This is a genomic window from Curvibacter delicatus NBRC 14919 (genome assembly GCF_001592265.1).
Taxonomy (GTDB): domain Bacteria; phylum Pseudomonadota; class Gammaproteobacteria; order Burkholderiales; family Burkholderiaceae_C; genus Hylemonella; species Hylemonella delicata.
Window position 1 is genome coordinate 1 of record NZ_BCWP01000009.1, and the last position, 100,034, is coordinate 100,034.

A 100,034-nucleotide genomic window follows, 5' to 3' on the forward strand; every position below is an offset into this window, starting at 1 on the left:
TTTTTCAAATCTCCAGAAGGATGCGAAAAGCAACTACTAATCACCAAGACACGACGGCGCAAGCCGCGCACCAGAAACTGGTGCCCTTTGCGGGAATCGGACCCGCGACCTCTCCCTTACCAAGGGAGTGCTCTACCACTGAGCCAAAAGGGCAAATTCTTTCACCAACACAACAAACCGACTGTGGAGCGGGGTAGGAGAATCGAACTCCTCGCTTTAGCTTGGAAGGCTAAGGTATTACCACTATACGAACCCCGCGCAAACCTGCCTAACAAGCATTCACGGCAGCCAGCTCGCCCCCAAAGGTCACTCCTCAAATCGACTTATCACTGGTGGAGAGGGCTGGATTCGAACCAGCGTACTCGTAAGAGGGCAGATTTACAGTCTGCTGCCATTAACCACTCGGCCACCTCTCCAATAGGTGAGCCTTTGATTATGCCACGAAAAATCTGCTTTGCGAAACACCTGAGCAAACCAGCTTACCAAGCGATGGGCTGGCAGCCATGGTGTTGTAAAAATGCATTCGCCAGCCCGAAATGACCGCAGCCCAAAAAAGGCTGGGGGGGCCGCAGCGCCGACAACGGTGAAGGATGATTGGCAGACAGGATCAGATGGCAGCCCTGCGCGCCACCCTGCTCCGCCACACAACCCAGCTGCCGCACCAACTCCCCCTTGCGTTGCGCATGCGCACCCCATAGCATGAACACCGTTGGCTTCTTTTCGCCAGCAACAGATTTGATTATTTCATCAGTAAGCACTTCCCAACCATGACTTGCATGACTGGCCGGCAGACCCTCTTCCACGGTCAGACAGGTGTTGAGCAGCAGCACACCCTGCTGCGCCCATCCCACCAATGAGCCTTGGGCAGGCAACGGTTGCGGCGGCATGGCCGGCTCATGCACCGCCCGCTCGCGCGCCAACTCCTTGAAGATGTTGCGCAACGAAGGCGGCAGCTTCACGCCAGGTGCGACCGAAAAGGCCAGACCTTCGGCTTGGCCCGGACCGTGGTAGGGGTCCTGCCCCAGGATCACGACGCGAACCTTGGCCAAGGGTGTCAAATCCAGCGCACGCAACGGTTGCGGCGGATAAATCGTGGCACCCGCCGCCAAACGGCCGGTGATGAACTGCGCAAGATGCTGCGCCGGTGCGCTCTCGAAGAAACGCGCCACGACCGGCTGCCAGTCGGGCGCCACCGGCCATTGCGCCGGCTCCCAGGCGGCCAGACGATCACCGCCCGCCCCTGGCACCTCGGAACACGGGAAAAAATCTGCCTGTTGCACTGAAGACGTGGCCATGAACAGCTGGTCAGCCCATCACCCGCGACATCAATCAAACAACTCGGCCAGCGCCACACCCGGATCGGGCGCGCGCATGAAGGCCTCCCCCACCAGGAAGGCATTGACGCCGGCCTCTCGCATGCGCAGCACATCGGCGCGGCCGAGGATACCGCTCTCCGTCACCAGCAGGCGGTCGGCCGGCACCCGGTCGCGCAGCGACAGAGTCGTCTCAAGCGTGACCTCGAAGGTGCGCAGATTGCGGTTGTTGATGCCCACCAGCGGCGTCTTCAACTTCAGTGCACGCTCCAGTTCGGCTGCGTCATGCACCTCGACCAGCACCGCCATGTCCAGACTGCGGGCGATCGCCTCCAACTCGGCCATCTGCGCATCCTCCAGGCAGGCGGCAATCAGCAAAATGCAATCCGCCCCCATGGCGCGCGATTCATAGATCTGGTACGGATCGACCATGAAATCCTTACGCAGCACAGGCAGTTCGCAAGAAGCGCGCGCTTGCTTCAGATAGTCCGGTTGACCCTGAAAGAACTGGCGATCGGTCAGCACTGACAGGCAGGCCGCACCGTGTTCGGCATAACTCTGCGCAATGTCGGCCGGCTCGAAATCCGCGCGCAGCACCCCCTTGCTCGGACTGGCTTTCTTGATCTCGGCGATCACCGCCGCCTTGCCAGCGGCCACCTTGGCACGCATGGCGCCGACGAAGTCGCGCGTCAGCACACGCGACTCGGCATCGGCACGCATGGCCGCCAACGATTTGCGCTTGGTAGCCGCCGCGATCTCCTGGCGCTTGACGTCAACAATCTGGTTCAGGATGTCACTCATGGTCTTGGGGCGGCTCGGAGCCGTTCTTCAATATCTTGACAAACACACGGTGGATCACCAAAGCGGCCACCAGAAACAGGGCCGAAACCCCGAGCGCAATCCAGGTGCCGGGATCCTGCCACATACCTCAGGCCGGCTGCCCAAGACGATGGGCGGCCACCACCAGCTGCTCCAGCTTGGCCTTGGCGGCACCGGAGGCAATGACCTCACGCGCGCGCGCGATACCGTCGGCCATGGAATCGGCCACATTGGCCGCATACAGCGCCACACCGGCGTTGAGCGTGACGATGTCACGCGCCGCACCCGGTTGGTTGTCGAGCACCCCCAGCAGCATGGCGCGCGAAGCCTCCGGCGTTTCCACCTTGATGGCGCGCGTGCTGGCCATGGTCAGGCCGAAGTCTTCCGGATGGATTTCAAATTCGGTGATCTCACCGTTTTTCAACTCGCCCACCAGCGTGGCCGCACCCAAACTCACCTCATCCATGCCGTCCTTGCCGTAGACCACCAGGGCATGGTCAGCGCCCAAGCGCTGCAAGGCGCGCACCTGAATCCCCACCAGATCCTCGTGAAACACGCCCATCAGGATGTTGGGCGCGCCCGCCGGATTGGTCAGCGGCCCCAGGATGTTGAAGATGGTCTTGATCCCCAACTCACGCCGCACCGGTGCGACGTTCTTCATGGCCGGATGGTGATTCGGGGCGAACATGAACCCAACGCCCACCTCGGCAATGCACTGCGCAATGGCGGCTGGCGTGAGATTGATATTGACGCCGAGCAACTCCATCACATCGGCGCTGCCACTCTTGCTGCTGACACTGCGGCCACCGTGTTTGCTGACCTTGGCCCCCGCTGCCGCTGCCACAAACATGGCGCAGGTGGAGATGTTGAACGTGTGGGCGCCGTCGCCGCCGGTGCCCACGATGTCCACCAGGTGCCTCTTGTCGGCCACCTCCACCTTGGTGGAGAACTCGCGCATCACCTGAGCGGCCGCCGTGATCTCGCCGATGGTTTCCTTCTTGACGCGCAGCCCCGTGACCAGAGCCGCCATCAGCACCGGCGACATCTCGCCGCCCATGATGAGGCGCATGATATGCAGCATCTCGTCGTGAAAGATCTCGCGATGCTCGATCACGCGCTGCAACGCCTGCTGGGGAGTGATTTGATGGGTGTTGTGCATGCTCGACTCCTTCTTCATCAGGATTGCTGCAGGAAATTTTTCAGCATGGCATGGCCGTGCTCAGTGAGGATCGACTCCGGGTGGAATTGCACCCCTTCGATCGCCAGTGTCTTGTGTTTCACGCCCATGATCTCGCCGTCTTCCGTCCAGGCCGTCACCTTGAGCTCCGGCGGGCAGCTGGCGCGCTCGATCGCCAGCGAGTGATAGCGGTTGACCGTGAACTGCTTGGGCAGACCGGCAAACACACCCTCCTGCGTGGTGGTGATGACACTGGTCTTGCCATGCATCAGCTGCTGTGCCCGGATGATCTTGCCGCCGAAGGCGGCGCCGATGCTCTGGTGACCCAGGCATACCCCCAGGATCGGGAGCTTGCCGGCGAAGTGCCGGATCGCCGCCACCGAAATACCCGCCTCGGCCGGCGAACAGGGACCGGGCGAAATCACCAGGCGCTCAAGCTGACCCGCCTTCAGCTTCACCTCGATGTCATCGACGGTGATCTCGTCGTTGCGATGCACTTCAACCTCGGCTCCGAGCTCGCCGAAGTACTGCACCAGGTTGTAGGTGAACGAGTCGTAGTTGTCCACCATGAGAAGTTTGATCTTGTTGCTCATGGCGTTCACTCCAGACCTTCCTCGACCAGCTCGCTGGCGCGCAACAGGGCGCGCGCCTTGGCTTCCGTCTCTTTCCACTCCAGCTCGGGCACCGAATCCGCCACCACGCCGGCGGCCGCCTGCACATACAAGGTGTCGTCCTTGATGACGCCGGTACGGATGGCAATCGCCACATCCATGTCGCCGGCATAACTCAGATAACCGCAGGCGCCGCCATAAAGGCCGCGTTTGCTCGGCTCCAACTGGTCAATCAATTCCATCGCGTGGACCTTCGGCGCCCCGGTCAGCGTGCCCGCCGGGAACGTCGCCTTGAGCACGTCCATGGCCGTCATGCCCTCGTTGAGCAGGCCCTCGACGTTGCTCACAATGTGCATCACGTGGCTGTAGCGTTCGACCACGAAGGCCTCGGTCACCTTGACGCTGCCGGTCTGGGCGATGCGGCCGATGTCGTTGCGGGCCAGATCAATCAGCATCACATGCTCGGCACGCTCTTTCGGGTCATTGATCAGCTCCACTTCGGCAGCCTTGTCGAGCTCGGGGGTGGCGCCGCGCGGACGCGTGCCGGCCAAGGGGCGAATCGTGACCTTTTGCCCCTCAGGTGTTTTTTCCTGCCGCACCAGGATCTCCGGTGAGGCGCCCACCACATGGAAGTCGCCGAAGTGGTAGTAGTACATGTAGGGCGAAGGATTGAGCGAACGCAACGCACGGTACAGCGACAGCGGTGACTCGGTGTAGCGCTTCTTCAAACGCTGCCCCACCTGCACCTGCATGAAGTCGCCGGCGGCGATCAGCTCCTTGGCACGCAACACGGCGGCGATGTAATCGTCCTTGGCGAATTCGCGCACCACCTCGTGCGTTTTGCTGGGCTTGATCTGCGGCGCCTGCACCGGCGCATTGAGCCGGGCACGCAACTCGCTCAGCCGTGCTGCCGCCTTGGCATAGGCCTGCGGCTGGCTTGGATCGGCATAAACGATCAAGTAGAGCTTGCCCGACAGGTTGTCGATGACGGCCAGCTCCTCGCATTGCAGCAGCAGAATGTCCGGGCAGCCCAGCGTATCGGGCGGGCAGCTGCGCACCAGCTTCTTCTCGATGTGGCGCACCGTGTCGTAGCCGAAATAACCCGTCAGACCGCCGCAAAAGCGCGGCAGGCCCGGCTGCAGGGCCACCTTGAAGCGCTGCTGGTACTGGGCAATGAAGTCGAGTGGATTGAGCTGTGAGGTCTCAACCACCACGTCATCGGTCACCACCTCGGTCACAGCCTGGTCGCCGAAACCGCGCGAGCGCACCAGCGTGCGCGCCGGCAGGCCGATGAAGCTGTAGCGGCCAAACCGCTCGCCGCCAACCACCGACTCCAGCAGAAAGGTGTTCTTGCCCCCGGACTGGGCGTGCGCCAGTTTGAGGTAGAGCGAGAGTGGTGTTTCCAGGTCGGCAAAGGCCTGGGCCATCAGGGGAATGCGGTTGTACCCCTGCCGGGCCAACGCATCGAAATCGGATTCAGTCATCACAGGAAAACCTCCAGAACTTGGCCACAGTCGTCCAGGACTACGGCCAAGGGCACGGTGTGCCCGGTTCATTCAAGCAAACCCCGGCAAAGGGGGGCAAACAGCTCAACAGCACAAGGGCTGTGAAGCCCCGTCAGGCGCGAGCCAGCGTATGGGCAGTCTGCGGCGTGCGCCAGGGCCAGGCTCCCCGGTCGCTACAACCTGTGATGAAAAGACGATGAATGAACATGGGCAAAGTGTAGCAAACCCTGTCGCCTCCCATTTGAGACCTTGAAATGCGGAAGTGCAATCGCCGCCATGCAACGCCCTCGACCGCGATGCGCAGCTGAAATATCGGTGCATTCCCTAGTCCCAGAAACGACTCATGTCTGTAGAGTGGGTCAAGAAGACACAGCACCGCACCTTTGCGCGGCTTTCCTGTGGTCCGGCAACTTACGGCAGAAAGAGTCTCTCCTATGAAAACAAGCAATCTGCAGATCGGTACCCGTCTCTCGCTGGCTTTTGCCGCCGTGCTGCTGATCACGGCAGCCATCGCCACTATCGGCGTCTGGCGCATCGGCAGCCTCAAGGACACCAGCCACGAGATCGGCACGGTGGAATTGCAACGCAGCCTGCTGGCACAACGTTGGGCCTCGCAGATCGCCATCAACTGGGTGCGCGCCTCGGCCGCGCTCAAAACCAGCGACGTTGCTTATATCGACGCCCTGCAAAAGGACATGGCCGCCACCTCCAAGGCCATCAGCGACGACCAGAAGCAGCTCGAATCCATGGTGCAGGGTGATGCCGCCAAAGCACTGATGGCGTCTGTTGCGAAGAGCCGCAAGATCTACGTTGACGCACGCGCGGCACTGATCAAGCGGCAAAAGGAGGGCGAAAACATTTCAGACGCTGTGGACCGCGAACTCCGCCCCTTGGCCGAGGCGTATCTGAAAGCGGTGGATCAGGTTGCCCAGCATGCACGCGACACGCTGGGCGAAGTTCAGGCGCAAGCCGAATCCACCGCTGCCTCCAGCCAAATCGCCCTTGGCACCGGCGCCGCCATTGCAGTGGTGCTGGGCATTCTGCTGGCAGGCCTGGCCACGCGTTCGATCACTCGCCCGATCCAGCAAGCGGCAGGATCGGCAGAAGCCATCGCCGGCGGCGACCTCGGACAGGCAATTCAGGTTGAAGGCAAGGACGAAGCGGCTCGTTTGTTGCAAGCCCTGTCCACGATGCGTGAGAACCTGGCCCGCATTGTCAGCAATGTGCGCCAGAGCGCCGACAACGTGGCCACCGGCAGCGCCGAGATTTCTACCGGCAACAGCGACCTGAGCATGCGCACCGAGCAGCAGGCCAGCGCCCTGCAGGAAACCGCCGCGTCGATGGAACAACTCAGTTCCACCGTCAAGCAGAACGCCGACAACGCCCGCCAGGCCAACCAGCTGGCGCAAAGCGCCTCCACCGTCGCCATCCAGGGCGGGGACGTCGTGGCTGAGGTGGTGGAAACCATGCGCGGCATCAACGACTCCAGCAAGAAGATCAGCGACATCATCAGCGTCATTGACGGCATTGCCTTCCAGACCAACATCCTGGCGCTCAACGCCGCGGTGGAAGCCGCGCGCGCCGGTGAGCAGGGCCGTGGTTTTGCCGTGGTCGCGTCGGAAGTGCGTTCGCTGGCCAGCCGTAGCGCGGAAGCGGCCAAGGAAATCAAGAACCTGATCAACGACAGCGTGAGTCGCGTCGAGCAGGGCAACACGCTGGTCGACCAGGCCGGCACCACCATGACCGAAGTGGTGAACAGCATCCGCCGCGTGACCGACATCATGGGCGAAATCAGCGCCGCCAGCTCCGAACAGAGCCAGGGCGTCTCCCAGGTGGGCGAGGCCATCATCCTGATGGACCAGGCCACCCAGCAGAATGCCGCGCTGGTCGAGGAAATGGCCGCCGCCGCGGCCAGCCTGAAGACACAGGCCCAGCAGATGGTCGGGGCGGTCAGTGTCTTCAAGCTCGGCGCCCATGACACGCCGGCCACGGTGACGGCACAGCCTGCGCCCACGCGCGCCAGTCAGCCCAGCAAATTGCCGTTCAAGGGCATTGAGCGCCGCAGTACCGCCAAGACCACTACCGCGGCCCCCGTGCAGCCGGCCGCGGCCAAACCGGCCGCCGCATCCGCATCGCCCAATCCAGCCCCGGCGGGTGCAGGCCACGATGATGAATGGACCTCGTTCTGAACAAGGGCGCGTAGCACAACCTCGCACGCGAGCCCGCTCAGGACGGCTTACCCTGGTTCGTAATCCACTGCGCCAGGGCTATGGCCTGCAGCGGCGTGCTGTAGAGATAGCCCTGCCCCTTGCTGCAACCCAGTGCCGCCATCAACACGGCCTGCTCCCGCGTTTCAATCCCTTCGGCCACGGTGGTCAGGCCCAGCGTCTGCGCCATTCGGATGGTGGCCTCGATCATGACGCGGTGATAGTCGCTGCCCATGGCCAGGCTGACGAAGGAGCGGTCGATCTTGACGATATTGACCGGCAATTCATGCAAACACGACAGCGAGGAATAACCGGTGCCAAAGTCATCGAGTGAGAGCGCCACTCCGAGCGCCCGCAGGGCGCGCAACTCCGCCTGCACCACGTCATCCTGCGCCGCCAGGCTTTCTGTCACCTCCAGGATCAGCTGACCTGGATTCATGCCGCTGTCGCGCAAGACCTCCTGCACCTCGGCAACCAGGCCGGGCTGGCGCAACTGGGCCCGCGACAGGTTGACGGCCAGGGTAGCGGGCGCCCGCGAACCCAGTTCGGCCTGCAGGCGCATGAACTCCGTGCAGGCCGTGCGCAGCACAAAATGGCCAATCGGCCCGATCAAGCCACTGGCTTCCGCCACTGGAATGAACGTCAGCGGCGACACCATGCCGCGCTGCGGGTGCTGCCAGCGCACCAGCGCCTCCACGCCGGACAGACAGCCATCCGCCAGGCGAAGCACGGGCTGGTACACCACGAACAACTCGTCCTTGTCCAGCGCCTGACGCAGATCGTTCTCCAGCGAGGCATCATCGCGCACACGTTTGCGCATGGAGGGCTCGAACATGATGTAACGGCCACGGCCTTCACGTTTGGCCTCGTACATCGCAATGTCCGCGTCGCGCAGCACGCTGTCGGCATCCTCCCCCATGTGCTCGGTCGTCACGATGCCGATGCTGACCGAAGAGCTCAGGCGATGCGGACCGAGCTGGTAGGGCTGGGCCAGCACGTCGAGCAGGCGGGAGGCCACCACCTGGGCATCCAGATTGCCCCGGATGTCGTCGAGCAACACCACGAATTCATCGCCACCGATGCGTGCCGCCATCTGGCTGAAATCGCTGGTCTGCACAAAGGCATCACCCGGACGCAGACTGTCCTCCAGGCGCATGGCAATCTGGCGCAACAGTTCATCCCCGACGCCATGGCCCAGCGTGTCATTGACCTGCTTGAACCGGTCGAAATCCATGAACAGCACGGCAAAGTGGTACCCCGGCTGCTCATGGGCACGCAGGATGCAGGCCTGAATGCGCCCCAGCACCTCGCTGCGATTGGGCAGATGCGTCAGGTGATCGGTCCGGGCCGCGTGACGCAACTGCTCTTCCAGTTCCTTCTGCGCATTGATGTCATAGGCAATGCCGGCCATGCGTACTGCGCGCCCCTCGGCATTGCGCGCCACCACGGTGCCGCTGTACATCAACCAGACCCAGCGGCCGTCGCCATGGCGGATGCGGATCTCCCAGTGCAGCGGCCGCAGGGAGTCACGCAGGTTGGTACGAATGGCCCACAGCCAGCCCGGCAGATCGTCGGGGTGGATCAGGTTGTTCCAGGCATCGGCGTTCATCGCCAGCTCGCCCGGCTGATAACCGAGCAGGGCGAACATGCGGTCATTGCAACTCATGGCACCGCTGCCGATGTCCCATTGCCAGACCCCGAGCGAGGCACTTTCAAGCGCCAGTGTCAGCAACTGCTGCTGGGCACGCTGCTCCGTCACATCCACGGTGCACGAGATGACCCCGGCCAGATGGCCCGCAGCATCCTTCATCGGCTCGGTATTGACCATCAGCCAGCGCACGTCGCCCTGGGGCGAGAGCAGACCGATGGATTCACCGCGCAGGCCCTGGCCGGTGCGCAAGGTCCGGCTGGTCGGACGCTCGCTGACCGGGTAGGGCGACAGATCCTCCCGCACCGCCACCCCCTGGCGCGCCAGACTCTGGCGGCCGATCAGGTCATCGCGGGTCAGCCCCAGCATGTCGCTGGCGGCCTGGTTGGACTCGATCACTTCACCGCTGGGCGATTGCAGCACCACGCCCGCCGGCAGCGCATCCAGCAGGGCACGCATGCGCAGGCGCTGGTTGACCTGCTCGGTGATGTCACTGGCGACGATGGTGAAGCCGGTCAACACACCGCTGGCATCGTGAATCGGCTGGTAATCGACATCCAGCCAGATCTCATCCCCCAGGCGTGCCACCACCCGGACTTCGAACCGGACGCCCTGGCCTTGCCCCAGCGTCGCGTCCAGTCGATTCAACTCGGCCAGATCATTGTGCTCATTGGAAACGAGAACACCCGGATGCCGCCCTTGCAACTCCGTCATCGCGTAGCCGATGCCCTCCAGCAATGCCGGGTTGCACCACAGGATGTGGCGCTGGGCATCCAGCACCGCCACCCAGTTGGAGGTGCGTTCGGCCACCAAGGCCAGCTGCCTGAGCTCATTCGACTGCCGCGCCATGGCCCGGTGCTGGCGCCGCACAAATCGCGCCAGAGGCTCCGCCACGCCCAGGGTGAGGGCCAGCAAGAGCAGCACCATGAGCACGGCGGAGAGCTCGATCTGGTCAATGGCGCTGCGTGCACGCCGCTGCGCCGCACGCTGCATTTCCTCCACCAGCGTTTGCGTGGTCAGGCGAAACGGCTCGACCTCGGCTTGCAGAAAGCGGTTGGACAGGCGGCGCTTGTCCGCTTCGCTGCGTTCACTCAACTGCAGCAGGTTCTGGGCGCGGTACCAGATGCGTTCACGCCGCTCCTGCCACTCGGAGATGGCGCGACGCAACGCCACGGGCGAACCCGCATCCCAGGCACCCTGGCGCACCAGCAGTTCGTCCAGTTGCACGGCCTGATCCTGCGCCTGATTAAGGGTTTCGGCCAGTGCATTGCTGATTTCTTCCTCCTGCTGCGCGTCGGTGGCCAGCAGCAAGGCGGCCTGCAGGCCCATGCGTTGCGTCAGCGTCCCCTGGGCCGCGGCAATGCCGATGATCTCGGCATCGGCCAGCCGAACCGCCTCGGATTGCTCCACCCGCCAGTCCTGCCAGGCCGAGACGGCACCAACGACCAGCAGCACCGCATACATGGCCACGCGAACCCGCCGGTGCACCGGCGCATCGGCATCCACCGGCATCTTGGTCAGCCCGAACCAGGCCATGGCCCGGCGCAGCCACGACTCACCGCCTGCCTGCGGCGGTGAAGCGTGTTGCGGCTTAAGCGGTGCGGACATGAATGCGGGCGATGCTAACCGAGACACCACCTTCCGGCCGCTGTCGCAGATCAAAGGGGTGGCGTGAAAAGGATCTTTGTTGCAAGGGATGCATCAGGCCAGCGCCTGGCGCATGGCGTCGATGACGGCCTTGTAGTCGGGCTTGCCGAAGATGGCGCTGCCGGCGACAAAGGTGTCGGCACCGGCATCGGCCACGCGGCGGATGTTGTCGGCCTTGATGCCGCCGTCCACCTCGAGCCGGATGTCCTTGCCCGAGGCCTCGATGCGCCGGCGCACCGCTTCGGTCTTGCGCAGGGCCGAATCGATGAAGCTCTGGCCACCGAAACCGGGGTTGACACTCATGATCAGGATCAGGTCGATGTCCTCGATCACCCAGTCCAGCACATCCAGCGGCTGCGCCGGGTTGAACACCAGCCCGGCCTGGCAGCCCTTGCTCTTGATGGCCTGGATGCTGCGGTGCACGTGGCCCGAGGCGTCCGGATGGAAGCTGATCAGGTCGGCCCCAGCCTCGGCAAAGGCCGCGGCCAGCGCATCCACCGGCTCGATCATCAGGTGCACGTCGATCGGCACCGGCGTGCCGTCGGGCCGCTTGGCGTGCGGCTTCAGGGCCTGGCACACCATCGGACCAAAGGTCAGGTTGGGCACGTAGTGGTTGTCCATCACGTCGAAGTGGATCCAGTCGGCGCCGGCGGCAATCACGTTGCGCACCTCCTCGCCCAGACGGGCAAAGTCGGCCGAGAGGATGGAGGGGGCAATGCGGTAGGTTTTAGACATGGGGGTATTTTCGCAGGTAGCATCGGGTCATGGCCAAGTACCAGATTCTTGTCGAAGTCCAGCCCCGCTACCTGCCCGAGCAATCCGCTCCGGAGCAGGGGCTTTACGCCTTTGCCTACACCGTCACCATCAGCAACACGGGCGATGTGCCGGCCCAGCTGATCTCGCGCAGCTGGAACATCAACGATGCCAGCGGCCACACCGAGAAGGTGAGCGGCCTGGGCGTGATCGGCCAGCAGCCGCTGCTGCAGCCGGGCGAAACCTTCGAATACACCAGCGGCACACGCCTGCGCACACCCACCGGCACCATGCACGGCAGCTACTTCTTCGTTGCCGACGACGGTGAGCGCTTCGACATCGACATCCCGATGTTCGTGCTCGACGCCTTGAGCGCCAGCGGCGGCTCACGCACACTCCATTAAGCATGTCGGTCCCACGCGATCTTCCCAGCCTGCTGGACGCCCTCGACCCCGAAGCCACGCAAGTCGGACGCCACCTTTGGCTGATGGCACTGCTCGACTGGGTGCGCGGTGACCGCCAGTCCGTCGAGACCTCCATCAGCCGGGTCCAGCTTTTTCTCGACATCGTGGAAGAGCGTCCGGTGCTGCGCGAACGGGTGCAAGCCTGGTGGCAGGCCCTGCTCGGCACGATTGACGGCACCACACTGCTGGCCGACCACGGTTTTGCCCAGCGCCCGGCGTTCCTGAGCGAATTTTTCAGCCGGTTGCTGCGCAAGATCCTGCCCGCCACACCGCAGACGCGGGATGCGTCGGAGCTGTTCTCCCTGCTGTTCCCGCACGCCTTTGATGCCGAATGGCTGGCCCTGCTGGACGAAGCCACCGCCCAGCGGCTGGCCCGGCTGCTGGCGCTGCCGACCGGTGCGACGCCCACGCCCTGGCAGCAGACCTTGGAAGAAGCCATCACCTACTGCGTGAGCCAGATCCGCGCCATCGGCTTCGCCCCCGAGCTGCGCCTGCGCATGAGCGCAGCAGCGCATGAGGAGCGCCCTTTCCACGCGCTGGTCGCCGATTTCGAGGCCGTGTGCCGGGCCTTGCATCAGTCACCGCGCGACGAGGCTGCGCTGGCCACCACCGTGCAACACTTCAAGGAACGACTCGACGCCTGCCGCCACGCCGCCGCCAGCGTCTACGCCCACCTGGACGAGCATGGCATCTCGGTCGACATGGTGTTTCGCCTGCGCCAGCTGCGCGCGCGCGCGCTGCGCGTGCGCGAGTTGCTGGACTGCCTGCTCACCACCACGCCCGCCTTCAGCGCCGCCCAGCTGCTGGGGCGCCTGGTGCTGGTCGGCCAGCAAAGCCGCAGCCTGCGCGCCCTGATTGCCAGCAACTCCTCGCTGCTGGCGGCCAAGGTCACCGACCGCAGCGCCGAGACCGGCGAGCACTACATCACCCGCAACCGGGCCGAATACCGCGACATGCTGCACAAGGCGGCCGGCGGCGGCGCCGTGATGTCGCTCACCACGCTGCTGAAGTTCGCCCTGGGCGCGCTCGGCCTGTCGGCCTTCTGGGGCGGTCTGGCTGCAGGCATGAACTACGCCCTGAGTTTCTTGCTCATCCAGCTGCTGCACTGGACGGTGGCCACCAAACAGCCAGCCATGACGGCCCCGGCCATGGCCGCCAAACTCAAGGACCTGGAGGAACCAGGCGCCGTGGCCCAGTTCGTTGACGAGGTCACCCACCTGATGCGCTCGCAGGTCGCGGCCGTGGTGGGCAATCTGGCGCTGGTCGCACCCTGTGTGCTGCTGCTGAGCGCCACATGGTGGAAGCTGACCGGCCACACACCGATCAATGCCGCGCAAGCACAGTACGTGCTGCACTCGCTCACGCTGCTCGGCCCGACGCTGCTGTTTGCCGCCTTCACCGGTGTGCTGCTGTTCGTCTCCAGCCTGATTGCCGGCGCCGCGGAAAACTGGTTCGTGTTGCACCGGCTGGAGTCCGCGCTGCGCTACAACCCACGCATCACCGCGGCGCTGGGGCCGGCGCGCGCCCAGCGCTGGGCCACCTTCCTGCGCACCAACATCTCGGGTCTGGCCGCCAACATCTCGCTCGGCCTGATGCTGGGGCTGATCCCGGCCTTCGCCGCCTTTTTCGGCCTCGGGCTGGAAGTGCGCCACGTCACGCTGTCCACCGGCCAGGTAGCGGCCGCCGGCATGGCACTGGGCACCGGCGTGCTGGCCCTGCCGGCCTTCTGGCTGTGCGTGTTGGCGCTGCCGCTGACCGGTCTGCTCAACGTGGCGGTGAGCTTCTACTTCGCCTTCCAGCTCGCGCTGCGGGCGCACAACGTCAGCGGCGTCAACCGCCGGCGCATCTATGCCGCCATCCGTGGCCGGCTGCGCCGCGCGCCGCGGAGCTTCTTCTGGCCGCCCACGGACACCACGGCCGAGACCCCAGCGGCACCCCCTGACGAACCTCCCGGCAAAGCGCCCACTGAGGAGCCCGACCACCGTGGGTGAGTTCGACCTGATCGCGCGCTTTTTCCAGCGCCCGGCACACCGGGCTGCCGGCCATGTCGCACTGGGCGTGGGCGACGACTGCGCCCTGCTGCAGCCGGCTCCCGGCACACAGCTGGCGATTTCCTGCGACATGCTGGTCGAGGGCCGGCATTTCCTGCCCGACGTTGACCCCACCACCCTCGGCCACAAGGCACTGGCCGTCAACCTCAGTGACCTGGCCGCCTGCGGTGCCAAGCCGCTGGCCTTCACGCTGGCGCTGGCCCTGCCGCGCGCCGACGAGGCCTGGCTGGCCGGCTTTGCGCGCGGCCTGTTCGCGCTGGCCGACGCGCATGGCTGCGAACTCATCGGCGGCGACACCACCCAGGGGCCGCGCAACATCTGCATCACGGTGTTTGGCGAAGTGCCGGTGGTGAACGGCCGCAGCCAGGCGCTGCTGCGCTCCGGCGCCCGGCCGGGTGACGACCTCTATGTCAGCGGCATGCCGGGCCAGGCGCGGCTGGCGCTCGAAGCGCTGCAAGGCCAGCGCAGCCTGCCGGCCGATGTCCTGCCCGCGCTGCGCCAGCGGCTGGAACAGCCCACGCCGCGCGTGGCACTCGGCCTGGCCTTGCGCGGTGTGGCCAGTGCGGCGATCGACGTCAGCGACGGCCTGCTCGGCGACCTCGGCCACATCCTCAAAGCTTCCGCTTGCGGCGCCACCATCAACACCTCGGATGCTATCAATTCAATAGCTGCCGGCGTAGACAGTACAAGGCCAGAGGTGCAATTTCTCATGCAATTGCCGATTGAACAGCAACAGGCCCTGGTGCTGGCCGGCGGTGATGACTACGAGCTGCTGTTCAGCGCCCCGCCCACTGCACGCGCGGCCGTGCAGGCGGCGGCACGGGCAAGTGCCACACCGGTCACGCGCATCGGCAGCATCGAGACCACGCCAGGCCTGCGCCTGGTGGACGCACAGGGCCAGCCCGTCAGCGGCCGCTTTGCCTCCTTCGATCATTTCGCCTGAACAGGCCCGACGGCGCCAGCTGCCACCCGCCCGCCGGGCACACCCGGCGTCCACCATAATCCGGCCATGTCTGCGTCTGACTCCTCTCCGCTGCCGCCTGGGTTCATGCGCCCCACCGGCCGCTTCATGCTGGCGCACCCGGCCCACCTGATTGCGCTCGGCTTCGGCTCCGGTCTCAGCCCGAAAGCGCCCGGGACCGTCGGCACGCTGTGGGCCTGGCTGGTCTTCTGGGTGCTGCAGCCGTGGATGAGCGAAGCGCGCTGGGGCCTGCTGATTGCCCTCTCGCTGCCGCTGGGCTGGTGGGCCTGCAGCGTGACCGCACGCCACCTGCGCAACCCTGACCCCGGCAACATCGTGTGGGACGAGGTCATCGCCTTCTGGCTGGTGCTGTGGCTCGTCATGCCCGCCAGCTTTTATGACCAGCTGCTGGCCTTCATCCTGTTCCGCTACTTCGACGCCGTCAAACCTGGCCCGGTGCGCTGGGCTGACCGCCTGTACCACGGCATGGACCCGGGCCACACACGCCATGGCTGGGCCAAGGCCGGCTGGGGCATCCTGTTCGATGACCTGGTGGCCGCCTTCTGCACCCTGCTGTGCCTTGCCTTGTGGAAAACCATCTGAACATGAGCACCGCCACCCTGCCCCTGGCTGAACAACTGGCTACGCGGCTGCTGCAGCGGCAATGGCTGCTGGCCACGGCCGAGAGCTGCACCGGCGGGCTGATTGCCGGCGCCTGCACGGATCTTTCCGGCTCCAGCAACTGGTTCGAACGCGGTTTCGTCACCTACTCCAACGCGGCCAAGACGGAACTGCTGGGTGTACCGGCCGCATTGATCGACACACACGGTGCCGTCAGTGAAGAAGTGGCACACGCCATGGCCACCGGCGCGGTGCAGCAGTCGCACGCGCAGGTGGCGGTGGCCGTCACCGGCGTGGCCGGCCCCACCGGCGGCACGGCCGACAAGCCCGTGGGCCTGGTGTGGTTCGGTTTTGTGCTGCCGGGCCGCGTGCTGACGGAGCGGATGAATTTCACCGGCGACCGCGCGGCCGTGCGCGCCGCCACGGTGCGCCACGCCCTGCAACGCCTAACGGAGATGCTGACATGAGCTGGTTCGACGGATTTGAGACCCGCCGCTTCGACGTCAATGGCGTCGAGATCTTCGCCCGCGTGCCCACCACGGCACGCGGCAGCCGCCCGGCGCTGTTGCTGCTGCATGGCTTTCCGCAGAGCCATGTGATGTGGCACCGCGTGGCACAGCAGCTGCAGCACGACTACTGGCTCGTCATGCCCGACCTGCGCGGCTATGGCGACTCGTCCAAGCTGGAAGGCCTGCCCGACCACAGCACCTACAGCAAGCGCGCCATGGCGCAGGACATGGTGGACGTGATGGACCTGCTGGGTCTGCAGCGCTTTTACCTCTGCGGCCACGACCGTGGCGCTCGCGTGGCGCACCGGCTGGCACTGGACCACGCGGAGAAGGTCGAGAAGCTGTGCGTGATTGACATCGCGCCCACGCTGGACATGTACAACGCCACCGACATGGCGTTTGCACGTGCCTACTACCACTGGTTCCACCTCATCCAGCCCTGGCCGCTGCCCGAGCGCATGATCGGCGGCAACCCGAAGGACTACCTGCACAGCAAGCTGGGCGGCTGGGGCAGTGCCGGCCTGGGCTACATCGAGCCGCAGGCACTGGCCGAGTACGAACGCTGCTTCTGCACGCCCGAAGCCATCCACAGCGCCTGCGAGGACTACCGCGCCAGTGCCGGCATCGACCTGGAACACGACCGCGAGAGCCGCGCCCACCACCAGCGCATCGCCTGCGACCTGCTGGTGCTGTGGGGCGAGCGTGGTGTGGTGAACAAGCTGTTCAAACCCCTGGAACTCTGGCAGGCGCAGTGCAACGCCACCTTGACCGGCCAGGCACTGCCGGCGGGGCACTTCATCCCGGAAGAATTGCCGAAGGAGACGGCGGCGGCGTTGCGCAGGTTTTTCGGCCAGCCCTGAACCGCTTGGTCCGTGACTAGGCGCTTTCCGGTATAGGGTTGCGCAAACTGACGTTGAGCAGGTTCCACGCGTTGATGGTCACGATGGCGAAACCGATTTCCGCGATTTCCGCGTCCGAGAAATGCGCGCGCAGGTGTTCGAACTCTTCGTCACTCGCATCGCTGTGCGGGATCGCGGTAACGATCTCGGTCCAGCGCAACGCGGCGCGCTCGCGCTCGCTGAAGAACGGCGCTTCGCGCCAGCCGGCCACGGCATTGAGATGGCGCGGGTCGGCGCCTTGCGCCACCAGATCGCGCCAGTGCATGTCGATGCAGAAGCCGCAGCCGTTGATCTGCGACGCGCGCAGGAACACGAGATCCAGCAGGCGGCTGCCGAGTCCGCTCTTGTGAACAGTGGCAGACAGGTTGAGCAGGCCCTGGAAAGGCTTGGGAGCGAGTTGTGGGTAAGGAAGACGGGCAGTGTGCGTCATGGCGCGACCTTTCGGTACAGAGTCAAGGTTCCGGACGGCCGCCCCATGCAGCCCTCCATGCACTCAAGACGCACCACAACACGCGTTTGTGACAGCGTGGCTCACTGCATCAGGGGAATGCCGGTCAGCTTGTCCGGATTGCGCACGGCGTAGATCGCCACAATGCGCTCACCATCGGTCACGAAGGCCTGCGCCGATTCGAGCCGGCCATCGACATAGCGCAGCAGACCGGGTTCGCCGTTGAGTTGCGCCATGCGATAGACCACCCGACCCGGGTTCTTCTTCCACAGCGCCCAGTACAGGTTGGCGATGCGGTGTGCGCCGCGCAGAATCTTCATGAACGACGGCACCTTGCCGCCGCCGTCGCCGACGAGCTGCACGTTGTCGGCCAGCAGATCCTTGATCGCTTCGCGCTCCCCGCTGCGCGCAGCGAGCATGAAACGCGCGACCAACCGTTGATGGGCATCCTTGGGCACCTCAAAGCGCGGCCGCTCCTGCTGCAGCCGCTCGGCGGCGCGATGCACCATCTGGCGGCAGGCCGCTTCGCTCTTGCCCAGCAAGACCGCGATCTCGTCATAGTCGTGATCGAACACCTGCCGCAGCAGAAAAGCGGCGCGCTCTTCAGGCGACAGGCGCTCCAGCACCCAGAGCAGCGCCACAGACAACTCCCCCGCCAGTTCGGCCGCCGCTTCCGGCGTGCGCTCGTCCAGCTCCACCAGGGGCTCCGGCAGCCACCAGCCGACATAGGCCTCGCGCTCGGTCTTGGCAGCACGCAGCCGGTCGATGGCCAGCCGCGTCACCACGGTCACGAGCCAGGCCTCGGCCGATTGCAGCGCGGCCTGGTCGGCCTGATGCCAGCGCAGCCAGGCGTCCTGCAACACATCCTCGGCATCGGCACGCGTGCCGAGCATGCGGTAGGCAATGGCAAACAGCCGCGGCCGCAGCGTGGCGAAGGCATCGGGATCAACGGGGGAGACGTTGGAACTCATGACGGCGTGCAAGGATGGTACGTTGTCAGCCTTAGACGCGGCAAGGGTCCGGTTTGTGACAGGGTCGGTGGCAGAAAAACCATCAGGAATGCGGCGCAGCCCCCTTCGGCGTGCACCGGTCAGTGATCTGCCTTAAAGCCCTCGTGAAACGTCACCGTGCCCTGCGGCATGCGGCCGTCGAAGACCAGCGCAAAAAAGGCCTCGGGCGGCACCCCCTCATGGCCCAGCCCGACCGGGTTCTGGAAACCGAAACGGCCGTAATACGCGGGATGACCGACGAGGCAGCAGCCTCTGGCGCCCAGCGCCTGCAGGCGGCGCAGACCCTCTTTGATCAACGCTGAGCCGATGCCCTGACGATGCAGCGCGGGCAGCACCGAGACCGGGCCAAGACCGTACCAGCCGGCGGTACCGTCGGACAGCGTGACCGGCGAGAAGGCGATGTGGCCGACCACGCGGCCGTCCAGTTCCGCCACCAGCGACAGGGTGAGCGCGTGCGCGGCGCGCAGGGCCTGGACGATGAAGTGCTCGGTGTGGTGGCTGATGTCCAGCGTCTGGAAGGCGGCCACCGTCACGGCGGTGATGGCCTCGATGTCGGCGGGGGTTTCGTCGCGAATGGTCAGGGTGGGATGCATCACACGCGGCCGCCCCAAAGGTTCAGAGCCACATGCCGCTGTGCGGCATCTGGATGGTGTACTCCGCGCTGCCGCCGGCCACAAAGGCGCCGATGATGAAACTGAACACGGTGATGAAGATGCTGGCAAAGAAGGCGGTCCAGAAGCCGGTGACGGTGAAACCGCGCACCAGGGCCGAGACCAGCAGCAGCACCAGCGCGTTGATGACCAGCAGGAACAGGCCGAAGGTGAGGAAGGTCAGCGGCAGCGTGAGCAGGATCAGCAGCGGTTTGACCAGCGCGTTGGCCAGGCCCAGCAGCAGGGCCGAGACGACGAGTGCACCGGCGCTGGCGAAGCGGATGCCGCTGAAGAGGTGGCTGGCCACCCAGAGCGAAACGGCGGTGATGCCCCAGTGCAGCAGAAAGGGCCAGAGGTTGTGCGTCATCATCGTGCTCCTTCAGTGTCTGGGTCTTCAGGTCAGGTGGCGCCGTGGCACTTCTTGTACTTCTTGCCGCTGCCGCAGTAGCAAAGGTCGTTGCGGCCGGGTGTGGCTTCCTTGCGAATGGTTTCCACGCGCGGACCGATGTTGCGCCAGATTTCGTACAAGTCGTACACCGCCCAGACGGCTTCGCCGAAGGCGTTGAGGCGCGCCACGCTCACCGACGGCGGGCTGTCGTCGCCGAAGGGGGAAATCGCCGGCTCTCCTGTATCGTCTTCCGTCATGGCGACGATGGCCTGCAGCGAGGCGTCGAGCCACTTGGCGGCGTCCTTGTCGCGCGGTGCGGCCCACTCCTCGGGCCAGTTCTCCACCACGAACATGAAACCCAGCGCCCACACCTGGGCGAAAGACGGCAGCGGCTCGTCACCGTGCTCGGCCTCGAAGGCGGCGCGCTCCGCCGGCGGCAAGACCGCTACCGCACCGCGCACGTCCATGATCTCGGGCTGGTAGGCCGCGTCGTCTTCCAGGCTCTCGACCTCAGCTTCCAGCGAGACAGCCACCTCGCGCCAACGCTGCGCCCACAGCGCCATGAAACGCTCGCGCTGCGTCGCATCGGCAAACACCTCGGTGCCTTCGTCACCACCCAGCAGCATGGGGAAATACTCCTGCGGCGGGATGGCGCGGCGGCAGCAGATCAATGCGGCCATGGCGCCTTCGCAGAATTCCCACTGCGGGATTTCGTCGTCGCGCGTGCGCAGCTCGTCGAGGATGGCTTCGAGTTCGTCGAAGGCTTCCGAGCCCAAGGGTTCGGGGTTGGCAGCGGCGGGGGTCTGGCTCATGGTCGGTCTCAGGCAATGGGTTCGGGGATCAGATTTGCTACAAAACTAGTAGCTGTTTGCGCATATACATCAAGGGCCAGCAGCCGTTTTGCCATGCAAAGCACGGCGTGGTCCTTGCTCAGCAGCGGGGTCTTGTGGGCCACGGCCAGGTCGATGAACTTCTGGTCGTCGGCGTCCTTGCAGGTCACGGGCGCCTTGGGTGCCACGTCCACCACCTTGACCAGACGGTCGAAGGTCGCCAGCACGTCAACCGCGCTGCGCTGGTAGTAGGCCAGGCGCGGCACGATCTGCTTGTAGGCCAGCACGCGCGCGAGTTCTTCACGCATGGCGGGTGTGGCAATCCACTGCAACTGCTGCGTCTGCAGCGCGTCCTTCAGCGGCAACACGGCCGGGTCGTCGAAGACGAACAGGTCGAGCACGATGTTGGTGTCGAGGACGATCATGTCGCGCTCGGCTTCGCAGCCACTTTTTCGCCGGCTTTCTCGCGTGCCGAGCCCTTGATCATTTCAAACTTGAACAGGCGACACTCCAGCGGGCCGTTCCACATCGGCACCCGGCGCGATTCCTTCAGGCGCATCTTGCCCGGCAGTTTCAGGTCGGGCGTCAGCACCCAGGCGGTCCAGCCGGTGTAGTTTTTCTTCCAGTGGGTGGCGAGCTTGCTGAAGAATTCAGCGCCGTCACCGCCCCCCTCGCCACCGGCTTCGGTGGCGGGCAGTTCACGCGCGCCGAAGCGGGCCGTGCCGGCAAAACCGCCAGCCTCGATCCGTTCACCATAGGGCGGGTTGACCAGCATCACACCCGGCACATCGATGGGCGGCATGCGTTGCAGCGCGTCGCCGCCGCGGAACTCGATCACGTCGGCCACGCCGGCGCGTTCGGCATTGCGCTGCGCGAAGTCCACCATGCGGTGCGACACATCGCTGCCGAAGATCAGCGTGGCCTGGCCCGGCTCGGGCTTGACCACCGCCTGCGCGGCCTCGGCCTTCATGGCGGCCCACTCCTGGGCACGGAAAGGCCGGTATTTCTCGAAGGCAAAACGACGCAGCGAACCGGCCGCGATGTTGCAGGCAATCTGCGCGGCTTCGATCACCACGGTGCCGCTGCCGCAGCAGGGGTCGTACAGCGGTTGCAGGTCACCGTCGCCGTCGGCCCAGCCGCTGGCGGCAATCATGGCGGCGGCCAGGGTTTCCTTCAGCGGTGCATCGCCCTTGTCCTCGCGCCAGCCGCGCTTGAACAGCGGCTCGCCCGAGGTGTCGATGTAAAGCGAACAGCTGTCGGTGGTCAGGTGGGCGTAGATGCGCACATCGGGCCACTGGGTGTTCACATCGGGGCGCACGCCGCCGGAGGTTTCGCGGAAGCGGTCACAGACCGCGTCCTTCACCTTCAGCGCCGCAAAGTTGAGCGAGGTCAGCGGGCTGTGCTGGGCCGTGATCTCGACCTTGATGCTTTCCCTGGGCGTGAACCACTGCTCCCAAGGCACCGCCATGGCGGCGCGGTACAGGTCCTGCTCGTTGCGGTACTCGGTGTAGGACACCAGCACCAGCACGCGCTGCGCCAGCCGGCTGTAGAGGTTGAGCAGCATGGCGTGCGCAAACGAGGTGCGCACCGCCACCCCGCCACGCTGCTTGGTGATGCAGCCCGGCGGCAAGCCCGTGATGCGCAGGATCTCGGGCGCCAGATAGTCCTCGACGCCAGCGGCGCAGGGGAGAAAGAGAGTCAGTTGATTCACACGATATTCCTCACAGGGGCACCTGCGGAACCGGCTCCGCCGGGCCGCTGGGTGCGCCCCCTCCGCGCAGCAGGAGGGGGGTGGCGAAGCGACCGCAGGGCGCGCAGCCTGGGGGTGGAGGCGCTCATAGCGCCTTTCTCAGGTTTGCCGGGGCGATTTTCAAAGCCTCGCGGTATTTGGCCACCGTCCGGCGCGCGCATTCAATGCCCTGTTCCTTGAGCATGTCGGAAATCTGGTTGTCGGACAAGGGTTTTTTCGGGCTCTCGGCGGCCACGAACTGTTTGATGAGCGCGCGCACTGCCGTACTCGATGCATTGCCGCCCGACTCGGTGCCCAGGCCGGAGCCGAAGAAGTACTTCAGCTCGAAGGTGCCGAAAGGCGTGGCCATGTACTTGGCGGTGGTGACGCGGCTGATGGTGGACTCGTGCAGGCCGAGCTCGTCGGCGATCTCGCGCAACACCAGCGGGCGCATGGCCAGCTCGCCGTGCATGAAGAAGTTCTTCTGCCGCTCGACGATGGCGCTGGAAACACGCAGGATGGTGTCGAAGCGCTGCTGGATGTTCTTGATGAACCAGCGCGCCTCCTGCAGGCGCTGCTGCAGGGCGGCGTAGTTGTCGGCGTCGCGGCCGGTGGCCTTGTGGCCCTTGAGCGCATTGGCGTAGATGTCGTGCACGCGCAGGCGCGGCATGACGTCGGGGTTGAGCTGGACGCGGAAGCGGGTCTGCGTGCCGCTGCCGACCTTGGTCACCAGCACATCGGGCACGATGACGTTGCGCTCCACATTGACGAAACGCCGGCCCGGCTTGGGCTCCAGCCGCGCAATCAGCGCCAGTGCCTCGCGCACCTGCACCTCGGTGCCGCCACACAGCTGTGCCAACCGGCGCGTGTCACGCCGCGCCAGCAGCTCCATCGGCTGGGCACAGACCCGCAAGGCCAGCGCCAGCACTTCAGGCCGCGGTGCAGTTTCGCCATGAACCTGCTGCAAAGCCTGCAACTGCAGGGTCAGGCATTCCGCCAGGTTGCGCGCGCCCACACCGGTGGGCTCCAGGCTTTGCAGCAGGTGCCGCGCCACGGTGAAGTGGTGCACCAGCTCCTCGACCTGCTCGGCGTCCTCGCCGGCCAGCCCCTGCGCCAGCGATTCGAGCGTGTCCTCCAGATAACCGTCGTCGTTGAGCGACTCGATCAGGAAACGCAGCGCGGCGCGGTCTTCCTCGCTCAGGCGCAGGGTCAGCGCCTGGCGGTGCAGGAAGTCCTGCAGCGACACCTGGCTGCGCGCCAGTTCGGTGGCATCGGCCTCGTCATCCTCATGCGCGCCGTTGCGGGCCGGCGCATCGCCGCCCCACTCGCTGTCGTCGGGCGACATGTCCACACTGCCGTCGCCTTCCCAATCGGGCGCCTCGTCACCCGACAGCGGTGCTGTCTCAACGTCATTTGAGGCCGTGGAGACCGAATCATATGCGTCGGCAGCTACCGAATTGATAGCAAATTCCGCCTCCTGCTCGCCCTGCGAGACCGGTGTGTCGGCCCGATCGAGGCCGAACTCCTCGCGCGGCGCCTCTTCCTGCGCGCGTTCCAGAAAGGGGTTGTCGTCGAGCATCTGCTCGACTTCCTGGCTCAGCTCCAGCGTGGACAGCTGCAGCAATCGGATCGATTGCTGCAGCTGCGGCGTGAGCGCCAGATGTTGTGAAACCCGGAGGGACAGCCCCTGTTTCATCTACATCCTGAAGTGTTCGCCGAGGTAGACCCGGCGCACATCGACGTTGTCCACGATCTCGGTCGGCGTGCCTTGCGCCAGCACATGGCCGTCGCTGATGATGTAGGCGTGGTCACAAATGCCCAGCGTCTCGCGCACGTTGTGGTCGGTGATCAGCACGCCAATGCCGCGCGACTTCAGAAAACTGATGATGCGCTGGATCTCGATCACCGCAATCGGGTCGATGCCGGCAAACGGCTCGTCCAGCAGGATGAAACGCGGCTGGGTGGCCAGCGCACGGGCGATCTCGACGCGGCGCCGCTCGCCACCCGACAGGGCCAGCGCCGGCGAAGCACGCAGATGGTCCACCCGCAGGTCCTGCAGCAGACTGGTCAGACGGCGTTCGATCTCTTCGGTGCCCAGCGACTTGCCGCTCTCGTCCTGCTGCAGCTCGAGCACGGCACGCACGTTGTCTTCCACGTTGAGCTTGCGGAAGATCGAGGCCTCCTGCGGCAGATAACTCAGCCCCAGGCGCGCGCGGCGGTGGATCGGCATGTGCTCGACCGACTGGCCGTCGATGGTGATGTCGCCGGCGCTGACACGCACCAGCCCGACGATCATGTAGAACGAAGTCGTCTTGCCGGCACCATTGGGGCCCAGCAATCCCACCACTTCGCCCTTGCGCACCGTGAGCGAGACGTCCTTGACGACCTCGCGGCTGCCGTAGAACTTCTTCAGGTGCCGCGCCTCGAGCTTGCTCTGCGTCGTGTCCTGCACTTGCGTCATGCCGCTGTCTTGCGCCGTCGCTGCCGTGTCGCTCACTTCTTCTCCTCGCCCAGCGTGGTCGTGGCGCGCAGCGTCGGGCCGCGCTCCGGCACGGCCGGTGGCGTTGCCTTGTCCTGCTTGGGCGTCAACATGGTGCGCACGCGGCCGCGGCCACCGGTCGTGCCCTTGGGGGCGCCGCCATCGACCGTGAAGACATCGGTGTTGTTGTCGTAGACGATGATGTCGCCGGTGGTCTCGTCGGCCAGTGTGGCGCCACGCAGGCGGCGCATCTCGGCCTTCTTGATGAACTTGACGATGTCGGTCTTGCCGTCGTATTCGATGGTCTCGCCTTCGCCTTCGATGTACTCGTCCACCCCTTCACGCTTCTGCCGGAAAAAGGCCCGCTTGCCCGGCTCGGCCGTGGCCACGCCGAACTGGTAACCCTCGGGGTCCTGCCGAACATCGACCCGCGCGCCGCGGATGACGATGGTGCCCTTGGTCAGGACTACGTTGCCGGTGAACACGCTGGTCTGCTTGAGGTCGTCGTAGCGCAAGGCATCGGACTCGATGTTCATCGGCTTGTTCTTGTCAGCTTTCTCGGCGCTGGCCATGCCAGCCCCGAGTGCGCAGGCGACACAGAGCAGGAGCTGAGGAAAGGGATGGTTCATAAAGAAAGGCACGAATCTTGCTGCAAGGGCTTGCCTTGGATTGTAGCGGGCAGGGATGACTGTTCCCGCGTGTTGGCGCGAATTGCAAGCCGCGCCCATGAGGCCGGGGCCGCCCTGCGCCCAGGCGGCGGCGATGTCCGGGGCGTGTCAGCTGGCCTGATTCACTATGAATTTGATAGCGGTTTGCGCAGCAAACACGGGGCGGGATGCAAAAAAAGCCCGCAGATGCGGGCTTTTCCTCAGCCGGAAAGCAGAGGCTCAGCGGCCCTTGCGCACTTCGCCCGCCAGATATTCCACCACCTGCAGCACATGTTCCATGCCCTTGGCCATGGTGCCATCGGTGTAGAACCGGCCGGCCACGCCCATGGCCGGAACGCCTTCGACCTTGTAGGCGTTCATCAGCTGCGTGGCGCGCGTGGCCTTGGAAGCGGTGCTGAAGGCGTTGAACTGGTCGGTGAACTTGGCCTTGTCGACCCCCTGCTGGCTCACCCAGTTGATGATGGCTTCGGGCTGGTCCAGGCGCTTGCGCTCCACATGAATGGCGTAGAACACCTTGGCATGCAGCTGCTCCACCAGGCCCATGGCTTCCAGCGCGTAATACAGGCGCTGCTGCGGACCGAAGTCGCTACGGAAGGCCACCGGCACACGCCGGATCACCACATCCTTCGGTGCCCGCTTGCTCCAGGCCTCAAAGGTCGGCTCGAAGGCATTGCAGTGCGGGCAGTTGTACCAGAAGAACTCGACCACCTCGATCTTGCCGGCCGGTGCCTCCACCCCTGCCGGCTTGTCCAGCGGCAGGTATTCCTTGCCTGCCTCGGGGCGCTTGCCCTGCACCTGGGCCGGGGTGGTGGTCTGGGCCTGGGCCGCAGACATCAGCCAGGTACCGGCCGCCAGGGTGGAACCGCAGGCCAGGGAAAAATCACGACGCTTCATCTTCAGCAACTCCTTGTGAATGCGAATGAGACAGAGCCCGGCAGCAAAAGTTCAAACCGGGGTGCTGCGAACCGGGCTCAGCGCTGCACGCGCACCAGGGCCGTCTCGTAGCCGGCACCATCGAGCTTGTCCTTGGTGCGCTCGGCCTCGTCGCGCTTGTCGAACGGGCCGACACGCACGCGGTACACCATGCGGCCGGACTGCTCGCGCTCCGACACCTTGGCTTCCACGCCCGCCAGCGACAGCTTGGCGCGTTGGCTCTCGGCATCTTCCGCTGTACGGAAAGCACCCGCCTGAACGAAATAGGCAAACGGATCGGCCGCGGTCTTGGCCTTGGCCAGATCGCCCAGCGGGTCGGCCGTCACGGCCGGCTTGGCTTCGGTTTTGCCTTCCACCTTGGTCTCGGCCTTGGCTGCTGCAGGCGCCGACGCAGCAGCGGCCGGTGCGGCAGCCGGCTTGGCCGGGTTCTTGCCGTACAGCGGCGCGTTGGGGTCCCAGTCCTTGTTTTTCTTGGCTTCGGCAGCATCCTGCTCCGGGCCGCGACTCTGCCCCTTGTTGAGGAAGGGCACCGGCACCTTGGTCACGTACACCGCCACCCCCAGGGCGACACCGAGACCGACGACCATGCCGATGATGAAACCCAGAATGGTTCCGCCGCGTTGCTGTTTCATGCCTAGCCCTTGTCTCCGGTGTTCCATGGAACGTGTTGTCTTGTCAGCCATCTGGCTCACATCTTCTGCGGGGCGCTCACGCCCAGCACGGCCAGGCCATTGTGCAGCACCTGTGCCGTGGCCGCGACCAGCGCCAGCCGCGCGCGCTTGACCGCTTCGTCATCCACCAGGATGCGCTCGGCATCGTAATAGCTGTGGTAGCTGGCAGCCAGGTCGCGCAGGTAGAAGGTCACGTCGTGCGGCGCGAAGTCGGCCGCGGCGGCGGTGAGCATCTCGGGGTACTTGGCCAGCTGCAGCATCAGGGCCTGCGCCTGCGGGCTGTCAAGTGCCGACAGGTCGGCGGCCTTCAGCGACGCCACATCGCCGCCTTCCTTCTCGCGCCACGCTGCCAGCACCGAGCAGATGCGCGCATGCGCGTACTGCACGTAGTACACCGGGTTCTCGTTGTTCTGTGTGATGGCCAGATCGACATCGAAGGTGTATTCGGTGTCCGGCTTGCGGCTGAGCAGGAAGAAACGCACCGCGTCCTTGGAGGTCCAGTCGATCAGGTCGCGCAGCGTCACGTAGCTGCCGGCGCGCTTGGAAATCTTCACCTCTTCGCCGCCGCGCACCACACGCACCATGGTGTGCAGCACGTAGTCGGGAAAACCCTCCGGGATGCCGACACCGGCGGCCTGCAGGCCGGCACGCACACGCGCGATGGTGCCGTGGTGGTCGGTGCCCTGGATGTTCACCACCTTCTGGAAGCCGCGCTCCCACTTGGTGATGTGGTAGGCCACGTCCGGCACGAAGTAGGTGTAGCTGCCATCGCCCTTGCGCATGACGCGGTCCTTGTCGTCGCCGTAGTCGGTCGACTTGAGCCACAGCGCGCCGTCGTGCTCGTAGGTCTTGCCGGCTTCGCGCAGGCGGCGCACCGCATCGTCCACCTTGCCGCTGGTGTACAGGCTCGACTCCAGGTAGTAGTTGTCGAACTTGACGGCGAAGGCCTTGAGGTCCAGGTCCTGCTCGTGGCGCAGGTAGGCGACGGCAAACAGGCGCATGCCGTCCAGGTCGTTCACGTCGCCGCTGGCGGTGAACTCGCGGTCATCAGAGTGCACGGTCTTCTTCGCCAGGAAGTCGGCCGCGATGTCGGCGATGTAGTCGCCGTTGTAGGCGGCTTCCGGCCACTCGGCATCACCCGGCTTGAAGCCCTTGGCGCGCAGCTGCACACTGTTGGCCAGCGTCTGGATCTGCACGCCGGCATCGTTGTAATAGAACTCGCGGTACACGTCCCAGCCCTGGGTCTGGAACAGGTTGCAGATGGCATCACCCAGCGCCGCCTGGCGACCATGGCCCACGTGCAGCGGGCCGGTCGGGTTGGCCGAGACGAACTCGACCATCATGCGCTGATCCCTGGCAGGCCGGTTGCCGAAGCGCTCGCCGTCGGCCAGCACCTCGCGCACCACCTGCTGCTTGGCGGCGGGCTTGAGTTTGATATTGATGAAGCCGGGGCCGGCGATGTCGATGGCATCGACCCAGGTCTGGAATGCCGGGGTGGCCAGCATGGCACTGCGCAGGCTCTCTGCCACCTGGCGCGGCGCCTGCTTCAGGGGTTTGGCCAGCTGCATGGCGGCCGTGGTCGCCAGATCGCCGTGCGCCGCCACTTTCGGGGATTCGAAAGCGGCCTTGGCACCCGCGCCGGGCAGGGTTTGCTCCAACACGGCGGCGAGCGCCTGGAGCAGTTCATTTTTGACAGACAACATAGGGGGGTGATTTTACGAGGCGACGGCCATCCCGGCAGGAACCGCCCTGAATGCGGGCTGTTACCGTTTGTCAGCGGGTTTGCTACCCGCCCCGTTCTGTGCTGGAATGCGTCGCGTGATTGATCCGAAACCCATCCACTCCAGAGGAAACACAGCATGAAAAAACTGATGACAACACTGGCCCTTGGCCTGACCCTGGCCCTTGGTGCCGCCCATGCCGCTGACGACAAGAAGGCGCCAACGGCCCAACAAAGCAAGATGACGGTCTGCAACAAGGAAGCCGGGGACCGCAAGGGTGATGAACGCAAGAAGTTCATGAGCGAGTGCCTGAGCGCCGAACACGCCGAGGCGGCCGACAAGCGGACGGCCCAGCAGGAGCGCATGAAGCAATGCAACCAGGACGCCAAGGACAAGAAAGGCGAAGAGCGCAAGAAGTTCATGAGCAGTTGCCTGAGCGGCAAACCTGCCGAGCCGGCTGCCGACGACAAGAAAACCGCCCAGCAGGAACGCATGAAGCAGTGCAATCTGGACGCCAAGGACAAGAAGGGCGACGAGCGCAAGAAATTCATGAGCGAGTGCCTCAAGAGCAAATAAGCTCTTCGTTGCACCGCCCGGTGCAAAACAAAACCCCGTCAGTCATGGACTGGACGGGGTTTTTCATTGGCCGGGGAACTGGCGCCTCAGCTCTGCCAGAAGCCGCTCTGGCTGTAGTGGTGCTTGAGAAAGTCAACCCACAGCCGCACCCGCAAGGGCAGATGCTTGCGCTGCGGGAAAACGGCGTAGATGCCGTTGGGCGGCGCCGCATATTCCTGCAACACCTCCACCAGCCGGCCCGCCGCGATTTCGGCATCCACCTCCCAGGTGCTGCGCCAGGCCAGGCCATAGCCGGCCAGGCACCAGTCGTGCAACACCTGCCCGTCGGAGCAGTCCATCGGACCGTTGGGCTTGAAATGGATCACCTCGCTGGTATCGCCTTCCTTGGGCACCTTGAAAGCCCAGCCGCGCGTTTGTGACGCATCACTGGACAGCACCAGACAGTCCAGACGGGCCAGGTCCTGCGGGTGCTGTGGTGTGCCGTGCTGTTTGAGGAACTTGGGCGTGGCCACGCACAGGCGGCGGTTGTCGGCCAGGCGCACACTCACCAGCGAGGAGTCCGGCATGTCGCCCACACGCACGGCGCAGTCGTAGCCTTCGCCGGCAATGTCCACCACCCGGTCGCTCAGGTTGAGGGAGATCGTCACGTCCGCATGCAGCTCACGGAATTTCGGGATCAGCGGTGCCACATGGCGGCGACCGAAGCCGGCCGGCGCCGTGATGCGCAGGTGGCCGCTGGCCTTGACGCCGCCGGCGGAAACACTGGCTTCAGCATTGGCCACATCGGCCAGCAGACGCTGACAATCTTCCAGAAAGGCGCTACCCTCATGCGTCAGTGTGATGCGGCGGGTGGTGCGTACCAGCAGCTTGACCCCCAGGCGCCCTTCCAGCGCATCGAGCCGACGCCCCATGATGGCCGGAGCCACGCCTTCGGCGTTGGCGGCAGCTGTCAGGCTGCCGCGGGTGGCCACCGAAACGAAGGATTCCATTTGCTTGAGCTTGTCCATGGCCCTGGATTATCACCTTAATAATAGGTAATGGAAAGATTTATTGCAAAATTAGATTGGTTTTGGGAGAATAACGAGTTAAGTCGGTACTTATGAATGAATTCTGCTCAAAATCTCTCTGGTCCTGATGCCCCGGCATCGGCCACCGAAAGCCAGATCCGCACGGACATGCTGCATGAGCTGTATGTCCGTGGCCGTGAATCCACACTGCTCGGCTTTCTGCCCATCTTCCTGCTGGCCTGGCTGCATATCGACGCTCATGCGCTTCCGCTCCTGCTGTTCTGGATCGGCAGCCTGGTGGCCGTTCAGATCTACCGCCTGTGGATCGCACAACACTACTTGCAACAGCCGGAGACGCACACCCGCCAGCGCTGGTACCTTCACCAATGGCTGGGCACGGTCACGCTGGCCTTGGGTTGGGTCATCAGTTTTGCCCTGCTGGATGCCAACGAGCTGGGGATGCCGTTCTACCTGCACCTGATCTTCCTCATCGGCCTGAGCACGTTCATGCTGAGCTCCATCGGCATCGATATCCGTCTGTTTGGCGGCTTCCTACTCGTTCTGGTGGGCGGCACCCTGGCGGTGCTGTCGGTGCAGTATCCGGCGTTTCTGCAGCGCTACCCGATCGTACCGATCGGCTTTGTGATCTATGCCTTCATGCTGCTGGTGCGCAGCCGCGGCGAATACCGGCGCACTCGCGAATGGATCACGGCACGGCTCAACCGCAAGCAGCTGCTGGCGCAGTTGAACGCCTCGCTCGCCGAGGAACGCAACATCAAGGAACAGTTGCGCCAGCAATCGGAGGAACTGGAAAACCGTAACCGGGAGCTCAGCGAACTGGCGGTGCGCGACGGCCTGACCCGCGCCTTCCGGCGCGGCCACATCGAGGCGGAACTGCGCCGCCTCATCAAGGGCCTGCACCGTCGCCACGACAACTTCTGCGTGCTGATGATGGACATCGACTTCTTCAAGCGCGTCAACGACCAGTACGGCCATGCGGTCGGCGACGAAGTGCTGCGCCGGCTGGCCGCCGTTTCGCAGACCCAGTTGCGCGAAACCGACCTGTTCGGCCGCTGGGGTGGCGAGGAGTTCATCGTGCTCATGCCGCAGACCACGCTGGACGAAGCCATCATGGCGGCGCAGCGACTGCGCCTGGCCATTGCCGCCATGGTGTTTGATGTGGAGGGAACGACCTTCCAGATCACCATCTCCATCGGCACCGCCCAGCTGCAGCCGATGGAAAACGCCGACGCCGTGGTGGCGCGCTCCGACGAGGCCTTGTATGCCGCCAAGCATGCCGGGCGCAACTGCGTCATGGCGGCCCCGGCCTTAATAGCCGGCGAATAGCCCCTTCCCCAAATACGAATGGCGGCATCCGCACGGATGCCGCATCATGGCGCCATGGAACCACATGCTGCGCCCCCACCCGACCTGACCCACCTGCGCGACTGGATCGGCCGCCAGGAATCCCGCACCGACAACCTGACCGCCACACCGGTGGCCGCCCTCGCGGCCACGCTGGACCGCGACGACCCGCTGCCGCAGGCCGGCACCGCGCTGCCGCCGCTGTGGCACTGGCTCTACTTCACACCGCTGACGCGCCACAGCGAACTCGGCGTTGACGGCCACGCCAAACGCGGCGGTTTCCTGCCACCGGTGCCGCTGCCGCGGCGCATGTGGGCCGGTGGCCGGCTCGACTTCCTGCAGCCGCTGCGCGTGGGCGAAACCGTCACGCGCACCTCCACCATCCAGGACGTGACGGTGAAACACGGCCGCAGCGGTGCACTGGTGTTCGTCTGCGTGCGCCATGCGTTCAGCAACGCGCAGGGTCTGGCCCTCAGCGAAGAGCACGACATCGTCTACCGCGATGCGCCCGCGCCGGATGCGCCACAACCCGAGCCCACGCCGGCGCCGCGCGACGAGCAGTTCAGCCGCGAGATCGTGCCCGACCCGGTACTGCTGTTTCGCTACTCGGCGTTGACCTTCAACGGCCACCGCATCCACTACGACCGCAGTTACGTCACCGGCGTCGAAGGCTATCCCGGCCTGATCGTGCACGGGCCGCTGATCGCCACCCTGCTTTTGGACCTGCTGCGCCGCCACCTGCCCGACGCCGTCGTGAAGCGCTTCAGCTTCAAGGCCGTGCGCCCGACCTTCGACATCCATCCCTTCACCGTCTGCGGCAAGGTCGAAGGTCAGACCGTCACGCTCTGGGGCCGCGACCACGAGGGCTGGCTCACCATGCAGGCCACGGCTGAAATATGAAGCACCCCCTGAGACGCTGCGCGTCTCCCCCCTCTCTCGCCTACGGCGGGAGGGGGGCGCAGCCAGTGGCCCGGCTAAGCCGGTTCCACGGCTGCCCCGGATTTCTCGCCCCCTCAAGATGAACCCACACCGATGAACACGACCGACAAGTACCAGGACATCCGTGACGCCGTGCGCGACCTCTGCGCGCAGTTCCCTGACGAATACCACCGCAAGATCGACGAACGTCGCGCCTACCCCGAGGAATTCGTCGACGCCCTCACCAAAGCCGGCTGGATGGCCGCGTTGATCCCGCAGGAATATGGCGGCTCCGGCCTGTCCATGGCCGAGGCCTCCGTCATCATGGAAGAGATCAACCGCTCGGGCGGCAACTCCGGCGCCTGCCACGGCCAGATGTACGTGATGAACGCCATCGTGCGCAGCGGTTCCAAGGCGCAGAAGGAGAAGTTCCTGCCGAAGATCGCCACCGGCGAGCTGCGCATCCAGTCCATGGGCGTGACCGAACCCACCACCGGTAGCGACACCACCCAGCTCAAGACCAGCGCGGTGCGCAAGGACGGCCGCTGGGTCATCAACGGCCAGAAAGTCTGGATCTCGCGCATCCAGCACAGCGACCTGATGATCCTGTTGGCGCGCACCACGCCGGCGGACCAGGTGAAGAAGCGCTCCGAAGGCCTGTCGTGTTTCCTGATCGACCTGCACCAGGCCATCGGCAATGGGCTTACGGTGCGCCCCATCCTGAACATGGTCAACCACGAGACCAACGAACTGTTCTTCGACAACCTGGAAATTCCCGAGGACGCCCTGCTGGGCGAGGAGGGCAAGGGCTTCAAGACCTTGCTCGATGGTTTGAACGCCGAGCGCACGCTCATCGCCGCCGAGTGCATCGGCGACGGCTACTGGTTCATCGACCGGGCCCGCCAGTACGCGGGCGAGCGTGTGGTGTTCGGTCGCCCCATCGGCCAGAACCAGGGTGTGCAGTTCCCCATCGCAGAAACCTTCATCGAACTGGAGGCCGCCAACCTGATGCGCTGGAAGGCCTGCGAGAAGATTGACGCACATCAGAACGCCGGCGCCGAGGCCAACATGGCCAAGTACCTGGCGGCCAAGGCCAGCTGGGAAGCGGCCAATGTGTGCCTGCAGACCCACGGCGGTTTCGGCTTCGCCTGCGAATACGACATCGAGCGCAAGTTCCGCGAGACGCGCCTGTACCAGGTGGCGCCGATCTCGACCAATATGATCTTCTCTTACGTGGCCGAGCACCTCCTCGGCCTGCCGAGGAGTTTTTGATGAAACCGCTCGAAGGCATCACCGTCGTTGCGCTGGAACATGCCATTGCCGCGCCCTTCTGTTCGCGCCAGCTGGCCGACCAGGGCGCGCGCGTCATCAAGGTGGAACGGCCCGAGGTGGGCGACTTTGCTCGCGGCTATGACAGCCGCGTCAACGGCCTGTCCTCGCACTTCACCTGGACCAACCGCTCCAAGGAAAGCCTGGCGCTCGACCTCAAACACGGAAAAGCCGGCGAGATCATGGACAAGCTGCTGGCCCAAGCCGACGTGCTGGTGCAGAACCTCGCGCCCGGAGCTGCCGCGCGCATGGGCCTGTCGTTCGAGGCGCTGCACGAGAAGTACCCGCGTCTCATCGTCTGCGACATCTCGGGTTATGGCGACAGCGGCCCCTACCGTGACAAGAAGGCCTACGACCTGCTGATCCAGAGCGAGGCCGGCTTCCTCTCCGTCACCGGCACGCCCGACGAGCCGGCCAAGGCCGGCTGCTCGATTGCCGACATCGCCGCCGGCATGTATGCCTACAGCAACATCCTCACGGCGCTGATCCAGCGCGGCAAGACCGGCTTGGGCCGGCGCATTGATGTGTCGATGCTGGAGAGCATGGCGGAGTGGATGAGCTTTCCGATGTACTACGCATTTGATGGCGCCAGCCCGCCGCCGCGCGCCGGCGCCTCGCACGCCACCATCTACCCCTATGGGCCGTTTGCCGCCGGCGACGGCAAGAGCGTGATGCTGGGGCTGCAGAACGAGCGTGAATGGGCTGTGTTCTGCGACAAGGTGTTGCTGCAGCCCGCGCTGACGAAGGACGAACGCTTTGACACCAACGCCAAGCGCTCGGCGGCGCGCGCGCCGCTGCGCCAGATCATCGAAACCGAATTCGGCAAGTTGACGGCAGCGCAGGTGATCGAACGGCTGGAAGAAGCCGGCATCGCCAACGCCCAGGTCAACACCATGGCCGACCTCTGGGTGCACCCGCAATTGCAGGCGCGACAGCGCTGGACCGAGGTCAGCACACCCGTGGGCCCGGTGCCCGCGTTACTACCGCCCGGCGCAGCTGACGAAGCGCATGTGCGTATGGACCCCATCCCTGCCGTCGGCCAGCACAGCGAGGCCATCCTGCGCGAGCTGGGTTACGGCGCGGCTGCCATCGAACAACTCAAGAACGACAAGGCCATCTGACCATGACCGCACCCTCTTCAGCCGCCCTGGCCGAATTTGCCGCCACGCTGACCTTCGAGACCATTCCCGCGTCCGTCATCCGCCGCACCGAAGACCTGCTGCTCGACTGGTTCGGCTCCTGTCTCGCCGGCAAGAACGCCCGCGCGGTCGAGATCCTGGCGACCTTCGTCGAGAGCATGGGACCGCAGGACGGCCCGAGCGAAATCCTGATCCATCGCAAGACCAGCAGCCCGCTGCTGGCCGCCATGGCCAATGCCGCCGCCTCGCACGTGGCGGAGCAGGACGATGTGCACAACGGCTCGGTGTTCCACCCGGCCACGGTGGTGTTCCCGGCCGCACTGGCTGTGGCGCAGGCGCTGGGCCGCAGCGGCAAGGAACTGCTGACCGCCTGCGTGGCCGGTTATGAGGTCGGCATCCGCGTCGGTGAATTCCTCGGCCGCTCGCACTACAAGGTGTTCCACACCACCGGCACCGCCGGCACGCTGGCCGCCGCGGCTGCGGTGGGCCATCTGCTCAAGCTGAACCCGGAGCAGATGCTGCATGCCTTCGGCTCGGCCGGCACACAGTCGGCCGGCCTGTGGGAATTCCTGCGCGACGCGGCGGACTCCAAGCAGCTGCACACCGCGCACGCAGCGGGCGCCGGCCTCACCGCGGCGTATCTCGCGCACAAAGGCTTCACCGGCGCGCGCCGCATCCTCGAAGGACCGCAGGGCATGGCCGCCGGCATGTCGAGCGATGCCGACATCAGCAAACTCACCGACGGGCTCGGCACGCGCTGGACCGTGGCCGAGACCTCGTTCAAGTTCCACGCCTCCTGCCGCCACACACACCCGGCGGCCGATGCACTGCAGCAGGTGCTGCAGCAGCACGCACTGACAGCGAGCGACGTGAAGCACGTCACCGCGCTGGTGCATCAAGGCGCCATTGACGTGCTGGGGCCGGTGACCGACCCGCAGACCGTGCACCAGAGCAAGTTCAGCATGGGCACAGTGCTCGGTCTCGTCGCCGTGCTGGGCCGCGCGGGCCTGAGTGAATTCGACGCCAGCTTCAAGGCCGGTGAGGTGGTGAGCTTCCACGACAAGGTGGTGATGGAACTCGACCCCGAAGTCGACAGCGCCTACCCGGCGCGCTGGATCGGTAAGGTGCGCGTGGAGACGATCGATGGCCGTGTGCTGCACGGACGCGTGGACGAACCCAAGGGCGACCCGGGCAACACGCTCAGCCGCGCCGAACTGGAAGACAAGGCACTACGCCTGGCGCTGTACCACGGTGGCGCCAGTGAGGCGGAGATGCGTACCGCCATGACGCGGCTGTGGGCCATGGCTGACGCGCCGCAGGTCGGCCGGCTGCGGCCCTGAACCGGTGCGCTTGCGTGCCGACGGGCGTGGCCTTCATGACCTAGGGATGACCCGGCTTGCCCCCTGGCACGACCTGAACGAGGATTGAAACCACATAAAACACAAAAGACGACTGAGCACGAGGGAGTTTTCAACTGACCCATACCAAAGAGGACGACAAACCATGCCTTTCCAACGTAGAACTTTCACTCTCGCCACCATCGCCGCCAGCCTGACCCTGGCTGCCGGCATCGCCAACGCCCAGAGTTACCCGGCCAAACCCGTTTCCCTGGTGGTGCCCTTCTCCGCCGGCGGACCAACCGACATCGTGGCCCGCACCCTGGCCGCCGGCATGACCAAGACCCTGGGGCAGAGCGTGGTGGTGGAGAACAAGACCGGTGCCGGCGGCACCATCGCCCCCAGCTATGTGAGCAAGGCCGCCCCCGACGGCTATACCTTCCTGATCCACCATAACGGCATGGCCACCGCGCCAGCCCTGTACCGCAAGCTGGCCTACAACCCGGTGACCGATTTCGAGCACGTGGGCAATGTGGTGGACGTGCCCATGACGCTGCTGGGCCGCAAGGACCTGCCACCGAAGAACACGGCTGAGCTGGTGCCCTTCGTCAAGGCCAACGCGGCCAAACTCAACCTGGCCAATGCCGGCCTGGGCGCGGTGTCGCACCTGTGCGGCACGCTGTTCCAGCAGGCGCTGGGCGTGACCCTGACCACCGTGCCCTTCCAGGGCACCGGCCCGGCGCTCAATGCGCTGCTGGGCGGCCAGGTCGACCTGCTGTGCGACCAGACCACCAACACCGTGCCGCACATCAAGGCCGGTACCGTGAAGATGTACGGCGTTACCACCAAGCAGCGCATCAAGGCCCTGCCAGACGCACCCACGCTGAACGAAGGCGGCATCAAGGACTTCGAGGTGATCGTCTGGCACGGTGTCTATGCCCCCAAGGGCACACCCGCCGCCGTGATCGAGAAGTTCGGCGATGCCATGCGCACCGCCATGAAAGACCCCGCTTTTGTCAGCCGCATGGCCGACCTCGGCGGCGAGATTGCGCCCGAGTCACGCCAGACCCCGGAAGGCCAGCGCGCCTGGCTGACATCGGAAGTGCAGAAGTGGGGCACAGCCATCCGCGCCGCAGGGCAGTTCGCCGACTGATCGGCGCGTCACGCACCATAAAAAAACGCCGGGCTTGCCCGGCGTTTTTCTTCGCGCATAGCCCGGTCCTGGTCACCGGCACATCGCTCAAGCCGATGCCAGCACCGCCTCGATTTCGGCAAAGGTCTGCGCCACCTCGTAGGTATGGATGGGCTGGCCGAGCTGGCGTGCGATCTGGGTCACCGAGAAGATGCCGAGCAACACCTGCCGGCCGCCATGCGTGCGATCCAGCACCAGCGCATGGGCCCGGCCATCGGCGGTGAGTGTGGCCACGATGTTGCCGACGGTGGCCTTGCGCACCACGTCGAAACTGAGTGCCTCCACCTTCTCCACCGGCACCATCACCTCGGCCACGCGCAGTTCGGAGTACGCCGTCTGGCGCGCCTGGGCCACCCGCATGGCCTTCTCGCCGTGGATGTCCACCGTTGTCACCAGACCGGTGATCCGGCCATCATCGTCGGCCACGACCAGCAGCCGGACACCGCGCGCCAGCATCGAGCGGTTGGCCTCCTCCAGAGTGGCCTCGGCGCCGATGGTGGCGGCCGGGATCTTGGCCAGATCGGTCATGACATCGACCGCCGGCGACCCCATCGTCACCGGCGGCGGATTGAACGCCTCCAGCAGATGACATCCTTCGGGTGACACAAGCGCCTGCGACAAGCGCCCGTACTGCTGTTCTACCTGCATGGTCTGGCCCTCCTCGTTGTTTGAGTGGGCGGTTGGATGGCCTGTGCCGGCCTTAGTTCCGGCCCGGCCGTGCGAATCAGATGCGTGAAATTACGTAGCAGTGCCGACGCAAGGCCTCAGGCCGGCGCCTGCCGCGCATCGTCCACCAGCAGTTCCACCAGCTCGCGTGCATAAGCCGGCAACGCGTCCAGGCTACGCACCACGATCTGCATCGCGCGTTCGGCCCAGGCATCGGCCAGCGGCACGATGGCAATGGCCATGGTCTGCGCATGGCGGCGCGCGGCGGACTCCGGCAGGATGGCCACGCCGACTGCCGCCTCCACCATGCGGCAGGCGGCCTCGAAGTTGCTGACCTGGATGCGTTGTTTCATGGGCCGCTCCAGCCCGTCGCAGATCTGCTGCAGGAAAGCGCGGATGGCGCTGCTCTCGGCCAGGCCGATGTGGTCGAAGTCCAGCGTGTCGGCAAAGGCCACGGCCGCCGCACCGGCCAGCGCATGCTCGCGCGGCAGCACCAGCACCAGACGGTCGCGCCGGTAGGGCAGCACCTGCAAATTTTCCGTGCGCACCAGGCCAGCGACGATGCCGATGTCGGTCTGCCCTTCGGACACGGCACGCACGATGTCGTGGCTCAAGCGCTCCTGCAGGTCCACATTCACATCGGGGTGCGCCAGCAGGTAACGGCGCAAGACGGGCGGCAGGAACTCGCCCAGTGCCGTGGTGTTGGCAAACACGCGCAAGTGGCCCTTGATGCCGCTGGCATATTCCTGCAGGTCGCCGCGCAGGTGTTCCAGCTGGCCCAGCACCAGCCGCGCATGGTGCACAAAGGCCTGGCCGGGGGGAGTGAGCGTGACGCCCTGCGAGGTGCGGAAAAGCAGCTTGACGCCCAGGCCTTCCTCGATATTCTTGATACGGGTACTGGCCGCCGGCGCCGACATGTGGGCCGCCTCGGCGCCCCGGGTCAGGCTGTTCGATTCGGCAATGCGCACCATCAGCCGGAGGTCAACCAGATCAAAAGGCAGGGACATGGCGGCGTGGGGGCAGAAGGCGAAAGTGGGAGTTTGGGCGATTATGCCCAGCCCTCCCGAGTCAGGACGATGACGGATTCCATCCTTTTTGTGCCGAATTAACGGATGTTTTGGGTATTAATGGCTGCGCAAGTATCAAATACAGTTACGGCATGGAAAAAATCCGCCCCAGCCACGCCCAGCCGCAGGCCGTCCTGTTTGACGCCTACGGCACGCTGTTCGACGTCTACAGCGTCGGACTGGCGGCGGAGCAGCTGTTTCCGGGCCGGGGCGAGGCCCTGAGCCGGCTCTGGCGCGACAAGCAGATCGAATACACCCACCTGGTCACGGCCAGCAACGACGGCGCGCACTACCAGCCGTTCTGGGCGCTGACATTGGCCAGCCTGCGCTACACCTGCAAGCGCCTGAAGCTGGCGCCCACGCCGGCGCAGGAGCAGCAGTTGATGAACCAGTACCGGCACCTGAGCGCCTTCCCGGAAAACCGCGATGTGCTGCAGGCGCTGAAGGCGCGCGGCATCCAGACCGGCATCCTGTCCAACGGCGACCCGGAAATGCTGGGCATTGCCGTGCGCAGCGCCGGGCTGGAAGGCCTGCTCGATCACGTGATCAGCGTCGATGCCGTGCGCAAGTACAAGACCCACCCCGAGGCGTATGCCCTGGGCGAGCAGGCCACCAGCCTGCGCGCCGGGCAGATCGCCTTTGTCAGCAGCAACAGCTGGGACGCACTGGCCGCCACCTGGTACGGCTATCAGACCCTGTGGGTCAACCGTTATGACCTGCCGTTCGAAGAGCTGGGCACCCAGCCCGTGCGCACCGGCAGCACCCTGAACGATGTGCTGGGATTTTTCCCGGCTGAATGAAGCGTTGCCCAACGCGCCCAACGAGTTCGTATTTTTTGATTGAGGAGTTGAACACCATGACCCAACGCACCAAGGCCCAGCGCCTGCAAGTTGCCACCAACCTGTACCGCTTCATCGAAGACAAGGTGCTGCCCGGCACCGGCATCAGCAGCGCCGACTTCTGGAAGGGCTTCGACGCCCTGGCCCACGACCTGGGCCCGAAAAACGCCGCCCTGCTGGCCGAGCGCGACCGCCTGCAGCTGGAGATGGATGCCTGGCACAAGGCCAACCCCGGCCCGATCAAGAACATGAAGGCCTACCGCGCCTTCCTGGAAAAGACCGGCTACCTGGTGCCGGCGCCCGCTGAAGTGCGCTGCGACACCGCCAACGTGGACGCCGAACTCGCCGTGCAGGCCGGCCCGCAGCTGGTGGTGCCGATCCTGAACGCGCGCTACGCCCTGAACGCCGCCAATGCGCGCTGGGGTTCGCTGTACGACGCGCTCTATGGCACCGATGCCCTGCCTGAAGACAAGGGCGCCACCAAGATCGGCCCGGACGGCAAGAGCTACAACCCGAAACGCGGCGCCAAGGTGATCGAGTACGCCCGATACGTGCTGGACCGCGTGGTCCCCTTGGCCAAGGGCTCGCACATCAACTCCACGGCGTACACCGTGGAAGGCGGCAAGCTGGTCGTGGCGCTCAAGGACGGCACGAAGTCCCTCCTGGCCGACACCAACAAGTTCATCGGCTACCAGGGCAGCGCCGCCGCACCCTCGGCCGTCCTGCTGCGCAACAACGGCATCCACATCGAAATCCAGATCGACCCCAGCACCCCCATCGGCAAGAGCGACGCTGCCGGCGTGAGCGACCTGCTGGTGGAAGCCGCCCTGTCCACCATCCTGGACTTGGAAGACTCGGTGGCCGTGGTGGATGCCGACGACAAGGTGCTGGCCTATGACAACTGGCTCGGCATCCTCAAGGGCACGCTGACCGAAGAAGTGAGCAAGGGCGGCAAGACCTTTGTGCGTCGCCTGAATGCCGACCGCGTCTACAAGGGCGCCAACGGTGAAGAGATCAAGCTGCACGGCCGCTCGCTGCTGTTCGTGCGCAACGTCGGCCACCTGATGACCAACCCGGCCATCCTGTACGGCAACGGCAGCGAGATCCATGAGGGCATCATGGACGCCGTCATCACCACCACCATCGCGCTGCATGACCTGAAGGGCCTGACGCAGAACGGCGTGCGCAACTCGCGCACCGGCTCGATCTACATCGTCAAGCCCAAGATGCACGGCCCGGCCGAAGTGGCCTTTGCGGTGGAACTGTTCGACCGCGTGGAAAAGCTGCTGGGCCTGCCGGAGAACACCGTCAAGCTCGGCATCATGGACGAAGAGCGCCGCACCAGCGTCAACCTCAAGGCCTGCATTGCCGCCGCCAAGAGCCGCGTGGCCTTCATCAACACCGGTTTCCTGGACCGCACCGGCGACGAGATGCACACCGCCATGCACGCCGGCCCCATGATCCGCAAGGCCGCCATGAAGGGCAGCGAGTGGATCAACGCCTACGAGCAGGACAACGTGCTGGTCGGCCTGGCCTGCGGCCTGAAAGGCCGTGCCCAGATCGGCAAGGGCATGTGGGCCATGCCCGACCTGATGGCCGCCATGCTGCAGCAGAAGATCGTGCACCCCAAGGCCGGCGCCAACACCGCCTGGGTACCCTCGCCCACCGCCGCCACGCTGCACGCACTGCACTACCACCAGGTCAACGTGGCCGAGGTGCAGGAGCAGCTGGAGAAGCAGGCCACCGCCAAGAACTTCAAGCAGGTGGAAGAGAAGCTGCTGACCGGCCTGCTGACCATCCCCGTGGCCACCAAGCCCAACTGGACGCCGGAAGAGATCCAGCAGGAGCTGGACAACAACGCGCAGGGCATTCTGGGCTACGTGGTGCGCTGGATCGACCAGGGCGTGGGCTGCTCCAAAGTGCCCGACATCCACAACATCGGCCTGATGGAAGACCGCGCCACGCTGCGCATCTCCAGCCAGCACATCGCCAACTGGCTGCTGCACGGCATCACCAACGAAGCCCAGGTGCGCGCCACCTTCGAACGCATGGCCGCCGTGGTGGACCAGCAGAACGCCGGTGACCCGCTGTACAAGCCGATGGCCGGCCACTTCGACACCTCCTTCGCCTACAAGGCGGCGACCGACCTGGTGTTCAAGGGCCTGGAGCAACCCAGCGGTTACACCGAGCCGCTGCTGCACGCCTGGCGCCTGAAGGTGAAAGCGGCGGCCTGAAGCTGATGCGCTATTGGTTTGATAGCTGCCTGCGCATGACGGGCAAGGGCTAAAGGCCAATTTGGCTTATAAAAAACGGCACCTTCGGGTGCCGTTTTCATTGGGGTCTGGAGCACGTGCCAAACGTCGGAACACGAGCGCATGCGCGTGACGGCACGTACAGCCTTCGTCTTGGCTAAGCCGCTGAATGCGCAGCAGCTTCCGGGAGCCGCGCGATCACCTTGATCTCGAATTGAAAGCCGGAAAGCCAGGTCACACCCACGCCCGTGAGCGTGGGATGCGGGGCATCGCCCCAGTATTCGGACACGACGCCCCAAGCCTTCTCGAGGTGGGCTTCGGGGTCCACCATGAAGACGGTAACGTCAACCACGTCGTTGAAGGTACACCCTGCGGAAGACAGGATGGCGTTGAGATTCTCGAACGCGAGGCGGACCTGCTTCTCCAGGTCGGGCTCCGGTGAACCATCCGGCCGGCTGCCCACTTGGCCTGAGACAAACAGAAAACCATTGGATCGGATCGCTGGTGAGTAGCGGTTCTTTTCGTACAACGCCTGGCGCCCGGCCGGGAAACAACATCGCGCACTGTCATGGAATACCTTTTCAAGGATGGGTTGGGATGGATGAACTCAGTAGCTCGACCCGACTTTAGGAGGCTAAGGCGCAGGGATAAACAGGCAAGTCGCACAATCACTATTTGAGATTTCCAAACAATCTTTGGAAAACAGGGAGTCGATATGGATCGTTTTGATGCGATGCAGGCTTTTGTGCGCGTGGTGGACTCTGGCAGTTTCACCAAGGCAGCGCAGACCTTGCACATGAGCAAGACCACGGTGACGCAGCTTGTGCAGCAGCTCGAAGCACGCCTGCGCGTCAAGTTGCTCAACCGCACCACACGCCAAGTTCACGTCACAGCCGATGGCGCGGCCTACTACGAGCGGGCGGTGCGCCTGCTGATCGACCTGGACGACGCCGAGACGAGCCTGTCCAGTGCTGCCGCCGCGCCCAGAGGACGGTTACGCGTGGATGTGCCAAGCCCGCTGGCGCGGATGCTGTTGGTGCCTGCATTCCCGGAATTCCACGCGCGTTACCCAGACATCCAGGTAGAAATGGGCGTCAGTGACCGCCTGGTTGACCTGATTGGCGACAACGTCGATTGCGTGATTCGGGGCGGGGTGCCCACCGAGCAATCCCTCATCGCACGCCATGTGGGCGACCTTCGCCTCGGGGTCTATGCGGCGCCAGGCTATCTTGAACAGGCTGGGACCCCCTCGCACCCTTCGGAACTAGAGGCGCCTCAGCACCGTCTCGTCGGCTTCCTGTCGTCTCGCACCGGCAAACCCTTGTCTTATCCCCTTCGTCGTGGCGATGAAAGCATCCATGTCCAAGGGCACCATGCTCTCTCGGTGGACGATGGCAATGCCTACCTTGCGGCAGGTGTCGCTGGCATCGGCGTGCTCTGTCTCCCTCATTACATGGCCCGGCCCCATCTGGCGCGGGCTGAATTGGTGCCGCTGTTTGACGATTGGCAGCTGGACGCCATGCCGGTGTACCTGGCATTCCCGCCGAACCGGCATGTGAGTGTGAAGCTGCGGGTCTTTATCGATTGGGTCGTTGATTTGCTGGCACGACACGCGCCTGTCGCCAGCCGAGCAGGCTGAACGCGCGATCTCCCTGGTTCATACTCCCCACTGGCGCCCCGCGGTGGGGTACAGCGACAACAAGGAACGAGTGTGCAATCTGCCAGTGACCAGTGGTTCGACGAGGCCTACTACCAGCGCTACTACTTCGACAAGAAAACCAGCGTGGTCGACCCCGCGCACATGGAGCGGCTGGGCGCCTTTGTGTGCAGCTACCTGCAGTACCTGCGCGTGCCCGTGCGGCGCGTGCTCGACGTGGGCTGCGGCATCGGGCTGTGGCGCGACATCATTGCCCGTCACTTCCCCGACGCGGCCTACCACGGCGTGGAGTACAGCGAGTTCCTGTGCACGCGCTACGGCTGGGAGCGCGGCTCGGTGGTGGACTACCGGAGCACCGAGCCGTTCGACCTGGTGATCTGCCAGGGTGTGCTGCCCTACCTGAGTGCGGCGGACCTCAAGCTGGCGCTGCACAACCTGGGCACACTGAGCCGGGGCGCGCTGTACTTGGAAGCCGTGACACGCGAAGACTACGAGCGCGACACCATCGACGAAACGCTGACCGACCCGCGCCTGTTCCGTCACCGCGCCCAGCTGTACCGGCGCGGTCTGGCCGAGGGGTTCAAGGCGCTGGGTGGTGGTCTGTGGCTGAGCCACCAGGCCGAAGTGCCGCTGTTTGAACTGGAGTGCCTAGACGCGCGCTGAGCCGCGCCACTGCACGCGCACCCGGAAGTCCGCACAATCCTCGCATGGACGGCCTGCAACCCTTGATCGACTTCGTGCACCAGCACCCGCGCCTGCTGGTCATCACTGGTGCCGGGTGCAGCACCGCTGCCGGCATCCCCGACTACCGCGACGAACACGGCGCCTGGAAACGTCGTGAGCCGATGCGCTACCCAGTGTTTGTGGGCGACATGCTGGCACGCCAACGCTACTGGGCACGCAGCATGCTGGGCTGGCCCACCATGGCCGGTGCGCAACCCACCGCCGCGCACCACGCGCTGGCGCAGCTGGAGCGTGCCGGCCGCATCGTGCAGCTGGTGACGCAGAACGTCGACGGCCTGCACCAAGCCGCTGGCAGCAGCAAGGTGGTGGACCTGCACGGCCGCATCGACACCGTCTGTTGCCTCGGCTGCGGCACCCGCAGCCCGCGCCGCGCACTGCAGGAGGAACTGATGGCGCGTAACCCAGCCTGGCTGGCGCTGGACGCACACAGCCTGCCCGATGGCGACGCCGACCTAGAGGACCTCGACTTCGCCACCTTCGACGTGCCCGCCTGCCCGCACTGCGGTGGCGTGCTCAAGCCGGACGTGGTGTTCTTTGGTGAGAGCGTGCCGCGCGAGCGCGTGGCGGCGGTGCGTGAGGCACTGGCGCAGGCCGATGCCGTGCTCGTGGCTGGCTCGTCCTTGATGGTGTATTCGGGTTACCGCTTTGTAGAGGAAGCGGTGAAGGCGGGCAAGCCGGTAGTCGCGGTGAACCGGGGACGGACGCGAGCAGATTCTGTCTTGGGTCTCAAATTGGAAGCGGACGTAGGCCGCGCACTAGCCGCGCTTGCTTCGTTGCATGCCATCGAGCCTGCGGCGTAAGACGGCCTCTTGTTGTTGATCGACCGTCAGCTAGCGCTGGCGGTCTGTCAGCGTCAAGAAGAACAGACGTTCAACGTTTGAGCTAAGGTGCGAGTCGGCTCCAGCGAAGGATTAGCGATGTGCCTACTTGCGCGCTGCATCGACTTCTTTTTGATAAGCATCGTGGGACATCCCGGCGTCCTTGAGGCAACGGTCACGTGCGTCGCCATCAGCTTGTTTCATGCACTCGGTGCGCTGTGCATTGCGGCCTGTGGCGTAGAGCTGCTGTGACGAGCAGGCTGCCAAAAGTAGAGAGACAAAAATGAGGGCGATTGGTGTGCGCATGTTGCGAGGGCGTAACGTGATACAGGCAGCAAAAACGCAGAATAGCATGGACGGATGTTCGCTAGCGCCTCCCTTGCTGCAAGCCAAGCGGTTGTTTTATTTGAAGAATTTCGTTGAATGAACATATCGGAGACCCAAGCTCATAACAACCGACGGAACCCCGCGATGTAACGGCCGGCTGGCGTTGCCAGCGCATAGCAGGTTCATTCGCCATGAGGCTCATTGAGCAACCGTTTTGGGAAGAATTGGCAATGTCGGCTAGTGGCGGCGGATTCAACCGGTCAGCGACAAACCTTTGTCACCACCAAGCAAATCCCGAAACCTCTGCGCCGCAGCCTCCGCCCCCGAGTCCAGCGTAGGCTCAGGTCGCCTTCGGCGGCACCCGATCCGCGGGATGGTTGACGCCGTCGTTGGTGGGGACGTGCGGCAGCAGGTAGGGGTCGATGCCCTCCAGGCAGCCGACGTTGTAGCCGTACTGTTGAGGGTTGGAGCGCCGCTGGTGATGGGTGTAGATGCCGCAGACGCCACAGAAGTAGTGCCTGGCGACCTTGGTGTTGAACTGGTAGAGCCGCAATGCCTGCTCACCCTGTACCACGCGGATGCCGTCAAGCGGCACGGAACCGACGATGGCGCCCTTGCGGCGGCAGATGGAGCAGTTGCAGCGACGCGGATCAACGATACCGTCCGGCAGGCTGAGTTCCAGTACGACGGCGCCGCAGTGGCAGGACAGCCGGTGCTTGGGTTGGACGGCTACGCCGCCGACGGATTTGATGGACATTGCAACTCCATGAGGGCGGATGGCCGCCCGACGTGATGCGGACCGCGAAGTACGGAACGCCTGGAACCGGCGACCTCATGCCGGCCGCCCGCTTTGTTGTCGAGTGCCTGATTTATAGCTGAAATGCCGCCAGCCTCCGGCCTTCGTGATGACATCACCGACCCTGCCAACCGCAGGAACGCGCGTGCCGGCTGAATCGCGAGGCCTCATTCCCCGCCGCCAAACAGATCCCGGAACTTCTGAGCCGCATCTTCCGCACCCGTGTTCTTGCTCATCGGCGTGCCCTTCGGATACTCCTCCGCAATGCGGTCTTCCCAATAGGTGGTGGGATACGGCGCGCTGCACAGACGGCGAAACACTTCCTGCGGCACGTGCTTGTAGGCGCGCACCGTCTTGTCGTCCCAGTGCAGCTCGAGCTGCTGGGTGCTGGCGTCGTAGTCGGCGCGGCGGATGCGCCCGTTGGTGAAGGTCTTGCTCTGCATGTTGGGCTCCGAAGGGAGCTCGCGACGGGGCGGGCCCTGCCGGATCGTCGCACATCCCAGAGCCGCTCCTGTTTTGATAGCTGGTGGCGCTTATTTAAAAAGCCCAAACGACCGATTTGACTTGGAAAAAGACAGCACCCACAGGTGCCGTCTTGGCCGCCCCAACCAGCACGGAGCCGCAGCGCCGATGCCCCGCCTTACTCGCCGAGCCAGAAGCGTTCGCTGCGGTCGAGGAAGTCGTGCACGTGGACGGTGACCGTGTCTTCACCCAGCAGCACCACGCCGTACTGTGGCGGCTCGTGGCTGCCACCGATCTTGGGCGTGTCGTCCAGCCGCAGCGCCACCTGGTGGTTGGTGCCGCGCAACGTGGAGTACGGGATGCCGAGCCAGGAGCCGAAGATGGGCCGGTGCACGTGGCCGAAGAACAGGTGGCGGATGCGGTGCTCCTGCCCCTGCAGGGCGCGCCGCAGCGGTGCGGGGTCGAGCAGGGCGATGCGGTCCATGGACGGGATGCCGAGCGCGAAGGCCGGGTGGTGCATGAAAAGCAGCACCGGCTCGTCGCTCTGCGCCAGCCGCTCGGCCAGCCACTGCGCGCGCTGTTCGCACAGCACGCCGTGGCTCACGCCGGGTTCGTTGGTGTCGAGGAAGAGGCCGCGGTAGCCACCGATGGCCACCTCGTACTGCACGAAGCCGTTGGCGTCCACCGGCACCTGCGGGAAGTGCTCGCGAAAGCGCTCGCGGCTGTCGTGGTTGCCCAGGATGGGAAACACCGGCATGGGCAGGCGGCCGAGCTGCTGCGCGAGCTGGCGGTAGGCGTCCGGGTGGCCGGTGTCGGCCAGGTCGCCGGTGACAACGCACAGCGCGGCGTCGCCATGCTCTGCGATCACGCTGTCGATGCAGCGGGCCAGGCGGCGGTACGGGTCGAGCCCGTAGAGCGCCTGCCCCTGCGCCACCAGGTGCGTGTCGGTGATGTGGATGAACTTGAACACGATGCGGTCTCTCCTCTTCAGCGCGGTAGCAGGGCCTGCACGTCGCGCGTCATGGTGGCCAGCGCCTTGTCCGGGGCCACGTCCTTGGCCACCACGGTCTGGATGTGGTCCTTGATGACGTCGGTGATCTTCAGGCCGCTCTCACCCGGGAAGGCATACCAGCCGGTCAGCACCGGCAGCTGCTTGATGGCGGTGAGGTAATTGGGGTTCTGCTCGTAGAAGGGCTTGAGCAGGGCCGGGTCGTTGGCCGGCAGGGCGTTGGCCGGGAAGTAGCCGGTGCCCTTGACCATGACGGTGGCGCCCTGCGGGCCGGTGGCGAACTTGATGTATTCCCAGGCGGCTTTCTGCTTGGCCGGGTCCTTGGCGAACAGCATTGCCACATTGCCGCCGGCGGGCAGGCGGCCGTTCTTCTCGATCGGCATGCGCGCGGTGCGCAGGTCAAAGCGCTTGCCGACCTGCTTGGTGGTCAGCCCCAGGCGCGAGGTGGAGGTGACCAGCACGGCCAGATTGCCGGTGATGAAGTCCTGGTTGGCGTTGCTGAAGGAGATGTTGCGCATCTCGCCTTCGTTCACGGCCTTGGCGAAGGTCTGCATGGCGGTCTTGCCGGCAGCACTGTCGAAAGCCACCTTCTTCTCGTCCGGCGTCAGCATGGTGCCGCCGTTGGAGAAGACCAGTGCCTGCCACATCCAGTTGCCGGTGATCTCCCAGTCCATGTGCAGGCTGTGGGTGCCGGGGTTGGCGGCCTTGGCTTTCTTCGCTACCTCGACGATGCCGTCCCAGGTGGCGGGGAACTGCTCGGGAGTGACGCCGGCCTTGCGCACCAGGTCGGCATTGAAGTAGACGATGGGGGTGGAGAGCGAGAAGCCGATACCGACCTGCTTGCTGCCGATCTGGCCCAGCGAGAGCAGCGCCTTGTCGTAACCCATCTTGCCCCAGTCCTTCTCGGCCTGGATGAGCGGAGTCATGTCGACGGCAATGCCGCGGTCGACGAACACGCGCTGGCGGTTCAGGCCCTGGTAAGACACGTCGGGCAACTGGTTGGTAACCGCCTGGCGCAGCGCCTGCTGCGTAGCTTCCTCGTAGCCCGGCGTGGACGCACGGAAGACCACCTTGTACTGCGGGTACTTCGCCATGAAGTCCTTGGCGATCTTCTCGTGCACGTCCTTGAAGATTTCCGGGTAGGGGTAGTCCACGACGATTTCCAGCGGCTGCTGCGCATGCGCCCAGCCGCAAGCCAGCAGCACGCCGGCTGCGATGGATTTCAGGACAACTCGTTTCATGGGATGCACTCCTTGATGGATGAAGGGAGAAAGAAAGGGAAACGGAAAGAGGAAAGATCAGCCTTTGACGCCGGTCAGCGTCACGCCTTCGATGAAGCGCTTCTGGGCCGCGATGAACAGCAGCAGCAGCGGTGCCGTGATGAGCACGGTGCCGGCCATGAGCGGGCCGTAGTTGATGCCGGCCTCCTCGTTGCGGAAGAACATGGTGCCCAGCGGCGGCGTGGCCAGCTCGGGGGAGGAGATCACCAGCAGCGGCCAGAAGTAATCGTTCCAGTGCCAGACGACCGAGAAGATGGCGAAGGCAAACAGCGCCGGCACGGCAGTGGGCAACATCACACGCCAGACCAGCTCGAACTCGCTCATGCCGTCCAGGCGCGCGGCGTGCACCAGGTCGTCCGGCACGGTGCGGAAGAACTGGCGCATCAGGAAGATGCCGAAGGCCGAGATGGAAAACGGCACGATCAACGCCGACATGGTGTTCAGCATGCCCAGGTGGTGCAGCATCACATAGGTCGGAATGGCCGTGGCCTGGTGCGGGATCATCAGCGCCAGCAGCACCAGGCGCCAGGCCCAGGTCTTGCCGCGGAACTGCAGCTTGGCAAAGGCGTAGGCCGCCGGCAGCAGCACCACGATCTGCAGCACCAGGATGGCGGTACAGACCAGCAGGCCGTTCCACAGGTAACGCAGCAGGGGCACACGCGTCAGCGCCTCGGTGTAGTTCTCCACCAGCGCCAGCCGCGTGGGCAACAACGTCAGTTCGCGCGTGAACACCTCGTCCATCGGCTTGAGGGAGGTCAGCACCATCCAGATGAAGGGCGCCAAGAAGACCAGCGCACCCGCCATCAGCAGCAGGTGGCGCAGCGCGCGGAAGAGGAAGGTGCGTGCGGAGAAGGTGAGCATCATCGGGCGTTCTTCAGGCGTAGTGGGTCTTGCGTTCCATGGCGCTGTGCTGCACCTGGGTCAGGAAGAAGATGCCGGCGATGAACACCACCGTCATGGCGCTGGCGTAGCCCATGCGGAAGAAGCCGAAGCCTTCGGCGTAGATGGTGTGCAGCAGCACCTCGGTCGACTTGTTGGGACCGCCGCGCGTGAGCACGTGCACGGTGTCGAACACCTGCAGTGCGCGGATGGCGCAGACGGTGACGACGAACAGCGTGGTTGGCCCGAGCAGCGGCCAGGTGATGCGGCGGAAACGCTCGCACGGGTGCGTCACGCCGTCGAGCGCCGCCGCGTCGCGCACGTCCTGCGGAATGCTCTTGAGGCCGGCAAGAAAAAGCACCATCGCCAGCCCGGCCATCTGCCACACGCCAATGGCCGCCAGCGAGTACAGCGCCAGCCGGCGGTTGTTGAGCCAGTCCTGCGGCTGCAGGCCGACCCACTGCAGCATGTGGTTCACCAGCCCGGCGCTCGGGTGCAGCAGGAATTGCCAGACCACGGCCATGGCAATCAGCGTCGATGCCACCGGCATGAAGAAGGCGGTGCGGTAGAAGCCGCGCAGCTGGGTGTCGGATTCGATCAGCAGCGCCGTCCCCAGGCCGATGGCCACGGCACCGGCAGTCACCAGCACGAGGTAGAGCAGCGTGTTGGCGAGCGACTGGCGGAACACCGGGTCGCTCCAGAGTTCGGCATAGTTGGCCAGGCCGACCCAGTTCAGCGTGGCGGCGCCGAACTGCCAGTCGGTCAGCGACAGCATGGCGACGACGGCCACCGGCCCGAGCAGGAACACAAGCAGCAGCACCGTGGCCGGTGACAGCAGCAGCAGGGTATTGAGCGGATGCACGCGCATGGTCAGCCCCGTGCCTTCAGGCCGCTGCGTCCAGCTGCGTTGACAGCGGCTCGAACGCCAGACGCTGGCCGTCGGCGCCGAACACGTGCAGCTGGGCCAACGGCACCCAGGCCTGCAGTGGCTCCCCCACGCGCAGCCCGGCTTGCTGCGCCGGCAGGCAGAAGACCACCTGCTCCTGCGCTTGGGCCTGGGTTTGCGTCAGCTGCACGGTGACGATCAGTTCGGCACCGGTGTATTCCACGCCGCTGATGCGACCCTGCAGCGCCAGCCCCTTGTCATCATCCTGCAGGCCCAGCTGCGGCCGGAAGCCGACCTGGCAGGCTGCGCCCTCCTGGCCCGGCGGCACATGACCGATCTGTTGGCCCTGCACCCAGATGCCGGCGCCGCGAATTTCGGCCGGCAGCAGGTTGATGCGTGGTGCGCCAACGAAACGCGCCACCTCCACGTGCGCCGGCTGGCGGTAGATCTCGTCCGGCGTGCCGAGCTGCAGCACACGGCCTTCGCGCATGACGGCCACACGGTCGGACATGGACATGGCCTCGTGCTGGTCGTGCGTGACGTAGATGAAGGTGACGCCGAGCTGGTCGTGCAGTTGCCGGATCTCGGCGCGCAGGGCCTGGCGCAGGTTGGCGTCGAGGTTGGACAGTGGCTCGTCGAACAGGAACACCGCCGGGTGCCGCACCATGGCGCGCGCCAAGGCCACGCGCTGACGCTGGCCACCCGAGAGCTGCGCCGGCTTGCGCCCCCACAACGCGTCGATGCCCAGGCTCTGCGCCACCTTGCGTGCGCTGGCCTCGGCCGCGGCATGCTGGCGCCGTACCGCCGGCAGCAGCCAGCGCATGCCCGGCAGGCGCTGCCAGAAGTTCAGGCCGCGCATCAGCAGCGGCGTGCAGATGTTTTCGCCCACCGTCATGTGCGGGTAGAGGGCGTAACTTTGGAACACCATGGCGCAGTCGCGTTCGCCGGGCGACAGCGGCAACAGGTCCCGCTCGCCGAGGTGCAGGGTACCGGCGTCGGGCTGGTCCAGGCCGGCGATCAGGCGCAGCAGGGTGGACTTGCCGCAGCCCGAGGAGCCGAGCAGGGTGAGGAACTCGCCGTCGCGCACGGTGAGGTCCAGGCCCTTGAGCACGTGGGTGGCGCCGAACTGTTTGCTCAGGCCGTGGATGTGGATGTCAGGCATGGCAGTTCTCCGGAGAAGAGGTCAGGACGTTGGACAGCTGGCCGAGCAGCCAGGGAGTGAACGTGTCGTAGTGGTCGAAGCCCGTCACCTGGGGCAGCAGGTCGGCCGGCTGGCCGGCGTAGCCCGCGCGGTGGGCCGCGAAACGCACGCCGGCGGCTTCGGCGCAGCGTGCATCCATGGCCGAGTCACCGACGAACAGCACCTGCGCGGCCGGCACATCGAGCTGCTGCAGCACGCGCAGCAGCGGGTCGGCCGCCGGCTTGGGCCGCGCAGCATCACCCAGCCCGACCACGGCATCGAAACCGATGTCGAGCCCGGTGCAGGCCAGCAGGGCTTCAATGGAAGGCCGGTCGCGGTTGCTGCACAGGCCAAGCAGCAGGCCCTGCGACTTGAGTTCCGCCAGCAGGGCCGGCACACCGGCGTAAGGCGTGGCCTGGGCCAGCCAGTGCTGCGCATAACGGGTGAAGTAGCTGGCCTCCAGGGCGCTGGCCTGCTCGGCCGCGGCCGCCTCGGCCTGCAATGCCAGCGCGTGTTGGAACATCGGCCCCAATCCCTCGCTGAGCGCCGGCCGCAACCGGTCCGCCGGCACCGTGCGCAGCCCGGCTTCGGCCAGCACCTCATTGGCCGCCGCGGCCAGGGAAGGCAGGGTGTCGAGCAGCGTGCCATCGACATCGAAGACGACTGCTCGGATATGATCGTTTCTGTTCATATTAGCCATGTTATGAACAGAAGGTGTCATTTTGATGACTCAGCCTGAATCTATAGTGGCCGTACGCCCGGGCCTTGCACGGCCCGATCTGACCGTCTGAACTGCCCCGCCGCCCATGCTCAAAGCCGCACGCCACAAGGAAATCGTCGCCCTCGTCCAGGGCGGCGGCATCGTCGAAGTCAATGCCCTGGCACAGCGTTTCCAGACCTCGCCCATCACCATCCGGCGCGACCTGATCGAGCTGCAGGAACGCGGCCTGCTGGAGCGCACGCGCGGCGGCGCTGTCTCCGGTGAGGTGATTGCCGAGGGCTGGGCGCGTTACGAGAGCATCAGCTACGCCGAGCGCGAGCGCGAGCAGTTCCGTGAAAAACGCGCCATTGCGGAACTGGCGGCGCAACTGGTGTCGGACGGCGACTGCATCCTGGTCAACGGCGGCACCACCTCGCGCCACCTGGCCGAGGCGCTGCGCGGCCACCAGAACCTGCACGTTGTCACCAACGGCCTGACAGTGGCCATGGAGTTCGCACGCAGCCAGAACGCCGCGGTCTACCTGCTGCCGGGCATGGTGGACTTCAGGAAGATGACCTCGGTCAGCCGGCCGGCGCCGGGCAGCTTCGACGACATCACGGTGCGGGCCGCGTTCCTCGGCGTGCACGGCATCTCGCCGGCCGGCATCGGCATGCTGTCGCCGGAAGAAGCCGCGATGAACCGCGCCTTCATCGAGGCTGCCCAGACCGTCAACGTGCTCGTCGATTCATCCAAGTTCAACTCGCAGGCGATCTTCCGCATCTGTGAAATGAACCGTGTCACCCGGGTCGTGACCGATACCGGCATTGCGCCCGCAACACGCCAGGCACTGGAAGCCCTTGGTATCGAGGTCTTGCTGGCCTCCCCAGAAGAAGCCGCCTAGTTTCGCGCCGACGCGCGCGCCACTGTGGCGGCGCTTTTGCATGCCATGACCTACGATGCGGCCATGACACGGCCCATCATCCTGTTCGGTGCCTTCGACCGCCACAACTTCGGCGACCTGCTGTTGGCGCACATCGCGGCGGCGCTGCTGCCGGGGCAGGAACTGGTGTTCGCCGGCCTGGCCAACCGAGACCTGCGCGCCGACGGCGGCCATCAGGTCCAGGCCCTGACGCAGTTGGCTGCCGATTGGGATGCTCACCCGGCCACGCTGATCCACGTCGGGGGCGAAATCCTCAGCTGCAGCGCCTGGCAGGCGGCCGTGATGCTGCTGCCACCGGACGAACTGCAAGCCACCCTCGCTTACCTGGAAGCCCGGCCGCTGGAGCAGGCGGCCTGGGTGCAGCGCATGGTGGGCAGCGCGGCGCTGGCGCCCTACACGCTGTCGCGCTCGCTTTTTCCCGCGCTGACACGGGTGGCCTATCTCGCGGCGGGTGGCGTGCAGCTGGACACATGTGAACCGGCGCTGCGTGCCGAGGTACTGGCCAACCTGCAGGCGGCGGATGCAGTGAGCGTGCGCGATGGCCAGACCCTGGCGCATCTGGCGGCAGCGGGCATCACCGCGCATCTGCTGCCCGACCCGGCGGTGATGGTGGCCGAGCTGTTTGACGCACGGATACGTCAGCACGCAGCCGGTGGCGAGATGGCACAGGTGTTGCGCACGTTCCCGCAGGGCTATCTTGCCGTGCAGTTCAGCGCCGACTTCGGCGACGACGCCACGCTCACCACCATGGCCCAGCAACTCGACCAGGTAGCTGCGGCCACCGGTCTTGGCGTGGTGCTGTTTCGTGCCGGCGCTGCGCCCTGGCATGACGACTTGGCTTGCCTGCAGCGCGTCGCCGCGCGCATGCGCACAGCGGCGGTGCAGGTGGCCGAGTCGCTCAACATCTGGGACCTCTGCGCCCTGATTGCCTACAGTCGCGGCTATTGCGGCAGCAGCCTGCACGGCCGCATCGTGGCCATGGCCTATGCCCTGCCGCGCATCAACCTGCGGCCACCGACATCAATGCAGCAGGCTGCCAAGCAGGCGGCCTTCGCGGCCACCTGGGAGGATGCGAACGTGCCCACCACCGTGGACGTGCAGCACTTGGCGGCTGCAATGCAGCAGGCCCTGGCGCTGCCTTCCAGCGCGTTGCAGGACACGGCCGAGCGGCTGGCCGCGCAGTACCGGCGCGGCTTTGAGGCACTGCGCGCCCAGTTGGCATGAACCGGTGTCGCGGCCGGCGGAGCAAGATGGGAAAATAGCGGGTTGACCTCACAATGAACCTCATGACAACCAGCACCCCTTCAGCCGAACCGACGCCAGCCAACGCCCCCACGCCAGCCCCGGCGCCGGCCACCCGTGCGGAGCGCACCCGCGCCGTGCAACCTGTTCTGGAAAAGCTGTTCGAGCTGTACCCGCATCTGTTTGGTGCCGAGTTCCTGCCGCTCAAGCTCGGCATCTTTCAGGAGCTGCTGGCCAAACACCCCGAACACTTCCAGCGCGACAGCCTCAAGGCCGCGCTCGGAGTGCACACGCGCTCCACGCGCTACCTGCAAAGCGTGGCCGCCGGCAAACAGCGGCATGGCCTGGACGGCGTGGCGGTGGAACCCGTGGCGCCGGAGCATGTCTACCTGTCTTTGGTGGAATTGTTCCGCCGCCGGCAGGCGCGCAGCAAGGACGACTTGAAACCCAAACTGCGCACGCAGCTGATCGCTGCCTTTGAAACGTCGGGGCTGACACGCCAGGAGTACCTGGCCAAGGTGCCGGCCAACGACCCCGAGGCGCTGGCCCTGTTGGAAGACGCACTGGCCGAATGCGACGAGAAGCTGGCACGGCAGGAGGCCTTGTGCCGCGCTTTTGACGCCAGCGGCAAGACGGTGGAAAAGTTTGTCGACATGTATGGCCTGCACCCGCGCGATGTGAACGCGGCCTTGGCCCGACGCCGCCAGCACTGAGGCGCCCCGCGGCGGCAGGGTGCGGTGCGAGAATCTGTCCATGCAAGATTCATCGCCACCGCCCAGTCCGCCTCCGGCCCAGCCACGCAACCCCTTGCATGGCATGACGCTGGAGGCCATCGTGACCGCGCTGGTGGCGCATTACGGCTGGCCCGGTCTGGCCGAACGCATCCCGGTACGCTGCTTCAGCCACGACCCCAGCGTCACTTCAAGTCTCAAATTCCTGCGCAAGACGCCCTGGGCACGTGACAAGGTGGAGGGGCTTTACCTCTTCATGCAACGCGACCGCCAGCGCACGGCGGCGCGGACGAAACCGGGGCGCTGAAGACAACGGCCACCCGAGGGTGGCCGTCAGCAAGTCAGGGTCGCCGTGGGCTCAGCGGCCGTGCAGCAGCTGCTCGATCTGCTGGTCTTTCTCTTCCCAGATGCCGGCCAGCCAACGGTGGAACTGGCTGCGGAATTCGGAGTCGCCTTCGTAGTCGCCGGTGCAGAACTCGGCCGGAATGGCCAGTTGCTGCGCCTGCAGGATCACGCGCGGCGTCTTGCCGCACAGGAACTCCCAGAACGTGGGTGCCCCGTCGGGGTAGACGATGGTCACGTCGATCATCGAGTGGAACTGCGTCCCCATGGCGTTGAGTGCCAGTGCCAGCGCGCCCGCCTTGGGCTTGAGCAGATGACGGTAGGGTGATGACTGGCTCCGGTGCTTGGCGGCAGTGAAGCGCGTGCCTTCGGCAAAGTTCATCACGCTGGTGGGCACAAGGGCGAACTTCTCGCAGGCGCGGCGGGTGGTCTCGCGGTCCTGTGCGCGCAGGCGCGGGTTTTTGCGCAAGGCAGCCTTGCCGTGCCGCTTCATGAACGGAAAGTCCAGCGCCCACCAGGCCAGGCCGATCACCGGCACGTAGATGAGCTGCTGCTTGAGGAAGAACTTCAGCAGCGGAATGCGCCGGTTCAGCACGTGCTGCAGCACAAAGATGTCGACCCAGGACTGGTGGTTGCAATTCACAAGGTACCAGCCCCGGTACGGCAGCGCATCCACACCGTGCACTTCCCAGGCCGTGTTTTGCGTGAGCCACATCCAGCCGCTGTTGCAGGCAATCCAGGCGGTGGCAATGGTGTTGAGGGCCGGGTCGATGCGCTGGCGGATCACCTTGAAAGGCAGCAGCAGTTTGACCAGCGACAACGCGAACAGCAGCACACACCAGAACAGCGTGTTGAGCACCAGCAGCAGGAAGGCAATGACGCCTTTGGCAAGAGGAGGTAGAAAACGAAGCATCGTCGGTACAGGGCGCCCAGGCAAGAACAATGTTCTATTGTGCGCCTCCCGCTGGCGGATGTCCTGCGCCAGATCAGGATTTGACGAATTACCCGGCGCCGCTCATATGCTATGTTTTTAATAGCTGCTGGCGCATAGACAACAAGCGCTAGAGGCCAATTTGACTTAGAACCCCGGGGCTTGCTGCAAGAGGGTCAGCGTCCGGCCGTCAGGCGTGCCGGCGTAGTACTGGTCAAGCACCTGCTGGAATACCGGCTCCTCCGGCGCCACCGCCGCAAACAGCGTGGCGCAGGACCGGAGCTTCATGGCGTCAGTCGAACCGAAGATGGCCTGCGCGCTCAGGCCCCGGTGCGCCAGCAGCAAGGCCATGCAGTGCTTCAGGCGTGGCCCGAGCACCGGGTGCAACCAGTAGTCCAGCGCTTCCTGCCGCGAGGCAAGGCCGTAGTGCTGCGCGGTGGCACTCAGCCCCAGGCCGCGCAGCTGCGGAAAGATGAACCACATCCAGTGGCTTTGTTTGCAGCCGGCCTGCAGCTCGGCGCAGGCTTGTCCAAAAACCGGGGCCTGCGCATCGAGAAAACGTTGCAGGCGGTCCATGCTGCGGTGTGCTCTCAGGCGGCGGGCGCTTCGCGGCGGCCGGCGCCGTCGAACAGGTCGAGGCAACGCTCGAACCAGGCGTGCACCACATCGTCCTCGGCCAGCAGTTGAAACGGGCTGCTGATACGCGCCCACTGGAAGCCACCGAAGGCCAGGTAGTCGGCGTAGCCGGGCTGCTCGCCGCAAACGAACGGGCCGTGGCCGAGCGACAGGCGCATGGGCTGCAGCGATTTGCGGAAGGCGTCCACACGCTCCTCGCGCCCGGCCTGCAAGGCCTCCAGCGTCTGCTTGTACATCTTCTCGCGCGAGGCGCGGAAGTAAGGCTGGTCGGCCGGGTCCAGGCGGTCGTACAGGTCGCGCAGAATCATCCGTGCGATGCCGCCGTGGATGGTGGTCTGCACCCAGTACTGGAAGAACTTGAGCACCTGGCCGTCGGCGCCGGGCGCGATCAGGCGCGGCGTCTGCGGGAAGGTTTCGTCCAGGTAGCGCACGATGTCCCAGCTGTCGGTCACCAGCCGGCCGTTGTGCGCAATGGTGGGAATGGTCAGCTTGTCGCCACCGGCGTTGATGCTGGGAATGTCGCCGAACAGCACATCGCGCACCTCGTAGGCCAGGCCCTTGTGGGCCAGCGCCATGCGCACGCGCCAGGAGTTGGGGCTGAAGTGGGTCTTGCGGGCGTTCACCAGGTCGTAGAGGATCATGCGCGGGGTCTCCGGTCGTTGTTCTTAGCGGGCCTGCAGGCTGCGGCGGGCGAACAGCGCCAGGCAGACCGCCAGGAAAGCGCCCAGCACGTACTGGTAAGGCAGGTTGATGGCGAAGCCCATCTCGTCGGTCAGCAGCACATACAGGCAATACAGACCGAACAGCGCCACGCCACGCATCAGCCAGCTCTGCGGCCGCAGCTGCCGCTCGGGAATGCGGGCCGCCAGCCAGGCACCGGTGAGGCCGCTGAACAGACCGGCCACCGCCCCGATGGAAGCGTCGGCCGGCCAGTGCGCGCCCACCGCCACACGCGAACAGGCCACACCGAAGGCGAGCGCAAACAGCCAGAGCAGGCGCCGGCGCCCTTGCGGCGCGAGCGAGAAGTAGATGGCGCTGGCAGCGGCAAAGGCCGTCATGCTGTGGCCGGACGGCATGGCCGCAATGTAGAGTGGCTCGCCGATCACGTTGATGCCCTGCGGCCCCAGCACTTCGAGCGGGCGCGGGTTGTCGGCCATCATCTTGCCCACGCGCGTCAGCGCCCCGGCCAGCGGCGCGGCGCACAGCCACGACAGGATGATGCGTGGCGCGCGCCACAACGAGGGCGCGGTCACGGCATACACGGCCCAGCCGGTGCCGAAGAGCGACAGCAGCGACCAGACGATGTCCGGCAACACGGCGAACTGGCGGTTCAAAAAGTAGAACACCGTGGGCTCATAAAGGCCGAGCCACAGCGGCGCCGTCACCACGGCCACCAGCAGGGGCAGCCCCCAGTGCCAGGGTGCAATACGGGGTGCGACAGTGATGGAATCTGTTGTCATGGCATCAGGCCTGGTGGGCGCTCAGGGTTCGTCGATCCGGCGCGGTGCCGGGCGGCCACCCCAGCCACGGCAATGGTAGAAGCTGAAGCGCGCCACCGGCCGGCCGGTGCGCGCCACGGCCAAGCTGTCGAGCGGCTCGCAGCGCTGGAACTGGCCCTCGCCCACTGGCAGGCGGTAGGCCATCTGCGACCAGTCCAGCAGCACGGCGTCCGCCCCCACGGGCAGCTCGCCCGACCACAGGCTGAACTGGTCAAAGCCGGGCGCGATCACATGCACCGGCAACGGCCGCGCATACCAGGCCAGGCGGCTGGCCAGGGTCCAGTTCTGCACGACCAGACGGGTGGTTTGCTGCTCGCGCGCCAGCTGTTGTGCTTTCGCGCCGGCAGCATCCCAGCCATAGAAGTCAGTGAAGGGGTTGATGGTTTCGGCCTCGGTGCTGCCGGGCGCTTCGGCCTGCAGCCAGGTCGGCCCTGCCATCAGCATGAGCACATACAACGCCAGCGTGAAAAAGGCCTGCAAGCCGGCCAGCACCCAGATCAGGCGTTGGCGGCCTGCTGCCCACAGCGCGGCCAGGCCGACGCCGGCAAACGGCGCCAGCGCCACCCAGGCGGGTGCCGTCCAGTGCGGCAGGCTGGAGCCGCCCCCCGACAGGTAGGCCAGCACCGCAAACGGCAGGGCAAAAAAGCTCAGCAGCCAGGCCTGCGACCGCGGCAGACCGACCCCGCCCAGCACCGTGCGGCGCAGGCCGAAGGCGCCCCACAGCAACAGCGGGTAGAGCAGCACCTGCGCCAGCAGAAAGCCGGCCAGCTGCTGCCACTGCCAGTGGCTGCCAGCGCCGTGATGCAGTTGGTAGGCGAACGAGATCCAACCGTTCTGCGCGTTCCAGATGAAAACCGGCAGCACCAGCAACACGGCCAAACCCAGCGCCAGCCAGGGTGCCGGCCGGCGCAACAGGCGCAGACCGTGGGCGGCAAGCAGGCAGGCCGCCACCGGCAGGGCCGCGAAGATGGCGGTGTACTTGGCCAGCCCGGCCAGCCCCAGCAGGCCACCGAGCAGCAGCCAGGCCGGCAGGCGCTGCACCTCGGCCGCATCCAGCATGCGCAGGGTCTGCCACAGGATGGCGGCGGTGAAGAACATCAAGAGTGTGTCAGGCAAGAGGCCGATGCCCAACACGTGCAGCACCGGTGCCAGGCTGTAGGCCAGCACGGCCCACCAGCCGGCATCGGCGCTGGCCGCCGTGCTGCCGGCCGGCAGCGGCCCCTGCAGACGGCGGGCAATGCCGTAGATGAAAAGCGCAGTGGCCAGCCACAAGGCCTCGGGCAGCAGGCGCAGCAGACCATCGGGTGCCCCCAGCGCCACCAGCGGCCATTGCACCCAGCCCACCAGCGGCGGGTGGTCGTAGTAACTCAGTGCCGGATGCGCCGCGTACAAGGCGTAGTGGGCTTCGTCACCCGACAGCCCCAGCACCCAGCCCAGGCCGAAATGCACCAGGGCATGGCCTGACAACAGGGCCAGCAGAACAGGCGGCAGACGGGAAAAAGCGTGGGTGGGCACAGGGCAAGGCCTGCACGGCGCAGACCGGAAAAAGCAAAGAGCGCCAAGTCTAAACGAGGCGCCAATCCGGCTCCGGCCGTGAGGGCTAAACTGCTCGTCATGCCAGAACAGAGTCCCACCGCCATCGACCCCAGCCGCTGCCCGCTGTGCGGCCAGCCCAACCGCTGCGCCATGGAAGTGCAGCGCGAGACCGGCATGGCGCAGCCGCCCTGCTGGTGCACCGGTGTGACTTTCGATGCCGAACTGCTGGCACGCGTGCCAGCCGACGCACAGCAGCGCGCCTGCATCTGCCAGGCCTGCGCCGCAGCTTCCGACCCAGCTTGACGCCTATCGGGCGCCGTCGATGATCCAGCGCATCAACAGCTCGCATTCATACGGGCTGATGCGTTCATGCGCCGCGATGTGGCCGAACAGGCTGCCTTCACGCAGCTTGTCGGCCAGCTTGTGCGGCGCATCGGGCTGCCCACGGTACTTGGCATAACCGGTCGCCAGCTGGGGAAATGTGGGCGCACCGCGACGCGGTGGCTCGCCGTGACAGCCGAAACAACCTTTTTCCAGCGCCAGCTGCGCGTTGGCCTGCGACAGCGCGGGCAGCCACATCAGGCAGGACAACAGAACCGTTCGGCACTTCATGGCGAGCCATCTTGCCTGTGCACAAAGGCAGACACAAGCGGACACCACGGCGGCAACAGTGGCACATGCCTGCTAGCATCCGTGTTCAGGCCGCCGACATGACACTTCTATGATCCGCTCGAACGAAGAACAACGACAGGCCCTGCGCTCGACCTGGGTCAGCGTCTGGGTCAATATTTTTCTGGCCTCGGCCCAGGTGACCATCGGCTTTTTTGCCCGTTCGCAGGCGCTGATTGCCGACGGCATCCATTCCCTGTCCGACCTGGTGGCCGATGGCGTGGTGCTGTTCGCCGCGCGCCACTCGCATGCCGAGGCCGACGAGACCCACCAGTACGGCCACGCCCGCTTCGAGACTGCGGCCTCGCTGGCCATCGGCCTGATCCTGCTGGCCACCGGCATCGGCATGGTGTGGAGCGCCGGCGTCAAGCTGCATGCCGGCGTCGGCATGGACGCGGTGCACCCGATCGCGCTGGCCACCGCCGCGTTGACCCTGGTCGCCAAGGAAGGGCTGTTCCGCTACATGCGCCGCATCGGCGAGCGGCTCAAGTCCTCGCTGCTGATCGCCAACGCCTGGCATGCGCGTGCCGACGCTGCCTCCTCGCTGGTGGTGGCGGTAGGCATCGGCGCCAACCTGATGGGCTACCACAGCATGGACGCCGTGGCGGCCATCATCGTCGGCTTCATGATTTCCAAGGCGGGCTGGGAGTTCTCGGTCGAAGCCTTCCACGGCCTGACCGATCACGCGCTCGACCCGGAGGAGATCGAGCGCATCCGCCAGACGATTCTGTCGGTCGACGGCGTGCGCGACCAGCATGGCCTGCGCACCCGGCGCATGGGCGACTGGGCGGTGATCGACGTGCACATCGAGGTCGACACGCACCTCTCGGTCTCCGAGGGCCACTACATTGCGGAGACCATCAGCGCACGGGTCAAGACCGAGCACCGCGTGGCCGAGTGCACGGTGCACATCGACCCCGGCACCGTGCGCCATCTGGACCGGCTGCTGGCGCTGCCGCCGCGCACGCAAGTACAGGCGCTGGTGCAACAGGTTGTGCAGACGCCGGCCACGCTGCAGCTGCACTACCTGGACAGCGGGCTGGAGGTGGAGGCCGAACTGCAGGACACCGTGCTGCCAGACCAACTGGCCCGACTGCAGCAGACCTTGTTCGACACCCTGAAGCACACGACACGCGTACGCCGCGTCACCCTGCGCTGTGCCACACCGGAAGATCACGCGTGAATCACCCCGCCACCCTGGCTGACATGCGGGCGCGTTACGGCGAGCGCTATCGTTGGCTGTTGCTGCTGGCGGTGATGATCGGCACCATGGCCTCCATCATGTCGTCCACCATCGTCAACGTGGCGATTCCTGACATGAGCCACCACTTCGCGCTGGGGCAGGAGCGGGCGCACTGGGTCAGTTCCGGCTTCATGGTGGCCTCCACCGTGGCGATGCTGACCACCCCCTGGCTGCTGAACAGCTTCGGCTACCGCCAGACCTATGTGCTCTCGACGCTGATGCTGCTGGCCGGCGGCGTGGGCGGCGGCCTGGCCAACCACTTCGGCCTGGTGCTGGTCGCGCGCGTGGTGGAAGGCCTGGCCGCCGGCATCGTGCAACCGATCCCGGCCATCATCATCATCCGCGCCTTCCAGCCGCACGAACGCGGCCGCGCCGGCGGCATCTTCGGCATGGGAGTGGTGCTGGCCCCGGCATTGGGCCCCAGCATCGGCGGCCTGCTGGTGGAATGGTTCGGCTGGCGCTCAATCTTCTTCATGGTCGCGCCCTTTTGCCTGGCCTCGCTCTGGCTGGCCTACCGCTATGTGCCGACCAATGCGCCCGGCGGCGTGGTGCCGGACCGCCGCAATTCGCGGCTGGACTGGCAAGGCCTGCTGCTGTGCACCGTGGGCACGCTGTGCCTGCTCAACGGTCTGGTCGAATTGCACGGCAACGCCCATGCCTCCGCCTTCATGCTGCTGGGGGCGGCTCTGCTGTGCGTGCTGTGGTTTGTCTGGTGGCAAAAACGCCAGGCGCACCACGGCGGCACGCCGCTGATGCACATGGATCTGTTCAAGCACCGGCCGTTTGCCATGGGCAGCCTGGTTGCCTTCATCTACGGCACCGCGCTGTTCGGCTCCACCTACCTGTTGCCGCTCTACATCCAGATGGGGCAAGGCCTGTCGCCAGCACTGGTCGGCACCATCATGCTGCCGGCCGGCATCGTGCTGGCCGTCACCATTCCGCTGGCCGGCCGCCTGTCCGACCGCATCCCCGTCCATCTGATGATCAGCCTCGGCGTGCTGCTGCTGGCGGCCTCCTTTGCGCTGATGGCCACCATCGGCCTGCATGCCGCACTCTGGGTGCTGGTGGCCTGGACCATCCTGGGGCGCATCGGACTCGGTTTCATCCTGCCCTCGCTCAACAACGGTGCCATGCAGGGGCTGGAGCACCGGCTGATCTCCCAGGCTTCCAGCACCATCAATTTCCTGCGCATGCTGGGTGGCGCCGCGGGCGTGAGCCTGTGCGGCATCATCCTGCAGTGGCGCATGGCTGCACACGGCGCACAGGACACCGCCGCCGCACCCAGCGCGGCACGGCTGGCCGCCTTTGACGAGACCTTTGTCCTGCTGGCGCTGGTGTGCGCCCTGGCCGTGCTGGCGGCCTGGCGCCTGCGCCAGCCTGAAAAACGCAAAGAGGAGTAGCCGCCATGTGTCAGCTGCTGGGCATGAACTGCAATGTGCCGACCGACGTGATGTTCAGCTTTGCCGGCTTTGCCGAGCGCGGCGGCCGAACCGACCCCCATGGCGACGGCTGGGGCATCGCCTTTTTCGAGGACAAGGGCCTGCGCCACTTTGTCGACCACCAATCCGCCTGCGCCTCGCCGGTGGCCGAGCTGATCCGGCACTACCCGATCAAGAGCCGCAACGTCATCTCCCACATCCGCAAGGCGACGCAAGGCGCGGTGACGCTGGAAAACTGCCACCCCTTCGTGCGTGAGCTGTGGGGACGCTACTGGGTGTTCGCGCACAACGGCGACCTGAAGAACTTTGCCCCGCGGCTGCATGGCAGCTTCCACCCGGTCGGCAACACCGACAGCGAACAGGCCTTCTGCTGGCTGCTGCAGGAGCTCGCCAAGTCGCATGCCGACGTGCCCAGCGTGGCGGAGCTGACGCTGACGTTGCGCGAGCTGGCGCCACAGATCGCCAAACACGGCACCTTCAACTTCCTGCTCAGCAACGGTGAGGCACTGTGGGCCCATGCCTCCACCCAGCTCTGGCACGTGGTGCGCCAGCACCCCTTCGGCAGTGCCACGCTGCGCGACGAGGACCTGAGCGTCAACTTTGCCGAGCACGCCGCTCCGGGCGACCGGGTGGCCGTGGTGGTGACGGCGCCACTGACCACGGATGAGGTGTGGACGCCCTTCGCCCCCGGCGAGCTGCGGGTGTTTGTCGACGGCGCGCCTGCAGCCTGAAGAGGCTCTGACACCGGCCCGCGGCGGGCCTCCAGGCCAATCGCTCGAATTGCGGGTGATTCACCCCGCTTTTCCTCGCGTCGCCAGGTGCCATCGGCGCAACCTGGCATCAAGTCTCACGCCCATGCGCCCGATATGGTCATAGGAGTGCTGCAGAAAGCACTTTGAACCGCGACCTCGGGAGCAGAAGAACATGAGCACATCCATCAACACCAATATTGCATCGCTGAACGCGCAACGCAACCTGTCGGCCTCGGCCAGTTCCCTTGGCGCGTCGATGCAGCGCCTGTCGTCTGGCCTGCGCGTCAACAGCGCCAAGGATGACGCCGCCGGCCTGGCGATTGCCGAACGCATGAGCGTGCAGTCCAAGGGCTTGAGCGTTGCCGCACGCAATGCCAACGACGGCATCTCGTTGGCCCAGACCGCGGAAGGCGCCCTGGGCAAGGTGGGTGACATGCTGCAACGCATGCGTGAACTGGCCGTACAGTCCGCCAACGCCTCCAACAGCGCCTCCGACCGCACGGCACTCAACGCGGAAATGAAGCAGCTGCGCAGCGAGATCGACCGCGTGGCCAAAACCACCACCTTCAACGGCCAGAAGGTTCTGGACGGCTCCTTCGCCGGTGCCGTGTTCCAGGTAGGCGCCAACTCGGGCGACAACATCACGGTCGGCGCGTTAACCAACAGCACGTCTGCCCAACTGGGCAGTGTCAATTACACCGCCCAGGGTGTCAGCACCTACGCCAGCAGCGTTAACTCGTTGGCGGCGATTGCGTCCGGCACACTGCAAATCTCTGTCACCGGCGGCCAGACCTACAGCCTGGACGCCATCGATGCAGCATCGAGCGGTGAAGAACGTCTGGGACAGGTGGTCGAGGCCGTCAACCGCAAGACGGCCGACACCGGCGTCACGGCTTATCTAGAGAAGACTGCTAACGGAGCCTACAGCCTGAACCTGATGTCGGCCGCCAAGAACAACAGTGGCGTCGTGGGCGACTTCACCTTGACTGGAAGTTGGACCGCTGCCAGTACCGGACTGGCGACGGGCACCACCGCAACGGCTGGAACGCAGGTTGGCCTGGACAGCATTGACGACGTCAACGACGTGTGGGGCCAGCAGGCCGGCGCCTGGTATGCCCTCAAGATGTTCGACTCGGCCATCGACCAGGTCAACAGCGCGCGCGCCAAGCTGGGTGCCGTGCAGAGCCGTTTCGAGAGCGCAATCGGCAACATCGGCATCATGGTGGAGAACACCAACGCGTCGCGCGGCCGCATCATGGATGCTGATTTCGCCACGGAAACCTCCAACCTGTCGCGCACGCAGATCCTGCAGCAGGCCGGCACCGCCATGGTGGCCCAGGCCAACCAGTTGCCGCAGGGCGTGCTGGCCCTGTTGCGCTAGACGGCAGAAGTCGTCGACGCGTCGGCGCTCAGACCAGCGCCTGCTCCAGCGCATCGACGAACATCGCCGCCACGTCGAAGCCGGCCTGGTCGGTGATTTCCTGGAAGCAAGTCGGACTGGTGACGTTGATCTCGGTCAGGCAGTCGCCGATCACGTCCAGCCCCACCAGCAACAGGCCGCGTGCCGCCAGCACCGGGCCGATGGCCTCGGCAATCTCACGATCGCGCGCGGAGAGCGGCTGGGCCACGCCCTTGCCGCCGGCGGCCAGGTTGCCGCGTACCTCGCCCCCTTGCGGGATGCGTGCCAGGCAGTAGGGTACCGGTTTGCCGCCGATCACCAGCACACGCTTGTCGCCCTGGGCAATGGCCGGCAGGAACTTCTGCACCATCACGGTCTGCGCGCCGTCGCGGTTCAGCGTCTCGATGATGGCACCCAGGTTCAGGCCGTCGTCCTTGACGCGGAAGATGCCCATGCCGCCCATGCCGTCGAGCGGCTTCAGAATGATGTCGCGGTGTTCGGCGTGGAAGGCGCGGACGGCCAATGCGTCGCGCGTGACCAGGGTCGGGCCGGTGAACTGCGGGAACTCCAGGATGGCGAGCTTCTCCGGGTGGTCGCGCAGGGCGCGCGGCTTGTTGAAAACCTGCGCACCTTCCCGCTCGGCCTGCTCCAGCAGATGGGTGGCGTAGAAATATTCGCTGTCGAAGGGCGGGTCCTTGCGCATGACGATGGCATCGAAATCACGCAAGGCTGCCAGGCGCTGCAACGGCGGTTCGGGTGTTTCATGGAACCAGCGTTCCTCATGGCCGGTGAGTGTGATGTGGCGCACATGGGCCTGCACCCCCGTGGTCGCCTGCCAGACCAGATGACGCGGCTCGCAAGCGGCAATGCGGTGGCCGCGGCGCTGCAGCTCGCGCATCATGGCAAAGGTGCTGTCCTTGTAGGTCTTGAAGGTCTCCAACGGATCGGCAATGAAAAGGATGTTCATGGGGCGTCGCCCTCGCAATGATTGTGGTAAATCCGTATGGGGTTGCCTGTCAAATAGGGGTACCGTAGCGGACATATTTTTGGAGTCTCTCATGAAACGCCGCGATCTTCTTCAAGCCGCCGCCATACTGGGGTTGCCCAGCCTGTCTTTCGCCCAGGACAAGTACCCGAGCAAACCCATCACCATCATCTGCCCCTACCCGGCCGGCGGCAACACCGACCAGCGCTCGCGCCAGTTCGGCCGTTTCCTGAACACGGCGCTCGGCGTCCCCGTCGTGGTGGACAACAAACCCGGCGCTGGCGGCAACATCGGCACCGAAGCCATCGTGCGGGCCAAGCCCGACGGTTACACCATCGGCATGGGCAATTTCGCACCGCTGTCGGTCAACCCGACCATGTTCAAGAAAATCAATTTCGATCCGCTGAAGGACCTGGCGCCGATCTGTCTGATCGAACGCGGCCCGCTGGTGCTGATGGTGCGCCCGGACTCGCCCTTCAAGAGCGTGAAGGACATCATTGCCGCGGCCAAGGCCAAACCGGGCTACCTGACCTATGCCAATGGCGGCACCGGTGGCTCGCACCACCTGGCCGCCGAGATGTTCAAGAACATGGCGGGTGTCTTCATCACCAACATCCCCTACAAGGGCGGTGCCCCCGCAGCCATGGACCTGATGGGTGGTCAGGTCGACATGATGTTCGAGCAGATGTACGCCGCCTCGGCCAACATCCGCGCCGGCAAACTGCGCCCGCTGGCCATCACCAGCCTGAAGCGCTCGCCGCAGTTCCCTGACATTCCGACCATGGCCGAACAAGGCTTCCCAGGGTTCGAGATCAGCAACTGGCAGGGTTTCGTCGCCCCGGCTGCCACGCCCAAGCCCATCATCCAGCTGCTGAACGAGGTCACCAACAAGGCGCTGGCCGATCCCACCATCAAGGCCCAGATGCTGAGCCAGGGCAACGAACTCGGCGGCGGCACGCCCGAGCAGTTCGCCGCCCACATCAAGGCCGAGTCGGCACGCTGGAGCAAGCTGGTGAAGACAGCAGGCATCACGAACGACTGACCGCCCCGCACCAACCACAAAAAAAGCCATCTTTGCAGATGGCTTTTTCTTTTCCTTAAGGTGATCTGCCAGGCCCCGTCAGGGCAGCCCGCTCAGATCTCGATCTTCGAGCCCAACTCGACCACCGAATTGTTGGGCAGGTTCAGGAACGCAGCCGCACCGCTGGCGTTATGGTGCATCTGGGCAAACAGCTTTTCACGCCAGGAAGCCATGCCCTGTCCCAGGGTCGGGATGACGATGTCACGCGACAGGAAGTAGCTGGTGGTCATCGGCTCCAGCTCACAGCCGCGGGTGCGGATCTGCTCCAGCGCGGAAGGCAGGTCCGGATCGTTCTTGAAGCCGTAGTGCACGATGACCTGCCAGCAGTCATGCCCCAGCGGCTCGATCTGCAGCCGCTTGTCGAGGCCAATCCATGGCACCTCGTGGTTGCGCACCGTCACGAACAGGTTGTTCCGGTGCAGCACCTTGTTGTGCTTGAGGTTGTGCAGCATGGCATTGGGCACATTGCCGGGCTCGGCGGTCAGGAACACGGCCGTGCCTTCGACACGTGCGGGCGGACTGACAAACACCGCCTCCAGAAAACCGGGCAGGTCCAGCGCATCCTGGCGCAAGGCGGCATTGAGTTGGCTGCGCCCCTGTTTCCAGGTCATCATGAGCATGAAGACGGAGCCGCCGATGAGCAGCGGGAACCAGCCGCCATCGAACAACTTCATCAGGTTGGACGTGAAGAAGGCCAGATCCACCACAAAGAAGAAACCCGTGGCCCCGAGGCACAAGGCCAGCGGGTATTTCCAGCCATACCGGATGACGAAGAAGGTCAGCACGGTGGTGATCAGCATGTCCAGCGTGACGGCGATGCCGTAGGCAGCAGCCAGGTTGCTGGAGGACTTGAAGAGCACCACGGCCAGCACGATGGCCACGAACAGCCCCCAGTTGACGAAGGGCATGTAGATCTGCCCCGTGTCCTTGACGCTGGTGTGCAGCACCTGCAGGCGCGGCAGGTAGCCGAGCTGGATAACCTGCTTGGTCACACTGAAGGCACCGGAGATCAAAGCCTGCGAGGCGATGACCGTTGCCATGGTCGCCAGCCCCACCAGGGGCAACAGTGCCCAGTCCGGCGCCATCATGAAAAACGGATTCTTCACGGCCTCCGGGTTCTTGAGCAACAGCGCGCCCTGGCCGAAGTAGTTGAGCGTCAGCGCCGGCATGACAACGGAAAACCAGGCCAGCCGGATCGGCTTCTTGCCGAAGTGCCCCATGTCGGCATACAGCGCCTCGCCACCGGTGACGCACAGCACCACGGCACCCAGGATGATGAAGGTGGTGCCCGGGTTGTGCACGATGAAGCCGATGGCATGGTGCGGGCTCAGTGCCCACAGGATGGCCGGGTTGCTGGCAATGTGCGCCACGCCCAGCACGGCAATGGCCACAAACCAGACCACGGTGATCGGCCCGAAGAACTTGCCGATGCCGGCCGTCCCGCGCTTTTGCACGGCAAACAGACCGAATAGGATGATCAGCGTCAGCGGAATCACCGCCTTCTTGAAGGCCGGCGAGACGACTTCCAGACCTTCGACCGCCGACAGCACCGAAATCGCCGGCGTGATGACACCGTCACCATAGAACAGGCAGGTGCCGAAGATGCCGACCACAAGCAGCCAGCGCCGCAGTTCCGGCTTGTCCTTGACTGACTGCGAGGCCAGCGCCAGCATGGCCACCAGACCGCCCTCGCCCGCATTGTCGGCGCGCAACACCAAGGTCACGTACTTGAGGGAGACGATGACCGTCAAGGTCCAGAAGAAGATCGACAGGATGCCGTAGACATTGGCCGGCGTGAACGGCACATGGCCGGACCCGAACACTTCCTTGACGGCATACAGGACGCTGGTGCCGATGTCACCGTAGACGACGCCGATGGCGCCCAGCGTGAGCGCAGCAAGCGAGGATTTGGAAGCTGACACAAAATTGCCCCGCCTTCACGAACGGGGCTCCATAACATGCGGAAGGCGCTATTGTGCGCCCGGCATGCCAGCCTTCCAACAGCTTCCGGCCGTCCGAGACGGCTCAGAATCGGAGATGTTGCAACGCAACAACTGTCCCTGCAGACCCGCCTTACTCGTAGACCTCGGCTTCCGGGTCGGTGGCTTCGAGTTCGTAGCTGGCCGCCAGCATGGCCAGCCGCCCGATCACGCCGTACATGTAGAAGCGGTTGGGCGCACTGGCACCCGGCTTCATGCCCGGCTGCGGCAGGTGGGGGCTTTCGGCAAACGCCAGCGGCACAAAACTGGCACCCGGCGCGTTGAGGTTTTCATCGACCCCGCGCTCGGCATGCACGCGGTAAAAGCCGCCCACCACATAACGGTCCATCATGTAGACCACCGGCTCGGCCACGGCATCGTTCATGCGCTCGTTGGTCAGCACGCCTTCCTGGATGATGACGTCATTGACCTCCTGGCCATCCTTGATCACGCTCATCTTGTTGCGCGTGCGGCGGTTCAGGTCGTCCAGTTCCTTGGCGTCGCGCACCATCATGATGCCCATGCCGTAGGTGCCGTTGTCGGCCTTGACCACGACAAACGGCTTCTCCTTGATGCCGTACTCCTTGTACTTGCGCCGGATCTTGGCCAGCAGCGCATCCACATTGCTGGTCAGGCACTCCATGCCGGTGCCTTCGGCAAAGTTCACCTCGCCGCACTTGCTGAACATCGGGTTGATCAGCCAGGGATCGATGCCCAGCAGCTTGCCAAAGCGCTTGGACACCTCTTCGTAGCTCTGGAAATGCTTGCTCTTGCGCCGTGTCGACCAGCCGGCGTGCAAGGGCGGCAACAGGTACTGCTCGTGGATGTCTTCCAGGATGCCGGGAATGCCGGCGCTGAGGTCGTTGTTGAGCAGGATGGTGCAGGGGTCGAAATCCTTCAGGCCCAGACGCCGCTTGCTGCGGATCACCGGCTCCAGCGTCACCGCTTCGCCATTCGGCAACTCGATGGTGGTGGTCTTCTTGATCTCGGGGTTGATCGAGCCGATGCGCACATTCAGCCCGGCCATATGGAAGATGCGCCGCAGCTGCGCCACATTGCTCAGGTAGACGGTGTTGCGCGTGTGGTTCTCGGGAATCAGCAGCAGGTTGCGCGCCTCGGGGCAGATCTTCTCGATGGCGGCCATGGCGGCCTGCACCGCCAGCGGCAGCATTTCCGGCGTCAGGTTGTTCCAGCCGCCGGGGTAGAGGTTGGTGTCCACCGGTGCCAGCTTGAAGCCGGCATTGCGCACATCGACCGAGCTGTAGAACGGCGGCGTGTGTTCCATCCACTCCAGTCGGAACCAGCGCTCGATGGCCGGCATGGAGTCCAGGATGCGTTGTTCGAGTTCGTTGATCGGGCCTGTCAGTGCCGTGATGAGATGGGGAACCATGCAGCCCTCATTTGTTTTTGGTTGCGCAATTCTAGGACGTGGGGACCGTCACGCCATATTCAAGGTGACAGGCCGGGCACTGCGCCACTCCGGCCCCGCTGCCTGCGTTATTTCGCGCCTTCGAACAGCCAATGGACCAGCCGTTGGGCCGTTTCCGGGCTGAGGTGCTCATGGACCGGAATGCGCTGCAGCGGTTCACCGCGCAGCAACTCCTCGACCACGTGCTGCTCGGCCGCTGCATCACCCCGACGCTGGGCATACTTGGCCGACAGGCGCTCGAAACCCGGTGCATCGCCGCGCGGATAGGCACCATGGCAGTTGTAGCAGCCCATCTCGACGGCCAGCGAGGAGTTGGCCTGGCTGGCCAAGGGCGCCAACAACAGCGCTGCCAACCCGATGCTCACCCAGCGTGTCACGGTGTGATGCTTCATGTCCGGCTCCTGGTGTGGGGTCAATTCCTGATTTCGCCGTCGCCCAGCACCACGTACTTGAGCGAGGTCAGACCTTCGATACCGACCGGGCCGCGGGCATGGAACTTGTCGGTGCTGATGCCAATCTCCGCCCCCAACCCGTACTCGAACCCATCGGCAAAGCGGGTACTCGCATTCACCATGACGCTGCCGGAGTCGACTTCGCGCAGGAAAGCCTGCGCATGCATGTGGTCACGTGTGATGATGGCGTCGGTATGGTGGCTGCCGTAGTGGTTGATGTGGGCAATCGCCTCCTCCAGCCCGGCCACCACCTTGACGCTGATGATGGGCGCCAGGAATTCCTCGTACCAGTCCTGCTCGGTGGCCTCCTTCAGGTTGGCACCCGGCACATCGGCCAGGATGGCCCGTCCTTCGGCGTCACAGCGCATCTCCACGCCCTTGGCTGCAAAAACCGCACCGATGCGCGGCAGGAAGGCCTTGGCCACACCGCGCGCCACCAGCAGGCTTTCACTGGCGTTGCAGGGGCTGTATTTGTTGGTCTTGGCGTTGTCCGCCACCTTGACCGCCATGTCGATGTCGCACGGATCGTCGACATAGGTGTGGCAGTTGCCGTCCAGGTGCTTGATCACCGGCACCTTGGCATCGCGGCTGATGCGTTCGATCAGCGACTTGCCGCCGCGCGGGATGATCACGTCCACGTACTGCGGCATGGTGATCAGCTGCCCCACCACCTCGCGCTCGGTGGTCTGCACCAGCTGCACGGCGTCGGCCGGCAGGCCGCTCTCCACCAGCGCCTGCTGCACGAGTTTGGCCAGCGCCTTGTTCGATTCGATCGCTTCCGAGCCGCCGCGCAGGATGCAGGCGTTGCCGCTCTTGATGCTCAGACTGGCCGCCTCGATGGTGACGTTGGGTCGGCTCTCGAAGACCATGCCGAAAACGCCGATCGGCACGCGCATCTGGCCGACGCGGATGCCGCTGGGCTGCTGCTTCATGCCGATGATTTCGCCGATCACATCCGGCATGGCCGCCAGTTGCTCGCAGCCCTGCGCCACGGTCTCAATTACCTTGGGCGTCAGGCGCAGGCGGTCCACCATCGGCGCGGCCAGGCCGGCGGCCACGGCACGCTCGATGTCCTGTGCGTTGTCCCGTCCCAGCGATTCGACATTGGCGCGCAGCAGCGCAGCCAGACGCTTAAGCGCTACATTTTTGGTAGCAGCTGACGCTTTGGCCATGAGGGCGGAAGCCGCTTTGGCCTGCATGCCCAGGGTCTGGGTGTATTCGGCAATATTGAGCGCGTTCATGTATTCATTTTCTCACGCCTGCAGTTTTGGCGTGCGCGCCGGCTTGCACCGCGCAATGCTGGCACAGCTGCATCGCCAGCCGGTGCAGCGCCTGCCAGCCATCAGCCGGCCAGTCCGGCTGCTTCAGGCCCTTGACGATACCGTCCACCTGGTGCGCGGCATGCAGCAGATTGGCCAGCGCCGTTTCCGTCAGGCGCGGCAGCACGCGCTCGAACAGGCGCTCCTTGAGGCCCCAGATGCGCTGCTCGCGCAGGGCCATGGGCAAGGGCCGGCCCTGGGTCACGGCGTCCTTGACGCGCTTGAGCGCACGGATGTCTTCGGCCAGTGCGTAGTGCACCAGCACCTCGGCCTCGCCCTCGGCGCGCAGACCGTCGAGCATGCGCTGCACACGCGCCGCCTGCCCAGCCAGCACGGCCTCCGACAGCTTGAAGACGTCATAACGCGCCACGTTGAGCACCGCGCCTTCGACCTGTTCAAACGTCAACTCGCCCGCCGGATGCAGCAGGGCCAGCTTCTGGATTTCCTGGTGCGCTGCCAACAGATTGCCTTCGACCCGGTCGGCAAAAAACTGCAGCGTGCGCTGGCCTTCCTCGCCGGCCACCACACGCTGGCCTTGTGCCGCCAGCCGCTGCGCAATCCATTGCGGCAGGGCATTGCGCTCCACGGGATCGAGCTGCACCGTCACACCAAAACTCTCCAGCGCACCGAACCAGGCGCCGGTCTTGGTCATCTTGTCCAGACGCGGCAGCATGACCAGCGTCAGCGTCGAATCATTGCCTTGTGAGGCTTCCGCCAGCTGCTGCAACGCCACACTGCCATCCTTGCCCGGCTTGCCTGAGGGAATGCGGATCTCGACGATCTGACGCTCGGCAAACAGGCTCAAGGATCCGCCAGCGGCCAGCACCTCGCTCCAGTCGAAATGGGCGCCCGCCACGGTGTGCGAAGTCCGTTCGGTATAACCCTGCGCGCGCGCCGCAGCGCGAATGGCATCGGCCGCCTCCTGCACCAGCAACGGCTCGTCGCCATGCAAGGTGTACAGGCTTTTCAGCCCGCGCTGCAGCTGGGCTTCCAGTTGGTTGGCGGCGACTTGCATTGCTAGCCCCCCACGGGATTGAGACCGGGAAACGCCGTGGAACCGGCTTGGCCGGGCCACTGGCGTTGTCCCCCTCTCGGGGGGAAGGCGCGGCAGCGCCTCAGGGGGGCTTTCATAATTCCTTTACGGCCGCCAAACGCCGCATCAGCTGGTTCACGATGTCGGTCTGCATGCTGCGGTAGAGCAGCGCCTCTTCGGTTTCCTTGGCCAGCACAGCCGACTCGTTGAAGCTGATGTCGCGCTGCTGCACCATTTCGGTATCAGGAATCAATTCCTTGCCTTTCGGCGTGCGCAAGCGGAAACGGAACGTCAGGCGCAGCTGGAACTCGCGCACCTGGCCGGCCGCGTTGGTGCCGACCACGATCTTCTGCCGCAACTCTTGCAGCACATCCAGAATCACATCGGCTTTCTGCTGCTGCAACGCATCGGTGATCAGCTCGACACTGCCCATGGCCGCCAGGTTGCGCTTGAGTTCGCTGCCCAGCACCGAGGTCGGCGCAACACCGGTGTAGATTGATTTGAAGGCAAAGGTGGGCGGCTGCCGCAGCTGAAAGCCGCAGCCCGCCAGCGGAGCAAGCACCCCCAGCGCCACCAGCTGCCCCATGGCGCGACCGAAAGCACGACGACTTGGAACGGCAGCCGTATTCATCTTCAAAGCACCACGTTGACCAGGCGTCCCGGCACCACGATGACGCGCTTGATCGGCGCACCAGCCGCCTGTTTGACCACCGGCTCGCTGGCGACGGCCAAAGCCTCGATCACCTCCTTGCTGGCCCCGGCCGGCACCAGCACCGCACCGCGGTGCTTGCCGTTGATCTGCAGCACGAGTTCGATCTCGTCCTGCTGCAGCGCGCTCTCGTCGGCCTGCGGCCAGGGGGCGTCGAGCAGATCGCCCAGAACACCGGCATAACCGAGCTCGCTCCACAACTGGTGCGTCAGGTGGGGCGTGGCCGGGTAGATGCAACGCAGCAGGATGCCGAAACCTTCGTACAGCGCCATCACGGCACCGGCACTGTCCATGGCCTTGAAGTCTTCCAGCGCATTGAGCAGCTTCATGGCACCGGAGACCACGGTGTTGTACTGCATGCGCTGGTAGTCGTAGTCGATCTGCTTGAGCACGGTGTGGATTTCCAGCCGCAGGGCCTTGGCCTCCTTGCCGAATTCCACATCTTTCAGGCTCTTGGCTCCCGCCACACTGGCGTCAGCCGCTACTGAATCGATAGCAGACAGTTTGACACCGAAATTCCAGACGCGGCGCAGGAAACGGTAGCTGCCTTCCACCGCCGCATCGTTCCACTCCAGCGTGGCCTCCGGCGGCGCCGTGAACATGGTGTACAGGCGCGCGGTATCGGCACCGTACTTCTCGATCAGCTCCTGCGGATCAACGCCGTTGTTCTTGGACTTGGACATGGTGCCCACGCCCTCGTAGTCGATGACCGTGCCCACGGGTAGATCGCCGACGGCGTTCTTCAGCTTGGCTCCGACGATCTTGCCGCCTTCGTCCAGCACATGCTCGACGTCATGCGGCCAGAAATACTCCTTGCCGCCCTTTTCGGTGCGGCGCGAGTAGATGTGGTTGAGCACCATGCCCTGCGTCAGCAGCTTGGTGAAGGGCTCATCGATCTTCACCAGCCCCAGGTCACGCATGACCTTGGTCCAGAAGCGCGCATACAGCAGGTGCAGGATGGCGTGCTCGATGCCGCCGATGTACTGATCCATGCCGCTGCCGCCGGTGGCGGCATGCTGGTCCCGCATCCAGTACGCGGTGCCCTCAGCCACCATCTGTTCCGGATTCTTCGGATCGCAGTAGCGCATGAAATACCAGGACGAATCCACGAAGGTGTCCATGGTGTCGGTCTCGCGCCGTGCCGGCTTGCCGCAGCAGGGGCAGTCCACCTTGAGGAAGGCTTCGCACTTGTTGAGCGGGTTGCCGGAACCGTCCGGCACCAGGTCTTGCGGCAGCACCACCGGCAGGTCTTTTTCGGGCACCGGCACCGGGCCACAGGCCTCGCAGTGGATGATCGGAATCGGCGTGCCCCAGTAGCGCTGGCGCGAAATGCCCCAGTCACGCAGGCGCCAGGTGGTCTTTTTCTCGCCCAGGCCGCGCGTCTGCAAGGCATGCGCCACCGCATTGACCGCCGCCCGGTAGTCCAGGCCACTGAAGCTGTCGGAATTGATGGTGACGCCATTCTGCTTGTCGGCGTACCACTCCTGCCACTGGTGGTAATCGTATGCCTGGCCTGCGACGTCAATCACCTGCCGGATCGGCAGACCGTACTTGAGTGCAAAGGCAAAATCGCGCTCGTCGTGCGCCGGCACGCCCATGACGGCACCGTCGCCGTAGCTCATGAGCACATAGTTGCCAACCCAGACCTCGACCTGCTCGTCGTTGAGCGGGTGTTTGACGTACAGGCCGGTGGGCAAACCCTCTTTTTCCTTCAGCGCCAGCTCGGCCTCGGTGGTGCCACCCTTCTGGCACTCTTCGATGAAGGCGGCGAGTTTCGGATTCGACTTGGCGGCGTGCTGGGCCAGCGGATGCTCCGGCGCCACGGCGCAGAAAGTCACGCCCATGATGGTGTCGGCACGCGTGGTGAAGACATACATCTTGCCGTCGCCGATGCGCTGGCCATCCGCGCCCCGGATGTCGTGCGTGAAGGCAAAACGCACGCCCTCGCTGCGGCCGATCCAGTTCTCCTGCATCAGGCGCACGCGCTCGGGCCAGCCGTTGAGCGTGGCCTTCTCGTTGCCTATCTGCACATGGTCCAGCAGTTCCTGCGCGTAGTCGGTGATCTTCAGGTAATAACCGGGGATCTCGCGCTTTTCCACCAGCGCGCCGGTGCGCCAGCCGCGACCGTCGATCACCTGTTCGTTGGCCAGCACGGTCTGGTCCACCGGGTCCCAGTTGACGACCTGGGTCTTGCGGTAGGCAATGCCCTTCTCCAGCATCTTGAGGAACAGCCACTGGTTCCACTTGTAGTAGGCCGGATCGCAGGTGGCGACCTCACGGCTCCAGTCGATGGCCAGGCCCATGGCCTGCATCTGGCCCTTCATGTAGGCGATGTTCTCGTAGGTCCACTTGGCCGGCGGCACACCGTTCTTCAGCGCCGCGTTCTCGGCCGGCAGGCCGAAGGCGTCCCAGCCCATGGGCATGAGCACGTTGTAGCCGTTCATGCGCAGGTAGCGCGTGAGCATGTCGTTGATGGTGTAGTTGCGCACATGGCCCATGTGCAGCTTGCCGCTGGGATAGGGCAGCATGGAGCAGGCGTAGAACTTCTTCTTGCCGGCCTGTTCGGTGACACGGTAGGCATCGCGCGCCACCCAATGGCTGTGGGCCGCTTTCTCAACGTCGAGATGGTTGTATTTGTCTTGCATTTGGGAGTTCACTTGGGGCGACGCAGACGTCGCAAGCGCCCCATTTTAGGGTTTGGCCACGAAGCCGATGCGGCTCAGGCCGGCTTGGTGGGCGGCATCCAGCACCGACACCACCCGGCCATAGGGCACGGCTTCATCGGCACGCAACTGGACTTCGGCCTGGGCATTCTGACGTGCAATGTCGGCCAGCCGCAACCGCAACGCCTCCAGCGCCAGCGGCTGGTCCTGGAGATAGACCTGGCCGGCTTGGTCAAGTGCGACCTGGACCACCTGCGGCGCCTCCTGCGGCCGGGCCGTCTCGGCTTTTGGCAGGTCCAGCCGCAACGAGCTGGCCAGGAGCGGCGCGGTCAGAATGAAGATCACCACCAGCACCAGCATGACGTCGATCAGCGGCGTCATGTTGATGTCGCTCATGGGCTGCGGCCCGGTAGTGCGTTCAAGGCGACCGAATGCCATGGGTATCAGGCCCCCACGCTTGTCACTTCATGTACTGCGCTGCCCCCAGGCGCAGGTGTGCCCTGCGCTCCGCTGGGGCTAGGGGCCTTCGTGCCTTGAGACGGCCCGGCGGCACTCAACGTCGCTTCCGGACTCTGCGACTGACCGAGCAGCAATTCGCGCAGATCCAGGGCAAAGCCCTCCAGATCGGCCTCGATCTGGCCGATCAGACGGCCCAGCACGTTATAGGCCAGTACGGCCGGAATGGCCACGGCCAGACCGGCGGCCGTCATGATGAGCGCCTCGCCCACCGGGCCGGCAATGCGGTCGATGGTGATCTGGCCGGCACTGGCCATGCCGGTCAGCGCGTGGTAAATGCCCCAGACCGTGCCCAGCAGGCCGACAAAAGGTGCCGTGGAACCTACCGTGGCCAGCAGCACCTGGCCAAACTGCAGGCGGCGCAGCACACCATGCAGGGCATCGCGCAGCACGCGCGTGAGTTGTTGTGAACGCTCGCCGGCGGCAGCCAGCGTGCCGACCGATTGCACCTGCGTGGCCTCGATCAACGGCAGCAACAGGGCTTCACGGTCGAAAGCACCGACTTTCAGCCGCGCCTCTTCCATCGAACCGGCCTGCCAGAACGCTGCCGTGGCCCGCGCCAGATCGCGGCCGGTACGCCGCAACAGCCAGCCCTTCCAGACGATCACCACCCAACTGGCGACCGACATGGCCAGCAGCAGCACGGCCACCAAGCGGGTGATGGCGTCGCCTTGCAGAAAGATCTGCGGGAAACTCATTTGAGGCCCAGCACGTCAAACATGTCGTACAAGCCGGCCTGGCGGCCCGCCAGGAAGCGCACCGCGCGCAGGCTGCCCTGCGCATAGGTGACGCGACTGGACGACTTGTGCGTGACCTCGATGCGCTCGCCGATACCGGCAAACAGCACGGTGTGGTCACCCACGATGTCGCCGCCGCGGATGGTGGCGAAGCCGATGCTGGACGGATCGCGCTCGCCGGTATGGCCGTAGCGTTCGTAGACCGCACAGTCCTTGAGGTCGCGGCCCAGCGCGCCGGCAATCACCTCGCCCATCTTGAGCGCCGTGCCGGAAGGCGCATCAACCTTGTGGCGGTGGTGCGCCTCGATCACCTCGATGTCGTAACCGGTGGACAGGGCCTTGGCCGCCATCTCCAGCAGTTTCAACGTGACGTTCACACCCACGCTCATGTTGGGCGAGAGCATGATGGCGATGTCCTTGGCCGCCGCCGCGATCTCGGCTTTCTGCGTCTCATTGAAACCGGTGGTACCGATCACCATGGCCACGCCCAGCTCACGACAGACCTTGAGGTGCGCCATCGTGCCTTCCGGCCGGGTGAAGTCAATCAGGGTGTGGGCGTTCTGCAAACCGGCCTTGAGGTCAGCCGTGATGGCCACATCGCTGGCAACACCGAGAAAAGCCGTGGCGTCGTTGCCGATGGCCGGGCTGGCGGCCACGTCCAGGGCGCCGGCCAGCACGCAGTCGTCAGCCGCTTGCACGGCCTCGATCAGCATGCGGCCCATGCGGCCGGAGGCGCCAGCGATGGCAATCTTGTGAGGGTTCTGGACAGTCATGATGGCAATGAAGGGGCTTTAACGGGCGGCCGGCTCCAGCGGAGGGTAGCTGGCCGGCAGGGGAGGCAGGGGCTTGGGCTCGGCCGCCTTGGCCGGTGCCGGGAACTTCTGCAGGCTCTCGGGCGTGGCCTCGAGCACCGGCACCTTGGCAGGTGCGCTGTTGCCCTCCAGCGAAGCGGCAAACTCGGCTTCGGACGGCAGGGTGTCATCCGCCTCAAAACGGTCCAGCAGGTCGCCCTTGAAAAACACCGTGACACGACGCGACAAGGGCTCTGAGCCCTGGCGGCGGAAAGTGAACACATAGTCCCAGCGGTCGGCGTGGAACACGCTGGCCAGCAAGGGCGTCCCCAGGATGTCGCGCACCTGGATGCGGCTCATGCCGGGGCGCAGCACCGCCACCTGCTCACGCGTCACCACATTGCCCTGCACCACGCTGACACGGTAGGGTTTGAGGGCTTCGGTCAGGCGGTTGCCCGTCCCGTTGGTGCTGCTGCAAGCGGCCAAGGTGACACAGGCAACGCTAATGGCTAAAACCAGCCCCAGTCGAGGGACGTCGCGGTGAAAATCGGACATGAGTCGAGGTGTAGCGATATGATCGGCCCATTGTAGCGGTTGAGCCTGTCGCCGCAGCCCTACCGTCCGCGCAAGAAAGACCTCCGATGAACAGCATTGAAGAACTCAAAAGCACCGGTCTCAAAGCCACCGTGCCCCGACTCAAGGTGTTGGAAATCTTCCAGAAGGGTGCGCAGCGCCACATGACAGCCGAGGACGTGTTCCGCGTCCTGCTGCAAGACCGCTCGGACGTCGGTCTGGCCACGGTGTACCGGGTGCTGACGCAATTCGAACAGGCCGGCATCCTGACACGCAGCAACTTTGAGGGCGGCAAGGCCGTCTACGAACTCAACGAAGGACAGCACCATGACCACCTGGTCTGCCTGGACTGCGGCAAGGTCGAGGAGTTTTATGACGCCGAGATCGAGCGCCGGCAGAATGACGTCGCCAAGGCCAAGGGATTTACGATTGCAGACCACGCGCTGAGCCTGTACGCCCACTGCACCAAGGACGCCTGCCCGAACCGGGGGAAATAAGGCCCCCGCTTGCAAAGCGGCGTGTCGCCACTGCCCTCAAAGGGATAACCGTCGTCTTGGGGTGACCCGGCGGCGACTGAAGACCGCCAGCGGTCAGCCGGGCTCGCCCATGGCCTTGCGGTGGCGCTCGACGAACTCCTGGTAGGTGTCAATGCCGCGCAATTGCAGAATGGTGTTGCGCACGGCGGCCTCCACCAGCACGGCCAGGTTGCGGCCGGCCACCACCTGGATCACAGCCTTGCGCACCGGAATGCCCAGCACATCCTGCGTCAGCGGTTCATAGGGAATGCGCTCGTAATCGCGCTCCATCGTCTCGCGCCGCACCAGATGCACGATCAGCTTGAGGCGGATCTTGCGCCGCACGGCGGTCTCGCCAAAAATGGCCTTGATGTCGAGCAGGCCGATGCCGCGCACTTCCAGCAGGTTCTGCAGCAGGTCCGGGCAACGCCCTTCGATCGTGGATTCGTTGATGCGGAACAGGTCGACCGCATCGTCAGCCACCAGGCCGTTGCCGCGCGAAATCAGCTCCAGGCCGAGTTCGCTCTTGCCCAGGCCCGATTCGCCCGTGATCAGAACACCCAGCCCCAGGATATCCATCAGCACGCCGTGGATCGAGGTCCGTTCGGCAAAGTGCTTGGACAGGTAGCTGCGCAACAGGTCATTCACATAGGCCGACGAGGCCGCCGTGGCAAACAAGGGGATTTCCGCCTGCTCGCACATGGCCAGCAAGGCCGGCGGCGGCGTCTGGCCGTCGGCCAGCACCAGGGCCGGCGGCTCCAATGTCACGATCCGCGAAATCCTGCGCTCGCAGTCGTCCTTGGTGGCATTCGTCAGGTAGGCGACCTCGCGCTCCCCCAGGACCTGCACGCGGTAAGGATGGATGTAATTGAGATAACCCACCAAGTCGGCGCCCGAGCGGGCGGCGCGCACGGCCACCTCGTCAAAACGGCGTTCGGAGGCGCCGAGACCGGCAACCCACTCCCACTTCAGCCGGCTGCGAAACTCCTCAAACAGAACTTCGGCGCTGACAACGGTGGGCCTCACGTGAACGATTCCGGCTCAGGAGGTCAGTTGGGCCGACTGCCAGGCGGCAATCAGCTCGTGCAGCTCTTCGGCGCTGGCACTGGCAACGAGCTGGGCCCGCAAAGGAGCATCGCTGAGCAGCTCGGCAATTTCGGACAGGATTTCAAGGTGCTTTTGCGTTGCTGCCTCCGGCACCAGCAGAAAGATCAGCAGACTGACCGGCAGCTCATCCGGTGCATCGAAGCCGATGGGCTGGGCCAGCTGCAAGACGGCGGCCATCGGCGCCTTCAGGCCCTTGATGCGCCCGTGCGGGATCGCCACACCGTGGCCCAGACCTGTCGAACCCAGGCGTTCGCGCGCAAACAGGCTGTCCGTCACCAGGGCGCGGCTGAGGCCATGCAAGTTCTCGAACAGCAGCCCCACTTCTTCGAAGGCTCTTTTCTTGCTGGTGGCGTCGACATGCACCAGCACTTGCGAAACGGGCAGGATGGACGAAAGACGGTTCATGATGGTCGGGACGCCAGATTATGCACACAAAAAAGCCGCGGGGGTAAGCCGCGGCTCGGGAGCTTGCAGGCAAGCTCGGACTACATCATGCGCTTGGACGCCTCATGGTGGTGGTCCTGCAGGCGGTCCTTGTGCCGCACCACCTGGCGATCGAGCTTGTCGACCAGTTCGTCCACCGCCGCGTACAGGTCCTCATGGGAACTTTCCGCAAACAGGTCATTGCCTTTCACGTGGATATTGCATTCGGCGCGCTGCCGTCGTTCCTTCTCCTTTTGCTTTTCAACCGTCAACAGCACCTTGACATCGACAACCTGGTCAAAGTGCCGGGTAATTCGATCAAGCTTGGTCGTGACATAACTGCGCAGGGCAGGGGTGACTTCGAGGTGATGACCGCTGATCGTCAAGTTCATGAGTAGCCTCCTGTTGCTCTCGGGATTGAACAGTTGTCAGCAGGGCCAAGCCCGTCAACGACATCAGGCTTGCACGCTGCAGACGGTTTCACTATGCGCCGGGGTGGGGGGAAAAGCAATCCCCTTTTCTTGAGAAAAACAAGGTTTTTCCCTCTCTGAACACGTGCATTTCCCCCGTGTCGCCGAAGGACTTGCCAGCGACCCCGACATGCCGGCACAATGCTTGAGTTCGGTGCACTGCCGTCCTCCCTGGCGGCCCCGCTTCACACGCGCCCAGCCCCTTTTTCCCAGACACTCACCCACCCCGCTGAACTTGTTGCGCGCGCCTGACGTGGCGATCGTTTTTTCACCCAGGCAAGGCATTGCCGATGCGATAATCCGGCCATCGAAATTTCGGAGAACGCTCCTTGGAAACCTGCCCTAGTCGGTAGCTTTCAACTCCCTCATCCGCATCAGGGGTTGAAAGCGAAACCCCGAACCCCCGTCAGATGCAACACCACCGAGGGAGTGAGCCATGCTCAACATCTTTACGCTTGCCAATGGCCGACTCTTCCAGGAAGAGATCGAGTCCCTGGAAGAACTCTCCAGATTCCAGCCGATCTGGGTGGACCTGGAGTCGCCCACCGTCGAGGAAAAACGCTGGGTCAAACAGTACTACGGCCTGTCCATTCCGGAAGACGCGATGGACGAGGACATCGAGGAATCCGCCCGCTTCTATGAAGAGGACAACGGCGAACTGCACATCCGCAGCGACTTCCTGGTGGCCGACGAGGACGAACCACGCACGGTGCGCGTGGCCTTCATCCTGAACCAGCACAACACCGAACTCAAGAGCCGCGGCGTGCTGTTTTCCATCCACGACGAGGATGTGCCGGTGTTCCGCCTGCTGCGCATGCGCGCACGCCGCGCCCCGGGCCTGATCGAGGACGCCAAGGAAGTGCTGCTCAAGCTGTTCGACGCCGATGCCGAGTACTCGGCCGACACGTTGGAAGGCATCTACGACCAGCTGGAAAAAGCCGGCCGGCAAGTGCTGTCGGGCGACGTGACCGACGCCCTGGCCGGCGAAGTGCTGGGCGCCATCGCGCGGCAGGAAGACCTGAACGGGCGCATCCGCCGCAACGTGATGGACACGCGCCGTGCTGTCAGCTTCATGATGCGCAGCAAGATGCTCAACGGCGAGCAGTTCGAGGAGGCGCGCCAGATCCTGCGCGACATCGACTCGCTCGACTCGCACACCGCCTTCCTGTTCGACAAGATCAACTTCCTGATGGACGCCACCGTCGGTTTCATCAACATCAACCAGAACAAGATCATCAAGATCTTCTCGGTGGCCAGCGTGGCACTGCTGCCGCCGACGCTGATCGCCAGCCTCTACGGCATGAACTTCCAGTACATGCCTGAGCTGTCGCAGAAATGGGGCTACCCCTATGCGTTGGCGCTGATGGTGGCCAGTGCACTGGTGCCGATGTGGTACTTCCGCAAGCGCGGCTGGTTGAAGTGAAACACCCCCGTTGACAGCTCACTGCGTGTAGCTGTCCTCCCCCCTCAAGGGGGCAACGCCCCTGGCCCGGCGAAGCCGGTTCCACGGCGTTTCCTGGTTAAGACACACTCTCCGGCAAAGCTCACGGCTCAGCGAGCATCCGGCAACTGGCGCACGAACTCATCGATGATGGCCAGGGCGTAGCGGCTGGCCACCTCCGTCACAAACTTCGGGAAGTCGACGTGCGCGCTGTCGTCGGCGCGGTCGGAGATGGTGCGCATGGCGGCGAAGGGGATGCCGTAGTCGTGGCAGACCTGAGCCACGGCGGCGCCTTCCATTTCCACCGCCAGCGGTGGATGGCCAGCGTCCGACAGGTCGGCATGCAGCCGACGTGCCTCCTCGGCGGCGGAGACGAAGCGGTCGCCGCTGGCGATCAGGCCGTGGTGCACGGCCCGTTCGCTTCGCCCAGACTCAACGTCGAACTGGCCTTCCAGCCTCACCAATCCTGCGCGAGCCGCTCCTGAAAGCAGAGCAGACAGCGCGATGTCACAGGCAAAGCGTTCGCGGCCATAGAGCGGGATCTGGTAGCGCGGAAAGATCGGCGAGGCATCCATGTCGTGCTGCACGAACTCGGTCGCCACCACCACGTCGCCCACCTGCACATCGGGACCGACGCCGCCGGCCACGCCGGTGAACACCAGGCGCTGTGCGCCGAAGGCTTCGATCAAGGTGGTGGCGGTGGTGGCTGCGGCCACCTTGCCGATGCGCGACAGGGCCAGCACCACCGGCTGGCCATGCAGTTCGCCCTGCCAGAACTCACGCCCGGCGCGTGTGACGCACCGGGGCTGATGCAGCAGGTCCAGCAAGCCCTGCTGCTCCTCGGCCAGCGCGCTGAGGATGGCCGTGGTTTGTGACGGCACGGCCATGAACAGGTTTACTTGCTATCGCGCAGCTCGCGCCGCAGGATTTTGCCCACCGGCGTCTTGGGCAGCTCGGTGCGGAACTCGATGACCTTGGGCTGTTTGTAGCCCGTCAGGTTCTCGCGGCACCACGCACGCACCGTCGCTTCATCCAGCGCCGGGTCCTTGCGCACGATCACCAGCTTGACCACCTCGCCCGATTGCGCATCGGGCACGCCGACACAGGCGCACTCCAGCACACCGTCCAGACGTGCCACCACGTCTTCAACCTCGTTCGGGTAGACGTTGAAACCGCTGACCAGGATCATGTCCTTCTTGCGGTCAACGATGCGAACGAACCCCTTCTCGTCCATGACGCCGACGTCACCGGACTTGAACCAGCCGTCGGCCGTCATGACCTTGGCCGTTTCGTCCGGGCGCTGCCAGTAACCGGCCATCACCTGCGGACCCTTGATGGCGATCTCGCCGGCCTGGCCCAGCGGCACTTCGCGCCCGTCGTCGTCGATGATCTTCATCCAGGTGCCGGGCAAGGGCACGCCGATGGTGCCGGTGAATTCGGTATTGGTGACCGGATTGCAGCTGGCCGACGGACTGGTCTCGGACAGGCCGTAGCCCTCGCAGATCGGGCAGCCGGTCTTCTCCAGCCACTTCTGCGCCACCGCACCTTGCACCGCCATGCCGCCACCCACCGACACCTTCAGGTGGCTCCAGTCCACCTTGTTGAAGTCGGGGTGGTTGGCCAGGCCGTTGAACAGGGTGTTGACCGCCGGGAAGCTGTGGAACACGTGCTTGGACAGCTCCTTCAGCACCGCCGGCAGATCGCGCGGGTTCGGGATCAGGATCAGCTTGCCGCCGGTGCGCATGGACAGCATCATGCCGACCGTGAAAGCGAAGATGTGGTACAGCGGCAGCGCACACACGGTGGTGGCTTGCTCGCTGGCCGGCACCTTCTTCATCACCGGCGCATTCCAGGCCTCGGACTGCAGCACATTGGCAATCACGTTGCGATGCAGCAGCACGGCCCCCTTGGACACACCGGTGGTGCCACCGGTGTACTGCAGCACCGCCACATCATCGGGCGTGATGCCGGGCTGGCGCAGCGTGCCGCGCGCGCCCTGTGCCACCGCATCGTTGAAACGCACGGCACCGGGCAGGCTGTACTCCGGCACCATCTTCTTGACCTTGCGCACCACGTAGTTGACCAGGGCGCCCTTGAGTGCCCCGAGCCGGTCGCCCATGGCGCACAGCACCACATGCTGCACCGGCGTCGCGGCAAGGCACTTCTGCAGGGTACTGGCGAAGTTCTCGATGATGACGATCGCTTTCGAGCCGGAGTCCTTGAGCTGGTGTTCCAGTTCGCGTGCGGTGTACAGCGGATTGACGTTGACCACCACCAGACCGGCGCGCAGGATGGCGGCCACCACGATCGGGTACTGCGGCACATTCGGCATCATGATGGCCACGCGATCACCCTTGACCAGGCCCAGGCCCTGCAGGTAGGCGGCAAAGGCACGGCTCAGGTCGTCCGTCTCGCCATAGGTCTGCTCCTTGCCCATGAAGCTGTAGGCCGGGCGGGCACCGTACTGGCGGAAGCTTTCTTCCATCAGCGCCACCAGCGAGGGGTAGGGTGAGGGGGGCAGGTCGGCCGGAACGCCTTCAGGGTAGCTCGTCAACCAGATGCGGTCGGTCATCTCCATGTCTCCTGTCTTGATCTGAATTTTTCGGGGCGAAAAAAAACCGTGCCGGGTATTTCGGCACGGTCGTGCTTTTTTCCCTGTTGCGGGATTATGCCTTGTCAGCTCTTGAGAACGGTCAAGACTTCGTCCAGCATCTTCTTGGCGTCGCCGAACAGCATGCGGTTGTTCTCCTTGTAGAACAAGGGGTTGTCCACACCGGCGTAGCCTGAGGCCATGGAGCGCTTCATGACGATGGAGGTCTTGGCCTTCCACACCTCCAGCACCGGCATGCCGGCGATCGGGCTAGCCGGGTCTTCCATGGCGCTGGGGTTCACGATGTCGTTGGCGCCGATGACCATGGCCACGTCGGTGTCCGGGAAGTCGTCGTTGATCTCGTCCATTTCCATCACGATGTCATACGGCACCTTGGCCTCGGCCAGCAGCACGTTCATGTGGCCCGGCATGCGGCCGGCCACCGGGTGGATGCCGAAGCGCACGTTCACGCCCCTGTCGCGCAGGGTCTTGGTGATCTCGTACACCGTGTGCTGGGCCTGCGCCACCGCCATGCCGTAACCCGGCACGATGATCACGTTCTTGGCTTCGCGCAGCAGTTCGGCGGTTTCCACCGCGCTCACCGCCACCACCTCGCCCTGCGGCTGGGCGGCTTCACCCGACTTGGCCGGCGCACCGCCGCCCGAGCCGAAACCACCGGCGATCACGCTGATGAAGTTGCGGTTCATCGCGTTGCACATGATGTAGGACAGGATGGCGCCGGAAGAGCCCACCAGCGCACCGGTCACGATCAGCAGGTCGTTGCTCAGCATGAAGCCGGTGGCCGCGGCGGCCCAGCCGGAATAGCTGTTGAGCATGGACACCACCACCGGCATGTCGGCGCCGCCGATGGCCATCACCATGTGAACGCCGAACAGCAGCGCAATGACCGTCATCACGACCAGCGGCGTCATGCCTTCGGCCACGGTGGGGGCGTGGATGAACTCGCGCCCGAACCAGATCACCACCAGCAAACCGGCCAGGTTCAGCCAATGGCGCGCCGGCAGCAACAGCGGCTTGCCGCCGATCTTGCCGTTGAGCTTGCCGAACGCGATGAGCGAGCCGGAGAAGGTGACCGCACCAATCAGGATGCCGACGTAGATCTCGACTTCGTGGATGAGCTTTTCAGCCCCGGCCAGTTGCACCGAGGTGTCGACGTAGCTGGCGAAACCGACCAGGCAGGCCGCCAGACCGACCAGGCTGTGCATCAGCGCGACCAGCTCGGGCATCTGCGTCATCTTCACCACTTTCGCGGCATACAGACCGACACTGCCGCCCACCAACAGCGCACCGATGATCCACGGAATGCCGGCCGGGCTGACGCGCGGGCCGAACACCGTGGCCAGCACGGCCAGCGCCATGCCGATGATGCCGAACAGGTTGCCGCGGCGCGAGGTTTCCGGGTTGGACAGGCCACCCAGGCTCAGGATGAACAGGATGGCCGCACCGAGGTAGGCCACCGTCGCAAGACTTTGGGACATGATCGTCTTCCTTCTCTTTCTTCTTATTTGCGGAACATGGCGAGCATGCGGCGGGTGACGGAGAAGCCACCGAACATGTTGACCGCCGTCAGCACGATGCCGGCAAACGCCAGCCAGCGGATCAGCTCATCCGGGCGGCCGCCTGCGCCAGCGTCCGGCGGCGCGATCTGGATCAGCGCGCCGATGGCGATGATGCTGGAGATGGCGTTGGTCACGCTCATCAGCGGCGTGTGCAGCGCCGGCGTGACGTTCCACACCACCATGTAGCCGATGAAGCAGGCCAGCACGAACACCGTGAAGTGGCCGAGGAAGGCCACCGGGGCATAAGCACCAATGAACCAGAAGGCCAGTGCCGCCACAGCGAAGAGGATGGCCAGCGTCTTGGCCGGCAGCGGTCCGCTGCTGCCATGGCCGTGGCCTGACTTCTTCTGGGCCACCGGCGCAGCAGCCGGCTTCGGCGCCGGCACTGCCGCGGGTTTCAGCGGCGGGGCCGGCCAGGTGATGTCGCCATTCTTCACGACGGTCAGGCCGCGGATGGCATCGTCTTCCATGTTGACGTTGGCAACACCGTCCTTGGCCTTGCACAGCTCCTCGGTGAGGCGCAGCAGGTTGGTGGCGTACAGGGTCGACGACTGCTTGGCCAGGCGCGAAGCCAGGTCGGTGTAGCCGACGATGGTCACACCGTGTTTCACCACGGCCTGGCCCGGCTCGGTCAGCTCGCAGTTGCCGCCCTGCTCGGCCGCCATGTCCACAATCACGCTGCCCGGTTTCATCGAACGCACCATCTCGGCGGTGATGAGCTTGGGTGCCGGTTTGCCCGGAATCAGCGCGGTGGTGATGATGATGTCGACTTCCTTGGCCTGCTGGGCGTACATGGCACGCTGCGCCTGCTGGAAACCCTCGGACATGACCTTGGCGTAACCGCCGCCGCCCGAGCCTTCTTCCTCGTAGTCAACCTTGACGAACTCGCCACCCAGCGAGACGACCTGGTCAGCCACCTCGGCACGGGTGTCGTTGGCACGCACGATGGCGCCCAGGCCGGCAGCGGTACCGATGGCTGCCAGACCGGCCACACCGGCGCCGGCAATGAACACTTTGGCCGGCGGCACCTTGCCCGCGGCCGTGATCTGGCCGTTGAAGAAACGACCGAAAGCATTGGCCGCCTCGATGACCGCGCGGTAGCCGCTGACGCCCGCCATGGAGGTCAACGCGTCCATCTTCTGGGCGCGGGAGAGTGTGCGCGGCAACGAATCGATGGCCAGCACCGTCGCTTTCCTGGCGGCCAGCTGCTGCATCAACTCCGGGTTCTGCGCCGGCCAGATGAAGCCAATCAGGGCACTGCCCTCACGCATCAGGGCCACTTCATCCATGCTGGGTGCGCGCACCTTGAACACGATGTCCGAGGTCGCCCACAACGCCGCCGCACCGTTGACAATCTCGGCGCCTGCCGCGCGGTAGGCGTCGTCGCTGAAATTGGCAGCATCACCGGCGCCAGATTCAACGGCCACCTGGAAGCCGAGCTTGATGAGTTTCTCCACCACGTCGGGGACCGTGGCGACACGTTTTTCACCCGGGAAGATCTCCCGCGGCACACCAATGCGTTGCGCCGGTTGAGCTGTGCCAGCTTGCATTCATCATCTCCTGACTATGATTTTCTTGATGGTCACGCGGCCTCACCCGGCAGGGCAGCCCGCACGCGACAACAAGCTTACCTGAGAATTACGAAGCTCCCAGGCATAAGCTCTATAACTATTTCGACGGCAATCCATAATCTTCATCTATGAATATGCGTTGGAAACCCAGTGTCACCGTTGCCGCCATCATCGAACGCGATGGCCGCTTTCTGCTGGTGGAAGAAGAAACCACTGAGGGCCTGATGCTCAACAACCCGGCCGGCCATCTGGACCCGGGCGAATCACCCGTCGAGGGCTGCGCGCGCGAGGCGCTGGAAGAAACCACCCACCGCTTCACGCCTACGCATGTGCTGGGCATCTACCTGTCGCGCCTGCAGCGCCAGCGCCCGGGCGAAGAGATGGAGGACATCACCTACCTGCGCTTTGCCTTTGCCGGCACGCTGGGCGATGTGGTGCCCGGCGCGCAACTGGACACCGGCATCGTGCGCACGCTGTGGCTGACGCCGGACGAAATCCGCGCCAGCGCCGCACGCCACCGCAGCCCGCTGGTGCAGCGTTGCATGGAAGACCACCTGCGCGGCCAGCGCTACCCGCTGGACCTGGTCTACACCGACACCTCGGTGCAATTGCTACAAAAATAAGAGCTGTTTGCGCTTATTTGGCGTGGCCGAGATGCCTATTTGATACTTGAAACCGGCTCCAGCCCGGTGCTGCGCACGATGGACGCTGCCGCCGGCGACGCCAGGTAACGCACCAGATGCCGGGCCGCCTCGGGCGCCTTGGCTTGGGCCCCGATGCCGGCCGAGAAGAAGATGGTCTGCTGCACCTCGTCGGGCAGCGGGCCCACATAGTCCAGCTCGCTGAACGGCAGCAGTTCGCTGACCTGCTGGAAACCGAGCTCGGCGTCGCCGCGTGCCACCACGGCGCCAACCCGTTCGCTGTAGATCTTCTTTGCCTTGTCCTTGAGTTGCTCCGCCACACCCAGGCGCGGAAACAGTTCGGTCGACAGGTAGGTGCCGCTGGCGCTGGCCGAATAGGCAATCGACTTGGCATTGAGCAGGGTCTGACGCAGGGCGTCCACCGTGCTGATGTCCGGCTTGGGCGTGCCCTTGCGCACCGACAGGCCGATGATGGAACGGCCCAGGTCGACCCGGCTGCCGGGCACCACGTGGCCTTGTTTCACCAGCGCCTCCAGCCCGGCATCGGACAGGATCAGGATGTCGAACTGCTCCCCACGCGCCAGCCGGCTCGGGATGGAATCGGGCGCATTGCCGATGGAGGCGCCATAGGACGAGATCACCTTGTGCCCGCTGGCCTGCTCGTACAGCGGCACCAGCTGCTTGTAGGCGGCGGTGAAACCGCCCGAGCTGATGACCTTGATCTCGTCGGCCAATGCCATGCCGGCGGCCAAGATCAGACCAACACCGACCAGCCAGGCCATGCGCAGCGTCTGCCATGTGAATTTCATCGAAGTCTCCTTGCGTCAGTGATCCGGTTGAGGCGGTCGCCTCAGTCTTCCTTCATGCTCGCCGCCTTGACGATCGGCCCCAGCCGGGCTTTCTCGCCAGCCAGGAACTTCACGAATTCGGCGCGCGAACCGCCGACCGGATCGATGCCTTGCGGTATCAACCGCGCCCGCAGCTCCGCAGACTTCAGGGCCGCGTCCACCGCCTGGTTCATCCTGTCCAGGATCGCCTCCGGGGTACCACGCGGCGCAAACACCCCTGACCAATGGCCGATGAAAACGCCCTGATAGCCCTGTTCTTGCGCGGTGGGCAGATCCGGCAAGGCCGCAATCCGTCGGTTCCACGTCGAGGCAATGGGGCGCAGCTTGCCACCCTTGATTTGCGGCAGTACCACCACGCTGGCTTCCGACGTCGCATCGACCTGCTTGCCGATCACGGCCACCATGCCATCCGAGCCGCTCTTGTAGGGAATCACTTCCAGCCGGGCACCCGACTGGATTTTGAGCATTTCAGCCACGAAGTGGGGCGTACTGCCGGTGCCGGCGGTGGAAAAGTTCAACCCTTTCCCCGCTTTCGATGCTGCAACCAGTCCCTTCAGGTCCTTGATCGGCGAATCAACCGGTACCACGATGACCGAGGGACTGACCGCCATCATCGCCACCGGCACCAGATCGGCCTCCTTGAATGGCATGCGGGTCTTGATCAGGGCATTGGTCACAATGCCGGCTGCGGGCGTCAGAAAGGTATACCCATCGGGCGCCGACTTGGCCACGATGTCGGCCCCCAGTACCGACCCCGCACCGGGCTTGTTTTCCACCACGATGGGCTGCCCCAGTTGTTTCGAGGCCGCATCGGCCACGGCGCGGGCCACCAGGTCATTGGCACCGCCAGGACCAAAAGGCACAACGAACTTGATCGGCCGCGACGGCCAGTTGTCGGCGTGAACGCCCCCACTGGCCGCCCCCAACAAGGCGAGCAGCAGCGTTGGCACGGTCATGCGCCGCCGCAATAAAAACAGTTTCGGATTCATAAAGTCTCTCAGGCGGCAAACCCGCCATGCATCAACACTCAAGCCCTGTGCACATCAACGATGGCCAGGCAACGACGGCCGCATTCTGCGATTCATCCGATAATTAGTAAATTGCAACTTTTGCAGTTATTCATGCATGAAGAGAAACAATCTTCAAATCGATGAACTGCAGGCTTTTGTCGCCGTGGCGGAGAAAGCCAGCTTTCGGGTGGCCGCCGATGCCCTGTTCATTTCCTCGCCGGCATTGAGCCGCCGCATCGAGCGGCTGGAAACGGCACTGGGCACGCGCCTGTTTGAGCGCACCACCCGCCGTGTGACGCTGACCGCCGTCGGGCGGCAGTTTCTCGAACACGCCAGACAGATACTGGACAACCTGGACCTGGCCGTCCAACACATCACCGACACCGCAGCACTGCGCAAAGGCGTCGTCACGGTGGCCTGCATTCCCTCGGTGGCGGAGCAATTGCTGCCCGACGCCCTGGTGGAGTTCGCCAAGCAGTACCCGGATGTCAGAGTCAAGATCGCGGACGAGGGAGCGCAAGAGGTGCTGGCCCAGGTCGTGGGCGGCATGGCGGATTTCGGCCTGAATTTCATGGGGGCGCAGGAGCCCGGCCTCGACTTCCACGCCTTGTTCCGCGAAACCTACCTGCTCGCCGTGCGCCCTGACCATCCGCTCGCGCACCGCAGCGCCGTCGCCTGGAGCGAACTGGTGAGCGAGAAACTGATTTCAGTGTCGCGCGCCAGCGGCAATCGCTTGCTGATCGACAACGCACTATCGCGTCTGAGCCGCCGTCCGATGGCCTTCCATGAGGTCAATCACGTCGCCACGCTGGTTCACCTGGTGCAGGCCGGATTGGGCGTGGGGGCCGTGCCGAGCCTGTCCTTGAACGACTCCGCTCGCTTGGGCATCGTGGGCATTCCGCTGATCAAGCCGACCATTCATCGCGTACTGGGCCTGATCTCGCGCCGGGAGCAGCCACTGTCCCCGTCGGCGGCAGCGTTGTACGCGCTTTTGCGCAAGCGGAGCGCGGCGCGTCCTGCCAAGCCGGCCTCGCCCCTCAGTCGTCGCCGAGCTTGAGCCGGCTCGGCAACCGTTTTTCGAGCGCCCACTTGAAGAGCGCGGCGCTGCGGAAGATGCCGTGCGCGAACTTGCCATAGGGCAGGGTCAGAAACAACGCCATCACCACCCCCAGGTGCAGCGCCAGCAAGGCCGGCATGGCCGCCGTGCCACGCGCACCCCACAACCCCAGGCCGGTGAGGCTGGTGAAGAACAGCAGGGCCATGAAGCCGCGGTCCATGGGTTTCTGCGCCGCATCACCATGCTGCGGATGGCGACACAGGTTCAGGCGGAACAGGCCGGTCGTGCCCACCAGCAGGCTCACACCGCCTGCGGCACCCAGCAGCTTCGGCAGGCTGGGCAGGTAATACGGCGCCGCCCAACCCAGCAGGTAGTGGTAGAGCGTGGCCACACTGGTGGCGGCAAAACAGAGCAGGAAGCCGTAGAAGGTGGCATGGTGGAAAACGCGCCGCTGTTTCGTCCAGGCATCGTCCTCGTTGTGGCAGCCTTCGCCGTGGCCGCCGTCCAGGTACTTCAGGCGCAGCGCGTCATGGGTGGCCTCGAGCGTCGCGCCACCTTGCACGGCCGCGATGGCCGGCGCCTCGTAGTCGTGCCCTGGGGTCACCTCGCGCCAGAAACGGCGCACACCAAGGGCCAGCGCCAGCACGGCGTACAGGAACACCGGCGCGAACAGACCCACCAGCAGGTTGTGCGGGAAGATGGCATAGAAGTCCGCGGAGGCCGGCACACGCCACAGCGTGTCCTTCAGCCACAGCGTCAGCAGCAGGAAGAAGGCCAGCGCGCCGGCCGCGGCCAGCGCCAGCGTCAGGCCGTTGCGCTGGTACAGCCGGCCCAGTGAGGGCGGCCAGGCGAAATCGGTATAGGTCTGCAGCCGGACCTTGGCCATGGCCTGCGGCACATTGACGGCAAACTCATGCGGCGGCGCGTACTGGCAGGCATGCAGGCAGGCGCCGCAGTTGTGGCACAAGTTGGCCAGGTAATGCACGTCGGCGACGGGGAAGGCCAGCCGGCGCGTCATGGCCGGAAACACGGCGCAGAAGCCTTCGCAATAACGGCAGGCATTGCAGATCTGCAACTGGCGCGCCACCTCGGCTTCAGCCGAGCCGGGCACGACATCACCATTGGCCAGGGCGCGGGCTTCGCGGGTCAAACTCTCAAGCTGCTGCACGTTTCTTCTCCTTGCCCCACACCGATTCCGCTCCTGATTTCATAGCTGCTTGCGCAGCCTGGATGCCGGCTATACGGCCAAAAGCCGTACCAATCGACATGCCGACGCCGGCCGTGTAACCCTTGCCGAGCACGTTGCCGGCCATCATCTCGCCGGCCACGAACAGGTTGTGACTCGGCACACCACCAAAATGCACCGCGGCCTGGTCGTTGACCTTCAGCCCCAGGTAGGTGAAGGTGATGCCGGGGCGCAGCGCGTAACCGTAGAACGGCGCGCTGTCGATCGGGCGCGCCCAGTGCGTCTTGGCCGGCGTGACGCCTTCGGTGTGGCAGTTGTCCAGCGCCGTGTGATCGAAGGTGCCGACGCGGCAGGCGGCGTTGTAGTCATCCAGCGTCCGCATGAAGGTGGTTTCGTCAAGACCGAGCTTGCGCGCCAGTTCGGGCAGGCTGTCGGCCTGCACACCCGGGAACACCGGCGGCATGAAGCGGCCGATGGCCTTGCTGTCGATGATGGAGTAGCCGATCTGCCCCGGCTGCTGCGCCACCAGTCGGCCCCAGATCGCGTAACGCTTGGGCCAGAAGTCCTCGCCCTCGTCGTAGAAACGCTGCGCGTTTTTGTTGACCACCACACCGAGCGAGACGCAATCGATGCGGGTGCAGATGCCACCGTCGTACAACGGCGCGCGTGCATCGATCGCCACGCAATGCGACTGCGAAGGATCACCGATCATGTCGGCACCCTGTTCTTCCATGTGCTTGATGAGCACACCCTGGTTGAAGCGCGTGCCGCGGATCAGGAAGTTGTCGGCCGGCCACTCGCCGTCGGCATTCTGGCCCCAGGCCTCGCGCAGCCATTCGCGGTTGGACTCGAAGCCACCGGCGGCCAGCACGCAGGCTTTGGCCTCGATGCGCTCGCCACCCACGTAGGCTGCTTGGAACTGACAGTTCTGGATGTCAAGCCGGTCCACCGGCGCCTGGTAACGGATCTGCACGCCCAGCTTCTCGGCGCTGCGGTAATAGGCATTGACCAGCGCCTTGCCGCCGCCCATGAAAAAGGCGTTGGTGCGTGCCACATGCAGCGCACCCGACAGCGGCGGCTGAAAGTGCACGCCGTGGCGGCGCATCCAGTCGCGGCAGGTGCTGGAGGCGCGGATGGTCAGGCGTGCCAGGTGTTCGTTGGTGATGCCACCGGTGACCTTGAGCAGGTCCTGCCAGTACTCCTCTTCCGGGTAGGCATCGACCAGCACGTCCTGCGGCGCATCGTGCATGCAGCGCAGGTTGCGCGTGTGCGCGGAATTGCCGCCACGCCACTCACGCGGCGCCGCTTCCAACAGCAGCACGGAAGCACCGGCTTCACGCGCCATCAGGGCCGCGCAGAGGGCTGCATTGCCACCGCCGATGACAAGGACATCGATCATTGCAAGGAATCTCCATCAACGGCCCAGCTGCGAGCTGAGGCCGGAAACATGTTGTCGAGGATGCCTGACTGTAATGACAACCCCAGCCCCGTGGCAGGGGCGTGATCGCATGGGGCCATCAGTTTTTGTGATGGCTGGCGGTGGTGACCGCCCTAGCCGTCCACCAGTGCCGCCCCGACCCAACGCCCCGAGCGCACCAGCTCGCGCGCGCAATCCGCCAGCACGACCCGCGTGGCCAGCGCCGCCGGTGACAGCTCGTCGTCCGACAGGCTGCACAGGGCGTTCACGCGCCGTGCCTGCGGGTCGGTCACCTCCGCCAGATGGAAGCGTTGCTGCGCATCGGCAAACCGCCCCACCGCCGCCCAAGGCTGCAGGGTGTGGCCAAGCCCGGCATCCACCGCGTCCATCAGCATCGGCAGCGAGTCGATTTCCGCCACCACGTTCGGCTGGTAACGCGCCCGGGCAAACACCGCGTCCAGCGTGCTGCGCAGGCCGTGCGTGCCGGTGGGCAGGATCAGCGGCTCACCCTTGAGCTGGGCCATGCGCATTTTGGCCGGCGCCTTGGCCGGCAAGCCCTGGCGCGAACGGATGAAGAACAGCTTTTCCTCCAGCAAGGGCATCACGCTCCAGCGCCGCGCCGTGTGGGTGTCGAACAGCACCGCCAGATCGAGCTGGCGCGCATTGAGCATGGCCATGATGTGGCCCGAGAGGCTTTCCACCATGTGCAGGCGCACATCGGGGTAGCGCGTGCGCATGGCGCGCATCAGCGGCACGCCCAGCACCGAAGCCGTGGTGGGCGCCAGGCCGACGCTGACCGTGCCCGACAGGCGCGCCTGCTGCGCGGCGCGGGCGGCTTGCTCGGCATGGCGCAGGGTGAGCTGGGCCTCGCGGAAAAAGGCCAGGCCAGCCTCGGTCGGCACCACGCCCTTGCTGGTGCGCTGCAGCAGCCGGGTGGCCAGTTCGCCCTCCAGCCGGCTGATCTGCTGGCTCAGGGCCGACTGCACCATGTCGAGTTCCAGCGCGGCGCGGCTCATGCTGCCGAGCTCGACCACACGCACGAAATAGCGAATCTGCCTGAGTTCCATAAAAGCCCGTCACCAGCCCTTTCTTGTCATGGCTGGGATAATCGCACACCTATGAGCAAGTCAAGCAAACAGCGGGTGGTGGTGGGTTTGAGCGGCGGCGTGGATTCCGCGGTCAGTGCGTACCTGCTCAAGCAGCAGGGTTATGAGGTCATCGGCATCTTCATGAAGAACTGGGAAGATGACGACGACAGCGAGTACTGCTCTTCCAACATCGACTTCGTCGACGCTGCCAGCGTGGCCGATGTGATCGGCATCGAGATCGAGCACGTCAACTTTGCCGCCGAGTACAAGGACCGCGTGTTTTCCGAGTTTGTGCGCGAGTACCAGGCCGGCCGCACGCCCAACCCGGACATCCTGTGCAACGCCGAGATCAAGTTCAAGGCCTTCCTCGACCACGCCATGCGCCTGGGCGCCGAGAAGATCGCTACCGGTCACTATGCCCGTGTCCGGCTGAATGAAACCACCGGCAAACATGAACTGCTGAAAGGCCTGGACCCGAGCAAGGACCAGAGCTACTTCCTGCACCGCCTGAACCAGGCGCAGCTGAGCAAGACGCTGTTCCCGGTGGGTGAGCTGCACAAGACCGAGGTGCGCCGCATCGCCGAGGAAATCGGCCTGCCCAATGCCAAGAAGAAGGACTCCACCGGCATCTGCTTCATCGGCGAGCGCCCGTTCCGCGAGTTCCTCAACCGCTACATCCAGAAGGAGCCGGGGCCGATCAAGGACGGCACGCCCGCACCCGGCGACAAGGCCTATGGCCGCGTCATCGGCAACCATGTGGGCCTGAGCTTCTACACCCTGGGCCAACGCCAGGGCCTGGGCATCGGCGGCATCAAGGCCAAAGGTGCGCAAAAGGGCGGCGGCGAGCACGCGCCCTGGTTCGTGGCGCGCAAAGACATGGAGAAGAACACGCTGTGGGTGGTGCAGGGACATGAGCACCCCTGGCTGCTGTCTCACACGCTGCACGCGCAGGATGCCAGCTGGGTCGCCGGTGAACCGCCCAAGCTGGGCGCCATGGCGGCCAAGACGCGTTACCGGCAAGCGGATGCGGCCTGCACCATCAGCAACATCGAAGACCGTGCTTTCAGCCTGACGTTCCCGCAGGCGCAGTGGGCGGTGACGCCGGGACAGTCGGCGGTGCTGTATGACGGCGAGGTGTGTTTGGGCGGTGGCGTAATCAACGCGGCACAGACCTGACCTTCGCTGTAGCCAGATGGCCTACCTCAGCTCGTTCGAACGGCAGTCAGTGACTGCTATAAAGCAGCTTAAAAGAGGTGGAGACAACTAACCTAATGAGCCATAGTCTCATTCAACGGTTTGTGCCTCTCTTCTTTTCATAAGAGGAGGCCGAGAACATGAAGTACCGCGAGAGCAACAAAGACAAGAAACTGCGCGCTTGGTTCACCGCAGACAACGCCCATGCGCTGCTTCGACACATTCGCCTTGCGTCAGGCGTGCTACGCGGTCTCAACTCACTTGATATCCCTTTCGAGTATCCGATTACAGCTATTGCTGGCAAGAACGGGGCGGGGAAGTCAACTATCTTAGCGTTGGCATGTTGTGCTTTCCATGCTTCTGCTGATGGGTACAAGCTCCCTAAACGCAAGAATCCTTACTACACATTTTCAGATTTTTTCATCCAGCACGGCTCTGAGGTCTCACCAGGAGGCCTCGCAATTCGTTACGACATTGCGTACAACAACTGGAAACCCACACCATATATTCCTAATGGCATAGGCATCGCCTCACAAGTTCGAAAAAAAGTGAAAGGTGGGAAATGGAACGACTATGACGCGCGGGTACCGCGAACCGTCGTCTTCCTCGGTATTGAACGAATCGTCCCACATAGCGAGCGCAGCCAAAGCAGATCATATTCCCGAGCGTTCAAAGACACCCCTCTAAAGGGCTGGGAAACGAAAGTCATGAACGCCGTTGGCTATGTCTTAGGGAAGACTTATGACGACTTTCGATACTTGGAACATTCCAAGTACAGCCTCCCCATCGTGAAGTGCGGTTCAACCGTTTACTCTGGGTTCAACATGGGAGCTGGCGAAAACGCACTTTTCGAGATTTTCTCGACCATCTATGCAGCCGGCTCTGGCTCGTTACTCGTATTGGATGAAATTGAGCTAGGCCTTCATGCCGAAGCACAGCGAAAGTTCGTCGACAAGCTGAAAGACGTATGCCTTGAAATGCATACGCAGGTGATATGCACAACTCACTCCAAGGAAATCTTTGACTGTCTTCCGAATGACGCCCGTTTTTATGTTGAGACTATTGGGGGAAAGACGAGAGTCTCTCAAGGCATATCTTCTGAATTCGCCTTCACTAAGCTAAGGATTTGCTGA

At 64.8% G+C, this 100,034-nt stretch carries 98 protein-coding genes and 3 tRNA genes; 35 read left to right on the forward strand and 66 right to left on the reverse strand.

The genetic code is table 11. The features are described from left to right. Window positions 1–78 precede the first annotated feature (78 nt). The 8 genes from CDE01S_RS05990 to trpE form a co-directional block, all read right to left on the reverse strand. A tRNA-Thr gene (locus CDE01S_RS05990) sits at window positions 79–153 on the reverse strand. A gap of 31 nt (window positions 154–184) precedes the next feature. Then, window positions 185–258, reverse strand: a tRNA-Gly gene (locus tag CDE01S_RS05995). A gap of 72 nt (window positions 259–330) precedes the next feature. Then, window positions 331–416, reverse strand: a tRNA-Tyr gene (locus tag CDE01S_RS06000). Between the two features lie 63 nt (window positions 417–479). Further along, window positions 480–1,295 carry a uracil-DNA glycosylase gene (locus CDE01S_RS06005; protein WP_084382767.1) on the reverse strand — a complete coding sequence of 272 codons (816 nt, stop codon included), beginning with the start codon at window positions 1,293–1,295 and terminating at the stop codon, window positions 480–482. A 30-nt stretch (window positions 1,296–1,325) separates the two neighbouring features. Then, a complete protein-coding gene (trpC, locus tag CDE01S_RS06010; RefSeq protein ID WP_066704969.1) occupies window positions 1,326–2,114 on the reverse strand; it encodes an indole-3-glycerol phosphate synthase TrpC in 789 nt (262 codons plus the stop codon). Window positions 2,115–2,241: 127 nt separating this feature from the next. Continuing rightward, on the reverse strand, window positions 2,242–3,291 hold the full coding sequence (trpD, locus tag CDE01S_RS06015) for an anthranilate phosphoribosyltransferase (RefSeq protein WP_066705136.1): 1,050 nt from the start codon (window positions 3,289–3,291) through the stop codon (window positions 2,242–2,244). A 17-nt stretch (window positions 3,292–3,308) separates the two neighbouring features. Next, window positions 3,309–3,902 (reverse strand): anthranilate synthase component II, encoded by a 594-nt coding sequence (locus CDE01S_RS06020; RefSeq protein ID WP_066705134.1) that lies wholly within the window; start codon window positions 3,900–3,902, stop codon window positions 3,309–3,311. Window positions 3,903–3,907: 5 nt separating this feature from the next. Further along, window positions 3,908–5,407 (reverse strand): anthranilate synthase component I, encoded by a 1,500-nt coding sequence (gene trpE, locus CDE01S_RS06025; protein ID WP_066704971.1) that lies wholly within the window; start codon window positions 5,405–5,407, stop codon window positions 3,908–3,910. 452 nt (window positions 5,408–5,859) lie between these two features. Here trpE and CDE01S_RS06030 point away from each other — a divergent pair, with 452 nt between their 5' ends. Further along, on the forward strand, window positions 5,860–7,614 hold the full coding sequence (locus CDE01S_RS06030) for a methyl-accepting chemotaxis protein (protein WP_066704973.1): 1,755 nt from the start codon (window positions 5,860–5,862) through the stop codon (window positions 7,612–7,614). Between the two features lie 37 nt (window positions 7,615–7,651). Here the strand turns inward: CDE01S_RS06030 and CDE01S_RS06035 are convergent, their stop codons facing one another. After that, entirely contained in the window at window positions 7,652–10,888 is a 3,237-nt protein-coding gene (locus CDE01S_RS06035; protein ID WP_084382768.1) for a sensor domain-containing protein, read from the reverse strand. 93 nt (window positions 10,889–10,981) lie between these two features. Next, entirely contained in the window at window positions 10,982–11,662 is a 681-nt protein-coding gene (gene rpe / locus CDE01S_RS06040; protein ID WP_066704976.1) for a ribulose-phosphate 3-epimerase, read from the reverse strand. A 29-nt stretch (window positions 11,663–11,691) separates the two neighbouring features. Here rpe and apaG point away from each other — a divergent pair, with 29 nt between their 5' ends. From apaG to CDE01S_RS06070, 6 genes are all read left to right on the forward strand, one after another. Then, window positions 11,692–12,084, forward strand: coding sequence for a Co2+/Mg2+ efflux facilitator ApaG/CorD (apaG, locus tag CDE01S_RS06045; RefSeq protein WP_066704977.1), 393 nt, complete (start codon window positions 11,692–11,694; stop codon window positions 12,082–12,084). A 2-nt stretch (window positions 12,085–12,086) separates the two neighbouring features. Next, window positions 12,087–14,135 carry a transporter-like protein TlpB gene (tlpB, locus tag CDE01S_RS06050; RefSeq protein ID WP_084382769.1) on the forward strand — a complete coding sequence of 683 codons (2,049 nt, stop codon included), beginning with the start codon at window positions 12,087–12,089 and terminating at the stop codon, window positions 14,133–14,135. Continuing rightward, on the forward strand, window positions 14,128–15,138 hold the full coding sequence (thiL, locus tag CDE01S_RS06055) for a thiamine-phosphate kinase (protein WP_066704981.1): 1,011 nt from the start codon (window positions 14,128–14,130) through the stop codon (window positions 15,136–15,138). The genes tlpB and thiL overlap by 8 nt, the downstream gene beginning before the upstream one ends. A 66-nt stretch (window positions 15,139–15,204) precedes the next feature. After that, on the forward strand, window positions 15,205–15,759 hold the full coding sequence (locus tag CDE01S_RS06060; protein ID WP_084382770.1) for a phosphatidylglycerophosphatase A family protein: 555 nt from the start codon (window positions 15,205–15,207) through the stop codon (window positions 15,757–15,759). Window positions 15,760–15,761: 2 nt separating this feature from the next. Beyond that, window positions 15,762–16,244, forward strand: coding sequence for a CinA family protein (locus CDE01S_RS06065; protein ID WP_066704985.1), 483 nt, complete (start codon window positions 15,762–15,764; stop codon window positions 16,242–16,244). Beyond that, complete coding sequence (locus CDE01S_RS06070) at window positions 16,241–17,146, forward strand: alpha/beta fold hydrolase (RefSeq protein ID WP_066704987.1); 906 nt, start codon at window positions 16,241–16,243, stop codon at window positions 17,144–17,146. Before CDE01S_RS06065 ends, CDE01S_RS06070 begins: the two co-directional genes overlap by 4 nt. 16 nt (window positions 17,147–17,162) lie before the next feature. On the opposite strand, the gene CDE01S_RS06075 is transcribed toward CDE01S_RS06070, so the two are convergent. The 13 genes from CDE01S_RS06075 to argS form a co-directional block, all read right to left on the reverse strand. Beyond that, window positions 17,163–17,615 carry a carboxymuconolactone decarboxylase family protein gene (locus tag CDE01S_RS06075; protein ID WP_066704989.1) on the reverse strand — a complete coding sequence of 151 codons (453 nt, stop codon included), beginning with the start codon at window positions 17,613–17,615 and terminating at the stop codon, window positions 17,163–17,165. A gap of 101 nt (window positions 17,616–17,716) precedes the next feature. Continuing rightward, window positions 17,717–18,604, reverse strand: coding sequence for an RNA polymerase sigma-70 factor (locus CDE01S_RS06080; RefSeq protein ID WP_066704991.1), 888 nt, complete (start codon window positions 18,602–18,604; stop codon window positions 17,717–17,719). Window positions 18,605–18,723: 119 nt separating this feature from the next. Further along, a complete protein-coding gene (locus tag CDE01S_RS06085) occupies window positions 18,724–19,236 on the reverse strand; it encodes a GNAT family N-acetyltransferase (RefSeq protein ID WP_066704994.1) in 513 nt (170 codons plus the stop codon). A gap of 22 nt (window positions 19,237–19,258) precedes the next feature. Further along, window positions 19,259–19,660, reverse strand: a complete 402-nt coding sequence (locus tag CDE01S_RS06090) for a phage holin family protein (protein WP_066705138.1) — start codon at window positions 19,658–19,660, stop codon at window positions 19,259–19,261. Window positions 19,661–19,692: 32 nt separating this feature from the next. Further along, window positions 19,693–20,493, reverse strand: coding sequence for a YecA/YgfB family protein (locus CDE01S_RS06095; RefSeq protein WP_066704997.1), 801 nt, complete (start codon window positions 20,491–20,493; stop codon window positions 19,693–19,695). A gap of 8 nt (window positions 20,494–20,501) precedes the next feature. Beyond that, the gene (locus CDE01S_RS06100; RefSeq protein WP_066704999.1) at window positions 20,502–20,936 is read right to left on the reverse strand and encodes a putative toxin-antitoxin system toxin component, PIN family; all 435 of its coding nucleotides are present in this window, start codon (window positions 20,934–20,936) and stop codon (window positions 20,502–20,504) included. Continuing rightward, the gene (locus tag CDE01S_RS06105) at window positions 20,933–22,222 is read right to left on the reverse strand and encodes a THUMP domain-containing class I SAM-dependent RNA methyltransferase (protein WP_066705001.1); all 1,290 of its coding nucleotides are present in this window, start codon (window positions 22,220–22,222) and stop codon (window positions 20,933–20,935) included. Before CDE01S_RS06105 ends, CDE01S_RS06100 begins: the two co-directional genes overlap by 4 nt. A gap of 124 nt (window positions 22,223–22,346) precedes the next feature. Continuing rightward, on the reverse strand, window positions 22,347–23,936 hold the full coding sequence (locus CDE01S_RS06110; RefSeq protein WP_066705004.1) for an RNA polymerase factor sigma-54: 1,590 nt from the start codon (window positions 23,934–23,936) through the stop codon (window positions 22,347–22,349). Further along, window positions 23,937–24,701: an LPS export ABC transporter ATP-binding protein gene (lptB, locus tag CDE01S_RS06115; RefSeq protein ID WP_066705141.1), complete on the reverse strand. Its 765-nt coding sequence runs from the start codon at window positions 24,699–24,701 to the stop codon at window positions 23,937–23,939. It abuts the gene before it with no gap. Between the two features lie 32 nt (window positions 24,702–24,733). Then, window positions 24,734–25,348 carry a lipopolysaccharide transport periplasmic protein LptA gene (gene lptA, locus CDE01S_RS06120; RefSeq protein ID WP_066705009.1) on the reverse strand — a complete coding sequence of 205 codons (615 nt, stop codon included), beginning with the start codon at window positions 25,346–25,348 and terminating at the stop codon, window positions 24,734–24,736. A 258-nt stretch (window positions 25,349–25,606) separates the two neighbouring features. Beyond that, window positions 25,607–26,281 carry a thiol:disulfide interchange protein DsbA/DsbL gene (locus tag CDE01S_RS06125; RefSeq protein WP_066705143.1) on the reverse strand — a complete coding sequence of 225 codons (675 nt, stop codon included), beginning with the start codon at window positions 26,279–26,281 and terminating at the stop codon, window positions 25,607–25,609. 77 nt (window positions 26,282–26,358) lie between these two features. Then, on the reverse strand, window positions 26,359–26,952 hold the full coding sequence (locus CDE01S_RS06130) for an SPOR domain-containing protein (RefSeq protein WP_066705010.1): 594 nt from the start codon (window positions 26,950–26,952) through the stop codon (window positions 26,359–26,361). Between the two features lie 56 nt (window positions 26,953–27,008). Continuing rightward, window positions 27,009–28,694 (reverse strand): arginine--tRNA ligase, encoded by a 1,686-nt coding sequence (gene argS / locus CDE01S_RS06135; protein WP_066705011.1) that lies wholly within the window; start codon window positions 28,692–28,694, stop codon window positions 27,009–27,011. A 156-nt stretch (window positions 28,695–28,850) separates the two neighbouring features. On the opposite strand from argS, the gene CDE01S_RS19240 reads away from it, so the two are divergent. Then, window positions 28,851–29,288 (forward strand): PsiF family protein, encoded by a 438-nt coding sequence (locus CDE01S_RS19240; RefSeq protein WP_084382771.1) that lies wholly within the window; start codon window positions 28,851–28,853, stop codon window positions 29,286–29,288. A gap of 86 nt (window positions 29,289–29,374) precedes the next feature. Here CDE01S_RS19240 and CDE01S_RS06145 read toward each other — a convergent pair whose 3' ends face one another. After that, window positions 29,375–30,295, reverse strand: coding sequence for a LysR family transcriptional regulator (locus tag CDE01S_RS06145; RefSeq protein ID WP_066705012.1), 921 nt, complete (start codon window positions 30,293–30,295; stop codon window positions 29,375–29,377). Window positions 30,296–30,391: 96 nt separating this feature from the next. On the opposite strand from CDE01S_RS06145, the gene CDE01S_RS06150 reads away from it, so the two are divergent. The 6 genes from CDE01S_RS06150 (at window position 30,392) to CDE01S_RS06175 (ending at window position 37,536) form a co-directional block, all read left to right on the forward strand. Further along, the gene (locus tag CDE01S_RS06150; protein ID WP_084382772.1) at window positions 30,392–31,642 is read left to right on the forward strand and encodes a GGDEF domain-containing protein; all 1,251 of its coding nucleotides are present in this window, start codon (window positions 30,392–30,394) and stop codon (window positions 31,640–31,642) included. A gap of 54 nt (window positions 31,643–31,696) precedes the next feature. Then, window positions 31,697–32,560, forward strand: a complete 864-nt coding sequence (locus CDE01S_RS06155; protein ID WP_066705146.1) for an HTD2 family dehydratase — start codon at window positions 31,697–31,699, stop codon at window positions 32,558–32,560. Window positions 32,561–32,692: 132 nt separating this feature from the next. Next, on the forward strand, window positions 32,693–33,850 hold the full coding sequence (locus CDE01S_RS06160) for an acyl-CoA dehydrogenase family protein (RefSeq protein WP_066705017.1): 1,158 nt from the start codon (window positions 32,693–32,695) through the stop codon (window positions 33,848–33,850). Next, entirely contained in the window at window positions 33,850–35,028 is a 1,179-nt protein-coding gene (locus CDE01S_RS06165; RefSeq protein ID WP_066705018.1) for a CaiB/BaiF CoA transferase family protein, read from the forward strand. Before CDE01S_RS06160 ends, CDE01S_RS06165 begins: the two co-directional genes overlap by 1 nt. Window positions 35,029–35,030: 2 nt before the next feature. Continuing rightward, window positions 35,031–36,386, forward strand: coding sequence for an MmgE/PrpD family protein (locus CDE01S_RS06170; protein WP_066705020.1), 1,356 nt, complete (start codon window positions 35,031–35,033; stop codon window positions 36,384–36,386). Between the two features lie 163 nt (window positions 36,387–36,549). After that, complete coding sequence (locus CDE01S_RS06175; protein ID WP_066705022.1) at window positions 36,550–37,536, forward strand: tripartite tricarboxylate transporter substrate-binding protein; 987 nt, start codon at window positions 36,550–36,552, stop codon at window positions 37,534–37,536. A gap of 87 nt (window positions 37,537–37,623) precedes the next feature. On the opposite strand, the gene CDE01S_RS06180 is transcribed toward CDE01S_RS06175, so the two are convergent. Then, complete coding sequence (locus CDE01S_RS06180) at window positions 37,624–38,223, reverse strand: CBS domain-containing protein (RefSeq protein WP_066705024.1); 600 nt, start codon at window positions 38,221–38,223, stop codon at window positions 37,624–37,626. Between the two features lie 116 nt (window positions 38,224–38,339). Next, on the reverse strand, window positions 38,340–39,248 hold the full coding sequence (locus CDE01S_RS06185) for a LysR substrate-binding domain-containing protein (protein WP_066705026.1): 909 nt from the start codon (window positions 39,246–39,248) through the stop codon (window positions 38,340–38,342). Window positions 39,249–39,400: 152 nt separating this feature from the next. On the opposite strand from CDE01S_RS06185, the gene CDE01S_RS06190 reads away from it, so the two are divergent. Both CDE01S_RS06190 and CDE01S_RS06195 read left to right on the forward strand, forming a co-directional pair. Beyond that, window positions 39,401–40,108 carry a haloacid dehalogenase type II gene (locus tag CDE01S_RS06190; protein WP_066705028.1) on the forward strand — a complete coding sequence of 236 codons (708 nt, stop codon included), beginning with the start codon at window positions 39,401–39,403 and terminating at the stop codon, window positions 40,106–40,108. A 56-nt stretch (window positions 40,109–40,164) separates the two neighbouring features. Beyond that, complete coding sequence (locus tag CDE01S_RS06195) at window positions 40,165–42,381, forward strand: malate synthase G (protein WP_066705148.1); 2,217 nt, start codon at window positions 40,165–40,167, stop codon at window positions 42,379–42,381. Between the two features lie 175 nt (window positions 42,382–42,556). On the opposite strand, the gene CDE01S_RS06200 is transcribed toward CDE01S_RS06195, so the two are convergent. Continuing rightward, window positions 42,557–42,928 carry a RidA family protein gene (locus tag CDE01S_RS06200; RefSeq protein WP_245636119.1) on the reverse strand — a complete coding sequence of 124 codons (372 nt, stop codon included), beginning with the start codon at window positions 42,926–42,928 and terminating at the stop codon, window positions 42,557–42,559. 186 nt (window positions 42,929–43,114) lie between these two features. Here CDE01S_RS06200 and CDE01S_RS06205 point away from each other — a divergent pair, with 186 nt between their 5' ends. From CDE01S_RS06205 to CDE01S_RS06215, 3 genes are all read left to right on the forward strand, one after another. Beyond that, window positions 43,115–44,038 carry a LysR family transcriptional regulator gene (locus CDE01S_RS06205; RefSeq protein ID WP_066705032.1) on the forward strand — a complete coding sequence of 308 codons (924 nt, stop codon included), beginning with the start codon at window positions 43,115–43,117 and terminating at the stop codon, window positions 44,036–44,038. 72 nt (window positions 44,039–44,110) lie between these two features. Then, window positions 44,111–44,719 carry a class I SAM-dependent methyltransferase gene (locus CDE01S_RS06210; protein WP_066705034.1) on the forward strand — a complete coding sequence of 203 codons (609 nt, stop codon included), beginning with the start codon at window positions 44,111–44,113 and terminating at the stop codon, window positions 44,717–44,719. 44 nt (window positions 44,720–44,763) lie between these two features. Then, window positions 44,764–45,600, forward strand: a complete 837-nt coding sequence (locus CDE01S_RS06215) for an NAD-dependent protein deacetylase (RefSeq protein WP_066705039.1) — start codon at window positions 44,764–44,766, stop codon at window positions 45,598–45,600. Window positions 45,601–45,723: 123 nt separating this feature from the next. Here CDE01S_RS06215 and CDE01S_RS18440 read toward each other — a convergent pair whose 3' ends face one another. The 9 genes from CDE01S_RS18440 to CDE01S_RS06255 all read right to left on the reverse strand — a co-directional run bounded on the left by CDE01S_RS18440 (window position 45,724) and on the right by CDE01S_RS06255 (window position 53,128). Then, window positions 45,724–45,924: a hypothetical protein gene (locus CDE01S_RS18440; RefSeq protein ID WP_157077056.1), complete on the reverse strand. Its 201-nt coding sequence runs from the start codon at window positions 45,922–45,924 to the stop codon at window positions 45,724–45,726. A gap of 361 nt (window positions 45,925–46,285) precedes the next feature. Beyond that, the gene (locus CDE01S_RS06220; protein ID WP_066705041.1) at window positions 46,286–46,702 is read right to left on the reverse strand and encodes a GFA family protein; all 417 of its coding nucleotides are present in this window, start codon (window positions 46,700–46,702) and stop codon (window positions 46,286–46,288) included. Between the two features lie 206 nt (window positions 46,703–46,908). Beyond that, on the reverse strand, window positions 46,909–47,184 hold the full coding sequence (locus CDE01S_RS06225; RefSeq protein ID WP_066705043.1) for a KTSC domain-containing protein: 276 nt from the start codon (window positions 47,182–47,184) through the stop codon (window positions 46,909–46,911). 197 nt (window positions 47,185–47,381) lie between these two features. After that, on the reverse strand, window positions 47,382–48,173 hold the full coding sequence (locus CDE01S_RS06230; RefSeq protein ID WP_066705045.1) for a phosphodiesterase: 792 nt from the start codon (window positions 48,171–48,173) through the stop codon (window positions 47,382–47,384). A gap of 17 nt (window positions 48,174–48,190) precedes the next feature. Next, window positions 48,191–49,453, reverse strand: a complete 1,263-nt coding sequence (locus CDE01S_RS06235; protein WP_066705047.1) for an ABC transporter substrate-binding protein — start codon at window positions 49,451–49,453, stop codon at window positions 48,191–48,193. Window positions 49,454–49,510: 57 nt separating this feature from the next. Next, entirely contained in the window at window positions 49,511–50,356 is an 846-nt protein-coding gene (locus CDE01S_RS06240) for a carbohydrate ABC transporter permease (protein ID WP_066705049.1), read from the reverse strand. Window positions 50,357–50,366: 10 nt separating this feature from the next. Next, on the reverse strand, window positions 50,367–51,239 hold the full coding sequence (locus tag CDE01S_RS06245) for a carbohydrate ABC transporter permease (RefSeq protein WP_066705051.1): 873 nt from the start codon (window positions 51,237–51,239) through the stop codon (window positions 50,367–50,369). 16 nt (window positions 51,240–51,255) lie between these two features. After that, entirely contained in the window at window positions 51,256–52,419 is a 1,164-nt protein-coding gene (locus tag CDE01S_RS06250; protein ID WP_066705052.1) for an ABC transporter ATP-binding protein, read from the reverse strand. Beyond that, a complete protein-coding gene (locus CDE01S_RS06255) occupies window positions 52,412–53,128 on the reverse strand; it encodes an HAD family hydrolase (protein WP_066705053.1) in 717 nt (238 codons plus the stop codon). The genes CDE01S_RS06250 and CDE01S_RS06255 overlap by 8 nt, the downstream gene beginning before the upstream one ends. A gap of 115 nt (window positions 53,129–53,243) precedes the next feature. On the opposite strand from CDE01S_RS06255, the gene CDE01S_RS06260 reads away from it, so the two are divergent. From CDE01S_RS06260 to CDE01S_RS06275, 4 genes are all read left to right on the forward strand, one after another. After that, complete coding sequence (locus tag CDE01S_RS06260) at window positions 53,244–54,038, forward strand: DeoR/GlpR family DNA-binding transcription regulator (RefSeq protein ID WP_066705054.1); 795 nt, start codon at window positions 53,244–53,246, stop codon at window positions 54,036–54,038. A 63-nt stretch (window positions 54,039–54,101) separates the two neighbouring features. Next, the gene (locus CDE01S_RS06265; RefSeq protein ID WP_084382779.1) at window positions 54,102–55,301 is read left to right on the forward strand and encodes a polysaccharide pyruvyl transferase family protein; all 1,200 of its coding nucleotides are present in this window, start codon (window positions 54,102–54,104) and stop codon (window positions 55,299–55,301) included. A gap of 62 nt (window positions 55,302–55,363) precedes the next feature. Then, window positions 55,364–56,032, forward strand: coding sequence for a ProQ/FINO family protein (locus tag CDE01S_RS06270; protein ID WP_066705150.1), 669 nt, complete (start codon window positions 55,364–55,366; stop codon window positions 56,030–56,032). Window positions 56,033–56,072: 40 nt separating this feature from the next. Continuing rightward, complete coding sequence (locus CDE01S_RS06275; RefSeq protein WP_066705062.1) at window positions 56,073–56,357, forward strand: VF530 family protein; 285 nt, start codon at window positions 56,073–56,075, stop codon at window positions 56,355–56,357. Window positions 56,358–56,408: 51 nt separating this feature from the next. Here the strand turns inward: CDE01S_RS06275 and yihG are convergent, their stop codons facing one another. From yihG to CDE01S_RS06300, 5 genes are all read right to left on the reverse strand, one after another. Next, window positions 56,409–57,305, reverse strand: coding sequence for a 1-acylglycerol-3-phosphate O-acyltransferase, YihG family (gene yihG / locus CDE01S_RS06280; RefSeq protein ID WP_066705065.1), 897 nt, complete (start codon window positions 57,303–57,305; stop codon window positions 56,409–56,411). Window positions 57,306–57,470: 165 nt separating this feature from the next. Continuing rightward, entirely contained in the window at window positions 57,471–57,899 is a 429-nt protein-coding gene (locus CDE01S_RS06285) for a DUF1810 domain-containing protein (RefSeq protein ID WP_066705066.1), read from the reverse strand. Between the two features lie 14 nt (window positions 57,900–57,913). Beyond that, window positions 57,914–58,600 carry a glutathione S-transferase family protein gene (locus tag CDE01S_RS06290; protein WP_066705068.1) on the reverse strand — a complete coding sequence of 229 codons (687 nt, stop codon included), beginning with the start codon at window positions 58,598–58,600 and terminating at the stop codon, window positions 57,914–57,916. Window positions 58,601–58,624: 24 nt separating this feature from the next. Continuing rightward, on the reverse strand, window positions 58,625–59,419 hold the full coding sequence (locus CDE01S_RS06295) for a phosphatase PAP2 family protein (protein ID WP_066705070.1): 795 nt from the start codon (window positions 59,417–59,419) through the stop codon (window positions 58,625–58,627). Between the two features lie 21 nt (window positions 59,420–59,440). After that, window positions 59,441–60,973, reverse strand: coding sequence for a glycosyltransferase family 39 protein (locus CDE01S_RS06300; protein ID WP_066705072.1), 1,533 nt, complete (start codon window positions 60,971–60,973; stop codon window positions 59,441–59,443). Between the two features lie 99 nt (window positions 60,974–61,072). Here CDE01S_RS06300 and CDE01S_RS06305 point away from each other — a divergent pair, with 99 nt between their 5' ends. Further along, the gene (locus CDE01S_RS06305; protein WP_066705073.1) at window positions 61,073–61,297 is read left to right on the forward strand and encodes a cysteine-rich CWC family protein; all 225 of its coding nucleotides are present in this window, start codon (window positions 61,073–61,075) and stop codon (window positions 61,295–61,297) included. A 3-nt stretch (window positions 61,298–61,300) separates the two neighbouring features. On the opposite strand, the gene CDE01S_RS06310 is transcribed toward CDE01S_RS06305, so the two are convergent. Beyond that, window positions 61,301–61,606, reverse strand: coding sequence for a c-type cytochrome (locus CDE01S_RS06310; RefSeq protein ID WP_157077057.1), 306 nt, complete (start codon window positions 61,604–61,606; stop codon window positions 61,301–61,303). Between the two features lie 109 nt (window positions 61,607–61,715). On the opposite strand from CDE01S_RS06310, the gene CDE01S_RS06315 reads away from it, so the two are divergent. The 4 genes from CDE01S_RS06315 to CDE01S_RS06330 all read left to right on the forward strand — a co-directional run bounded on the left by CDE01S_RS06315 (window position 61,716) and on the right by CDE01S_RS06330 (window position 66,478). Continuing rightward, window positions 61,716–62,846, forward strand: a complete 1,131-nt coding sequence (locus CDE01S_RS06315) for a cation diffusion facilitator family transporter (RefSeq protein ID WP_066705075.1) — start codon at window positions 61,716–61,718, stop codon at window positions 62,844–62,846. Between the two features lie 23 nt (window positions 62,847–62,869). Beyond that, the gene (locus CDE01S_RS06320; protein WP_066705152.1) at window positions 62,870–64,306 is read left to right on the forward strand and encodes a DHA2 family efflux MFS transporter permease subunit; all 1,437 of its coding nucleotides are present in this window, start codon (window positions 62,870–62,872) and stop codon (window positions 64,304–64,306) included. A gap of 5 nt (window positions 64,307–64,311) precedes the next feature. After that, window positions 64,312–65,076 (forward strand): class II glutamine amidotransferase, encoded by a 765-nt coding sequence (locus tag CDE01S_RS06325; protein ID WP_066705076.1) that lies wholly within the window; start codon window positions 64,312–64,314, stop codon window positions 65,074–65,076. Between the two features lie 193 nt (window positions 65,077–65,269). Continuing rightward, window positions 65,270–66,478, forward strand: coding sequence for a flagellin N-terminal helical domain-containing protein (locus CDE01S_RS06330; protein ID WP_066705077.1), 1,209 nt, complete (start codon window positions 65,270–65,272; stop codon window positions 66,476–66,478). Between the two features lie 28 nt (window positions 66,479–66,506). Here CDE01S_RS06330 and gshB read toward each other — a convergent pair whose 3' ends face one another. Beyond that, window positions 66,507–67,463: a glutathione synthase gene (gene gshB, locus CDE01S_RS06335; protein ID WP_066705079.1), complete on the reverse strand. Its 957-nt coding sequence runs from the start codon at window positions 67,461–67,463 to the stop codon at window positions 66,507–66,509. A 91-nt stretch (window positions 67,464–67,554) separates the two neighbouring features. Between gshB and CDE01S_RS06340 the strand changes: the two genes are divergently transcribed. Continuing rightward, a complete protein-coding gene (locus CDE01S_RS06340) occupies window positions 67,555–68,523 on the forward strand; it encodes a Bug family tripartite tricarboxylate transporter substrate binding protein (protein WP_066705081.1) in 969 nt (322 codons plus the stop codon). 92 nt (window positions 68,524–68,615) lie between these two features. Here the strand turns inward: CDE01S_RS06340 and CDE01S_RS06345 are convergent, their stop codons facing one another. The 11 genes from CDE01S_RS06345 to CDE01S_RS06395 form a co-directional block, all read right to left on the reverse strand. Next, window positions 68,616–70,484 carry a potassium transporter Kup gene (locus CDE01S_RS06345; protein WP_066705083.1) on the reverse strand — a complete coding sequence of 623 codons (1,869 nt, stop codon included), beginning with the start codon at window positions 70,482–70,484 and terminating at the stop codon, window positions 68,616–68,618. A 151-nt stretch (window positions 70,485–70,635) separates the two neighbouring features. Then, window positions 70,636–71,931 (reverse strand): glutamate--cysteine ligase, encoded by a 1,296-nt coding sequence (gshA, locus tag CDE01S_RS06350; protein WP_066705085.1) that lies wholly within the window; start codon window positions 71,929–71,931, stop codon window positions 70,636–70,638. Between the two features lie 107 nt (window positions 71,932–72,038). Next, window positions 72,039–72,362 carry a c-type cytochrome gene (locus CDE01S_RS06355; protein WP_066705087.1) on the reverse strand — a complete coding sequence of 108 codons (324 nt, stop codon included), beginning with the start codon at window positions 72,360–72,362 and terminating at the stop codon, window positions 72,039–72,041. 20 nt (window positions 72,363–72,382) lie between these two features. Beyond that, on the reverse strand, window positions 72,383–73,663 hold the full coding sequence (locus tag CDE01S_RS06360) for a glutamate-5-semialdehyde dehydrogenase (RefSeq protein WP_066705089.1): 1,281 nt from the start codon (window positions 73,661–73,663) through the stop codon (window positions 72,383–72,385). A 4-nt stretch (window positions 73,664–73,667) separates the two neighbouring features. Further along, the gene (gene holA, locus CDE01S_RS06365; RefSeq protein ID WP_066705091.1) at window positions 73,668–74,756 is read right to left on the reverse strand and encodes a DNA polymerase III subunit delta; all 1,089 of its coding nucleotides are present in this window, start codon (window positions 74,754–74,756) and stop codon (window positions 73,668–73,670) included. 112 nt (window positions 74,757–74,868) lie between these two features. After that, window positions 74,869–75,405 carry an LPS-assembly lipoprotein LptE gene (locus CDE01S_RS06370; RefSeq protein WP_245636120.1) on the reverse strand — a complete coding sequence of 179 codons (537 nt, stop codon included), beginning with the start codon at window positions 75,403–75,405 and terminating at the stop codon, window positions 74,869–74,871. A gap of 2 nt (window positions 75,406–75,407) precedes the next feature. Beyond that, the gene (gene leuS / locus CDE01S_RS06375; protein ID WP_066705095.1) at window positions 75,408–78,128 is read right to left on the reverse strand and encodes a leucine--tRNA ligase; all 2,721 of its coding nucleotides are present in this window, start codon (window positions 78,126–78,128) and stop codon (window positions 75,408–75,410) included. A gap of 45 nt (window positions 78,129–78,173) precedes the next feature. Further along, a complete protein-coding gene (locus CDE01S_RS06380; RefSeq protein ID WP_066705097.1) occupies window positions 78,174–78,584 on the reverse strand; it encodes an ExbD/TolR family protein in 411 nt (136 codons plus the stop codon). 5 nt (window positions 78,585–78,589) lie between these two features. Further along, window positions 78,590–79,360, reverse strand: coding sequence for a MotA/TolQ/ExbB proton channel family protein (locus CDE01S_RS06385; RefSeq protein WP_084382775.1), 771 nt, complete (start codon window positions 79,358–79,360; stop codon window positions 78,590–78,592). Beyond that, on the reverse strand, window positions 79,357–80,172 hold the full coding sequence (dapB, locus tag CDE01S_RS06390; protein ID WP_066705098.1) for a 4-hydroxy-tetrahydrodipicolinate reductase: 816 nt from the start codon (window positions 80,170–80,172) through the stop codon (window positions 79,357–79,359). The genes CDE01S_RS06385 and dapB overlap by 4 nt, the downstream gene beginning before the upstream one ends. An 18-nt stretch (window positions 80,173–80,190) precedes the next feature. Then, window positions 80,191–80,745: an outer membrane protein assembly factor BamE gene (locus CDE01S_RS06395; RefSeq protein ID WP_066705100.1), complete on the reverse strand. Its 555-nt coding sequence runs from the start codon at window positions 80,743–80,745 to the stop codon at window positions 80,191–80,193. Between the two features lie 86 nt (window positions 80,746–80,831). Between CDE01S_RS06395 and fur the strand changes: the two genes are divergently transcribed. Next, window positions 80,832–81,260, forward strand: a complete 429-nt coding sequence (gene fur / locus CDE01S_RS06400; RefSeq protein WP_066705102.1) for a ferric iron uptake transcriptional regulator — start codon at window positions 80,832–80,834, stop codon at window positions 81,258–81,260. Window positions 81,261–81,353: 93 nt separating this feature from the next. Here fur and hprK read toward each other — a convergent pair whose 3' ends face one another. From hprK to hpf, 3 genes are all read right to left on the reverse strand, one after another. Beyond that, window positions 81,354–82,304 carry an HPr(Ser) kinase/phosphatase gene (hprK, locus tag CDE01S_RS06405; protein WP_066705103.1) on the reverse strand — a complete coding sequence of 317 codons (951 nt, stop codon included), beginning with the start codon at window positions 82,302–82,304 and terminating at the stop codon, window positions 81,354–81,356. Between the two features lie 15 nt (window positions 82,305–82,319). After that, window positions 82,320–82,790, reverse strand: coding sequence for a PTS sugar transporter subunit IIA (locus CDE01S_RS06410; RefSeq protein ID WP_066705105.1), 471 nt, complete (start codon window positions 82,788–82,790; stop codon window positions 82,320–82,322). Between the two features lie 80 nt (window positions 82,791–82,870). Further along, window positions 82,871–83,200 (reverse strand): ribosome hibernation-promoting factor, HPF/YfiA family, encoded by a 330-nt coding sequence (gene hpf / locus CDE01S_RS06415; protein WP_066705107.1) that lies wholly within the window; start codon window positions 83,198–83,200, stop codon window positions 82,871–82,873. A gap of 514 nt (window positions 83,201–83,714) precedes the next feature. On the opposite strand from hpf, the gene corA reads away from it, so the two are divergent. Next, window positions 83,715–84,701, forward strand: coding sequence for a magnesium/cobalt transporter CorA (corA, locus tag CDE01S_RS06420; RefSeq protein WP_066705109.1), 987 nt, complete (start codon window positions 83,715–83,717; stop codon window positions 84,699–84,701). 128 nt (window positions 84,702–84,829) lie between these two features. Here corA and CDE01S_RS06425 read toward each other — a convergent pair whose 3' ends face one another. The 4 genes from CDE01S_RS06425 to CDE01S_RS06440 form a co-directional block, all read right to left on the reverse strand. Beyond that, on the reverse strand, window positions 84,830–85,606 hold the full coding sequence (locus CDE01S_RS06425) for a 5'-methylthioadenosine/adenosylhomocysteine nucleosidase (protein ID WP_066705110.1): 777 nt from the start codon (window positions 85,604–85,606) through the stop codon (window positions 84,830–84,832). Window positions 85,607–85,614: 8 nt separating this feature from the next. Next, window positions 85,615–87,291, reverse strand: coding sequence for a long-chain-fatty-acid--CoA ligase (locus tag CDE01S_RS06430; protein ID WP_066705154.1), 1,677 nt, complete (start codon window positions 87,289–87,291; stop codon window positions 85,615–85,617). A 104-nt stretch (window positions 87,292–87,395) separates the two neighbouring features. Then, complete coding sequence (gene pntB / locus CDE01S_RS06435) at window positions 87,396–88,808, reverse strand: Re/Si-specific NAD(P)(+) transhydrogenase subunit beta (protein WP_066705112.1); 1,413 nt, start codon at window positions 88,806–88,808, stop codon at window positions 87,396–87,398. Between the two features lie 23 nt (window positions 88,809–88,831). Next, the gene (locus CDE01S_RS06440) at window positions 88,832–90,439 is read right to left on the reverse strand and encodes a Re/Si-specific NAD(P)(+) transhydrogenase subunit alpha (protein WP_066705115.1); all 1,608 of its coding nucleotides are present in this window, start codon (window positions 90,437–90,439) and stop codon (window positions 88,832–88,834) included. Window positions 90,440–90,588: 149 nt separating this feature from the next. On the opposite strand from CDE01S_RS06440, the gene CDE01S_RS06445 reads away from it, so the two are divergent. After that, a complete protein-coding gene (locus tag CDE01S_RS06445; RefSeq protein WP_066705117.1) occupies window positions 90,589–91,083 on the forward strand; it encodes an NUDIX hydrolase in 495 nt (164 codons plus the stop codon). Window positions 91,084–91,118: 35 nt separating this feature from the next. On the opposite strand, the gene CDE01S_RS06450 is transcribed toward CDE01S_RS06445, so the two are convergent. Together CDE01S_RS06450 and CDE01S_RS06455 are read right to left on the reverse strand one after the other, a co-directional pair. Beyond that, the gene (locus tag CDE01S_RS06450; protein WP_066705119.1) at window positions 91,119–91,910 is read right to left on the reverse strand and encodes a substrate-binding domain-containing protein; all 792 of its coding nucleotides are present in this window, start codon (window positions 91,908–91,910) and stop codon (window positions 91,119–91,121) included. A 41-nt stretch (window positions 91,911–91,951) separates the two neighbouring features. Then, window positions 91,952–92,905 carry a tripartite tricarboxylate transporter substrate binding protein gene (locus CDE01S_RS06455; protein WP_066705120.1) on the reverse strand — a complete coding sequence of 318 codons (954 nt, stop codon included), beginning with the start codon at window positions 92,903–92,905 and terminating at the stop codon, window positions 91,952–91,954. Window positions 92,906–93,074: 169 nt separating this feature from the next. On the opposite strand from CDE01S_RS06455, the gene CDE01S_RS06460 reads away from it, so the two are divergent. Continuing rightward, window positions 93,075–94,016 carry a LysR family transcriptional regulator gene (locus CDE01S_RS06460; RefSeq protein WP_066705121.1) on the forward strand — a complete coding sequence of 314 codons (942 nt, stop codon included), beginning with the start codon at window positions 93,075–93,077 and terminating at the stop codon, window positions 94,014–94,016. On the opposite strand, the gene tcuB is transcribed toward CDE01S_RS06460, so the two are convergent. The 3 genes from tcuB to CDE01S_RS06475 all read right to left on the reverse strand — a co-directional run bounded on the left by tcuB (window position 93,997) and on the right by CDE01S_RS06475 (window position 97,686). Then, window positions 93,997–95,184: a tricarballylate utilization 4Fe-4S protein TcuB gene (gene tcuB, locus CDE01S_RS06465; protein WP_066705124.1), complete on the reverse strand. Its 1,188-nt coding sequence runs from the start codon at window positions 95,182–95,184 to the stop codon at window positions 93,997–93,999. The genes CDE01S_RS06460 and tcuB overlap by 20 nt on opposite strands. After that, the gene (tcuA, locus tag CDE01S_RS06470; protein WP_066705126.1) at window positions 95,171–96,601 is read right to left on the reverse strand and encodes an FAD-dependent tricarballylate dehydrogenase TcuA; all 1,431 of its coding nucleotides are present in this window, start codon (window positions 96,599–96,601) and stop codon (window positions 95,171–95,173) included. The genes tcuB and tcuA overlap by 14 nt, the downstream gene beginning before the upstream one ends. Window positions 96,602–96,753: 152 nt before the next feature. Continuing rightward, window positions 96,754–97,686 carry a LysR family transcriptional regulator gene (locus tag CDE01S_RS06475; RefSeq protein WP_066705128.1) on the reverse strand — a complete coding sequence of 311 codons (933 nt, stop codon included), beginning with the start codon at window positions 97,684–97,686 and terminating at the stop codon, window positions 96,754–96,756. 51 nt (window positions 97,687–97,737) lie between these two features. Here CDE01S_RS06475 and mnmA point away from each other — a divergent pair, with 51 nt between their 5' ends. Next, window positions 97,738–98,883, forward strand: a complete 1,146-nt coding sequence (mnmA, locus tag CDE01S_RS06480) for a tRNA 2-thiouridine(34) synthase MnmA (protein ID WP_066705130.1) — start codon at window positions 97,738–97,740, stop codon at window positions 98,881–98,883. A gap of 158 nt (window positions 98,884–99,041) precedes the next feature. After that, a complete protein-coding gene (locus CDE01S_RS06485; RefSeq protein WP_084382777.1) occupies window positions 99,042–100,034 on the forward strand; it encodes an ATP-dependent nuclease in 993 nt (330 codons plus the stop codon).

Coding starts and splice junctions, on each gene's coding strand:
- CDE01S_RS06005 (WP_084382767.1), bottom strand. CDS start 1,295: ATGGCCACGTCTTCAGTGCAACAGGCAGATTTTTTCCCGTGTTCCGAG.
- trpC (WP_066704969.1), bottom strand. CDS start 2,114: ATGAGTGACATCCTGAACCAGATTGTTGACGTCAAGCGCCAGGAGATC.
- trpD (WP_066705136.1), bottom strand. CDS start 3,291: ATGCACAACACCCATCAAATCACTCCCCAGCAGGCGTTGCAGCGCGTG.
- CDE01S_RS06020 (WP_066705134.1), bottom strand. CDS start 3,902: ATGAGCAACAAGATCAAACTTCTCATGGTGGACAACTACGACTCGTTC.
- CDE01S_RS06030 (WP_066704973.1), top strand. CDS start 5,860: ATGAAAACAAGCAATCTGCAGATCGGTACCCGTCTCTCGCTGGCTTTT.
- CDE01S_RS06035 (WP_084382768.1), bottom strand. CDS start 10,888: ATGTCCGCACCGCTTAAGCCGCAACACGCTTCACCGCCGCAGGCAGGC.
- rpe (WP_066704976.1), bottom strand. CDS start 11,662: ATGTCTAAAACCTACCGCATTGCCCCCTCCATCCTCTCGGCCGACTTT.
- apaG (WP_066704977.1), top strand. CDS start 11,692: ATGGCCAAGTACCAGATTCTTGTCGAAGTCCAGCCCCGCTACCTGCCC.
- tlpB (WP_084382769.1), top strand. CDS start 12,087: ATGTCGGTCCCACGCGATCTTCCCAGCCTGCTGGACGCCCTCGACCCC.
- CDE01S_RS06060 (WP_084382770.1), top strand. CDS start 15,205: ATGTCTGCGTCTGACTCCTCTCCGCTGCCGCCTGGGTTCATGCGCCCC.
- CDE01S_RS06065 (WP_066704985.1), top strand. CDS start 15,762: ATGAGCACCGCCACCCTGCCCCTGGCTGAACAACTGGCTACGCGGCTG.
- CDE01S_RS06070 (WP_066704987.1), top strand. CDS start 16,241: ATGAGCTGGTTCGACGGATTTGAGACCCGCCGCTTCGACGTCAATGGC.
- CDE01S_RS06075 (WP_066704989.1), bottom strand. CDS start 17,615: ATGACGCACACTGCCCGTCTTCCTTACCCACAACTCGCTCCCAAGCCT.
- CDE01S_RS06080 (WP_066704991.1), bottom strand. CDS start 18,604: ATGAGTTCCAACGTCTCCCCCGTTGATCCCGATGCCTTCGCCACGCTG.
- CDE01S_RS06085 (WP_066704994.1), bottom strand. CDS start 19,236: ATGCATCCCACCCTGACCATTCGCGACGAAACCCCCGCCGACATCGAG.
- CDE01S_RS06090 (WP_066705138.1), bottom strand. CDS start 19,660: ATGACGCACAACCTCTGGCCCTTTCTGCTGCACTGGGGCATCACCGCC.
- CDE01S_RS06095 (WP_066704997.1), bottom strand. CDS start 20,493: ATGAGCCAGACCCCCGCCGCTGCCAACCCCGAACCCTTGGGCTCGGAA.
- CDE01S_RS06100 (WP_066704999.1), bottom strand. CDS start 20,936: ATGATCGTCCTCGACACCAACATCGTGCTCGACCTGTTCGTCTTCGAC.
- CDE01S_RS06110 (WP_066705004.1), bottom strand. CDS start 23,936: ATGAAACAGGGGCTGTCCCTCCGGGTTTCACAACATCTGGCGCTCACG.
- lptB (WP_066705141.1), bottom strand. CDS start 24,701: ATGACGCAAGTGCAGGACACGACGCAGAGCAAGCTCGAGGCGCGGCAC.
- lptA (WP_066705009.1), bottom strand. CDS start 25,348: ATGAACCATCCCTTTCCTCAGCTCCTGCTCTGTGTCGCCTGCGCACTC.
- CDE01S_RS06125 (WP_066705143.1), bottom strand. CDS start 26,281: ATGAAGCGTCGTGATTTTTCCCTGGCCTGCGGTTCCACCCTGGCGGCC.
- CDE01S_RS06130 (WP_066705010.1), bottom strand. CDS start 26,952: ATGAAACAGCAACGCGGCGGAACCATTCTGGGTTTCATCATCGGCATG.
- argS (WP_066705011.1), bottom strand. CDS start 28,694: ATGTTGTCTGTCAAAAATGAACTGCTCCAGGCGCTCGCCGCCGTGTTG.
- CDE01S_RS19240 (WP_084382771.1), top strand. CDS start 28,851: ATGAAAAAACTGATGACAACACTGGCCCTTGGCCTGACCCTGGCCCTT.
- CDE01S_RS06145 (WP_066705012.1), bottom strand. CDS start 30,295: ATGGACAAGCTCAAGCAAATGGAATCCTTCGTTTCGGTGGCCACCCGC.
- CDE01S_RS06150 (WP_084382772.1), top strand. CDS start 30,392: ATGAATTCTGCTCAAAATCTCTCTGGTCCTGATGCCCCGGCATCGGCC.
- CDE01S_RS06155 (WP_066705146.1), top strand. CDS start 31,697: ATGGAACCACATGCTGCGCCCCCACCCGACCTGACCCACCTGCGCGAC.
- CDE01S_RS06160 (WP_066705017.1), top strand. CDS start 32,693: ATGAACACGACCGACAAGTACCAGGACATCCGTGACGCCGTGCGCGAC.
- CDE01S_RS06165 (WP_066705018.1), top strand. CDS start 33,850: ATGAAACCGCTCGAAGGCATCACCGTCGTTGCGCTGGAACATGCCATT.
- CDE01S_RS06170 (WP_066705020.1), top strand. CDS start 35,031: ATGACCGCACCCTCTTCAGCCGCCCTGGCCGAATTTGCCGCCACGCTG.
- CDE01S_RS06175 (WP_066705022.1), top strand. CDS start 36,550: ATGCCTTTCCAACGTAGAACTTTCACTCTCGCCACCATCGCCGCCAGC.
- CDE01S_RS06180 (WP_066705024.1), bottom strand. CDS start 38,223: ATGCAGGTAGAACAGCAGTACGGGCGCTTGTCGCAGGCGCTTGTGTCA.
- CDE01S_RS06185 (WP_066705026.1), bottom strand. CDS start 39,248: ATGTCCCTGCCTTTTGATCTGGTTGACCTCCGGCTGATGGTGCGCATT.
- CDE01S_RS06190 (WP_066705028.1), top strand. CDS start 39,401: ATGGAAAAAATCCGCCCCAGCCACGCCCAGCCGCAGGCCGTCCTGTTT.
- CDE01S_RS06195 (WP_066705148.1), top strand. CDS start 40,165: ATGACCCAACGCACCAAGGCCCAGCGCCTGCAAGTTGCCACCAACCTG.
- CDE01S_RS06205 (WP_066705032.1), top strand. CDS start 43,115: ATGGATCGTTTTGATGCGATGCAGGCTTTTGTGCGCGTGGTGGACTCT.
- CDE01S_RS06215 (WP_066705039.1), top strand. CDS start 44,764: ATGGACGGCCTGCAACCCTTGATCGACTTCGTGCACCAGCACCCGCGC.
- CDE01S_RS18440 (WP_157077056.1), bottom strand. CDS start 45,924: ATGCGCACACCAATCGCCCTCATTTTTGTCTCTCTACTTTTGGCAGCC.
- CDE01S_RS06220 (WP_066705041.1), bottom strand. CDS start 46,702: ATGTCCATCAAATCCGTCGGCGGCGTAGCCGTCCAACCCAAGCACCGG.
- CDE01S_RS06225 (WP_066705043.1), bottom strand. CDS start 47,184: ATGCAGAGCAAGACCTTCACCAACGGGCGCATCCGCCGCGCCGACTAC.
- CDE01S_RS06235 (WP_066705047.1), bottom strand. CDS start 49,453: ATGAAACGAGTTGTCCTGAAATCCATCGCAGCCGGCGTGCTGCTGGCT.
- CDE01S_RS06240 (WP_066705049.1), bottom strand. CDS start 50,356: ATGATGCTCACCTTCTCCGCACGCACCTTCCTCTTCCGCGCGCTGCGC.
- CDE01S_RS06245 (WP_066705051.1), bottom strand. CDS start 51,239: ATGCGCGTGCATCCGCTCAATACCCTGCTGCTGCTGTCACCGGCCACG.
- CDE01S_RS06250 (WP_066705052.1), bottom strand. CDS start 52,419: ATGCCTGACATCCACATCCACGGCCTGAGCAAACAGTTCGGCGCCACC.
- CDE01S_RS06255 (WP_066705053.1), bottom strand. CDS start 53,128: ATGAACAGAAACGATCATATCCGAGCAGTCGTCTTCGATGTCGATGGC.
- CDE01S_RS06260 (WP_066705054.1), top strand. CDS start 53,244: ATGCTCAAAGCCGCACGCCACAAGGAAATCGTCGCCCTCGTCCAGGGC.
- CDE01S_RS06265 (WP_084382779.1), top strand. CDS start 54,102: ATGACACGGCCCATCATCCTGTTCGGTGCCTTCGACCGCCACAACTTC.
- CDE01S_RS06270 (WP_066705150.1), top strand. CDS start 55,364: ATGACAACCAGCACCCCTTCAGCCGAACCGACGCCAGCCAACGCCCCC.
- CDE01S_RS06275 (WP_066705062.1), top strand. CDS start 56,073: ATGCAAGATTCATCGCCACCGCCCAGTCCGCCTCCGGCCCAGCCACGC.
- yihG (WP_066705065.1), bottom strand. CDS start 57,305: ATGCTTCGTTTTCTACCTCCTCTTGCCAAAGGCGTCATTGCCTTCCTG.
- CDE01S_RS06285 (WP_066705066.1), bottom strand. CDS start 57,899: ATGGACCGCCTGCAACGTTTTCTCGATGCGCAGGCCCCGGTTTTTGGA.
- CDE01S_RS06290 (WP_066705068.1), bottom strand. CDS start 58,600: ATGATCCTCTACGACCTGGTGAACGCCCGCAAGACCCACTTCAGCCCC.
- CDE01S_RS06295 (WP_066705070.1), bottom strand. CDS start 59,419: ATGACAACAGATTCCATCACTGTCGCACCCCGTATTGCACCCTGGCAC.
- CDE01S_RS06305 (WP_066705073.1), top strand. CDS start 61,073: ATGCCAGAACAGAGTCCCACCGCCATCGACCCCAGCCGCTGCCCGCTG.
- CDE01S_RS06310 (WP_157077057.1), bottom strand. CDS start 61,606: ATGAAGTGCCGAACGGTTCTGTTGTCCTGCCTGATGTGGCTGCCCGCG.
- CDE01S_RS06315 (WP_066705075.1), top strand. CDS start 61,716: ATGATCCGCTCGAACGAAGAACAACGACAGGCCCTGCGCTCGACCTGG.
- CDE01S_RS06320 (WP_066705152.1), top strand. CDS start 62,870: ATGCGGGCGCGTTACGGCGAGCGCTATCGTTGGCTGTTGCTGCTGGCG.
- CDE01S_RS06325 (WP_066705076.1), top strand. CDS start 64,312: ATGTGTCAGCTGCTGGGCATGAACTGCAATGTGCCGACCGACGTGATG.
- CDE01S_RS06330 (WP_066705077.1), top strand. CDS start 65,270: ATGAGCACATCCATCAACACCAATATTGCATCGCTGAACGCGCAACGC.
- gshB (WP_066705079.1), bottom strand. CDS start 67,463: ATGAACATCCTTTTCATTGCCGATCCGTTGGAGACCTTCAAGACCTAC.
- CDE01S_RS06340 (WP_066705081.1), top strand. CDS start 67,555: ATGAAACGCCGCGATCTTCTTCAAGCCGCCGCCATACTGGGGTTGCCC.
- gshA (WP_066705085.1), bottom strand. CDS start 71,931: ATGGTTCCCCATCTCATCACGGCACTGACAGGCCCGATCAACGAACTC.
- CDE01S_RS06355 (WP_066705087.1), bottom strand. CDS start 72,362: ATGAAGCATCACACCGTGACACGCTGGGTGAGCATCGGGTTGGCAGCG.
- CDE01S_RS06360 (WP_066705089.1), bottom strand. CDS start 73,663: ATGAACGCGCTCAATATTGCCGAATACACCCAGACCCTGGGCATGCAG.
- holA (WP_066705091.1), bottom strand. CDS start 74,756: ATGCAAGTCGCCGCCAACCAACTGGAAGCCCAGCTGCAGCGCGGGCTG.
- CDE01S_RS06370 (WP_245636120.1), bottom strand. CDS start 75,405: ATGAATACGGCTGCCGTTCCAAGTCGTCGTGCTTTCGGTCGCGCCATG.
- leuS (WP_066705095.1), bottom strand. CDS start 78,128: ATGCAAGACAAATACAACCATCTCGACGTTGAGAAAGCGGCCCACAGC.
- CDE01S_RS06380 (WP_066705097.1), bottom strand. CDS start 78,584: ATGGCATTCGGTCGCCTTGAACGCACTACCGGGCCGCAGCCCATGAGC.
- CDE01S_RS06385 (WP_084382775.1), bottom strand. CDS start 79,360: ATGAGTTTCCCGCAGATCTTTCTGCAAGGCGACGCCATCACCCGCTTG.
- dapB (WP_066705098.1), bottom strand. CDS start 80,172: ATGACTGTCCAGAACCCTCACAAGATTGCCATCGCTGGCGCCTCCGGC.
- CDE01S_RS06395 (WP_066705100.1), bottom strand. CDS start 80,745: ATGTCCGATTTTCACCGCGACGTCCCTCGACTGGGGCTGGTTTTAGCC.
- fur (WP_066705102.1), top strand. CDS start 80,832: ATGAACAGCATTGAAGAACTCAAAAGCACCGGTCTCAAAGCCACCGTG.
- CDE01S_RS06410 (WP_066705105.1), bottom strand. CDS start 82,790: ATGAACCGTCTTTCGTCCATCCTGCCCGTTTCGCAAGTGCTGGTGCAT.
- hpf (WP_066705107.1), bottom strand. CDS start 83,200: ATGAACTTGACGATCAGCGGTCATCACCTCGAAGTCACCCCTGCCCTG.
- corA (WP_066705109.1), top strand. CDS start 83,715: ATGCTCAACATCTTTACGCTTGCCAATGGCCGACTCTTCCAGGAAGAG.
- CDE01S_RS06425 (WP_066705110.1), bottom strand. CDS start 85,606: ATGGCCGTGCCGTCACAAACCACGGCCATCCTCAGCGCGCTGGCCGAG.
- CDE01S_RS06430 (WP_066705154.1), bottom strand. CDS start 87,291: ATGACCGACCGCATCTGGTTGACGAGCTACCCTGAAGGCGTTCCGGCC.
- pntB (WP_066705112.1), bottom strand. CDS start 88,808: ATGTCCCAAAGTCTTGCGACGGTGGCCTACCTCGGTGCGGCCATCCTG.
- CDE01S_RS06440 (WP_066705115.1), bottom strand. CDS start 90,439: ATGCAAGCTGGCACAGCTCAACCGGCGCAACGCATTGGTGTGCCGCGG.
- CDE01S_RS06445 (WP_066705117.1), top strand. CDS start 90,589: ATGAATATGCGTTGGAAACCCAGTGTCACCGTTGCCGCCATCATCGAA.
- CDE01S_RS06450 (WP_066705119.1), bottom strand. CDS start 91,910: ATGAAATTCACATGGCAGACGCTGCGCATGGCCTGGCTGGTCGGTGTT.
- CDE01S_RS06455 (WP_066705120.1), bottom strand. CDS start 92,905: ATGACCGTGCCAACGCTGCTGCTCGCCTTGTTGGGGGCGGCCAGTGGG.
- CDE01S_RS06460 (WP_066705121.1), top strand. CDS start 93,075: ATGAAGAGAAACAATCTTCAAATCGATGAACTGCAGGCTTTTGTCGCC.
- tcuA (WP_066705126.1), bottom strand. CDS start 96,601: ATGATCGATGTCCTTGTCATCGGCGGTGGCAATGCAGCCCTCTGCGCG.
- CDE01S_RS06475 (WP_066705128.1), bottom strand. CDS start 97,686: ATGGAACTCAGGCAGATTCGCTATTTCGTGCGTGTGGTCGAGCTCGGC.
- mnmA (WP_066705130.1), top strand. CDS start 97,738: ATGAGCAAGTCAAGCAAACAGCGGGTGGTGGTGGGTTTGAGCGGCGGC.
- CDE01S_RS06485 (WP_084382777.1), top strand. CDS start 99,042: ATGAAGTACCGCGAGAGCAACAAAGACAAGAAACTGCGCGCTTGGTTC.